General features: G+C 70.6%; 116 protein-coding genes and 1 riboswitch (2 of these 117 running past the window's edge). Of the genes, 54 read left to right on the top strand and 62 right to left on the bottom strand.

What is annotated here, in order from left to right; all coding sequences use genetic code 11:
- Both AC1MEY_RS27035 and AC1MEY_RS27030 read right to left on the bottom strand, forming a co-directional pair.
- Positions 1-235 carry the 5' end (the start) of a phosphatase PAP2 family protein gene (locus AC1MEY_RS27035; RefSeq protein ID WP_480228407.1) on the bottom strand. The gene continues 350 nt to the left of window position 1, outside the view, so only the first 235 of its 585 coding nucleotides appear in the window; the start codon lies at positions 233-235; the stop codon falls past the left edge of the window.
- Positions 232-765: a mycothiol transferase gene (locus AC1MEY_RS27030; protein WP_480228406.1), complete on the bottom strand. Its 534-nt coding sequence runs from the start codon at positions 763-765 to the stop codon at positions 232-234. The genes AC1MEY_RS27035 and AC1MEY_RS27030 overlap by 4 nt, the downstream gene beginning before the upstream one ends.
- 30 nt (positions 766-795) lie before the next feature.
- Here AC1MEY_RS27030 and AC1MEY_RS27025 point away from each other — a divergent pair, with 30 nt between their 5' ends.
- Positions 796-1,239, top strand: a complete 444-nt coding sequence (locus tag AC1MEY_RS27025; protein ID WP_480228405.1) for a hypothetical protein — start codon at positions 796-798, stop codon at positions 1,237-1,239.
- Here AC1MEY_RS27025 and AC1MEY_RS27020 read toward each other — a convergent pair.
- Positions 1,236-1,613 (bottom strand): VOC family protein, encoded by a 378-nt coding sequence (locus AC1MEY_RS27020; protein ID WP_480228404.1) that lies wholly within the window; start codon positions 1,611-1,613, stop codon positions 1,236-1,238. The two genes, AC1MEY_RS27025 and AC1MEY_RS27020, sit on opposite strands and share 4 nt — an antisense overlap.
- Positions 1,614-1,676: 63 nt before the next feature.
- On the opposite strand from AC1MEY_RS27020, the gene AC1MEY_RS27015 reads away from it, so the two are divergent.
- Positions 1,677-3,398 (top strand): N-acyl-D-amino-acid deacylase family protein, encoded by a 1,722-nt coding sequence (locus tag AC1MEY_RS27015; protein WP_480228403.1) that lies wholly within the window; start codon positions 1,677-1,679, stop codon positions 3,396-3,398.
- Here AC1MEY_RS27015 and AC1MEY_RS27010 read toward each other — a convergent pair.
- A complete protein-coding gene (locus AC1MEY_RS27010; RefSeq protein WP_480228402.1) occupies positions 3,395-4,204 on the bottom strand; it encodes an SDR family NAD(P)-dependent oxidoreductase in 810 nt (269 codons plus the stop codon). The two genes, AC1MEY_RS27015 and AC1MEY_RS27010, sit on opposite strands and share 4 nt — an antisense overlap.
- A 103-nt stretch (positions 4,205-4,307) precedes the next feature.
- On the opposite strand from AC1MEY_RS27010, the gene AC1MEY_RS27005 reads away from it, so the two are divergent.
- Positions 4,308-5,147 (top strand): endonuclease domain-containing protein, encoded by an 840-nt coding sequence (locus AC1MEY_RS27005; protein WP_480228401.1) that lies wholly within the window; start codon positions 4,308-4,310, stop codon positions 5,145-5,147.
- Positions 5,148-5,261: 114 nt separating this feature from the next.
- Here the strand turns inward: AC1MEY_RS27005 and groL are convergent, their stop codons facing one another.
- On the bottom strand, positions 5,262-6,887 hold the full coding sequence (gene groL / locus AC1MEY_RS27000) for a chaperonin GroEL (RefSeq protein WP_480228400.1): 1,626 nt from the start codon (positions 6,885-6,887) through the stop codon (positions 5,262-5,264).
- 258 nt (positions 6,888-7,145) lie between these two features.
- Between groL and AC1MEY_RS26995 the strand changes: the two genes are divergently transcribed.
- A complete protein-coding gene (locus AC1MEY_RS26995; RefSeq protein ID WP_480228399.1) occupies positions 7,146-7,640 on the top strand; it encodes a cupin domain-containing protein in 495 nt (164 codons plus the stop codon).
- A gap of 3 nt (positions 7,641-7,643) precedes the next feature.
- On the opposite strand, the gene AC1MEY_RS26990 is transcribed toward AC1MEY_RS26995, so the two are convergent.
- Positions 7,644-8,183, bottom strand: coding sequence for a TetR/AcrR family transcriptional regulator (locus AC1MEY_RS26990; RefSeq protein ID WP_480228398.1), 540 nt, complete (start codon positions 8,181-8,183; stop codon positions 7,644-7,646).
- A gap of 120 nt (positions 8,184-8,303) precedes the next feature.
- Between AC1MEY_RS26990 and AC1MEY_RS26985 the strand changes: the two genes are divergently transcribed.
- Positions 8,304-9,197, top strand: coding sequence for an SDR family NAD(P)-dependent oxidoreductase (locus tag AC1MEY_RS26985; RefSeq protein ID WP_480228397.1), 894 nt, complete (start codon positions 8,304-8,306; stop codon positions 9,195-9,197).
- On the opposite strand, the gene AC1MEY_RS26980 is transcribed toward AC1MEY_RS26985, so the two are convergent.
- The gene (locus AC1MEY_RS26980) at positions 9,181-11,700 is read right to left on the bottom strand and encodes an excinuclease ABC subunit UvrA (RefSeq protein WP_480228396.1); all 2,520 of its coding nucleotides are present in this window, start codon (positions 11,698-11,700) and stop codon (positions 9,181-9,183) included. The genes AC1MEY_RS26985 and AC1MEY_RS26980 overlap by 17 nt on opposite strands.
- A 24-nt stretch (positions 11,701-11,724) precedes the next feature.
- Positions 11,725-12,519 carry a polysaccharide deacetylase family protein gene (locus AC1MEY_RS26975; RefSeq protein ID WP_480228395.1) on the bottom strand — a complete coding sequence of 265 codons (795 nt, stop codon included), beginning with the start codon at positions 12,517-12,519 and terminating at the stop codon, positions 11,725-11,727.
- A 192-nt stretch (positions 12,520-12,711) separates the two neighbouring features.
- Between AC1MEY_RS26975 and AC1MEY_RS26970 the strand changes: the two genes are divergently transcribed.
- Positions 12,712-14,424 carry a DEAD/DEAH box helicase gene (locus AC1MEY_RS26970; RefSeq protein WP_480228394.1) on the top strand — a complete coding sequence of 571 codons (1,713 nt, stop codon included), beginning with the start codon at positions 12,712-12,714 and terminating at the stop codon, positions 14,422-14,424.
- A gap of 82 nt (positions 14,425-14,506) precedes the next feature.
- On the opposite strand, the gene AC1MEY_RS26965 is transcribed toward AC1MEY_RS26970, so the two are convergent.
- From AC1MEY_RS26965 to AC1MEY_RS26955, 3 genes are read right to left on the bottom strand one after another with little or no spacing between them, the layout of a single operon-like run.
- Positions 14,507-15,319: an HAD-IIA family hydrolase gene (locus AC1MEY_RS26965; RefSeq protein ID WP_480228393.1), complete on the bottom strand. Its 813-nt coding sequence runs from the start codon at positions 15,317-15,319 to the stop codon at positions 14,507-14,509.
- Between the two features lie 46 nt (positions 15,320-15,365).
- Positions 15,366-16,811, bottom strand: coding sequence for a PH domain-containing protein (locus tag AC1MEY_RS26960; RefSeq protein WP_480228392.1), 1,446 nt, complete (start codon positions 16,809-16,811; stop codon positions 15,366-15,368).
- Entirely contained in the window at positions 16,808-17,317 is a 510-nt protein-coding gene (locus tag AC1MEY_RS26955; RefSeq protein WP_480228391.1) for a PH domain-containing protein, read from the bottom strand. Before AC1MEY_RS26955 ends, AC1MEY_RS26960 begins: the two co-directional genes overlap by 4 nt.
- Between AC1MEY_RS26955 and AC1MEY_RS26950 the strand changes: the two genes are divergently transcribed.
- From AC1MEY_RS26950 to AC1MEY_RS26930, 5 genes are read left to right on the top strand one after another with little or no spacing between them, the layout of a single operon-like run.
- Complete coding sequence (locus AC1MEY_RS26950; protein WP_480228390.1) at positions 17,316-18,239, top strand: SDR family NAD(P)-dependent oxidoreductase; 924 nt, start codon at positions 17,316-17,318, stop codon at positions 18,237-18,239. The genes AC1MEY_RS26955 and AC1MEY_RS26950 overlap by 2 nt on opposite strands.
- Before the next feature lie 2 nt (positions 18,240-18,241).
- Positions 18,242-19,438 (top strand): molybdopterin molybdotransferase MoeA, encoded by a 1,197-nt coding sequence (moeA, locus tag AC1MEY_RS26945; RefSeq protein ID WP_480228389.1) that lies wholly within the window; start codon positions 18,242-18,244, stop codon positions 19,436-19,438.
- 47 nt (positions 19,439-19,485) lie between these two features.
- The gene (locus AC1MEY_RS26940) at positions 19,486-20,202 is read left to right on the top strand and encodes a phosphatidylserine decarboxylase (RefSeq protein WP_480228388.1); all 717 of its coding nucleotides are present in this window, start codon (positions 19,486-19,488) and stop codon (positions 20,200-20,202) included.
- On the top strand, positions 20,199-21,092 hold the full coding sequence (gene pssA / locus AC1MEY_RS26935; RefSeq protein ID WP_480228387.1) for a CDP-diacylglycerol--serine O-phosphatidyltransferase: 894 nt from the start codon (positions 20,199-20,201) through the stop codon (positions 21,090-21,092). The genes AC1MEY_RS26940 and pssA overlap by 4 nt, the downstream gene beginning before the upstream one ends.
- Before the next feature lie 5 nt (positions 21,093-21,097).
- Positions 21,098-23,311, top strand: coding sequence for an AAA family ATPase (locus AC1MEY_RS26930; RefSeq protein ID WP_480231694.1), 2,214 nt, complete (start codon positions 21,098-21,100; stop codon positions 23,309-23,311).
- Here the strand turns inward: AC1MEY_RS26930 and AC1MEY_RS26925 are convergent.
- Positions 23,308-23,757 (bottom strand): SRPBCC family protein, encoded by a 450-nt coding sequence (locus AC1MEY_RS26925; protein WP_480228386.1) that lies wholly within the window; start codon positions 23,755-23,757, stop codon positions 23,308-23,310. The two genes, AC1MEY_RS26930 and AC1MEY_RS26925, sit on opposite strands and share 4 nt — an antisense overlap.
- A 150-nt stretch (positions 23,758-23,907) precedes the next feature.
- Here AC1MEY_RS26925 and AC1MEY_RS26920 point away from each other — a divergent pair, with 150 nt between their 5' ends.
- From AC1MEY_RS26920 to mnhG, 6 genes are read left to right on the top strand one after another with little or no spacing between them, the layout of a single operon-like run.
- Positions 23,908-26,781: a Na+/H+ antiporter subunit A gene (locus tag AC1MEY_RS26920; protein WP_480228385.1), complete on the top strand. Its 2,874-nt coding sequence runs from the start codon at positions 23,908-23,910 to the stop codon at positions 26,779-26,781.
- Complete coding sequence (locus tag AC1MEY_RS26915) at positions 26,778-27,251, top strand: Na(+)/H(+) antiporter subunit C (RefSeq protein WP_480228384.1); 474 nt, start codon at positions 26,778-26,780, stop codon at positions 27,249-27,251. Before AC1MEY_RS26920 ends, AC1MEY_RS26915 begins: the two co-directional genes overlap by 4 nt.
- A gap of 5 nt (positions 27,252-27,256) precedes the next feature.
- Positions 27,257-28,864: a Na+/H+ antiporter subunit D gene (locus tag AC1MEY_RS26910; RefSeq protein WP_480231693.1), complete on the top strand. Its 1,608-nt coding sequence runs from the start codon at positions 27,257-27,259 to the stop codon at positions 28,862-28,864.
- Positions 28,861-29,415, top strand: coding sequence for a Na+/H+ antiporter subunit E (locus AC1MEY_RS26905; protein ID WP_480228383.1), 555 nt, complete (start codon positions 28,861-28,863; stop codon positions 29,413-29,415). The genes AC1MEY_RS26910 and AC1MEY_RS26905 overlap by 4 nt, the downstream gene beginning before the upstream one ends.
- 1 nt (position 29,416) lies before the next feature.
- A complete protein-coding gene (locus tag AC1MEY_RS26900) occupies positions 29,417-29,692 on the top strand; it encodes a monovalent cation/H+ antiporter complex subunit F (RefSeq protein ID WP_480228382.1) in 276 nt (91 codons plus the stop codon).
- Complete coding sequence (gene mnhG / locus AC1MEY_RS26895; RefSeq protein WP_480228381.1) at positions 29,689-30,027, top strand: monovalent cation/H(+) antiporter subunit G; 339 nt, start codon at positions 29,689-29,691, stop codon at positions 30,025-30,027. The genes AC1MEY_RS26900 and mnhG overlap by 4 nt, the downstream gene beginning before the upstream one ends.
- On the opposite strand, the gene AC1MEY_RS26890 is transcribed toward mnhG, so the two are convergent.
- The 5 genes from AC1MEY_RS26890 to AC1MEY_RS26870 are packed head-to-tail and all read right to left on the bottom strand — an operon-like array spanning position 30,024 to position 33,358.
- Positions 30,024-30,650 carry an LON peptidase substrate-binding domain-containing protein gene (locus AC1MEY_RS26890; RefSeq protein ID WP_480228380.1) on the bottom strand — a complete coding sequence of 209 codons (627 nt, stop codon included), beginning with the start codon at positions 30,648-30,650 and terminating at the stop codon, positions 30,024-30,026. The genes mnhG and AC1MEY_RS26890 overlap by 4 nt on opposite strands.
- Positions 30,651-30,700: 50 nt before the next feature.
- The gene (locus AC1MEY_RS26885; protein WP_480231692.1) at positions 30,701-31,846 is read right to left on the bottom strand and encodes a glutamate--cysteine ligase; all 1,146 of its coding nucleotides are present in this window, start codon (positions 31,844-31,846) and stop codon (positions 30,701-30,703) included.
- Entirely contained in the window at positions 31,827-32,522 is a 696-nt protein-coding gene (gene sodC / locus AC1MEY_RS26880; RefSeq protein ID WP_480228379.1) for a superoxide dismutase[Cu-Zn], read from the bottom strand. Before sodC ends, AC1MEY_RS26885 begins: the two co-directional genes overlap by 20 nt.
- A gap of 9 nt (positions 32,523-32,531) precedes the next feature.
- Complete coding sequence (locus AC1MEY_RS26875; RefSeq protein ID WP_480228378.1) at positions 32,532-32,999, bottom strand: LytR C-terminal domain-containing protein; 468 nt, start codon at positions 32,997-32,999, stop codon at positions 32,532-32,534.
- A 50-nt stretch (positions 33,000-33,049) separates the two neighbouring features.
- The gene (locus AC1MEY_RS26870; RefSeq protein ID WP_480228377.1) at positions 33,050-33,358 is read right to left on the bottom strand and encodes a DUF3263 domain-containing protein; all 309 of its coding nucleotides are present in this window, start codon (positions 33,356-33,358) and stop codon (positions 33,050-33,052) included.
- A gap of 142 nt (positions 33,359-33,500) precedes the next feature.
- Here AC1MEY_RS26870 and AC1MEY_RS26865 point away from each other — a divergent pair, with 142 nt between their 5' ends.
- Genes AC1MEY_RS26865 through AC1MEY_RS26855 form a run of 3 tightly spaced genes read left to right on the top strand, consistent with a single transcriptional unit; the run spans position 33,501 to position 35,785 of the window.
- Positions 33,501-34,094 carry a peptide deformylase gene (locus tag AC1MEY_RS26865; RefSeq protein WP_480228376.1) on the top strand — a complete coding sequence of 198 codons (594 nt, stop codon included), beginning with the start codon at positions 33,501-33,503 and terminating at the stop codon, positions 34,092-34,094.
- Positions 34,091-34,987, top strand: a complete 897-nt coding sequence (locus tag AC1MEY_RS26860) for an N-acetylglutamate synthase, CG3035 family (RefSeq protein ID WP_480231691.1) — start codon at positions 34,091-34,093, stop codon at positions 34,985-34,987. The genes AC1MEY_RS26865 and AC1MEY_RS26860 overlap by 4 nt, the downstream gene beginning before the upstream one ends.
- 3 nt (positions 34,988-34,990) lie before the next feature.
- Positions 34,991-35,785, top strand: a complete 795-nt coding sequence (locus tag AC1MEY_RS26855; protein ID WP_480228375.1) for an exodeoxyribonuclease III — start codon at positions 34,991-34,993, stop codon at positions 35,783-35,785.
- A gap of 4 nt (positions 35,786-35,789) precedes the next feature.
- Here AC1MEY_RS26855 and AC1MEY_RS26850 read toward each other — a convergent pair whose 3' ends face one another.
- The 3 genes from AC1MEY_RS26850 to AC1MEY_RS26840 form a co-directional block, all read right to left on the bottom strand.
- Positions 35,790-36,536, bottom strand: coding sequence for a YoaK family protein (locus tag AC1MEY_RS26850; RefSeq protein ID WP_480228374.1), 747 nt, complete (start codon positions 36,534-36,536; stop codon positions 35,790-35,792).
- A 140-nt stretch (positions 36,537-36,676) separates the two neighbouring features.
- The gene (locus AC1MEY_RS26845) at positions 36,677-36,907 is read right to left on the bottom strand and encodes a hypothetical protein (RefSeq protein WP_480228373.1); all 231 of its coding nucleotides are present in this window, start codon (positions 36,905-36,907) and stop codon (positions 36,677-36,679) included.
- A 42-nt stretch (positions 36,908-36,949) separates the two neighbouring features.
- A complete protein-coding gene (locus AC1MEY_RS26840; RefSeq protein ID WP_480228372.1) occupies positions 36,950-37,177 on the bottom strand; it encodes a hypothetical protein in 228 nt (75 codons plus the stop codon).
- Between the two features lie 256 nt (positions 37,178-37,433).
- On the opposite strand from AC1MEY_RS26840, the gene AC1MEY_RS26835 reads away from it, so the two are divergent.
- Positions 37,434-37,694: a hypothetical protein gene (locus tag AC1MEY_RS26835; RefSeq protein WP_480228371.1), complete on the top strand. Its 261-nt coding sequence runs from the start codon at positions 37,434-37,436 to the stop codon at positions 37,692-37,694.
- Between the two features lie 137 nt (positions 37,695-37,831).
- Positions 37,832-38,065: a hypothetical protein gene (locus AC1MEY_RS26830; RefSeq protein WP_480228370.1), complete on the top strand. Its 234-nt coding sequence runs from the start codon at positions 37,832-37,834 to the stop codon at positions 38,063-38,065.
- Positions 38,066-38,136: 71 nt separating this feature from the next.
- On the opposite strand, the gene mbp1 is transcribed toward AC1MEY_RS26830, so the two are convergent.
- The 4 genes from mbp1 to AC1MEY_RS26810 all read right to left on the bottom strand — a co-directional run bounded on the left by mbp1 (position 38,137) and on the right by AC1MEY_RS26810 (position 41,901).
- A complete protein-coding gene (mbp1, locus tag AC1MEY_RS26825; RefSeq protein ID WP_480228369.1) occupies positions 38,137-38,367 on the bottom strand; it encodes a microaggregate-binding protein 1 in 231 nt (76 codons plus the stop codon).
- A gap of 61 nt (positions 38,368-38,428) precedes the next feature.
- Positions 38,429-39,607: a PP2C family protein-serine/threonine phosphatase gene (locus tag AC1MEY_RS26820; protein WP_480228368.1), complete on the bottom strand. Its 1,179-nt coding sequence runs from the start codon at positions 39,605-39,607 to the stop codon at positions 38,429-38,431.
- Between the two features lie 51 nt (positions 39,608-39,658).
- Complete coding sequence (locus tag AC1MEY_RS26815; RefSeq protein WP_480231690.1) at positions 39,659-41,080, bottom strand: sensor histidine kinase; 1,422 nt, start codon at positions 41,078-41,080, stop codon at positions 39,659-39,661.
- Between the two features lie 47 nt (positions 41,081-41,127).
- The gene (locus AC1MEY_RS26810) at positions 41,128-41,901 is read right to left on the bottom strand and encodes a response regulator transcription factor (RefSeq protein WP_480228367.1); all 774 of its coding nucleotides are present in this window, start codon (positions 41,899-41,901) and stop codon (positions 41,128-41,130) included.
- Positions 41,902-42,091: 190 nt separating this feature from the next.
- Here AC1MEY_RS26810 and AC1MEY_RS26805 point away from each other — a divergent pair, with 190 nt between their 5' ends.
- Positions 42,092-42,448 carry a VOC family protein gene (locus tag AC1MEY_RS26805; protein WP_480228366.1) on the top strand — a complete coding sequence of 119 codons (357 nt, stop codon included), beginning with the start codon at positions 42,092-42,094 and terminating at the stop codon, positions 42,446-42,448.
- 65 nt (positions 42,449-42,513) lie between these two features.
- Here AC1MEY_RS26805 and AC1MEY_RS26800 read toward each other — a convergent pair whose 3' ends face one another.
- A complete protein-coding gene (locus AC1MEY_RS26800; protein ID WP_480231689.1) occupies positions 42,514-44,253 on the bottom strand; it encodes an MFS transporter in 1,740 nt (579 codons plus the stop codon).
- Between the two features lie 151 nt (positions 44,254-44,404).
- Positions 44,405-44,516, top strand: a riboswitch (TPP riboswitch).
- Here AC1MEY_RS26800 and thiC point away from each other — a divergent pair.
- The 6 genes from thiC to AC1MEY_RS26770 all read left to right on the top strand — a co-directional run bounded on the left by thiC (position 44,509) and on the right by AC1MEY_RS26770 (position 49,987).
- On the top strand, positions 44,509-46,095 hold the full coding sequence (gene thiC / locus AC1MEY_RS26795) for a phosphomethylpyrimidine synthase ThiC (protein WP_480228365.1): 1,587 nt from the start codon (positions 44,509-44,511) through the stop codon (positions 46,093-46,095). (Overlaps the previous riboswitch by 8 nt.)
- Positions 46,092-46,925 (top strand): bifunctional hydroxymethylpyrimidine kinase/phosphomethylpyrimidine kinase, encoded by an 834-nt coding sequence (thiD, locus tag AC1MEY_RS26790; RefSeq protein WP_480228364.1) that lies wholly within the window; start codon positions 46,092-46,094, stop codon positions 46,923-46,925. Before thiC ends, thiD begins: the two co-directional genes overlap by 4 nt.
- Positions 46,922-47,536, top strand: a complete 615-nt coding sequence (locus tag AC1MEY_RS26785) for an alpha/beta hydrolase family protein (RefSeq protein ID WP_480228363.1) — start codon at positions 46,922-46,924, stop codon at positions 47,534-47,536. The genes thiD and AC1MEY_RS26785 overlap by 4 nt, the downstream gene beginning before the upstream one ends.
- A gap of 19 nt (positions 47,537-47,555) precedes the next feature.
- On the top strand, positions 47,556-48,185 hold the full coding sequence (locus AC1MEY_RS26780; RefSeq protein WP_480228362.1) for a septum formation family protein: 630 nt from the start codon (positions 47,556-47,558) through the stop codon (positions 48,183-48,185).
- 31 nt (positions 48,186-48,216) lie between these two features.
- Positions 48,217-49,704 (top strand): flavin-containing monooxygenase, encoded by a 1,488-nt coding sequence (locus AC1MEY_RS26775; protein WP_480228361.1) that lies wholly within the window; start codon positions 48,217-48,219, stop codon positions 49,702-49,704.
- 10 nt (positions 49,705-49,714) lie between these two features.
- Positions 49,715-49,987, top strand: a complete 273-nt coding sequence (locus AC1MEY_RS26770; protein ID WP_480228360.1) for a DoxX family protein — start codon at positions 49,715-49,717, stop codon at positions 49,985-49,987.
- Here AC1MEY_RS26770 and AC1MEY_RS26765 read toward each other — a convergent pair.
- From AC1MEY_RS26765 to AC1MEY_RS26735, 7 genes are read right to left on the bottom strand one after another with little or no spacing between them, the layout of a single operon-like run.
- Positions 49,984-51,000 (bottom strand): LacI family DNA-binding transcriptional regulator, encoded by a 1,017-nt coding sequence (locus AC1MEY_RS26765; RefSeq protein WP_480228359.1) that lies wholly within the window; start codon positions 50,998-51,000, stop codon positions 49,984-49,986. The genes AC1MEY_RS26770 and AC1MEY_RS26765 overlap by 4 nt on opposite strands.
- Positions 50,997-52,235 (bottom strand): alpha-hydroxy acid oxidase, encoded by a 1,239-nt coding sequence (locus AC1MEY_RS26760; protein ID WP_480228358.1) that lies wholly within the window; start codon positions 52,233-52,235, stop codon positions 50,997-50,999. The genes AC1MEY_RS26765 and AC1MEY_RS26760 overlap by 4 nt, the downstream gene beginning before the upstream one ends.
- Positions 52,232-53,686, bottom strand: coding sequence for a rhamnulokinase (locus AC1MEY_RS26755; RefSeq protein WP_480228357.1), 1,455 nt, complete (start codon positions 53,684-53,686; stop codon positions 52,232-52,234). The genes AC1MEY_RS26760 and AC1MEY_RS26755 overlap by 4 nt, the downstream gene beginning before the upstream one ends.
- Positions 53,683-55,722 carry a bifunctional aldolase/short-chain dehydrogenase gene (locus tag AC1MEY_RS26750; protein WP_480228356.1) on the bottom strand — a complete coding sequence of 680 codons (2,040 nt, stop codon included), beginning with the start codon at positions 55,720-55,722 and terminating at the stop codon, positions 53,683-53,685. Before AC1MEY_RS26750 ends, AC1MEY_RS26755 begins: the two co-directional genes overlap by 4 nt.
- A 3-nt stretch (positions 55,723-55,725) precedes the next feature.
- Complete coding sequence (rhaI, locus tag AC1MEY_RS26745; RefSeq protein ID WP_480228355.1) at positions 55,726-56,886, bottom strand: L-rhamnose isomerase; 1,161 nt, start codon at positions 56,884-56,886, stop codon at positions 55,726-55,728.
- Positions 56,883-58,208 (bottom strand): MFS transporter, encoded by a 1,326-nt coding sequence (locus AC1MEY_RS26740; protein ID WP_480228354.1) that lies wholly within the window; start codon positions 58,206-58,208, stop codon positions 56,883-56,885. The genes rhaI and AC1MEY_RS26740 overlap by 4 nt, the downstream gene beginning before the upstream one ends.
- A gap of 30 nt (positions 58,209-58,238) precedes the next feature.
- A complete protein-coding gene (locus tag AC1MEY_RS26735; protein WP_480231688.1) occupies positions 58,239-58,556 on the bottom strand; it encodes an L-rhamnose mutarotase in 318 nt (105 codons plus the stop codon).
- A gap of 169 nt (positions 58,557-58,725) precedes the next feature.
- Between AC1MEY_RS26735 and AC1MEY_RS26730 the strand changes: the two genes are divergently transcribed.
- Genes AC1MEY_RS26730 through AC1MEY_RS26715 form a run of 4 tightly spaced genes read left to right on the top strand, consistent with a single transcriptional unit; the run spans position 58,726 to position 62,555 of the window.
- Positions 58,726-59,601 (top strand): polysaccharide deacetylase family protein, encoded by an 876-nt coding sequence (locus AC1MEY_RS26730; protein ID WP_480228353.1) that lies wholly within the window; start codon positions 58,726-58,728, stop codon positions 59,599-59,601.
- A 47-nt stretch (positions 59,602-59,648) separates the two neighbouring features.
- Positions 59,649-60,809, top strand: a complete 1,161-nt coding sequence (locus tag AC1MEY_RS26725) for an APC family permease (protein WP_480228352.1) — start codon at positions 59,649-59,651, stop codon at positions 60,807-60,809.
- A gap of 27 nt (positions 60,810-60,836) precedes the next feature.
- Positions 60,837-62,114 (top strand): uracil-xanthine permease family protein, encoded by a 1,278-nt coding sequence (locus AC1MEY_RS26720; RefSeq protein WP_480228351.1) that lies wholly within the window; start codon positions 60,837-60,839, stop codon positions 62,112-62,114.
- A gap of 18 nt (positions 62,115-62,132) precedes the next feature.
- Complete coding sequence (locus AC1MEY_RS26715) at positions 62,133-62,555, top strand: PPOX class F420-dependent oxidoreductase (protein ID WP_480228350.1); 423 nt, start codon at positions 62,133-62,135, stop codon at positions 62,553-62,555.
- Here AC1MEY_RS26715 and AC1MEY_RS26710 read toward each other — a convergent pair.
- Positions 62,552-64,033: an HNH endonuclease signature motif containing protein gene (locus tag AC1MEY_RS26710; RefSeq protein WP_480228349.1), complete on the bottom strand. Its 1,482-nt coding sequence runs from the start codon at positions 64,031-64,033 to the stop codon at positions 62,552-62,554. The genes AC1MEY_RS26715 and AC1MEY_RS26710 overlap by 4 nt on opposite strands.
- A 129-nt stretch (positions 64,034-64,162) precedes the next feature.
- On the opposite strand from AC1MEY_RS26710, the gene AC1MEY_RS26705 reads away from it, so the two are divergent.
- Positions 64,163-65,443: an integrase core domain-containing protein gene (locus AC1MEY_RS26705; protein WP_480228033.1), complete on the top strand. Its 1,281-nt coding sequence runs from the start codon at positions 64,163-64,165 to the stop codon at positions 65,441-65,443.
- Between the two features lie 86 nt (positions 65,444-65,529).
- Positions 65,530-66,312, top strand: coding sequence for a dimethylargininase (ddaH, locus tag AC1MEY_RS26700; protein ID WP_480228348.1), 783 nt, complete (start codon positions 65,530-65,532; stop codon positions 66,310-66,312).
- Here ddaH and AC1MEY_RS26695 read toward each other — a convergent pair.
- The 8 genes from AC1MEY_RS26695 to thiO all read right to left on the bottom strand — a co-directional run bounded on the left by AC1MEY_RS26695 (position 66,309) and on the right by thiO (position 73,706).
- Positions 66,309-67,742, bottom strand: coding sequence for a M28 family peptidase (locus AC1MEY_RS26695; RefSeq protein ID WP_480228347.1), 1,434 nt, complete (start codon positions 67,740-67,742; stop codon positions 66,309-66,311). The genes ddaH and AC1MEY_RS26695 overlap by 4 nt on opposite strands.
- The gene (locus tag AC1MEY_RS26690; protein WP_480228346.1) at positions 67,739-69,244 is read right to left on the bottom strand and encodes a M28 family metallopeptidase; all 1,506 of its coding nucleotides are present in this window, start codon (positions 69,242-69,244) and stop codon (positions 67,739-67,741) included. Before AC1MEY_RS26690 ends, AC1MEY_RS26695 begins: the two co-directional genes overlap by 4 nt.
- A gap of 14 nt (positions 69,245-69,258) precedes the next feature.
- Positions 69,259-70,029 carry an ABC transporter permease gene (locus AC1MEY_RS26685; RefSeq protein ID WP_480228345.1) on the bottom strand — a complete coding sequence of 257 codons (771 nt, stop codon included), beginning with the start codon at positions 70,027-70,029 and terminating at the stop codon, positions 69,259-69,261.
- Complete coding sequence (locus AC1MEY_RS26680; RefSeq protein ID WP_480228344.1) at positions 70,026-70,937, bottom strand: ABC transporter ATP-binding protein; 912 nt, start codon at positions 70,935-70,937, stop codon at positions 70,026-70,028. The genes AC1MEY_RS26685 and AC1MEY_RS26680 overlap by 4 nt, the downstream gene beginning before the upstream one ends.
- Positions 70,938-70,950: 13 nt before the next feature.
- A complete protein-coding gene (locus tag AC1MEY_RS26675; RefSeq protein WP_480231687.1) occupies positions 70,951-71,682 on the bottom strand; it encodes an SGNH/GDSL hydrolase family protein in 732 nt (243 codons plus the stop codon).
- Between the two features lie 29 nt (positions 71,683-71,711).
- Positions 71,712-72,419 carry a thiazole synthase gene (thiG, locus tag AC1MEY_RS26670; protein ID WP_480231686.1) on the bottom strand — a complete coding sequence of 236 codons (708 nt, stop codon included), beginning with the start codon at positions 72,417-72,419 and terminating at the stop codon, positions 71,712-71,714.
- 85 nt (positions 72,420-72,504) lie between these two features.
- The gene (thiS, locus tag AC1MEY_RS26665) at positions 72,505-72,702 is read right to left on the bottom strand and encodes a sulfur carrier protein ThiS (protein WP_480228343.1); all 198 of its coding nucleotides are present in this window, start codon (positions 72,700-72,702) and stop codon (positions 72,505-72,507) included.
- Entirely contained in the window at positions 72,699-73,706 is a 1,008-nt protein-coding gene (gene thiO / locus AC1MEY_RS26660) for a glycine oxidase ThiO (protein WP_480228342.1), read from the bottom strand. Before thiO ends, thiS begins: the two co-directional genes overlap by 4 nt.
- Before the next feature lie 66 nt (positions 73,707-73,772).
- Between thiO and thiE the strand changes: the two genes are divergently transcribed.
- On the top strand, positions 73,773-74,444 hold the full coding sequence (gene thiE, locus AC1MEY_RS26655) for a thiamine phosphate synthase (protein WP_480228341.1): 672 nt from the start codon (positions 73,773-73,775) through the stop codon (positions 74,442-74,444).
- Here the strand turns inward: thiE and AC1MEY_RS26650 are convergent.
- Positions 74,428-74,934: an NUDIX hydrolase gene (locus AC1MEY_RS26650; protein WP_480228340.1), complete on the bottom strand. Its 507-nt coding sequence runs from the start codon at positions 74,932-74,934 to the stop codon at positions 74,428-74,430. The two genes, thiE and AC1MEY_RS26650, sit on opposite strands and share 17 nt — an antisense overlap.
- A gap of 136 nt (positions 74,935-75,070) precedes the next feature.
- On the opposite strand from AC1MEY_RS26650, the gene glnX reads away from it, so the two are divergent.
- The 4 genes from glnX to AC1MEY_RS26630 all read left to right on the top strand — a co-directional run bounded on the left by glnX (position 75,071) and on the right by AC1MEY_RS26630 (position 79,908).
- Positions 75,071-76,390 (top strand): protein kinase G-activating protein GlnX, encoded by a 1,320-nt coding sequence (gene glnX / locus AC1MEY_RS26645; RefSeq protein WP_480228339.1) that lies wholly within the window; start codon positions 75,071-75,073, stop codon positions 76,388-76,390.
- A 5-nt stretch (positions 76,391-76,395) separates the two neighbouring features.
- A complete protein-coding gene (locus AC1MEY_RS26640; RefSeq protein ID WP_480231685.1) occupies positions 76,396-77,349 on the top strand; it encodes a glutamate ABC transporter substrate-binding protein in 954 nt (317 codons plus the stop codon).
- Positions 77,349-79,598, top strand: a complete 2,250-nt coding sequence (locus AC1MEY_RS26635; protein WP_480228338.1) for a serine/threonine-protein kinase PknG — start codon at positions 77,349-77,351, stop codon at positions 79,596-79,598. Before AC1MEY_RS26640 ends, AC1MEY_RS26635 begins: the two co-directional genes overlap by 1 nt.
- A 124-nt stretch (positions 79,599-79,722) precedes the next feature.
- A complete protein-coding gene (locus tag AC1MEY_RS26630; RefSeq protein ID WP_480228337.1) occupies positions 79,723-79,908 on the top strand; it encodes a long chain fatty acid-CoA synthetase Faa4p in 186 nt (61 codons plus the stop codon).
- Positions 79,909-79,986: 78 nt separating this feature from the next.
- On the opposite strand, the gene AC1MEY_RS26625 is transcribed toward AC1MEY_RS26630, so the two are convergent.
- From AC1MEY_RS26625 to pta, 3 genes are all read right to left on the bottom strand, one after another.
- Complete coding sequence (locus tag AC1MEY_RS26625) at positions 79,987-80,850, bottom strand: endonuclease domain-containing protein (RefSeq protein ID WP_480228336.1); 864 nt, start codon at positions 80,848-80,850, stop codon at positions 79,987-79,989.
- Positions 80,851-80,945: 95 nt separating this feature from the next.
- Positions 80,946-82,094: an acetate kinase gene (locus tag AC1MEY_RS26620; RefSeq protein WP_480228335.1), complete on the bottom strand. Its 1,149-nt coding sequence runs from the start codon at positions 82,092-82,094 to the stop codon at positions 80,946-80,948.
- Positions 82,091-84,187: a phosphate acetyltransferase gene (gene pta / locus AC1MEY_RS26615; RefSeq protein WP_480228334.1), complete on the bottom strand. Its 2,097-nt coding sequence runs from the start codon at positions 84,185-84,187 to the stop codon at positions 82,091-82,093. Before pta ends, AC1MEY_RS26620 begins: the two co-directional genes overlap by 4 nt.
- Before the next feature lie 126 nt (positions 84,188-84,313).
- Here pta and AC1MEY_RS26610 point away from each other — a divergent pair, with 126 nt between their 5' ends.
- A complete protein-coding gene (locus AC1MEY_RS26610) occupies positions 84,314-86,227 on the top strand; it encodes a hypothetical protein (RefSeq protein ID WP_480228333.1) in 1,914 nt (637 codons plus the stop codon).
- A 3-nt stretch (positions 86,228-86,230) separates the two neighbouring features.
- On the opposite strand, the gene fgd is transcribed toward AC1MEY_RS26610, so the two are convergent.
- Positions 86,231-87,241: a glucose-6-phosphate dehydrogenase (coenzyme-F420) gene (gene fgd / locus AC1MEY_RS26605; protein ID WP_480228332.1), complete on the bottom strand. Its 1,011-nt coding sequence runs from the start codon at positions 87,239-87,241 to the stop codon at positions 86,231-86,233.
- Positions 87,242-87,300: 59 nt separating this feature from the next.
- On the opposite strand from fgd, the gene AC1MEY_RS26600 reads away from it, so the two are divergent.
- Positions 87,301-88,029, top strand: coding sequence for an MBL fold metallo-hydrolase (locus tag AC1MEY_RS26600; RefSeq protein WP_480228331.1), 729 nt, complete (start codon positions 87,301-87,303; stop codon positions 88,027-88,029).
- 2 nt (positions 88,030-88,031) lie between these two features.
- Complete coding sequence (locus AC1MEY_RS26595) at positions 88,032-88,766, top strand: class I SAM-dependent methyltransferase (protein ID WP_480231684.1); 735 nt, start codon at positions 88,032-88,034, stop codon at positions 88,764-88,766.
- On the opposite strand, the gene AC1MEY_RS26590 is transcribed toward AC1MEY_RS26595, so the two are convergent.
- The 4 genes from AC1MEY_RS26590 to AC1MEY_RS26575 all read right to left on the bottom strand — a co-directional run bounded on the left by AC1MEY_RS26590 (position 88,763) and on the right by AC1MEY_RS26575 (position 91,348).
- Positions 88,763-89,056 carry a hypothetical protein gene (locus tag AC1MEY_RS26590; protein WP_480228330.1) on the bottom strand — a complete coding sequence of 98 codons (294 nt, stop codon included), beginning with the start codon at positions 89,054-89,056 and terminating at the stop codon, positions 88,763-88,765. The two genes, AC1MEY_RS26595 and AC1MEY_RS26590, sit on opposite strands and share 4 nt — an antisense overlap.
- A 49-nt stretch (positions 89,057-89,105) precedes the next feature.
- Complete coding sequence (locus AC1MEY_RS26585; RefSeq protein WP_480228329.1) at positions 89,106-90,248, bottom strand: LLM class flavin-dependent oxidoreductase; 1,143 nt, start codon at positions 90,246-90,248, stop codon at positions 89,106-89,108.
- Entirely contained in the window at positions 90,245-90,736 is a 492-nt protein-coding gene (locus AC1MEY_RS26580) for a GNAT family N-acetyltransferase (RefSeq protein WP_480228328.1), read from the bottom strand. The genes AC1MEY_RS26585 and AC1MEY_RS26580 overlap by 4 nt, the downstream gene beginning before the upstream one ends.
- A 132-nt stretch (positions 90,737-90,868) precedes the next feature.
- Complete coding sequence (locus tag AC1MEY_RS26575) at positions 90,869-91,348, bottom strand: DUF1772 domain-containing protein (protein ID WP_480228327.1); 480 nt, start codon at positions 91,346-91,348, stop codon at positions 90,869-90,871.
- A 95-nt stretch (positions 91,349-91,443) separates the two neighbouring features.
- On the opposite strand from AC1MEY_RS26575, the gene AC1MEY_RS26570 reads away from it, so the two are divergent.
- Together AC1MEY_RS26570 and AC1MEY_RS26565 are read left to right on the top strand one after the other, a co-directional pair.
- Positions 91,444-92,040 (top strand): TetR/AcrR family transcriptional regulator, encoded by a 597-nt coding sequence (locus AC1MEY_RS26570; RefSeq protein WP_480228326.1) that lies wholly within the window; start codon positions 91,444-91,446, stop codon positions 92,038-92,040.
- A gap of 20 nt (positions 92,041-92,060) precedes the next feature.
- Positions 92,061-92,915: an SDR family oxidoreductase gene (locus AC1MEY_RS26565; protein ID WP_480228325.1), complete on the top strand. Its 855-nt coding sequence runs from the start codon at positions 92,061-92,063 to the stop codon at positions 92,913-92,915.
- Here AC1MEY_RS26565 and AC1MEY_RS26560 read toward each other — a convergent pair.
- From AC1MEY_RS26560 to AC1MEY_RS26535, 6 genes are read right to left on the bottom strand one after another with little or no spacing between them, the layout of a single operon-like run.
- Positions 92,912-93,304, bottom strand: coding sequence for a hypothetical protein (locus AC1MEY_RS26560; RefSeq protein WP_480228324.1), 393 nt, complete (start codon positions 93,302-93,304; stop codon positions 92,912-92,914). The genes AC1MEY_RS26565 and AC1MEY_RS26560 overlap by 4 nt on opposite strands.
- 2 nt (positions 93,305-93,306) lie before the next feature.
- Positions 93,307-94,533 carry an O-succinylhomoserine sulfhydrylase gene (locus AC1MEY_RS26555; protein ID WP_480228323.1) on the bottom strand — a complete coding sequence of 409 codons (1,227 nt, stop codon included), beginning with the start codon at positions 94,531-94,533 and terminating at the stop codon, positions 93,307-93,309.
- Positions 94,530-94,943: a rhodanese-like domain-containing protein gene (locus AC1MEY_RS26550; protein WP_480228322.1), complete on the bottom strand. Its 414-nt coding sequence runs from the start codon at positions 94,941-94,943 to the stop codon at positions 94,530-94,532. Before AC1MEY_RS26550 ends, AC1MEY_RS26555 begins: the two co-directional genes overlap by 4 nt.
- 19 nt (positions 94,944-94,962) lie before the next feature.
- Positions 94,963-95,430: an Rv0361 family membrane protein gene (locus tag AC1MEY_RS26545; RefSeq protein WP_480228321.1), complete on the bottom strand. Its 468-nt coding sequence runs from the start codon at positions 95,428-95,430 to the stop codon at positions 94,963-94,965.
- Entirely contained in the window at positions 95,427-96,521 is a 1,095-nt protein-coding gene (locus AC1MEY_RS26540) for an ATP-grasp domain-containing protein (protein WP_480228320.1), read from the bottom strand. The genes AC1MEY_RS26545 and AC1MEY_RS26540 overlap by 4 nt, the downstream gene beginning before the upstream one ends.
- Before the next feature lie 23 nt (positions 96,522-96,544).
- A complete protein-coding gene (locus AC1MEY_RS26535; protein WP_480228319.1) occupies positions 96,545-96,865 on the bottom strand; it encodes a UBP-type zinc finger domain-containing protein in 321 nt (106 codons plus the stop codon).
- A gap of 48 nt (positions 96,866-96,913) precedes the next feature.
- On the opposite strand from AC1MEY_RS26535, the gene AC1MEY_RS26530 reads away from it, so the two are divergent.
- The gene (locus tag AC1MEY_RS26530; RefSeq protein WP_480228318.1) at positions 96,914-98,506 is read left to right on the top strand and encodes a Na+/H+ antiporter; all 1,593 of its coding nucleotides are present in this window, start codon (positions 96,914-96,916) and stop codon (positions 98,504-98,506) included.
- Here AC1MEY_RS26530 and AC1MEY_RS26525 read toward each other — a convergent pair.
- On the bottom strand, positions 98,493-99,011 hold the full coding sequence (locus AC1MEY_RS26525; protein WP_480228317.1) for a MarR family winged helix-turn-helix transcriptional regulator: 519 nt from the start codon (positions 99,009-99,011) through the stop codon (positions 98,493-98,495). The two genes, AC1MEY_RS26530 and AC1MEY_RS26525, sit on opposite strands and share 14 nt — an antisense overlap.
- Before the next feature lie 94 nt (positions 99,012-99,105).
- Here AC1MEY_RS26525 and AC1MEY_RS26520 point away from each other — a divergent pair, with 94 nt between their 5' ends.
- The 4 genes from AC1MEY_RS26520 to AC1MEY_RS26505 are packed head-to-tail and all read left to right on the top strand — an operon-like array spanning position 99,106 to position 103,378.
- Positions 99,106-101,130 carry an MMPL family transporter gene (locus AC1MEY_RS26520; protein ID WP_480228316.1) on the top strand — a complete coding sequence of 675 codons (2,025 nt, stop codon included), beginning with the start codon at positions 99,106-99,108 and terminating at the stop codon, positions 101,128-101,130.
- A 6-nt stretch (positions 101,131-101,136) separates the two neighbouring features.
- The gene (locus AC1MEY_RS26515) at positions 101,137-101,940 is read left to right on the top strand and encodes an alpha/beta fold hydrolase (RefSeq protein ID WP_480231683.1); all 804 of its coding nucleotides are present in this window, start codon (positions 101,137-101,139) and stop codon (positions 101,938-101,940) included.
- 33 nt (positions 101,941-101,973) lie between these two features.
- Positions 101,974-103,179, top strand: coding sequence for a cytochrome P450 (locus AC1MEY_RS26510; protein WP_480228315.1), 1,206 nt, complete (start codon positions 101,974-101,976; stop codon positions 103,177-103,179).
- Between the two features lie 7 nt (positions 103,180-103,186).
- Complete coding sequence (locus tag AC1MEY_RS26505) at positions 103,187-103,378, top strand: ferredoxin (protein WP_480228314.1); 192 nt, start codon at positions 103,187-103,189, stop codon at positions 103,376-103,378.
- On the opposite strand, the gene AC1MEY_RS26500 is transcribed toward AC1MEY_RS26505, so the two are convergent.
- From AC1MEY_RS26500 to AC1MEY_RS26490, 3 genes are read right to left on the bottom strand one after another with little or no spacing between them, the layout of a single operon-like run.
- Positions 103,338-104,006: a hypothetical protein gene (locus tag AC1MEY_RS26500; protein ID WP_480228313.1), complete on the bottom strand. Its 669-nt coding sequence runs from the start codon at positions 104,004-104,006 to the stop codon at positions 103,338-103,340. The two genes, AC1MEY_RS26505 and AC1MEY_RS26500, sit on opposite strands and share 41 nt — an antisense overlap.
- A 4-nt stretch (positions 104,007-104,010) precedes the next feature.
- Positions 104,011-104,637, bottom strand: a complete 627-nt coding sequence (locus AC1MEY_RS26495) for a PaaI family thioesterase (RefSeq protein WP_480228312.1) — start codon at positions 104,635-104,637, stop codon at positions 104,011-104,013.
- The gene (locus AC1MEY_RS26490; RefSeq protein ID WP_480228311.1) at positions 104,634-105,929 is read right to left on the bottom strand and encodes an adenylosuccinate synthase; all 1,296 of its coding nucleotides are present in this window, start codon (positions 105,927-105,929) and stop codon (positions 104,634-104,636) included. Before AC1MEY_RS26490 ends, AC1MEY_RS26495 begins: the two co-directional genes overlap by 4 nt.
- Positions 105,930-106,008: 79 nt before the next feature.
- On the opposite strand from AC1MEY_RS26490, the gene AC1MEY_RS26485 reads away from it, so the two are divergent.
- The 3 genes from AC1MEY_RS26485 to AC1MEY_RS26475 are packed head-to-tail and all read left to right on the top strand — an operon-like array spanning position 106,009 to position 108,385.
- Positions 106,009-106,644 (top strand): peptidase M50, encoded by a 636-nt coding sequence (locus AC1MEY_RS26485; RefSeq protein WP_480228310.1) that lies wholly within the window; start codon positions 106,009-106,011, stop codon positions 106,642-106,644.
- Between the two features lie 14 nt (positions 106,645-106,658).
- On the top strand, positions 106,659-107,450 hold the full coding sequence (locus AC1MEY_RS26480; protein ID WP_480228309.1) for a site-2 protease family protein: 792 nt from the start codon (positions 106,659-106,661) through the stop codon (positions 107,448-107,450).
- Between the two features lie 44 nt (positions 107,451-107,494).
- On the top strand, positions 107,495-108,385 hold the full coding sequence (locus AC1MEY_RS26475) for a cation diffusion facilitator family transporter (protein ID WP_480228308.1): 891 nt from the start codon (positions 107,495-107,497) through the stop codon (positions 108,383-108,385).
- A 7-nt stretch (positions 108,386-108,392) separates the two neighbouring features.
- On the opposite strand, the gene AC1MEY_RS26470 is transcribed toward AC1MEY_RS26475, so the two are convergent.
- On the bottom strand, positions 108,393-108,809 hold the full coding sequence (locus AC1MEY_RS26470; protein ID WP_480228307.1) for a DUF3151 domain-containing protein: 417 nt from the start codon (positions 108,807-108,809) through the stop codon (positions 108,393-108,395).
- A gap of 67 nt (positions 108,810-108,876) precedes the next feature.
- Here AC1MEY_RS26470 and AC1MEY_RS26465 point away from each other — a divergent pair, with 67 nt between their 5' ends.
- Positions 108,877-109,668, top strand: a complete 792-nt coding sequence (locus AC1MEY_RS26465; RefSeq protein WP_480228306.1) for an Rv0361 family membrane protein — start codon at positions 108,877-108,879, stop codon at positions 109,666-109,668.
- Here the strand turns inward: AC1MEY_RS26465 and fbaA are convergent, their stop codons facing one another.
- On the bottom strand, positions 109,669-110,123 hold the 3' end of the coding sequence (fbaA, locus tag AC1MEY_RS26460; RefSeq protein ID WP_480228305.1) for a class II fructose-bisphosphate aldolase. Its footprint extends 583 nt past the window's final position; 455 of the gene's 1,038 nt are visible here — the last part of the coding sequence; its start codon lies beyond the right edge, outside the window; it ends in the stop codon at positions 109,669-109,671.

The raw sequence follows: 110,123 nt of genomic DNA, 5'->3' as shown, positions 1-110,123 counted from the left end.
CCGCCGCGAGCCGCCAGCGCCGTCGCCACAGGGCGGCGATCAGTGCCGCGCCCACCAGGACGTACAGCACCCGCGGGTCGGTGAAGAACAGCAGCCTGCCCAGCACCGGATGGTCGCCACCGGTGACGGCGAACCACTCGTCGGCCTCCGTCGAACCGTGCCGCACGGCAACGCCCAGCAGCGCCATCGCCGACAGCCCCACCAACGGCCACCAGCGGATCGGGGTCAGCCTCATTCAGGCGCGATGCCTCGCACGTAGGCCGCCTGACCCAGATGCTGTGCGCAGTCGTCGACGATGCTGACCAGACGCGCCGACACGGTGACCGGCGGATCCCAGTTCTCGTCGATCACGCGGGCGAGGTCCTCGTCGGTGATGCCGGCGACGTACTCGAGCGTCACCCGGTGCACGGCGTGGTAGTAACCGGACAGCAGGTCCGCGGGGGCCTTCACCTTCGCGACGTCCTCAGACGTGTGGCCGTAACCGTGGGCGTCGCGCGGCAGGTCGAGCGCGAACCGGTCCACCCAGCCCTCGCTCGACCACACCTGCTCGATGCCCGCGACGTCGCACAACTGCGCGTCCTGCACGCGTGCGCTGTGCCAGAGCAGCCAGGCGATCGTGTTGGCGTCGGGGGTGACGCGGTAGGTGGAGACGGAGTCGGTCAGACCGTCGGTCACGTCGTCGGCGTGCTCGATCAACCGGGTGAAGGAGTCACGGAGCAGTTCGCGGACGGCATCCGATGCGGACGCGCTGTTCGAGGTAGCCATGTCACCCGAAGTTACCCGTACGGTTCGACGATGGCGTTTCTGCGCAAGGCCGTGCTGTGGTCTGTCATTCCGCTCAACGTCGCCCTCATCGCCTGGGTCTGGATGGGTCGGGCGATCTTCGGCGTCGAATGGGGGTGGACGTTCATCATCCTGATGATGACGGCCGTACCGCTGCTGGTGGCGTTGCTCGCCACGACGACGGTGCTGGCGTACCGGCAGCCGGCCCGCCCGATCCGGCTGACGGCCGGCCAGGCGTGGGCGCAGCTCGCGGTGTGGGCGGCGATGCTCGCGTTCGGCCTGGCGATCGTCGACTTCGACGACTCCGACCGCACCGAATCGGTGCTCAGCCGGTGGTTCGGTCCCGGTGCACTCGGCGCGAGCGAGGTCGTCGCCGGGGTGTCCACCGGTGTGGCCGCGGTGGCGTGGCTGACGCTGCTGGTGCTGCTGATCCGCGGCCGAAGGGTCGCCCGCTAGCTCGGCCCGCCGCCGTGAAACACGGCCTCGACGTTGTTGCCGTCGGGGTCCCGCACGAACGCCCCGTAGTAGTTCGGGTGGTACTCGGGGAAGATCCTCGGCTCGTGCAGCGGCTCGACGCCGAAGGCGAGCGCCGCGTGATAGAACGCCTGGACGCTCTCGGCGCTGGGCGCGGTGAACGCGAAGTGCACGGGGGCGCCCACCTCTCGGCCCGAGGCGTCCTCGACCCAGAAGTCGGGCTTGCCCTGCGTGCCGTATCCGACCGCCTGGCCGACGTCGATCTGCCGCTCGTAGTCGAGTACGCCCAGGACCGCGTCGTAGAACTTCGTCGCCCTCTCGAAGTCGGCGCTGTTGATTCCGAAGTGGTCGATCACATGCCCATCGTCGCATGAGCGGATCCCGTGGTTTCTCGGTTTTGCGCGTCGTACATTCAGAAGATGAGCGCTGACTTGATCATTCGCCGCGGCACGATCGTCGACGGACTCGGCGGCGAACCCGTCGTCGGTGACGTCGCCATCACCGACGGCGTCATCACCGCGATCGGCACCGTGGACGGCGACGCGGCGCGTGAGATCGACGCCGCGGGTTTGCTCGTCACGCCGGGGTTCGTCGACCTGCACACCCACTACGACGGGCAGGCGATCTGGTCGGACCGGATGACGCCGTCGTCGGCGCACGGCGTCACCACCGCGGTCATGGGCAACTGCGGCGTGGGCTTCGCGCCGTGCCGACCGGAGGACCACGAGACGCTCGTCGACGTCATGGCGGGCGTGGAGGACATCCCCGGCGTCGTGATGGTCGACGGGCTGCCGTGGACGTGGGAGACCTTCCCCGAGTTCCTCGACGCACTCGACGCCCGGGCCCGCGACATCGACGTCGCCGCCTTCCTGCCGCACTCGCCGCTGCGGGTGTACGTGATGGGCCGGCGCGGCGTCGACCGCGAGCTGCCCACCCCGGACGACCTCGCGATGATGCGGAAGCTCGCGGAGGAGGCGATCCGTTCGGGCGCACTGGGATTCGCTTCCTCCCGGCTGACCCTGCACAAGACGTCGAGCGGACACCCGATCCCCAGCTACGAGGCCGAGTACGCCGAGATCGAGGCCATTGCCCGCGGTGTCGACGACGCCGGCGGCGGCCTGCTGCAGTTCGTTCCCGACCTCATGGCGGGCGACTACGAGGGTGCGCTCGCGGCCGTGTTCGACGTGGCGGCCGAGGTGGGCCTGCCAGTGACGTTCACGCTCGCGATCGGCAACGCCGGCCCACCCATCCACGAGGACGCGCTGCGGATGGTGGAGAAGGCCAACGCCAACGGTGGCGACGTCACGGGGCAGATCTTCCCGCGACCGATCGGCTTGGTGCTCGGGTTGGAGCTGTCGGGCAACCCGTTCGTGATGTACCCGTCCTACCTGGCGATCGCCGACCTGCCGCTGGCCGAGCGGGTGGCCGCGATGCGCCGGCCCGACGTCCGGGCGGGCATCCTGAACGACGCCCCCGCCCCGGGTGGCCACCCGCTGATGTTCGCCGCGCAGGCGTGGGACTACATGTTCCCGCTCGGCGATCCGCCGAACTACGAACCGGCGCCAGAGGATTCGATCGGCGCCCGCGCACGGGCCGGCGGCGTCAGCCCGCTCGAGGAGGCCTACGACCGGCTGCTCGACGACGACGGGCACGCCATGCTGCTGGTCACGCTCGCCAACTTCCGGGACAACTCACTGGACACGGTCGCCGATCTGATCCAGCGCGACGACGTCGTGCTCGGACTCGGTGATGGCGGCGCCCACTACGGAATGATCTGCGACGCAAGCTATCCCACCTACATGCTGACGCACTGGGTCCGCGATCGCGCGACGGGCCGACTGCCGGTGCAGCGGGTGGTCCGGGAGCTGACGTCGGTGCCCGCCCGCGTCGCAGGCCTCGCCGACCGCGGCCGGCTGGCGGTCGGGTACAAGGCCGACGTCAACGTCATCGACCCCGCGGCACTGACGCTGCACAAGCCGACCGTCGCGGCCGACCTGCCCGCAGGCGGCCGCCGGCTCGACCAGACCGCCAACGGCTACGTCGCCACCATCGTGTCCGGTCAGGTGATCGCCGAGCACGGCGCACCCACCGACGCCCGCCCGGGCAAGCTCGTCCGCGGGCGGCGGCCGGCGCCGGCCTAGGCCTTCAGCGAGGGATGCTGGCTCTTGAGCAGCGGCAGGAGCACGCGCTGCGGTAGCAGCCCGAACAGTTCCTTGCCGATCCGGTTGGCGAGACCCGGGATCGCGCTGCCCCGGTCATGTTCGAGCGCGTCGATGCCGACCTCGGCGACCGCGCGCGAGGGCATCCACATGATCTTCGGGAAGACGTCGTCGAAGGCCTTCTCGTCGACGCCCGCGGCCTGGAAGAACTCGGTCTTCACCGGTCCGGGATGCAGCGTCGCGACCGTGACACCCGTGCCGGCCAGCTCAGCGCGCAGACCGTCGGTGTAGCTGCGGACGAACGCCTTCGTCGCCGCGTAACTGGACTGACCCGGGAAGGGTTGGAAGGCGGCGACCGAGCCGACGTTCAGGATCGCACCGCGGCCGCGCGGCACCATCTGGCGCACCGCCCGGGTGGTCAGGTCGACGACAGCCTCGACGTTGACCCGCACCTGCGCGATCTCGGCGTCGACGTCCGCCTCGGCGACGGCGCCGACGGTACCGAGGCCGGCGTTGTTCACCAGCACGTCGACCGTCAGGCCGCGGCGCTCGATCTCGTCGAACAGCGCTGCGCGCGCCGCGGGGTCGGCGACGTCGGCCGCGATCACCTCGACGCGTACTGCGGTGCCGAGTTCGGCGGCCAGGTCGCGCAGCCGGTCTTCGCGGCGGGCGACGAGCGTGACACCGTGCCCGCGCGCGGCGAGTTCACGGGCGAGGTCGGCGCCGATGCCCGATGAGGCTCCGGTGACGACGGCGGTGGTGGTGGGCGAGGGTTTCGGCAAGGACATGCCTTGGTGAACCGCGCGGCCCGCCCACGTTGTTCCCACGGTTATCCACAGGTCGGCGATCGGGGGCTATCGCCGGCCATGCGCCGTGCGCTGCCATGGGACGGTGACCGCCATCGCCCACGTCCTCGCGGCGAACGGCGGCGTGGTGTCGTCCGCTCAGTTGCGGGCCGCGGGGTGGTCGCACGCGCAGATCAGGAAGCTGTCCGGGCAGGGGTGGCGATCCCTGCGACCGGGTTGGTACGCGAGCCCGTCGGCCGACCCCTACGTCGTCCGCGCGGTCGCGGCGGGAGGCGTCGTGGGATGTGTCTCGGCGCTGCGCATGCGCCGCGTGTGGGTTCCCGACAGCGCGCTGCACGTCCGACACTCGGAGCGCGCCCGCCGGTCCCGTTCGGACGTCCGGTCCTGCCGGCCGTATCGGCTCGACCCGCCCATCGTCGGCGCTGTCGACCCGATCGACGTGGCGGTCGCATCGGCCGCGAACTGCCTCGGCGCCGAGGGTCTCGTCGTGGTCCTGGACTCGATGCTCAACGCCGGGATGCTCGACATGGCCGACGCGAGGGCGGTCGTGGCGGCGTCCCGCTTCGCGGGCCTGGACCTGGCCGACAGATGCGACGCCGCGAGCGAGTCCGGCACCGAGACCGTCATCCGACTGCGGCTGCGCGCGAGGGGGATCCGACTCCGCACGCAGGTGGGCATCCCGGGGGTGGGGCGGGTCGACTTCCTGGTGGGCGACCGGCTGATCATCGAGGCCGACAGCCGCGAGCATCATCTGCCGAGGTATCAAGCCGACCGGACGAGGGACAGAGTGGCCGTCGGGCTGGGGTTCACCGTCATGCGGCTGACCTACGAGGACGTCTTCTACCGCTGGGACGGGGTGCTCGCGGACGTTCTGGCCGTCATCCGCAGGCGTGGCCACCGCGGGCCGATCACGATGTCGCCCTGAGGGGACCGCCGCGCCACTATTTCCATGGCGACGCTCTCAGCACGACATCGTGTCGGGCACACGAAAAAGCCCCGGCGCGCGGAGCGCGCCGGGGCTTCTCGTGAAGCGTCGGACTTAGAAGTCCATGCCGCCCATGCCACCGGTCGGGTCGCCCGCGGGTGCGGACGCCTTCTCCGGCTTGTCGGCGACGACGGCCTCGGTGGTGAGGAACAGCGCCGCGATGGACGCCGCGTTCTGCAGCGCCGAGCGCGTGACCTTGACCGGGTCGGCAACGCCGGCGGCCAGCAGGTCCTCGTACTCGCCGGTCGCGGCGTTCAGGCCGTGACCCGCAGGAAGGTTCGAGACCTTCTCCGCGACGACACCCGGCTCCAGGCCACCGTTGAAGGCGATCTGCTTGAGCGGGGCCGACAGCGCGACGCGCACGATGTTCGCGCCGGTCGCCTCGTCACCGGTGAGCTCCAGCTCGTCCAGCGACGGAGCCGACTGCAGCAGGGCCACGCCGCCACCGGCGACGATGCCCTCTTCGACGGCGGCCTTCGCGTTGCGAACGGCGTCCTCGATGCGGTGCTTGCGCTCCTTGAGCTCCACCTCGGTGGCAGCTCCGGCCTTGATCACCGCAACACCGCCGGCCAGCTTGGCCAGGCGCTCCTGCAGCTTCTCGCGGTCGTAGTCGGAGTCGCTGTTCTCGATCTCGGCACGGATCTGAGCCACGCGGCCGGCGATGGCCTCGGAGTCGCCCGAGCCCTCGACGATGGTGGTCTCGTCCTTGGTGATGACGACCTTGCGAGCCTGACCCAGCAGCGCGACGTCGGCGGTCTCGAGCGAGAGGCCGACCTCTTCGCTGATGACCTGGCCACCGGACAGGATCGCGATGTCCTGCAGCATGGCCTTGCGACGGTCACCGAAGCCCGGGGCCTTAACGGCGACGGACTTGAAGGTGCCACGGATCTTGTTGACCACCAGGGTGGAGAGAGCTTCGCCCTCGACGTCCTCGGCGATGATCAGCAGCGGCTTGCCGGACTGGATGACCTTCTCCAGCAGGGGCAGCAGATCCTTGACGGTCGAGACCTTCGAGCTGACCAGGAGGATGTAGGGATCCTCGAGGACGGCTTCCTGACGCTCGGCGTCGGTCACGAAGTAGCCGGAGATGTAGCCCTTGTCGAACCGCATGCCCTCGGTGAGCTCGAGCTGCAGGCCGAAGGTGTTCGACTCCTCGACGGTGATGACACCCTCGTTGCCGACCTTGTCGAGTGCCTCGGCGATCAGATCGCCGATCGACTGGTCACCGGCGGAGATGCCCGCGGTGGCAGCGATCTGCTCCTTGGTCTCGACCTCCTTGGCCGATGCCAGCAGCGACTCGGTGATCTTCTCGACGGCCTTCTCGATGCCGCGCTTCAGGCCGAGCGGGTTGGCGCCGGCCGCGACGTTGCGCAGACCTTCGCGAACCAGGGCCTGGGCGAGCACGGTGGCCGTGGTGGTGCCGTCGCCAGCGACGTCATCCGTCTTCTTGGCAACTTCCTTGACCAGCTCGGCGCCGATCTTCTCGTAGGGATCCTCCAGCTCGATCTCCTTGGCGATGGACACGCCATCGTTGGTGATCGTGGGAGCGCCCCACTTCTTCTCCAGCACGACGTTGCGACCCTTGGGGCCCAGCGTTACCTTGACCGCGTCGGCGAGGGCATTGAGACCCCGCTCGAGGCCGCGGCGTGCCTCTTCGTCGTACGCAATAATCTTGGACATTGCGAAGTGAATCCTCCGATTAGGGGGTGACACGTTCTTGGGCCGGGAGCGATGCCCGCGACGGACGAGCCCAGTTGTGTTCGGACTGTGCTCTCACCGTCCCGACCTAGCACTCACCGATCGCGAGTGCCAACGTCATTTCTAGCACTCGACATGGGCGAGTGCAAGGTTGACCGAATGGGCCACTTACAGCGGAAAGGTCGGCGAAAATCATTCGGTGACCACGATTGCGGCCCTGCACCACGGGGAGTCGACCGGATGTCTCTGATCGTCCCGCCCTATCCCCCACCCCGCCACCACGGCGACCCGGAGGTCAGCGCGTGGGTCCGGCGCGGGGACGACCCGCCGGACCACGACTCGTTCGGGCTGGTCCAGTACCACTACCTGGCCAACGAGCAGGCGACGGGCGGCGACTACGGGCTGTTCCGCGTCGACCTCGCCCCGAAGGCCGGCGGTCCGGGGCCGCACTACCACCGGGCGATGTCCGAGGCGTTCTTCGTGCTGTCGGGTTCGGTGACGATCTACGACGGCACCGACTGGAAGACCACGGGCCAGAACGACTTCCTGTACGTACCGCCCGGCGGCATCCACGGCTTCCGCAACGAGGCGGACGCGCCCGCGTCGATGCTGATGCTGTTCGCCCCCGGCGCGCCGCGCGAACACTACTTCGAGGGACTCGCCCAGCTCGGGCAGATGACTGACGACGAGCGCCGGGAGTGGTTCGTCGCCAACGACAACTTCTTCGTCGACTGAGGCTCAGCGGGCGGACCGCAGCCCGTCGACGATGACGTCGGCGACCCGGTCCGCGACGCCCGCGCCGTGGTCGAGCGTGGCCTTGCACACCATCAGCAGGGCCTTGACCTCGGCGGCGCCGACGTCGTCGCGCACGGCACCGACGCGTTGCGCCGCCGCGAGCAGTTCTCCGAGCACCTCGGCGAATGCCGCCTCGGCACCGGGCGCCGCCGTGGCCATGTCGACCCCGTAGCCCACGAGCGCGTCGGCGATGCCGTGGTCGGCGGCGCTGGTGCGGACCATCTCCCGCAGGAACTCGAACAGCGCGGTGCCCGGATCGTCCTCGAGCAGCGCCCTGCCACGCGCCAGGATGCTGCGGACGCGCTCCTCGATGACCGCCTCGAACAGCGCCTCCTTGGTCGGGAAGTGGCGGTAGACGGTGCCCGGGCCGACGCCGGCGCGGCGGGCGATCTCGTCGATCGGCACGGCCAGGCCCTCGGCGGCGAAGGTCTCGTACGCGACCTCGAGCACCCGGGCGCGGTTGCGCGCCGCATCGGCTCGCATCGGTCGCGCCGCCTGGCTCACTGAAATCACTCCCTTGGTCGACAACCGGAGCGCGCGTTCCGTATAGTCGGACCCAACCGGAGCGCACGTTCCGAATCAACTCTAACCCGAGGAGTCTCCATGAGCCGCTGGACCGTCACCGACATCCCCGATCAGACCGGCCGCGTCGCCGTCGTCACCGGCGGCAACACCGGACTGGGCTACGAGACGGCGGCCGGGCTGGCGTCTCGCGGCGCGCGCGTGGTGCTCGCCGTACGCAACCTCGACAAGGGCAAGGCCGCGGCCGATCTGATCGTCCGCCGCACCCCCGGCGCCGACGTCACGCTGCAGGAACTCGACCTGACGTCGCTCGCGTCGATCGAGGACGCCGCGGAACAGCTGCGCGGCACGCACGACCGGATCGACCTGCTGGTGAACAACGCCGGCGTGATGATGACGCCGAAGTCGACGACGCGCGACGGGTTCGAGCTGCAGTTCGGCACCAACCACCTCGGCCACTTCGCGTTCACCGGCCGCCTCCTGGACCGCGTGCTGGCGGCGCCCGGCTCGCGGGTGGTGACGGTCAGCAGCATCGGCCACCGCTTCGGCCGCGTCCGCTTCGACGACCTCGGCGCCGAGCGCGGCTACAACAGGATGGCGGCGTACGGGCAGTCGAAGCTGTCGAATCTCCTGTTCACCTATGAGTTGCAGCGCCGCCTGACGGGCACGACCACCACCGCGCTCGCCGCCCACCCCGGCGGCTCCAGTTCGGAGCTGGACCGCTACCTGCCCGGCCCGGTGAAGCTGGCCTTCGGGTCCCTGGAGCAGTCCACCGAGATGGGCGCACTGCCGACGCTGCGCGCCGCGACGGACCCGCACGTGTCCGGCGGGCAGTACCTGGGCCCCGGTGGCTTCCTGGAGATGCGCGGCTATCCGAAGGTCGTCGCGTCGAACCGGCGGTCCCACGACGTCGACGTGCAGCGGCGCCTGTGGACGGTCTCGGAGGAACTGACCGGGGTCACGTTCCCGGTGTGACCGCGGCCAGCGCCGCGGCGAGGTAGGGCGCGGTGCGGCTCCCGTCCGCCCGCGCCACCTCGGCCGGGTGGCCGACGGCGACCACGCGACCGCCGTCGTCGCCGGCACCCGGGCCCAGGTCGATCACCCAGTCGGTGCCTGCCACCACCCGCATGTCGTGCTCGGCGACGACGACGGTGTTGCCGGCGTCGACGAGTCGGTGCAGCTGGTCGTCGAGCAGGTCCACGTCGGCGGGATGCAGTCCGGTGGTCGGCTCGTCGAGCACGTAGAGCGTGTGGCCCCGCCGCGGCCGCTGCAGTTCGGTGGCCAGCTTGATGCGCTGCGCCTCGCCGCCGGACAACTCCGTGGCGGGCTGGCCGAGTCGCAGATAGCCCAGCCCGACGTCCTTCAGGGTGTGCAGCGAGCGCGCGGCGCCGGCGACGTCGGCGAGGAACTCCGCCGCCTCGTCCACGGTCATCGCCAGCACGTCGGCGATGCTGCGGTCGCGGTAGCGGACCTCGAGCGTCGAGTCCTCGAACCGCGTCCCATGGCACGTCGGGCAGGTGCCGTAGGTCCCCGGCAGGAACAGCAGCTCGACGGAGACGAAGCCCTCGCCCTGACACGTCTGGCACCGTCCGTCGGCCACGTTGAAGGAGAAGCGTCCGGCGGTCCACTTGCGCCGCCGCGCCATCGGCGTCGCGGCGAACTCCTTGCGGACCGCGTCGAACAGGCCGGTGTAGGTGGCCAGCGTGGAGCGCGGCGTCCGGCCGATGGGCTTCTGGTCGACCGCGACGAGGCGGTCGATCAGCTCGACGCCGTCGGCGGTGACGCCGATGCTCGCGTCGCGGTCGAGGTCGGCCACCTCGCCGTCGTCCACGACGTCGGGTTCGGGCTCCGCGGAGCCGCCGCCGAGATGGCGCCGGACGACGTCGCCCAGCACCTTGTAGACGAGGGTCGACTTGCCGGACCCGGACACCCCGGTGACGGCGGTGTAGACGCCGAGCGGCACGTCGAGGTCGAGGCTGCGCAGGTTGTGAAAGTCGATGCCGCGCAGCCGGAGTAGTCCCGTGGGCGGCCGTGGCGTGCGCGCGGTGCGGGGGACCTCGCCGAACAGGTGCCGGCGCGTGACCGACCGACCGACGTCCGCCAGCCCTGCCACCGGCCCGCTGTAGAGCACCTCGCCGCCGAGTTCACCGGCCCCGGGCCCGACGTCGACGATCCAGTCCGCGCGGCGCACCACGTCCATGTCGTGCTCGACGACGAACAGCGAGTTGCCGGCGCGGCGCAACCGGTCCAGCACCTCGAGCAGCGGTTCGGCGTCGGCCGGGTGCAGACCGGCGGACGGCTCGTCGAGCACGTAGAGGACGCCGAACAGCCCCGCGCGCAGCTGCGTGGCCAGCCGCAGCCGCTGCAACTCCCCCGGCGACACGGTGGGCGTGCGGCGGTTCAGCGCGAGATAGCCCAGCCCCAGGTCGAGGAGTACCTGGATCCGGGCGACCAGGTCGGCGGCGATCATGGTGGCGACCTCGGTCAGCTCACCCGATTCGGTCGACTCGAAGGCGGCCTCGAAGTCGGTGCGCTCGGCGGCCGGACGCAGGACGTCGGCGAGTTCGGTCAGCGGCAGCGCCACCAGCTGCGCGATGTTGCGGCCGGCGAACGTGACCGCCAGCGCCTCGGGCCGCAGGCCGGAACCGTCGCAGACCGGGCAGTCGACGCTGTCGACGTACCGGAGCACGCGGCGGCGCATCATCGCGCTCTGCGAGTTGGCGAGCGTGTGCCGGACGTGCCGCTCGGCGCTGGAGAAGGTGCCGTTGTAGGTGTAGTCCGCGGTGACCGCCGCCCGGTGCGGGTGGATCTCCACGGTGGGCTGCTCGTCGGTGAACAGGATCCAGTTGCGGTCCCGCTTGGGTAGCTTGCGCCACGGCTTGTCGATGTCGTAGCCCAGCGTGATGAGGATGTCGCGGAGGTTCTGGCCCTGCCAGGCGCCGGGCCAGGCGGCCACCGCTCCCTCGCGGATCGTCAGCGACGGGTCCGGCACCAGCGTCTCCTCGGTGACCCGGTGGATGCGGCCCATGCCGTGGCATTCCGGGCACGCCCCGATCGCGGTGTTCGGCGAGAACGAGTCCGAGTCCAGGCGCTCGGTGAAGCCGCGGGGGAAGGTGCCCGCGCGGGAGAACAGCATCCGCAGCAGGTTCGACAGCGTCGTCACCGTGCCGACCGACGAGCGCGACGACGTCGATCCGCGGCGCTGCTGCAGAGCGACGGCCGGCGGCAGCCCGGTGATGTCGTCGACCTTCGGCGCGTCGGTGGGCAGCAGCAGCCGGCGCGCGTACGGCGCGACGGACTCGAAGTAGCGGCGCTGGGCCTCCGCGTAGATGGTCCCGAACGCCAGCGAGGACTTGCCCGATCCCGAGATGCCGGTGAACGCGACCAGGGCGTCGCGCGGCGCGGCGACGGTCACGGTGCGCAGGTTGTGCACGTCGGACCCGACGACGCGCACGAAGGGATCGTGGTCTGGTGTCACCACCTCATTCTGCGCAGTATCCGGTCAGGCGTACGTCTGACCCGCCAGCGGCACGAACTCCCACCCTGCCTTCTGCATCGCGGGGATCGCCGTCGACAGTCCGGTGCCCGTGCCCGCCTCGGGGTGGTTGACGTGGGCCAGCACGATCGACCCGGGTGCGGCGGCTTCGATCGCGGCCGCGACGTGCGCGGCGGGCTCGGTGGCGCCGTCGTCGGCGTTGACGGTGAAGCCGACGGGGGTGAGGCCGAGCTGGTGGACGATGTCGACCGCGACGTCGTCGTAGTGCGCGGTACCGGTGCGGAACCAGACCGGCGCCTTCCCGGTCAGTGACGTCAGGCGCATCTGGTTCCCCCACACCTCGGACACCACCTCGGCCGGGGTCCGCGTGCCGGCGATGCCGTACGCCGATCGGCCGGTCACCGACAGCGGGACGTGGCGGGTGCCGTGGTTGCCGATCTCGAACAGCGGGTCGGCGGCCAGCCGGTCCAGCCGGCCGGGGTTGTCGTCGATCCACTTCGAGCAGATGAACAGCACCGCCGGCACCCCGTTGCGCTGCAGCATGCTCAGCAGCGCGTCGTCACACGCGCGGTCGCACGCGTCGAGGGTCAGCGCCAGCTGGCGGCCGGCGGCGCTGAATCCGGACACGATGCCCGGCATCGCCATCCCCCACTGCGTCGGCGCGCGGCGGGCGTCGACCGCCGCGACGGCGTCGGGGTCGACACCCGTGGGTGCCGCGTTCGCCGGCGCCGCGGAGGCCGCGTGGGCAAGCGCAGCCGAGACGCCGACCAGCGTCCCGACGAAGTTCCGCCGTGTGAGCACCAGCGCACGCTAGGCGGCGAGACTGGTGGCGGCCCGCCAGGCGGATGGCAAACGGCTGAGCGTCCGTCGACCCGGCCGCCGCACGACACGCCCACGCGACACGCGCGACACGAAAATCCCTGCCAATCGGGATCATTGGACCGGTTCGACGGTGTGCCCTAGAGTGGCTCACGACCAGATAGGAGTCTTCGGGTGCGGGCTTTTGCAGCGCCCAGCACCCAGGCTTTGCGGGGCTGGCAGCGTCGAGCGTTGGTGAAGTATCTCTCGGCGCGTCCGCGGGACTTCCTGGCCGTGGCGACCCCCGGTGCAGGCAAGACGACCTTTGCGCTGCGCATCGCCGGCGAACTGCTGAGCGAGGGCGTCGTCGAGCGGGTCACCGTGGTGGTGCCGACCGAGCACCTCAAGATTCAGTGGGCCCAGGCCGCCGAGCGGATGGGCATGGCGCTGGACCCCAAGTTCAGCAATTCGTCGTCGCAGAACTCCGACGAGTACCACGGCGTCGTCGTCACCTACGCCCAGGTGGCCAGCCACCCCGGCCGGCACCGCGTTCGCACGGAGAACCGCAAGACGCTGGTCATCTTCGACGAGATCCACCACGGCGGCGACGCCAAGAGCTGGGGCGAGGCGATCCGCGAGGCGTTCGACGACGCGACCCGGCGCCTGTCGCTGACCGGTACGCCGTTCCGCAGCGACGACAGCCCGATCCCCTTCGTCAACTACGAGCTGGGCCCCGACGGGCTCAAGCACTCGAAGTCCGATCACACCTACGGCTACTCCGACGCGCTCGCCGACGGCGTGGTGCGGCCGGTGGTGTTCCTGGCGTACTCGGGCGAGTCCCGCTGGCGCGACAGCGCGGGCGAGGAGCACGCGGCGCGGCTGGGCGAACCGCTGACCGCAGAGCAGACGGCGCGCGCCTGGAAGACCGCCCTGAACCCGGCGGGCGAGTGGATGCCCGCGGTGATCGCCGCCGCGGACAAGCGACTGCAGCAGAAGCGCCAGCACGTCGCCGACGCCGGCGGCATGATCATCGCCTCCGACCAGACCGCGGCGCGGGCCTACGCCAACCTGCTGACCACGATCACCGGCGAGGCGCCCACCGTGGTGCTGTCCGACGACCCGGGCTCCTCGGACCGCATCTCGCAGTTTTCGATGGGCACCAGCCGGTGGCTGGTCGCGGTCCGGATGGTGTCCGAGGGCGTCGACGTGCCGCGACTCGCGGTCGGCGTGTACGCGACGAGCGCGTCGACGCCACTGTTCTTCGCCCAGGCCATCGGCCGCTTCGTCCGTTCCCGCAAGGCCGGCGAGACCGCGAGCATATTCCTGCCGTCGGTGCCCAACCTGCTGCTCCTGGCCAGTCAGATGGAGGCCCAGCGCAACCACGTCCTGGGCAAGCCGCACCGCGAGCCGCAGGGCGACGAGTGGGACGACGAACTGCTCGCCGACGCCAACAAGACCAAGGACGAGGCCGGCGACATGGATCGCGGGTACGAGATGCTCGGCGCGGACGCCGAACTCGACCAGGTGATCTTCGACGGTTCGTCGTTCGGCACGGCCACCCCCTCGGGCAGCGAGGAGGAGGCCGACTACCTCGGCATCCCCGGCCTACTCGATGCCGCGCAGATGCGAGACCTGTTGTCGCGCAGGCAGGAAGAGCAGCTGGGCCGCCGGAGCCGAGCCGCCAACGGTGAGACCGCGGTGGTGGCACCGGTGACCACCCACGGCCAGCTCCGAGACCTGCGGCGCGAGTTGAACGCGCTCGTCACGCTCGCCCACCACCGGACGGGAAAGCCGCACGGCTGGATCCACAACGAGTTGCGCCGCATCTGCGGTGGCCCCGTGGTGGCGGCCGCGAACTCCGAGCAGATCGCCGCGCGCATCGAGGCCGTGCGGACGCTGCGGGGCTGATCGCCGTGCCCGCCGAATGTGGGCTTGACACACGCATTTCGCGATTTTCCGTGCATCAACGCCACACTCGAGGCGATACCCGCTAGAGGCCCAGCAGCTCCGGCAGGTCCGCGACGGAGTCGATGACGTGGTTGGGCTGCATCGCGAATTCGTCGGTGGCCCAGCGGTCCAGCGTGTCCTGCCGGAACTTGCCGGTGCGCACCAGCACGCCGGCCATGCCGACCACCTGCGCGGCGAGCACGTCGTTGTTGAGGTCGTCACCCACCATGTACATCTCCTCGGGGTCGACGCCGAGCCGGTTGGCCGACGCGATGAACCCCTCGGGCGCAGGCTTTCCGACGGCGACGGCCTTGCGCCCGGACGTCTCCTCCATGCCGAGCAGGTACATGCCGGTGTCGATGCGCAGCCCGCCGGTGGTGTTCCACGCCGTGCTGCGGTGCATCGCGACGACGGGCACGCCGCGCGCCATCCAGTCGTAGACACGGCTCAGGGTGAGGTGGTCGTACTCGCGGCCTGCCCCGCCGAGCAGCACCACGTCGGGCGTCTCGGAGGAGTCGTCGTCGACGTCGTGGGAGTAGACGAGGTCGATGCCCTGCATGTCCGCGCCGATCTGCCCGCTGTTCACCAGGAAGCAGCGCGCCCCCGGGTAGCGGTCGCGCACGTAGTCGGCGGTGAGGACGGCGGCGGTGATCACCTCGTCGGCGGTGACGTCCATGCCGGCGTCGGTCAGCAGATCGGCGATCTGCACGCGGGTCTTGGTGGTGGTGTTGGTGAGGTAGGTCCGCGCGATCTGCCGGTCGGCCAGCACGCGCAGCGTCTCACCCGCACCGGCGATCGGCTTCCACGACGTCACCAGGACGCCATCGATGTCGAACAGCACGCCACCGATAGCCATGGTGCCAAGGTAAACGGCCCGGGCACGGATGCAACTCGGGGCCCGCTCAGGACGCCAGAGTGTGGCCCCACGCACTGTCCGCGACCCATGGTGACGCGGTCGCGGCCACCGACCACGCGAGGTCCGCGGGGACGTCGAGCACCCGATAGCCCTTGACGCCGGCGGCCGTGGCCGCGACGAGCGTGGCCACGCCCGCGCGCCGCTGGAACGGCGACTGCCGGACGGTCCACCCGATGATGCCCGCCGCGGCGATGCAGTCCCGCCGCCGCTCGAGGCTGCCCGACTGCGTGATCAGCCACGTGCCGTCCACCCGGTGCCCGAGTGCGCGCGACCGGTCGACGGCCAGGAACGCCGCGGCCACCACGGCCAGGCCGAGCACGACCCACGTCCACGCGGGAGCGCCGAGGGCGGCGAGCGCGACGGCTGCGACGGCGGGGAACGTCAGCGCCCTCGTCCACCGCCTGCGCGCCGCGGCCGGGCCGTGCGACACCAGCTCGACCCCGCCGATGCCGCGGGCGGTCAGGTCGCCGAGCACGGCCTCGGCCGTCGCACGCGGGCACGGCGGCAGCAGGAGCGACGCCTCCCCGGCGCCGCCGACGCCGGTCATCACCGCGTCGAGGCGGGCCCCGCCGAACATCCGCACCAGCAGCGGCTCCCGCAGCGTCCCGCCGCGCAGCCTGCGGAGGTCGTAGGTGTGCTGCCGCAGTCGGAGCAGGCCGTGCTGGAGGTTCAGCACCCCGTCCCCGCGGGACAGGACGAGGTTGCCGTAGGTGACCAGCGAGCGCAGCACCGACAGGACGACGGACGCCACGAGCAGACCACCGGCCCCGACGGCCACCACCACGACGACCCCCGCTCGCTCGGCGGCGTCGAGACCGGCCCGCGCAAGCGGCGAATCACCCACCGTGGCAAGCACACCCGTCTGCGACACGACGCCCACGGCCGCCGCGATCATCGCCAGTCCCGTGAAGCTGAGCGGGCTGTAGCGCAGCCACGACGGCTGCCACCGCGCCAGCACCCGGTCGACGGGCGGTCGGTCCGGCAATACCGGTGCCTCGGCGAGCAGCACGGCCCGCAGGCCGGTGACCTCGGCGAGGCGGACGGCGTCGAGTGCGAACTCCGCGTCGCCACGGGCCTCCTGGCCCGTGCTGACCTTGACCACGGTGAGGTCCAGCAGCCGGTGCAGCAGTCGCGCGTCGGTGGAGACCGATCGGATCCTGTTGCGCGGCAATGAGAGCACGGTGCGCGCCAGCACGCCTTCACGACGTTGGATCTGCTCGTCGTCGATGCGGTAGGTGGTGGTGAACCAGCGCGCCACGCCGTAGACGACCAGCAGGACCAGCGCGGCGACCGACCACAGCGGGTTGCCGGTCGCGGTGCCGAGCACCACGGAGCCGATCAGCAGCGGAAGCTGGCGCAGCACTTCGTGAATCGGGTGCACCAGCAGCATGCGCGGGCTCAGGCGCCGCCACTCCCCCGCCGGTGCGGTCACGTCGCGTCCCGGTCGCCGAGGGCGGCGACGTCGGTGAGCCGCGCGGCGACCTGGTCGGCCACCTCGGAGTCGAGTGCGACGATCCGCACCGCGCCCGCCGACGAGGCCGTGGTGACCGTGACGGTGGCGAGGCCGAACAGCCGGTCCAGCGGTCCGCGCTGGGTGTCGACGGTCTGCACCCGTGAGATCGGCGCGATCCGGCGCTCCTGGATCAGCCACCCGGTGCGCGTGTAGACGGCGCGGTCGTCGACTTCCCACCGATGCACGCGGTAGCGCCACACCGGCACGACGCCGACGAACAGCGCCACGCCCGCCACCGTGACCGCCGCGGCCGCCGCGTTGAGCCAGCCGAAGCGGCCGTCGAGGACGAACCACACCACCTGCGCCACCGCGAGCACGGCCCACGGGACGGCCGCGGAGACGGCCCACACCAGCGGCGCCCTCCGGCTGGGCGGGTGCGCGGGGTCGGCGAGCTGAGACATCTCCTTGAGTATGGTCGTGCCCATGAGCAGCAATGCGCACTGGACCGAGGCCGACGTGCCCGATCAGGCCGGACGACTCGCAGTCGTCACCGGCGCCAACACCGGACTGGGCTTCGAGACGGCCCGCGTGCTGGCCGAGCGCGGCGCGCGCGTCGTGCTGGCGGTCCGCAACCTGGACAAGGGCAGGCAGGCGGCGGCGAAGATCGCCGAGACCGCGCCCGGCGCCGACGTGACGCTGCAGGAACTCGACCTCGGCTCGCTGGCGTCGGTGCGCGCCGCCGCCGACGCGATCAGGTCCGCCCATCCCCGCATCGACCTGCTGATCAACAACGCCGGTCTGATGTACCCACCCAAGGGCCACACCGCCGATGGCTTCGAGCTGCAGTTCGGCACCAACCACCTCGGGCACTTCGCGTGGACCGGCCTGCTGCTCGATCACGTTCTGCCGGTGGCGGGTTCGCGCGTCGTCGTGGTCGCGAGCGTCGCGCACAAGATCCAGGCGGCCATCCACTTCGACGACCTGCAGTGGGACCGCAGCTACGGCAGGGTGCCGGCCTACGGGCAGTCGAAGCTCTCGAACCTGATGTTCGCCTACGACCTGCAGCGCAGGCTGGCCGCCAAGGGCGAGCAGACCATCGCGGTCGCGGCGCACCCCGGCATCTCGAACACCGAACTCATGCGCCACATCCCGGGCAGCGGCCTCCCCGGCTTCTCCTCGGTGGCGGGCCTGGTCACCAACAGCCCCGCCAAGGGCGCCCTGGCCACGCTGCGGGCCGCCACGGCTCCGGACGTGGTCGGCGGACAGTACTACGGCCCCAAGGGTTTCCGTGAGCTGATGGGCTACCCGGTGCTGGTGTCGTCGAGCGACCAGTCCCACGACGAGGCCGTGCAGAAGCGGCTCTGGACGGTGTCCGAGGAACTCACCGGCGTCACCTTCCCGGTGTAGCCGTGCGGACCGTCGAGGAACACCAGGCCGTCGTCGCCCGACTGATGACGCCACGCGCGCCGGTGGCCGTGCGGGTGTCCGAGGCGCTCGGCCTCGTGCTGGCCGCGGACGTGGTGGCGCCGCTGTCCCTGCCGAACTTCGACAACTCCGCGATGGACGGGTACGCGGTGATGGCGGACGACGTCGCCGCCGCGTCGGAGGAGTCACCGGTGACGTTGCCGGTGGCCGAGGACATCCCGGCCGGCCGCACCGACCCGCTCACCCTCGCGCCGGGCACCGCGCACCGGATCATGACCGGTGCACCGCTGCCGACCGGGGCCACCGCGATCGTGCCCGTCGAGGTCACCGACGGCGGCACCGAGACGGTGACCATCCGGCGCGCCAGCCGATCCGACCAGCACGTCCGGCACGCGGGCGAGGACGTCCAGGCGGGGACCACCGTGCTCGAGGCGGGCCAGCTGTTGAGCCCGGCCGCGCTCGGCCTGATCGCCGCGCTCGGACTCGGCGAGGTCGAGGTCGTCCCCCGGCAGCGCGTCCTGGTGATGTCGACGGGATCCGAACTGGTCAGTGCGGGCACACCCTTGGAGGAACTGCTGCCCGGGCAGATCTACGAGTCCAACGCGGTGATGCTGGCCGCCGCCGTCCGCGACGCGGGCGCCGAGGTGGTGACGGTCGCGATGACGTCCGACGACGTCGAGGTCTTCCGGTCGACGCTGCTCGAGCACGCCGCGACCGCCGACCTGATCATCACGACCGGCGGCGTGAGCGCGGGCGCCTACGAGGTGGTCAAGGACTCGCTCGGCGACGAGGTCGAGTTCGTGAAGGTGGCGATGCAGCCGGGGATGCCGCAGGGCGCGGGACGCGTCGCCGGCACCCCGATCATCACGCTGCCCGGCAACCCGGTGAGCGCGCTGGTGTCGTTCGAGGTGTTCATCCGCGGTCCCCTGCGCGCGGCGATGCGCCTGCCCGAACCGGAGCGCCGACGCCGCAGCGCCACGCTCACCGAGTCGCTGACCTCGCCGGGGGGCCGGCGGCAGTTCCGTCGCGGCGTCCTCGACGGCGACACCGTGACGAGCTACGGCCCGCCGGCCTCGCACCATCTGCGCTGGCTGGCGTCGGCGAACTGCCTGCTCGAGATCGACGAGGACGTGACCGGCGTCGCGGAGGGGTCGGCTGTACGGATTTGGGACCTCGGCTGACCAGGGCGCGACCTCGCAGCCGGTCGAATCGCTAGACTCGGGATCCCATGGCCAGACCCGCGCGACCGCCTGCGGTCGAAGACCATAGTTCAGAGCTCTCCCGATTCGTCGACCTCGTCCGGTCGACCGTTCCCCCGATCCATCCCGCCGGTCTCCCGTTCATCGCGGGCGGGCTCGGCGTGGCCGCGGTCGGCCGGCGCAACCGGCTGGTCCGCGCGGTCGGGCTCACCGCCGCCGGCGCGTGTGCCGGCTTCTTCCGCCACCCGCCGCGGGTGCCGCCGACCCGGCCCGGCCTGGTCGTCGCACCGGCCGACGGCCTGGTCACGCTGATCGACGAGGCCGTCCCGCCGGCCGAACTCAACCTGCCCGACGTCCCGATGAAGCGCGTCAGCATCTTCCTGTCGATCTTCGACGCCCACGTCCAGCGCGCGCCCGTCGCCGGCGACGTGGTCTCCGTCAAGCACCGGCCGGGCCAGTTCCAGTCGGCCGACAAGGCGTCCGCCAGCGCGGAGAACGAGCGCAACAGCGTGTGGCTGCGCACCGCCGACGGCGTCGACGTGGTCGCGGTGCAGATCGCGGGCCTCATCGCGCGCCGCATCGTGTGCTCCACCTACGCCGGCGACTCGCTCGAGCTGGGCCAGACGTACGGCCTGATCCGGTTCGGCTCGCGCCTCGACACCTTCTTCCCGGCCGACGCCGACGTCATCGTCGAACTCGGGCAGCGGGCGATCGGCGGAGAGACGCCGCTGGCGGAACTGCGATGAGACCGCACCTCAAGACGCCGCAGCTGAGCGTTCGGATCCTCCCGAGCGCGATGACCGTCGCGGCGATCTGTCTGGGCATGTCGGCGATCAAGTACGCCCTCGATCACCGGCCCACCGAGGCGATGGCGCTGCTCGCCGGCGCAGCCATCCTCGACGCACTCGACGGCCGCGCCGCCCGCATGCTGAACGCCACCTCGAAGATGGGCGAGGAGATCGACTCGCTCGCCGACGCGGTCAACTTCGGCGTCGCGCCCGCGCTGATCGTGTGGGCGACGCTGCTGCAGGAGTCGCGGATCGGTTGGATCGTGGTCCTGGTGTACGCGGTGTGCATCGTGCTGCGGCTCGCACGGTACAACGCGATGCTGCACGTCGACGGACCCGCTTACGAGAAGGAGTTCTTCACCGGCATGCCCGCCCCCGCGGGCGCCATCGGGTCGATCGGCCCGATCGCCGCGAAGCTGCAGTTCCCCGGGCCCTGGTGGGACACGCACGCCGCCGAGGCCGTGGTGATCGTCTGGATGATCGCGGTGTCGCTCCTGGTGGTCAGTGCCATCCCGATGCGCAAGGTGCACACGTTCGCGGTGTCGCCGAACATGGTCGTGCCGCTGCTCGCGGTGCTGGCCATCATGGTGGCCGCGTCCGTCCAGTACGGCTACGTCGTGATCCTGGTGCTGATCGTCGCCTACATCATTCACATCCCGTTCGCGGTCGGCACGAAGGCCTGGCTGTCCCGTCACCCCGAGGTGTGGGACGACAAACCCAAGGTGCAGCGCCAGACCCGGCGGGCCATCCGGCGCGCGCGCTCGCAGCCGCACCGGCGGTCCTCCGCTCGCCTCGGGCTGCGCCGGCCGGGCGTCGGCGGGCACGAGCCTCGCCCGCCGGAACGGTGACCGAGGTGTCGGAGTTCTCCGACGAGGCGCCGCTGACCCATCTGCGCCTGACCGCCCGCCTGAACACCTCGGCGCTGGATTCCCGGCGCGGAGTGGTGCGCCTGCATCCCGAGGTGCTCGCCGCGCTCGGCATCCGGGAGTGGGACGCGGTGTCGCTCACCGGGTCGCGCACCACCGCCGCGGTCGTCGGCATCGCCCCGGGCGGCACCCCGCCGGGGACGGCGCTGCTCGACGACGTGACGATGTCCAACGCCGGTCTGCGCGAGAGCACGACGGTGATCGTGGCCCCTGTCGCGGTGTATGGCGCGAGGTCGGTGACGCTCACCGGCTCGCGGCTGGCCAGCACGTCGGTCTCCTCGGCGACGCTGCGCCAGGCCCTGCTGGGCAAGGTGATGACGGTCGGCGACACCGTGTCGCTGCTGCCCCGAGACCTCGGCCCCGGCACGTCGACGTCGGCCGCCACGGCCGCGCTCGCGTCCTCGGTCGGCATCACCTGGACCTCCGAGCTGCTGACCGTCACCGGCGTCGACCCCACCGGACCGGTGAGCGTGCAACCCAATTCGTCGGTCACCTGGGGTGACGCGCTCACCCCCGCGACCTCCCCGCCGGGCGACTCCGACCAAGCCCAGTTCACCGTCACCACGCCCGTGCCCGCGGCCGCCGCCGCGACCATCGCGGTCGACGACCTCCGCGGTGCGCACGCCGAGGTGGGTCGCCTCACCGAGTGGCTGAAGCTCGCGCTCGACGAACCGAAATTGCTCGAAACCCTGGGCGCCAAGCCCAATCTGGGCGTCCTGGTGTCGGGTCCCGCCGGTGTCGGCAAGGCCACGCTGGTGCGCAGCGTGTGCGCGCAGCGCCGCCTGGTCGAACTCGACGGTCCCGATGTCGGCGCCCTGCGTCCCGAGGACCGATTGGCCGCGGTGTCCGCCGCGGCGGCCGAGGTGCGCGACGGCGGCGGGGTGCTGCTCGTCACCGACGTCGACGCGCTGCTGCCCGCCACCGCGGAACCGGTCGCCACCCTCATCATCGGCGAACTCCGCACCGTCGTCGCCACCCCCGGTGTCGCGTTCGTCGCGACGTCCGCGATGCCCGACGGCGTCGACGCCCGGCTGCGCGCACCGGACCTCTGCGACCGCGAACTCGGGCTGAGCCTGCCCGACGGCGGGACCCGACGCGCACTGCTCGAGGTGCTGCTGCGCGGCGTCCCGTCGGAGACCCTCGAACTGGACCGGATCGGCGAGCGCACACCGGGTTTCGTGGTCGCAGACCTCGCGGCGCTGGTACGGGAGGCGGCGCTGCGGGCGGCCGCCCGTGCGAGCGCCGACGGCAAGCCGCCCGCGTTGACCCAGGACGACTTCACCGGTGCGCTGTCGGTAATCCGGCCGCTGTCGCGATCGGCGACCGAGGAGATCTCGGTCGGGTCGGTGACCCTCGCCGACGTCGGCGACATGGTCGAGACCAAGCAGGCGCTCACCGAGGCCGTGCTGTGGCCGCTGCAGCACCCCGACACCTTCACCCGGCTCGGCGTCGACCCGCCGCGCGGCGTGCTGCTCTACGGCCCTCCCGGATGCGGCAAGACGTTCGTCGTCCGCGCGCTGGCGAGCACCGGGCGACTGTCGGTGCACGCCGTCAAGGGCGCCGAGTTGATGGACAAGTGGGTCGGCTCGTCGGAGAAGTCGGTGCGCGAGTTGTTCCGCCGCGCGCGTGATTCTGCGCCGTCCCTGGTCTTCCTCGACGAGGTGGACGCACTGGCACCCCGGCGCGGGCAGAGTTCGGATTCCGGCGTCGCCGACCGCGTGGTCGCCGCCCTGCTCACCGAACTCGACGGTATCGACCCGTTGCGCGACGTCGTGGTGCTCGGCGCCACCAACCGCCCCGACCTGATCGATCCGGCGCTGCTGCGGCCCGGCCGGCTGGAGAAGCTGGTCTTCGTCGAGCCGCCGGACGCCGACGCCCGGCGCGACATCCTGCGGACCGCGGGCAAGTCGATCCCGTTGAGTCCCGACGTCGACCTGAATGCGATCGCCGACGATCTCGACGGCTACAGCGCGGCGGATTGCGTTGCGCTGCTCCGCGAGTCGGCACTGACGGCGATGCGGCGCTCGATCGACGCCGCGGACGTGACGCTCGCCGACGTCGAGAAGGCACGCGACGCGGTCCGCCCGTCGCTCGATCCCGCCCAGGTGGCGTCGCTGCGCGCGTTCTCCGAGAACCGTTAGCGCTCGGCCAGGTCCGCCAGCCGGTTCACCGAGCCCATCAGCTTCTCGGCGGTGGTGGCCCGGGCCCGCACCATCCGCTGCTCGTCGTTCAGCCGACTCCAGTCGTAGGTGTGGGTGACCTGGGTTCGGCCGTCGCCCAGGGGTTCCAGCGTCCAGCGCCAGAGGTGCCCCGGCGGCGGCGATCCGGGTTCGGACGGACGCCAGGCGATGAGCCTGCCCTCCTCGAACTCGACCACGTGGTTCTCGCGGTCCGCGCCGAGCGTCAGCGTCGTGACGAAGACGTCGCCCACGCCGGTGACGCGCTGGCCCGGCCGGGCCGACGCCAGGTTGTCGTTGCCGTCCCACTCGGGCTGGCGGGCCGGGTCCGCGATCAGCTCGAAGATCGCCTCCGCCGGCGCCGCGACGTCGCGACTCGCGCTGACCACCTTCTCCTCGTCGATCTCCATGCCAGACATTCAACAACAGCCCCGCGATCCCGGGAGATCGGCAATACGGTCGTGGGTGACGAGCGGTCACGCGCAGCCCGTAAACTGGACGCAGTCGAAGTCACGCCATAATCAAGACGGCTGACACCCCGAAGGATCGATCGGAGTGCCATGCTCGCCATCCTCTGTGCGCATGCGGTTGCGGCCGCCATCGCGCCGGTGCTCGTGCACCGTTGGGGACGGCAGGCGTTCTACGCACTCGCGCTGGTCCCCCTCGGCTCGCTGATCTGGGTCGTCGCCAACTGGCCCGGTGCCGGCGATCAGAAGGTGCACGTCACCTGGGTGCCCGAACTGTCGATGGACATCTCGCTGCGGTTCGACGCACTGGCCGCGGTCATGAGCGTGCTGGTCCTCGGCATCGGCGCACTGGTTCTCTTCTACTGCGCCGAGTACTTCCACCACCACGACGGCCACACCGAGAAGCGACTGCCCAGCTTCGCCGCCGAGCTGACGGCGTTCTCCGGCGTCATGTTCGGCCTCGTCGTCAGCGACAACATGCTGCTGCTGTACCTGTTCTGGGAGCTGACGACGGTCCTGTCGTTCCTGCTGGTCGGGCACTATGCCGAACGAGCCACCAGTAGGCGTGCGGCCACCCAGGCGCTGCTCGTCACGACGGCCGGCGGTCTCGCGATGCTGGTCGGCATCATCATCCTGGGCGAGGTCTCCGGGACCTACCTGCTCTCCGTCCTGGTCGCGGCGCCGCCGTCGGGCACGGCCGTCACGATCGGCGTGCTGCTGATCCTCGTCGGCGCGCTGTCCAAGTCGGCGATCGTGCCCCTGCACTTCTGGCTGCCCGGCGCGATGGCCGCGCCGACACCGGTCAGCGCGTACCTGCACGCCGCGGCGATGGTGAAGGCCGGCGTCTACCTGATCGCCCGCCTGACGCCCGGGTTCGCCGACTCGCCGGGATGGCGCCCGACGGTCGTGGTCCTGGGACTGGCGACGCTGATGCTGGCGGGGTGGCGGGCCGTCCGCGAATACGACCTCAAGCTGATCCTCGCGTTCGGCACCGTCAGCCAGCTCGGCCTGATCACGATCATGGTCGGCACCGGCGGACGCGACGTGATGCTCGCCGGCCTGGCGATGCTCTGCGCCCACGCGATGTTCAAGGCCGCGCTGTTCATGGTGGTCGGCGTCATCGACCACGCCACCGGCACCCGCGACATCCGCCGGCTGGCGTGGCTCGGCGACCGCCACCGTCCGCTACTGGTCATCGGCGTAGCCGGCGCCGCAAGCATGGCCGCGCTCCCGCCCTTCTTCGGCTTCGTCGCCAAGGAAGCGGACCTCGAGACGCTCCTGCACAGTGCGTCGCTCGGATCGTCGGCGCCGTGGGTACTGGCGGGCGTCGTGTTCGGTTCGATCTTCACCACCATCTACAGCCTGCGGTTCGTCTACGGGGCCTTCGCCCGCAAGGGCAGGCCTGAGCCGAGCCAGCGCGTCGTCGAGATGCACCGGCCGCCTGCCGCCTTCCTCGTCGCCCCGGGGGCACTTGCGGCCGCAGGCCTCGTCTTCGGCATCTGGCCCACCGGCCTCGACCACGTCCTGGCCGATTACGCCGACGTCGTGCCCGGCGGCGACGACGGCTACCACCTCGCGCTCTGGCACGGCTTCACCCTGCCGCTGCTGCTGTCCGCCGTCGTCGTCGCGTCGGGCATCGCCGCCTTCTTCGCCCGCGGCCGACTGCGCCGGGTCCGGCTCGGCTACCTGCCGCTCGGCAACGCCGACCGCATCTACGACGCGGTGGTGCGCGGCACCGACATCCTCGCGGTGCGACTCACCGCGCTGACGCAGCGCGGCTCGATCCCCGCGACGCAGACCGTGATCCTGCTGACACTGGTCCTCCTGCCGGTGGCGATGCTCGTCCTGGGTGCGCGCAACCGTCCCGAGCTGGAGCTGTGGGATTCACCGCTGCAGGTGGTCGTCGGCCTGATCATCCTCGCCGCCGCGATCAGCGCCACGGTGCTGCGCAACCGGTTGGCCTCGGTGCTGGTGGTCGGCGTCACCGGCTACGGCTGCGGCGTCATCTTCGTCTTCCACGGTGCCCCCGATCTCGCGCTCACCCAATTCCTGGTCGAGACATTGACCTTGGTCATCTTCGTGCTGGTGCTCCGCACGCTGCCCGCGGAGGCCGAACGCGCCACCGTCACCCGGCACCGCCTGCCACGCGCCGCACTCGCGCTCGGCGTCGGGGCGAGCGTGACCGCGCTGGCGGTGTTCGCGATGGCCGCGCGCACCACCCGCCCGATCGCGGATCTGCTGCCCGACGCCGCCTACTACCGTGGCCACGGGTCGAACACCGTCAACGTCCTGCTCGTCGACATTCGCGCCTGGGACACCATGGGCGAGGTCTCGGTGCTGCTGGTCGCCGCCACCGGTGTCGCATCGATGGTGTTCCGCAACAGGCGATTCGGTGCGGCACCCCGGGTCTCGGATGCCGGTCAGCCAGACATCGGTCGCATCCCGATGTCCAACAGCCCCGCCGTCGGCGAGATCACCTGGCTGCGCGGCAGCGAGCTGCGCGACCCGCGCTACCGCTCGCTGGTGCTCGAGGTGGCGACGCGAATCATCTTCCCGCTCATCATGGTGCTGTCCGCGTACTTCTTCTTCGCCGGCCACAACACCCCCGGCGGCGGCTTCGCCGGGGGTTTGACGGCCGGGCTGGCGCTGGTACTGCGCTACCTCGCAGGCGGCCGGTACGAACTGGGTGAGGCACTGCCGCTGGACGCCGGCAAGGTCCTCGGCGCCGGGCTGGCACTCGCCGCCGGCACCGCGGTCACGTCGCTGTTCCTCGGCGCGCCCGTGCTGTCGTCGGCCGTCATCCAGTTCGACCTCCCGGTCCTCGGCACCGTCAAGATGGTCACCGCCCTGTTCTTCGACGCCGGCGTGTACCTGATCGTGGTCGGTCTCGTCCTGGACGTGCTGCGCAGCCTCGGGGCGCGCGTCGACGTCGAGATGGCCGAGCAACCGCAGGGGGCGAACCGGTGAACGTCACGTACCTGGTCCCCCTCATCCTGATCGGTGGCCTCACCAGTGCGGGGGTGTATCTGCTGCTCGAGCGCAACCTGACCCGGATGCTGCTGGGACTGCTGCTGGTCGGCAACGCGGTCAACCTGCTGATCCTCACCGTGGGCGGCCCGTCGGGCAACCCGCCGGTCCGCTACCGCACGTCGGGCAACGAGACCACCGAGGCGGATCCGTTGGCGCAGGGCATGATCCTCACCGCCATCGTGATCACGATGGGCGTCGCCGCGTTCGTGCTCGCGATGACCTACCGGTCCTACCGCCTCTCCCGTGAGGAAGACATCGCCAACGACATCGAGGACGCGCGCGTCTCGAAGCTGTCCGAGCGATCGGCTGCCGCGCTCGACGAAGACCTGCCCGAACATCAGCCCACCCGCGACACCGATGCGCCCGACGAACTCGACGCGCTGCCTGGACACGAGGGCTCGCGATGACCGGCATGAACGTCGCGGCGGTACTGACCCCGCTGCCGGTGCTGATCCCCACCCTGGCGGCGGCGGTGACACTGCTCGCCGGTCGCCGGCCGCGCCTGCAGCGCTCGATCACGGTTCTGTCGTTGATCGCCGTGGTCGCGGTGTGCGGCGCGCTGGTGTACTTCGCGGACCGCTACGGCACCATCGCCGTACACGTCGGCGGCTGGGGGCAGAGCGTGCCGGGCATGGGACCGCTCGGCATCACGCTCGTCGTGGACCGCCTGTCGGCGCTGATGCTCGCAGTGTCGGCGATCGTGCTGCTCGCGGTGGTGTTCTACGCCATCGGCCAGGGCATCCGAGACGGCGACGAACGTCAACCGGTGTCGATCTTCCTGCCGACCTACCTGGTGCTGTCGGCGGGCGTGTGCACCGCGTTCCTCGCCGGCGACCTGTTCAACCTGTTCGTCGGCTTCGAGGTGCTGCTGTCCGCGAGCTTCGTGCTGCTGACCATCGGTGCGAGCGCCGAGCGCGTGCGCGCGGGCATCGCCTACGTGATGGTGTCGATGGTGTCGTCGCTGATCTTCCTGATCGGCATCGCCCTCGTCTACGCCGCGACGGGCACGCTGAACATGGCCGAGCTGTCCGTGCGTCTCGACGACATCCCCGACGGCACGCGCAGCGCGCTGTTCGCGGTGCTGCTGGTCGCGTTCGGCATCAAGGCCGCCGTGTTCCCACTGTCGACGTGGCTGCCCGACTCCTACCCCACCGCACCCGCACCCGTCACGGCCGTCTTCGCGGGCCTGCTCACCAAGGTCGGCGTGTACGCGATCATCCGCGCGCACTCGCTGCTGTTCCCCGGCGGCGAACTCGACAACGTGCTGATGGTGGCGGCCCTGCTCACGATGGTGATCGGCATACTCGGCGCGCTGGCGCAGAGCGACATCAAGCGACTGCTGTCGTTCACGCTGGTCAGTCACATCGGCTACATGGTGTTCGGCATCGCGCTGTCCAACGACCTCGGCATGTCCGGCGCCATCTACTATGTGGCGCACCACATCGTCGTGCAGACCACGCTGTTCCTGGTGGTCGGACTGATCGAGCGGCAGGCCGGCGCCTCCACCATGTACCGCCTGGGCGGGCTCGCCGCCGCCAGTCCGCTCCTCGCATTCGTCTTCATCGTGCCCGCGCTGAACCTCGGTGGCATCCCGCCGTTCTCGGGCTTCATCGGAAAGGTGGCCCTGCTGGAGGCGGGAACGCAGCAGGCATCGGTGCTGGCGTGGCTGCTGGTCGGCGGCGGCGTGGTGACGAGTCTGCTGACGCTGTACGCGATGGCCCGGGTGTGGACGCAGGCGTTCTGGCGCGCTCGCGCCGACGCACCCGACGGCGAGATGTCCGCCGCCGCACCCTCGGCGCTGCTGCTCGACGACGGGGAGGACGTCGCGTTCGCCGATCGCGACGACGTCGGCAGGATGCCGGTCGGCATGCTGATCCCCACCGGGGCGCTGATCGTCGTCGGACTGGCGCTGACCGTCGCCGCCGGACCGATCTTCGCCTACGCCGAGCGGGCGGCCGACGAGGTCATCGACCGCGGCCAGTACATCTCCGCGGTGCTGAGCCCGGGAGCGACACCATGACCGCGCGCAGGACGCCGATGCGGAAGTACGCGCTGCGCGTGTGGGTCGTCTGCTGGCTGGTACTGGTGTGGGTGCTGCTGTGGGGCGACGTCTCGGCGGCCAACGTGATCGGCGGCCTCGTCGTGGCCCTCGTCGTGGTCCTGCTGCTGCCACTGCCGCCCGTGCCCATCGAGGGCAGGTTGCATCCTTTGTCGTTGCTGCGGTTGATCGTTCAGGTCGCCTACTACCTGGTGAAGTCGTCGCTGCAGGTGGCGTGGATGGCGATCCGGCCGAGCGCGTTGCCACGCTCGGCCGTCCTGCGCGCGCACCTCGCGCTGAAGTCCGACCTGGTGCTGTCGCTCGCCGTCAGTACGCTGAACCTCATCCCCGGCGGCATCGTGCTGGAGATCGACCAGACCCGCCGGTTGATCTACGTCCACGTCCTCGACGCGGGCACCGAGCGTGCGGTGCAGCGGTTCTACGCCCAGGTCGCAACGGTGGAGCGGCTGATGATCAACGCGTTCGAGCGCGAGAGGCATTGGCAGCCGTCGCCGGAGAGGGAGGCCAGCTGACATGAACGTCGTCTGGACCATCGCGGCGGTCATGCTGATCGCCGCCGCCACCGTCACGATGTACCGCATGCTGGCGGGACCGGGCACCCTGGACCGGCTGGTCGCGCTGGACACGTTCGTCGCGGTGATGATGTGCGCCATCGGGACGTGGGCCGCGTTCAGCCTCGACACCACGGTCACCTACAGCCTGACGGCGCTGGCATTGATCAGCTTCGTCGGATCGGTGAGCGTCGCGCGCTTCCGGGTGCGGGACCGCGACGAACGGACCGACACGTGAGCACCGCACTCGACGTCCTGGCCGCCTTCCTGGTGCTGGCCGGATCCACGTTCGCGCTGACGGCGGCGATCGGCGTCGTCCGCTTCCCCGACACCCTGTCGCGCATGCACTCGGCCACCAAGCCGCAGGTGCTCGGTCTGCTGCTGGTGCTGGCCGGCGCCGCCATCCGGCTGCGCGGGCATGCCGACGTCGGCATGGTGATCCTCACGGGCCTGTTCACGATCATCACCGCACCCGTGATCGCCAACCGCGTCGGGCAACTCGCCTACCGGGAGCAGAGCTTTCGCAACGACCTGCTGACCCGCGACGAGATGGCCGACGAGCCGAAGGACTAGTCCGGCCCGTCGGCCAGTTCGAACTCGATCATCGCGGCGACGGTCTCGACGGCGTCGCGCAGGGCGTCCAGTCGCGCGCTCGCCGAGGGTGCCGCCAGCACGGAGTACCGGTCGGCCTCACCCATCGGGACGCGAGACGCCAACGCGTACAGCCGCTTTCCGGCGTCGTCGCCGGGTTCGGGCTCGCCGAGCAGGTCGCGCTTCGGGGGCAGCGTCGCGTCGCGGGCCGCCGCGATGCGCTCGAACAGCGACATCAGCCGGTCCTCGACGTCGATGATCTCGTCGCCGGCCACGGGCCTGCCGGCCTCGTCGGGCCACGGCTCGACGGCGGCGCGCGGGTACGGATCGTCGTCGTGCCACTGTGCCACCCGGATGCGCTCGCGCATCTCGCAGGCGATGCGGTAGTGGCCGTCGCCGAAGTCCTCGGCCGACACGATGTGGGCAAGGGTGCCGACGTCGAGGCGCGCGTCCCCGCCGCCGACCTCGCGGCCCGCGGCGATCAGGACGACGCCGAACGGCTTCTCCTGCTCCAGGCAGTCCCGCACCAGTGCGCCATAGCGCGGTTCGAAGATGCGCAGCGGCAGGTCCTCACCCGGGAGCCGCACGGACTCCAGCGGGAACATCGGCACCACCGTGCCAATCCCCGGGTCGCTTCGCTCCTGCCCGCCGGCCATCACAGCACCAACTCGGACACCAGCGCATCGACCACGGCCCGCAGATCGCCGTCATGCTCCTCGGCCACCCGGCGCTGTCGCTGATAGGACGCGCCGGTGGCGTAGATGTCGGCGACCTGCCGGAGTTCGTCTGCGCAGCCGAGTGATTGGGCGACGGGTTCGAGGCGGTTCAGGATGTCGTCGAGGTCCTCGGTGACCAGGCGCTCGTTGCTGTCCTCGTCGAGGATGATCACGGCGTCGAGCCCGTACCGCGCGGCGCGCCACTTGTTCTCCTGCACGTGCCACGGCGGCATGGTGGGGAGGTGCTCACCCGCGTCGAGCCGGCGGTCGAGGTCGACGATCAGGCAGTGCGTCAGCGCCACCAGCGCACCGAGTTCGGCGATGTTGGAGATCCCGTCGAAGATGCGCACCTCGATGGTCCCGAGATGCGGGGACGGCCTGATGTCCCAGCGGATCTCGTTCATGTGATCGATGATGCCGGTCTTCTTCTGGTCGTGGACGAACTGCTCGAACTGCGACCATTCCTGGAAGTGGAAGGGCAGACCCGCCGTGGGCAGCTGCTGGAACATCATCGCGCGGTTGCTGGCGTAGCCGGTGTCGCCACCGGCCCAGTACGGCGACGACGACGACAGCGCCAGCAGGTGGGGGTACTGGTTGAGCAGTGAGGTGATGATCGGCATCACCTTGTGCGCCGACGAGACACCGACGTGGACGTGCACGCCCCAGATCAACATCTGGCGGCCCCACCACTGGGTGCGCTTGATCAGCTCCGCGTACCGCGGCGCGTCGGTCAACTGCTCGGCCGACCACTCCGCGAACGGATGCGTGCCCGCGCAGAACAACTCCATGCCGCGGGCCCGCACGATGCGGCGGGCGGGTGCGAGTGTGGCGCGCAGATCGTCCATCGCCTCGGCCGAGTTGTCACAGATGCCGGTGACGACCTCGACGGTGTTGCGCAGCAATTCCTTGTGCACGTGCGGACTCTCGCCGATCTCGGCGATCACCGCGGAGGCCTCGTTGCTCAGCTCACGGGTCTCGGGATCGACGAGGGCGAACTCCCACTCGACGCCGATGGTCGGCCGGGGTGACCCGGCGAAGTCGATGCGCTGCGGCCTGACCGGAGCCTTACTGGCCGGAGATGACACCGCACGCCACGCGCTTGCCCGCGTCACCGGTCGACATGGTCATCTCGTCGGGGCCGGGCGTGCCGTTCACCTGCTGGTAGCGCTCCGGCGGGATGTTGGCGAAGTTGTCGGCCTTCTCGTGGATGATGATGGCCGTCTTCTGGCCGGCCTCGAGATCGGCGGCGGTGAAGGCGTCGGTGGTGGTCACCTGCATCGCGGAGCCGTCCTCGCGGACCTGCAGTGAGGAGAGGTCGCCGCTGGCGGGGTGTCCGCTGTGGCCGCCGACCTGGAAGTGGCCGCCGGCGGAGTTGAAGTCGCCGGGCGCGCCGCCGGTCGGGGCGACCGAGCTGGCCTCGCACTTGCCCACCGAGTGGATGTGCATGCCGTGGAAGCCGGGCGTCAGCTGACCGGGTGCGGTGGTCTGGACGGTGACGGTCGCGTGGCCGTCGGCGAAGACGAACTCCGCGGTCGCGACGGTGGTGCCGTCGGGCGACTTGATGTCGGCCATCAGCGTCTCACCGGAGGCAGCCTCGGACTCGCCGCCCTCGGCGCCGGGGGAGGGATTCGGCGAGCCGGTCCACACGGCGGGCGTGGTGCCGGGTTCGCTGGACACGGGCTCGTTCGGTGCACACGCGGCCGCGATCGGGACGACGAGCGCCGCGGCGGCGATCAGGCGAAGCGGGGTCGAGATCGGCATGCGCCAAGCCTAGCCGGTGACCACCACGACGACGCCGGGCGGTTGCTCGGCGAGTGCGGGCAGCCGGGGCTCGACCGGGGCGGCCAGCAGCCTGCCGACCTCGTCGGCGGATTCCCGCTCGCCCGGTGCCTCGCCGAAGTAGACGGTGGTGGCCGGCACGCCCTCGAGGGTGAGGTTGCCGGTCTCGGTGACGTTCCAGTCGGCGTCGCGCAGACGGGTGGCGACGCCCTCGGCCGCGCCGGGGACCTCGGAGACGTTGAACACCCGGACCTCGGCCCGTGCGGCTCCCGGTTCCTCGGACGGCGCGGGGCTCGAGGTGGCGGTGGAGGTGGCCACGGCCGACGACGACGAGCTGCTGTCGGAGTCGGAATCCGACCCGATCGACTGGAAGCCGACCAGCAGGAACACGACGCCGAGGAACAGCAGCACCATGACCATGGCGCGCAGTGGCAGCCCGGAGGATTCTCGCTGGTTCATCGCTCCCACTGTATTACGAGGCGGTTTCCGGACTCCGGGGCCCGAACCGACTAGGTGACGTCGAAGCCGAGCTTGCGTGCCGCGCGGGCCTTCTGCCGGCTGGCCCGCAGCCGGCGCAGGCGCTTGACCAGCATGGGGTCGGCGGCGAGGGCCTCCGGGCGGTCGACGAGGGCGTTCAGTACCTGGTAGTAGCGGGTGGCCGACATCGAGAAGAGTTCCTTGATGGCGTCCTCCTTGGACCCCGCGTACTTCCACCACTGTCGCTCGAAGGCGAGGATGTCGTGTTCCCGGCGGGTGAGGCCGTCGGTGAGTTCGGAATCGTCCCCGGATTGGCCAGTCCGCGCGATGGCGCCGTCCATTTCGCTCTCAGGACCCTTCCGACAGTCTTCGAATTCGCACCATTGCGGGACATTCCACTTGGTTTCGGCGATATTCAACCACGGGGATCGGTGTTGAGCCGTGACCCTTACCCGCGAGTCGGCTGACTTAGGATTGCCGGTCATGGCCGTCGTACCGATCCGCATCGTGGGAGATCCCGTCCTACACACTGCGACCACTCCCGTACCCGTCGACGCCGACGGCAGACTGCCCGAGGACGTCACCGCACTCATCGCCGACCTCTACGACACGATGGACGCGGCGCACGGAGTCGGATTGGCCGCCAACCAGATCGGCGTGTCGGCGCGGGTGTTCGTCTACGACTGCGCCGATGACCGCGGCAAGACGACGCGGCGGCGCGGCGTGGTGGTGAACCCGGTGCTCGAGACGTCCGAGGTGCCCGAGACCATGCCCGACCCCGAGGACGACGACGAGGGCTGCCTGTCGGTGCCCGGGGAGTCGTTCCCCACCGGCCGGGCCAGCTGGTCGCGGGTCACCGGGCTCGACGCCGACGGCACGCCCATCACGCTGGAGGGGACGGGCCTGTTCGCCCGCATGCTGCAGCACGAGACGGGCCACCTCGACGGGTTCACCTACCTGGACCGGCTCGTCGGCAGGCATGCGCGCGCGGCCAAGCGCAGCGTCAAGTCGCACGGGTGGGGCGTGCCGGGGCAGACGTGGATGCCCGGCGAGGATCCAGACCCGTTCGGCCACTGACCGTGTTGCCGCCCGCCGGCACCAGGGTCAGCCTGCGCTACCGATTGCCTGCCGGTTCGGTGCCGCCGCACACTGACGTCGTCGGCCACGTCGTCTCCTCGGCGCCCCTGGTCGAGGTGCGCACCCGCCACGGCGACGTGGTCGCGATCGCCGTCGAGGACGTCCTCGCGGTGCGGGTGGTGCCGGAGATGCCGGTCCGGACGTCGCAGATCCGCAACCTCGAGCACGCCGCGGCGCTGGCGTGGCCAGGTGCAGAACACGAGTGGCTGCACGGCTGGCTGCTCCGCTTCGGCGGTGGCCACACCCGGCGGGCCAACTCGGCGGTGCCGCTGGAGGCGTGGGCCTCGCCGGCCACGCTGCCCGCGATCGCCGACTGGTACGCCGCTCGTGGCGCGCCGGCCCTGATCGCGGCCCCCGACCGGCTCCTCCGCCTTCCCGAGGGGATCCCGGCGGACGGCGAGAACGTGGTGATGACGGCCGAGCCGTCTCCTGCCGCATCGCCGGCGGGGGTGACGATCGCGGCGCGGCCGGATTCGGCGTGGCGGGAGGTGAACCGCCGGAACGTGCCCGACGACGTGCTCGGAGCGGTCGTCGACGGCGAGGTGGCCTTCGCCACGGTGCCGGGGGTCGCGGCCGCGCGGGGTGCGGTCACCGCGGCGCCCGACGGCACCCGCTGGGTGGGCCTGAGCGCCGTCCACGTGTCCGACCACGCACGCCGGCGCGGGTCCGGGCGGGCGATCTGCGAGGCGCTGCTGGCGTGGGGCGCCGACCGCGGCGCCACCCGGGCGTACGTCCAGGTGCTCGCCGACAACGTGGCGGCGAGGACCCTCTACGAGGCCATGGGGTTCCGCACCCAGCACCGCTCCCGCTACGTCGACGCCAGTAGCCTCTAGCGCATGCGGATCGCCACCTGGAACGTCAACTCGATCCGCTCCCGCATCGACCGGGTCACCGACTGGCTCCAGCGCGCCGACGTGGACGTGCTCGCCATGCAGGAGACCAAGTGCAAGGACGACCAGTTCCCCACGATGCCGTTCGCGGCGCTGGGCTACGAGGTCGTGCACACGGGGGTCAGCCAGTGGAACGGCGTCGCGATCGCGTCGCGCGTGGGCATCGACGACGTCGCGGTCGGCTTCGACGGGCAGCCCATGTGGGACGACGCGTCGGAGGCCAGGGCGCTGGGCGCGACGTGCGGCGGGGTGCGGGTGTGGAGCCTGTACGTGCCGAACGGGCGGACCGTCGACTCGCCGCACTACGACTACAAGCTGGAATGGCTTGCGGCGCTCGACCGGACGGCCTCCGGTTGGCTGGCCGACGATCCCGACCTGCCGATCGCACTGGTGGGTGACTGGAACATCGCGCCCACCGACGAGGACGTGTGGGACGTCGAGGTGTTCGCCCACAGCACGCACGTCACCGAGCGCGAGCGCGCGGCGTTCCACGCGATCGAGTCCCGCTTCGCAGACGTCGTCCGGCCGTACACGCCCGGCCCCGGTACGTACACCTACTGGGACTACACGCAGTTGCGGTTCCCGAAGCGCCAGGGCATGCGGATCGACTTCGTCCTGGGCTCCCCCGCCCTGGCCGCGCGCGTCACGCACGCCGAGATCGCACGTGACGAGCGCAAGCCGGGCAAGAAGGGCACCCCCGCGCCGAGCGACCACGCGCCCGTCGTGGTCGACCTGGACTGACCGGTCAGCGTCGACCGGCCAGCGCCGTCGGCTGCGCCTCGGGGTGGGCGTCGGGCTGTGGTGCGTGCTCACTGGTGACGAGTTCGCTCGACGGCTCGCGTACCAGCGTGATCAGTGCGGCGATCGCCAGGCTGGCGAGCATGGTGGCCGGCACCAGGAACGCCATCTCACCGAACCGCTGCTGCAGCAGTCCGCCGAACACGGCACCCGCGGTCAGGCCCGCCCACAGCGGACCCTGGATCCAGAACGACGGTGCCGGCTTGTGCAGCACGAGGTTCGCCAGCCCCGCGCCGAACCGGACGATGGTGCCGGTCACGTAGGTCAGGGCCATGCTGCGTCCGGCCTCGTCCTGCAGCGTGGCGTTCTGCAGACCCAGCGCCAGCACGATCGGATAGACGTGCCAGGGAAATGCTTCGGGGCCCATCGGCATGAAGGTTCCGCCGACCAGCAGCGAGGCCTGGATGGTCAGGAGTGTCACCAGGCGCCACCGTCCCGACCACGCGGCGATCAGCGTGCCGAGGAAGGCGCCGACGCAGAAGGTGGCGATCACGCCGCCGAAGCGGGCGACGCCCACCCAGTCCGCTGAACTCGCGGCCTCGCCGAACCGCGTCGTGTTGCCGCTCATGAACGAGAGGAAGAGCTGGGAGTACTGCATGAAGCCGATGGCGTCGGCGGTGCCCGCGGTCAGCGCCAGGGCGACGGCGAATCGGTTTCGCGTCCGCTTGTCGGCGGGAAAACCCTTGTCGGGCATGGGCGAGGGTCCTTCGTACGGTCTCGAGCGTGGTTGAGGTCGGATTCAGCCGGACACGATGTCGGGCTGAGAGCGTCGCGGCGCACATATGTCCATGGCGACGCCGCCAGACCGACATTGCGTCCGGCGTGCGATGCGGATCAGCGGCCGATCGGTGGGATGGAGCCCCACGCGCCGTACGGCCCGTTCTGCGCCCCGGCGTTGGGGGCGGGGACCACGAAGCCGTCGACGCCCTGCGGGCCGAGGCAGCGCGAGGTCGAGACCGCGGAGGTGCAGGGATCGACGGCCGATGCGGCGGGCGCGGTGGCCAGTCCGCCGATCGCGATGCCGGCGCCGGCGATCAACGGGAGGGCGATGAGCTTGAACGACATGATGTTCGGTCCTTTCCTTCAGATGTGACGGGTGGGGGTGGGTCAGCGGCCGATCGGGGGGATGGAGCCCCACATGCCGTAGGGGCCGTTCTGGGCCCCGGCGTTGGGGGCGGGGACCACGAAGCCGTCGACGCCCTGCGGGCCGAGGCAGCGCGAGGTCGAGACCGCGGAGGTGCAGGGGTCGACGGCAGCGGCGGTGGGGGCCACCATCAGCCCCATCGCGATGCCCGCGCCGGCGACGAACGGGATGGTGAGCAACTTGATCTTCATGAGGTACGTCTCTCTCTTCGATGGGTGTGACGGCTACTACTCATGCCGTGCAACGCCTTTCGAGAGCGAGATGCATTCGTGGTAGCTACTCGAGATTTACCCGGCGCGTCGACGCAGCGAAACTGACGAGGCCCTCTTCATAGAAGACGCATATGTGAATGGCACCGGTCGGAGATTCCTATGTGCCTCTTATGAATTCGTTGCCCAGCCGTCGACCGCTCCCTACCGTCGGAGACAACGAACGAAGGAGCACATCATGAGGCGACCCACCATCGCAGCGACCCTGGTCGCAGGCGCGGCACTGCTGGCAGCACCCCTCGCCGCCGCCGCACCCATCGGCGGTTCGGCCACCGGCGAAGCCGGCCGGGCCGTCGTCGCAGACGTCCGCCCCGGCGGCGAGTGCAGCGTGACGCCGGTACGACCGATGCAGGTCAGCGAGTTGCCGCGCGGCGGCTCGCGGGTCGGCACGCACGTCGTGCCGCTCGGCTCGATCGTCCACGTGGGCGTCCAGTGCTGACCGTGGCCGCCGGACCGGGATCGAGATATGTGTTCTCTATGAAGGCTTTTCGCAGCGTTTCTCGGTCACCTCCACCCGGGTAGTCGTGGAGGGAGCCCAACGAACGCGATAGATCAACGACAAAGGGAGACAACGACATGAAGCTCACGACCATCGCCATCGCCCCCGTGCTCGGCGCCGCAGCCGTCGCCATCGGACTGGCCGGCGCACCCGCCGCGTTGGCCGCCGACCCGTGCACCAGTGCGGTGTCGACGTCCCGCTGCCTGGGCCCGCAGGGCATCGACGGCGGGACCGCACCCACCGTCACCCCGGGCTCCGGCTTCCAGAACGGGCCGTACGGCGTGTGGGGCAACGTGCCTCCGCTCGGCTAGGACGCGACCCGCACGAAAAAGCCGCGGCTGAGGTATGACACCTCAGCCGCGGCTTTCGCGTGTAAAAAAGGTTACTCGGCGGCCTTCTGGCGGGCCTCCGCGGACTTCGCCTCGGCGCGTGCGGCCTCAGCCTCGCCTTCCTTCTTGGCGACGTCGCGCTCGGCTTCCGCCCGGTCCTGCTGGGCCTTGCCCGCTTCCTGGATGTCGTCGCGACCGGTCACGACCCCGGCGACCTCCTTGGCCTTGCCGGCAACGTCGTTCAGGATGCCCTTGGCTGCGTTCTCGGGTCCGCTGTCACTCATGGTGTCTCCTCGATGCTCAATGGGTGCTTCAGTCGTTGAAGGAGTTACCCATTGCGGAGGCTCAGCCAAACTCCCGCGGTGTCAGCTGTACGCGAATGACGGCGACGTCGTCGTCCAGGCCACCCTGGGCACGGGCGAGGTGCTCGACACCGGCGATCAGCGCCTCGATGAACTCCAGGTCGGGACGGGCGGCCTCGGAGACCGCCACGCGCAACAGCCCCTCCTCGCCCAGTCGCCGATTGCCGTCCCCGCACAGGCCTTCGAACAGCCCGTCGGTCAGCAGCACCAGGCCGACCCGGTCGGCCAGCACGAACTCGTCCTCGGGCCACGCGCCGACACCCAGTCCCAGCGCCGGACCGCTGCGCGTGTCGACCCAGCTGACGTCGGTGGCGGTGTGCTTGAGAAAACCGGGGTGGCCGGCGCGCACCACGGTGACGCGGCCGTCGGCGGGTTCGATCGAGAGGGTCAGCGCCGTGGCGAAGATGCCCGGGCCGCTGCGCTCGGCGCGCAGCAGCCACTCGAGCTGGCGCATCTGAGGCTCGCCGTGGATGCCGCTGGCGGTCAGCGTCCGCCAGCCGATGCGGAGGGCGACGCCCAGCGCGGCGGCGTCGGCGTCGTGTCCCGACACGTCACCGATGACGACGTGCACGGTCCGGTCGGGTGTCTGCACCACGTCGTAGAAGTCGCCGCCGAGCAGTGCGCCCGCCCGGCTGGGCCGGTAGGTGGACACGACGTCGATGCCCGGTCGGTCCAGCAGCCGCGGCGAGCCGAGCAGTCCCCGCTCCAGGCGGATGTTCTCCTCGGCGCGCAGTCTGCTCGTCTCCAGCGCGACGGTCGCGACTTCGGAGCGTTTGCGTTCGATCGCGTACATGACTGCGCGCCTGAGGATCTCGCCGTCCATCCGCTGCTCGACCAGATAGTCCTGCGCACCGGACGAGACGGCCAGCACCCCGAAGTGTTCGTCGTCGATGTCGGTGAGCGCGATCAGCGGGACGGCGAGGTCGAATTCGCGGACCTTCTCGACGGCGTTCATGGCACCGTCGGGGAGCAGCAGGTCGAGCAGGACGCAATCCGGTGCGGCGTCGGTGAGGACCACCTCGGCCTCGGCCAGCGTGCGGACGTGGACGACCTCGGCGTCGGACAGACCCTCGTGGACCATCGCCGTCACGTCGGCCGCCGAGACGACGTCGTCGTGGACGAGCAGGATGGTCAGGGGATGCCAGGGTGCGACCAGTTTCACCGTCGCACCTTTCGCTCGAGCGACCGCATCAGCGTACGCCCGCAGCCGGGTTCAGCTAACGCTCATCGCGTCGAGCGCCGGCGGCGCGCCCACGTCGATGCCGGGCAGCCGCACCAGGAATTCGGTGCGACCGCCGCCCGAGTCCGCCGTGACCGTCCCGTCGTGGGCCGTGACGATCGACTTGACGATCGCCAGGCCCAGCCCGGCCTTGTTCGTGGTGCGGGAGCGCGCGGCACCGGCCCGCACGAAGCGCCCGAACAGGTGCGGCAGGATTTCGGGGTCGATGCCGGGTCCGTCGTCGACCACCGACACCTCCACCCCGTCTCGACCGGCTCGCACGGTCGTGGTGACGGTGACGCCCGGAGCGGTGTGGTTGCGCGCGTTGGTCAGCAGGTTGGTCACCACCTGGTGCAGTCGGGCGTCGTCGCCCCGGACCCAGACGGGCTCGTCGGGGAGGTCGGCGACGAACCGGTGGTCCGGCGAGGTCACCGCCACGTCGTTGACCGCGTCGGTGACGAGCATGCAGACGTCGACGACCTCCATCTCGATGCCCTGGCCCTCGTCGAGCCGCGACAGGAGCAGCATGTCGGCGATCAGCGCGGTCATCCGCCGCGACTCGGATTCGATGCGGGCCAGCGCGTACTCGGTGGTCTCCGGCAGATCCGCGCCGTCCTGGCGGGTCAGCTCGGCGTAGCCCTGGATCGCGGCCAGCGGGGTGCGCAGTTCGTGGCTGGCGTCGGACAGGAAGCGGCGCATCCGACGATCGGACTCGGCGCGTATCGCGAGCGCCGAGTCGACGTTGGCCAGCAACCGGTTGAGCGTCTCGCCCACGATCCCCACCTCGTTGTCGGGGTCGGAGTCGGAGTTCCGCACGCGGGCGGTGATCCGGTGCTCCTCGTCCGCCAGGGGCAGGTTGGCGGCGAGCGCAGCGGTGGCGGCGACCCGACGCAGCGGCCGCAGCGCCTGCCGCACCAGCAGCACGGTGCCGCCGGCCGCCAGCAACGCGGCGATCACGGTGATGACGGCGACGGCCACGATCTTGCGCGTGATCACCGATTCAGCGCTGCGCAGCGACACCGCGGACACCAGCATGGTGCCGTCGCCCTTGTCGAGCCCGGCGACGCGGTGCCGTCCCAGGGTGCCGACGTCCACGGTCCGCGGTGCGTCGGCGGTCCACGTGACGCCCCGCACCGACGCGAGCGCGTCGTCCGACGGCCGGCTGGGCCCGTCGTCGTCGAAGACCGCCGCGCGCGTGACGACGCCGCTGCGCAGGACCGCGATGAGGGTGCCGGGTGCCTGACCGGTGAAGTCGGTCATGGCCCCGGACTGCGAGGCGTAGGCGGTGTCGAGCGCGGCCAGCGAGTGCCGCAGTTCGGCATCGGCGACCGAGGTCACGTAGCCGTTCATCGTGACGATCGACAGCGCGCCCACCGCCAGCACCAACGCGGTGACCAGCGTGCAGACGCCGAGCATCAGGCGCCGGCTCAACGTGCGGGGCCGCCACCGGGAACCGCGCGTGGTCACTGGGGTTGTTTCAGCTGGTACCCCACACCGCGCACGGTGTGGATCATCGGGGTGCGGCCGGCGTCGACCTTCTTCCGCAGGTACGAGATGTAGAGGTCGACGATGCTGGTGCGGCCGTCGAAGTCGTAGTTCCAGACCTGCTTGAGGATCTCCTCGCGGGAGATGGCCCGCCGGGGGTTGCGCATGAGGAAACGCAGCAGGTCGAACTCCGTCGTCGTCAGGTCGACGCGCTCGCCGTCACGCATGACCTCGCGACTGGACGCGTCGAGCGACAGGTCGCCGACCCGCAGGCGCTCGTCGCTGCTGGGCGTGGTCTCGCCGGTCCGCCGGATCAGGCCGCGCAACCGGGCGACCAGTTCCTCCAGGCTGAACGGCTTGGTCATGTAGTCGTCGCCGCCCGAGGTCAGACCGACGACGCGGTCGCGGACGGTGTCGCGGGCGGTGAGGAACAGCACCGGCGTGTACGACTCGGCGGCGCGCAGTCGCTCCAGGATCTGCAGGCCGTCGAGGCCCGGCAGCATGATGTCGAGCACCACCAGGTCGGGCTGAACCGACGCGAACTTGGCGATCGCCTCGTGCCCGTCGTGCGCGGTCTCGACCATCCAGCCCTCGTGGTGCAGCGCCATCTTCACCAGGTTGGTCAGCGCACGCTCGTCATCGACGAGCAGCACCCGGATGGGCGAGCCGTCCTCCCTGCGGATGGGTGGGAGTTTTCCGAGGATCGCAGCTCTCGGTTGCTTGGCACGCGGTCGCACGGCCATGGCCGTCATGGCGCAGTCAAGATCGTCACGTCAACGTGGTTAGCCAGTCGAATGGAATTCGAATCGAGGTGACGTCGACGACACACTCTCGTCACTTTCTCGGGTACGCCACTGCGCGCCCGGACCGGCGGGTGTAGCCGCGGTCGCACCGGGTAGTTCTCCGATCCAGCGTTAGAAGGATTGTCCAGAAGGAGTTTTCATGGCAGACAGTGTGGCAACGGTATGGATGCCGGTCGACGACATGGGTCGTGCGCTCAAGTTCTACGGCGAGACCCTGGGGCTCACCGTCAAGAGCGAGGGTGACGACTGGTCGGAGTTGGACGCGGGTGGCGTGACCATCGGTCTGAACGCCCGCGAGGACACGCACAAGGGTGGCACCGGCGGTGCCGTCCTCACACTCAACCCCAGCGGTGACCTGTTCGACGAGGTGGTCCGCCTGACCGACGCCGGCGTCGAGTTCGCCGGCGAGGTCAGCCAGCACCCGTGGGGCAAGCTCGCGACGTTCAAGGACACTGAAGGCAACGATCTCCAGCTGTTCGAAGCGCCGCCTTCCTGATCCACCCTCGGACGCGCCGGGCTACGCCGCATCGTCGGCGCCCGGCGCGTCTGTCGTTGGTCGGCCTACGCCTCCGTCGCGTATCTGCCCGGGTTGAACAGCGACGCGATCGCACCGATCACCATCATCGCGGCGGCGGCGATGAACACCACGGTCAGGCCCGAGTGGAACGGCTCGGTGATGAGTTGCGGGAAGAACGTCTTGCCGGTCAGCACGTCGGCGTTCACCCCCGGCGCGCTCAGTGCACCCGACGGCCCGAGCAGTTCCTCGATCGGGTTGTAGCCCAGGAACGCCGCGAAGAGGCTGCCCACGGGCGGCAGGTTGGCGACGTCCTGCGCCACGTCGGCGGAGACGCCCTGCGCTCGGAGGCCGGTACTCATCGCGGAGGGCAACGAGTGCGCCAGTCCGACGATCATCAGCGAGAAGAAGATGCCGATCGACAGCGACGAGCCGGCGTTGAAGAACGTGGCGCGTACGCCGGAGGCCGCGCCGCGCTGTGCGGCAGGGACGCTGGACATGATGGCCGCGGTGTTCGGTGCGGTGAAGATGCCGCCGCCGAGGCCGTTGAGGAAGACCAGCGTCGCGAACATCCAGTAGTCGAAGTTCACCGGAATCAGTAGCAGCGCAATGAAGGACGCCGCCATCAGCACCATTCCGCCGACGGTGAAGGGGCGCGCACCGAAGCGGTCGGACAGCGATCCCGCGATGGGCCCGGCGATCAGGAAGCCGACGGTCACCGGCAGCAGGTAGATGCCCGCCCACAGCGGGGTGGACTCGAAGCTGTACCCGTGCAACGGAAGCCAGATCCCCTGCAGCCAGATGATCAGCATGAACTGCAGGCCGCCGCGGCCCACCGACGACATCAGGCCGGCGAGGTTGCCCATGCCGAAGGACGTGGACCGGAACAGCCGCATGTCCACCATCGGCGAGTCGACGCGCAGTTCGACGATCACGAAAGCGATGAGCGCGAGCAGGCCGAAGCCGATGGCGCCCAACACCCACGGGCTCGTCCACCCCGTGCTTGAATCCCCGTAGGGCTGAATGCCGTACGTGATCCCGATGAGCAACACCGTGAGGCCGACGCCGAACGTCAGCGTGCCCGCCCAGTCCAGCCGGCCGGGGGTGCGCACGCCCAGTTCGCGCAGTGAGCGGATGCTCCAGATGGTGCCGAGGATGCCGATCGGCACGCCGACCCAGAAGATGGCCTTCCAGTGCCACTCGGACAGGAAGCCGCCGATCAGCAGGCCGAGGAACGACCCCGCGACCGCCGACACCATGTTCACGCCCAGCGCCATGCCGCGCTGGTTGGACGGGAAGGCGTCGGTGAGGATCGCCGACGACGACGCCATCAGCATGGCGCCGCCGACGCCCTGCACCACGCGCCACCCGATCAGCCAGACGGCGCCGCCGCCCAGATGGAAGGGGTCGAAGGACAGCGCGACGGCCGCCACGGTGAACACGACGAAGCCCAGGTTGTAGATCTTGACCCGGCCGAACATGTCTCCGAGTCGCCCGAACGGCACCACCAGGACGGCCGTGACCACCAGGTAGCCCATCAGCATCCACAGCAGGTAGCTGACGTTGCCGGGGGCCAGCGGGTTGAGGCCGATGCCGCGGAAGATGGCGGGCAGCGAGATCAGCACGATGGACGCGTTGATGGTGGCGAGCAGCGTGCCCAACGTGGTGTTGGACAACACGATCCACTTGTAGTGCGGGTGTTCGTGATCCATCCGGGTGCGTCGCCGCGCCGTCTCGACGACGCCTTCGTCTGTCGCCGCGGGACGCACTGTGGGGTTCGTCGTCATCTCGACCTCGATCGCCTGGGAGCTGTCGCGGGCGGCCCTGCCCGAAAACACATACGTTAGCTATGCAAACGATCTCCGGTCAATTTCATTCCCCGACCCGTGGACGAGCGACGCTCGAGACCGTGCGGTAGCTTGGGCCGCGCACGTCGAAACACGTCCGCGCGGGAGTGCACACCTGAGTGCGCTGAGAGGACGGCTACGGGCCGTCGACCGTATGAACCTGACCGGGTAATGCCGGCGTAGGGAGCTTCTGAGATGACTGCTGTGTCCGATTCCGTTTCCGTCACCACCGGCCCCATCACGGGCAGTTCGAAGGTCTACCGCGAGCTGCCCGACGGCGCGCGGGTGCCGTTCCGCCGGGTGCACCTGACCACCGGTGACCACCTCGACCTGTACGACACGTCCGGCCCGTACACCGACGACACCGCGGCGATCGACCTCGCCGACGGCCTGCCCGCCCGGCCCGGCGTCGTGCGCGACCGCGGCACCCAGTTGCAGCGCGCCCGCGCCGGCGAGATCACCGCGGAGATGGCCTTCATCGCCGAGCGCGAGGGACTGCCCGCCGAGCTGGTCCGCGACGAGGTCGCCCGCGGCCGGGCGGTGATCCCGGCCAATCACAACCATCCCGAGAGCGAGCCGATGATCATCGGCAAGGCGTTCGCGGTGAAGGTGAACGCCAACATCGGCAATTCGGCGGTCACCTCCTCGGTGGCCGAGGAGGTCGACAAGATGGTGTGGGCCACCCGCTGGGGCGCCGACACGATCATGGACCTGTCCACCGGCCGCGACATCCACCTGACCCGCGAGTGGATCCTGCGCAACTCCCCCGTCCCGGTCGGCACCGTGCCGATGTACCAGGCGCTGGAGAAGGTCGACGGCGATCCCACCCGTCTGACGTGGGAGATCTACCGCGACACCGTGATCGAGCAGTGCGAGCAGGGTGTCGACTACATGACCGTGCACGCCGGGGTGCTGCTGCGCTACATCCCGCTGACCGTCGGCCGGGTCACCGGCATCGTGTCCCGGGGCGGCTCGATCATGGCCGCGTGGATGCTCGCCCGGCACACCGAGTCGTTCCTGTACACGCACTTCGCCGAGCTGTGCGAGATCCTCGCCCGCTACGACGTGACGTTCTCGCTGGGCGACGGGTTGCGGCCCGGGTCGATCGCCGACGCCAACGACGAGGCGCAGTTCGCCGAACTCCGCACCCTCGGCGAGCTGACGAAGATCGCGAAAGCCCATGGCGTGCAGGTGATGATCGAGGGCCCCGGCCACGTCCCGATGCAGAAGATCGTCGAGAACGTCCGCCTCGAGGAGGAACTCTGCGAGGAGGCGCCGTTCTACACGCTGGGCCCGCTGACCACCGACATCGCGCCGGCCTACGACCACATCACGTCCGCGATCGGGGCGGCGATCATCGCCCAGGCCGGCACCGCGATGCTCTGCTACGTCACGCCCAAGGAGCACCTCGGTCTGCCCGACCGCAGCGACGTGAAGACCGGCGTCATCACCTACAAGATCGCCGCGCACGCCGCCGATCTCGCCAAGGCCCACCCGCGCGCCCAGGAACGCGACGACGCCCTGTCCACGGCGCGCTTCGAATTCCGCTGGCACGACCAGTTCGCGCTGTCCCTCGACCCCGACACCGCCCGTGAGTTCCACGACGAGACGCTTCCCGCGGCGCCGGCCAAGACCGCCCACTTCTGCTCCATGTGCGGGCCGAAGTTCTGCTCGATGCGGATCAGCCACGACGTCCGCGACGCCTACGAGAAGGGCATGGCGGACAAATCCCAGGAGTTCGCCGACAACGGCAACCGCGTCTATCTACCCTTGACCACGTGAACTACCTCCCGCTGACCCCGCCGGGCCAGACCCCGACCCGGGTGATGACCATTGCCGGCACCGATTCCGGTGGCGGCGCGGGCATCCAGGCCGACTCGCGCACCTTCGCGCTGCTCGGCGTCCACGCCTGTGTCGCCGTGGTCGCGGTGACGGTGCAGAATTCGCTGGGCGTCAGGGGTTTTCACGAGATCCCGATCGACGTGATCACCGGTCAGATCGAGGCGGTGGCGGGGGACATCGGCATCCAGGCCGCCAAGACCGGCATGCTGGCGTCGTCGGAGATCATCTCCGCGGTCGCGCAGACGTGGCGCGGACTGCACACCGACGCTCCGCTCGTGGTCGACCCGGTGTGCGCCTCGATGCACGGCGATCCGCTGCTGCACCCGTCGGCGCTCGACGCGATGCGCACCGAGCTGTTCCCCATCGCCACCCTCGTCACCCCCAACCTCGACGAGGTCCTGCTCATCACCGGCATCGACGTGGTCGACGCCGCGTCGCAGAAGGACGCCGCCCGTGCCCTGCACGCGATGGGACCCGCGTGGGCGCTGGTGAAGGGCGGCCACCTGCGGTCGTCGTCGCACAGCCCGGATCTGCTGTTCGACGGCACCGAGTTCCACGAGTTCGACGCCGAGCGGATCGACACCAGGCACGACCACGGCGCCGGCGACACCCTCGCGGCGGCGACGGCGTGCGCGCTCGCCCGCGGCTACACCGTGCCCGAGGCGGTCGGCTTCGCCAAGCAGTGGGTCACCGAATGCCTGCGCGCCGCCTATCCCCTGGGCGGCGGCCACGGTCCGGTGTCGGCACTCTTCCGGCTCGCGAACCCGTGAACCTCGACGCCATCGCCGGCGTCGCCCACGAGCCCGCGGGCACGCCCCTCGGCGCCGTTGTCCTGACGCACGGGGCGGGCGGCAACCGCGACGCCCCGATGCTGGTGCGGGTGGCCGACGAGTGGGCCCGGCGCGGGTTCCTCGCCGTTCGCTTCGACCTGCCCTACCGGCGCCGCAGACCGAAGGGCCCGCCATCGGGATCGGCGACGGCCGACCAGGAGGGCATCGTCGAGGCCGTCGGCCACGTCCGCGCACTCGTCGACGGCCCGGTCCTCGCCGGTGGACACTCCTACGGCGGACGCATGACGTCGATGGCCGTCGCGGGCGGCCTGGCGGTCGACGTGCTGACCCTGTTCTCCTATCCGCTGCACCCACCCGGCAAGCCCGAGCGGGCGCGCACCGAGCACCTGCCCTCGATCACCGTGTCGACGGTGTTCACGCACGGCACGTCCGACCCGTTCGGGACCATCGACGAGCTGCGCGCCGCGGCCGCGCTGGTCACCGGCCGCACGGCGGTGGTGGAGGTGACCGGCGCCCGCCACGACCTGGGGTCCAAGACCCTCGACGTACCGGCACTGGCGGCCGACGCAGCGCAGGGTCTGCTGGTCTGAGAACTGCTATGTTCCGGGGGTGACCTGGCCTTCCGGTGACCCGAATCAGCCGTACGGGCAACAGCCTCCGCCACCACCGCCGCCCGGTGGCTATCCGCCGCCGCCCGCGCACGGCTATCCGCCGCCACCGCCGCCGCTGCCCTATCAGCAGTACGGCCAGCCCTACGGCGCGGCGCCGGGTGGCTACCCGCAGCAGCCCCCGAAGAAGTCCCGCAAGGGCCTGATCATCGTGCTGTCCGTGGTCGGCGCGCTGGTGCTGGTCGGCGTCCTCGCCGTGGTGGCGGCCGGCATCTTCTTCAAGGATCGAGTGGTCGCGACCGACGTCGAGGTCGGCAGCTGCATCGCCGACGTCCCGGAGAGCTCCCGGGTGGTCACGCTGCCCACCGTCGACTGCGCCGAGGAGCACGGCGGCGAGGTGTACGCGGTGCTGACCATGCCCGACGGCGACTACCCCGGCACCTCGGTGATCGACGAGTGGCAGAACAAGTGCCCCGAGGCGCTCGCCACCTACTCACCCGAGGCCATGGTCGACGACACCGTCGGCGTCTACGTGCTGTATCCCACCCAGGAAACCTGGGATGCCGGAGACCGCGCCGTCACGTGCATCGCGACGCTGGAGCCCAAGCGGACGGGCACCCTCAGGGGCTAGCCGTTACCCCTGGTACTGATACCGTTCGGTCATGACTACGGAGCACTTCGACGCGGTCATCGTGGGCGCCGGATTCGCAGGAATCGGCGCTGCGATCCAGCTCAAGCGGCTTGGCATCGACGACTTCGTCATCCTCGAACGCGAGGACGACCTCGGTGGCACCTGGTACGTCAACCACTACCCCGGTCTGGCCGTCGACGTGCCGACCACCACGTACTCGTACTACTTCGAGCCCAACCCGAACTGGTCGCGGCTGTTCACACCCGGTCCGGAGATCAAGCGGTACGCCGACGACGTGGCCGACAAGTACGACGTCCGCCGCCACATCCGCTACTCCGTGAACGTCGAGGGCGCCCGGTGGGACGAGGAGGCCTCGGTGTGGCGGGTGTCGCTGCGCGACGGCACGACGCTGTCGGGCCGCTACCTGCTGACCGCCACCGGCTTCCTGTCGCAGCCGAAGATCCCCGACATCCCGGGCATCGCCGACTTCGACGGCACGATCATCCACACCACCGAGTGGCAGGACGACTTCGACCCCGCCGGTCGCCGGATCGCCGTCATCGGCACCGGTGCGACCGCGGTCCAGCTGATCCCCGAGCTGGCCAAGAAGGCGGCCGACCTGACGGTGTACCAGCGCACCCCGATCTGGGTGGTGCCGAAGATCGACCTCCGCTTCGGCACGTTCGCCAAGAAGCTGTTCGCCCGGATCCCCGCGACGCAGCGCGCACTGCGCTGGTTCACCGACTCGGTCTACGAGGTCATGGTGTCGATCGGCGTCGTGCACTACAAGACGTTCCGCGGGCGGGGCAACATCTCGGCCGCCGACCTGTCGCGACTGCACCGCTTCGTCGTCATCCGCGACAAGGAGCTGCGTCGCAGGCTCACCCCGGACTACGACTTCGGTTGCAAGCGACCGACGTTCAGCAACGGCTTCTACCGCGCGTTCACGCGGCCCAACGTGCACCTGCAGGACGTGGGCATCGACCACGTGCAGTCCGACGGCATCGTCGGCAAGGACGGCACCAAGGTCGAGGTCGACACGCTGGTGCTGGCCACCGGCTTCGACCTGTGGGAGGCCAACTTCCCGGCCATCGAGGTCATCGGTCGCGAGGGCCGCAACCTCGGGAAGTGGTGGCGCGACACCAGATTCCAGGCCTACCAGGGCGTCTCGATGCCGCAATTCCCGAACTACCTGAGCCTCGCCAGCCCGTACGCGTTCCTCGGTCTGAACTTCTTCAACACGATGGAGTATCAGATGCGGCTGATGGACCGGCTGTTCACCGAGGTTCAGCGCCGCGGCGCCACCACCTTCGAGGTCACCGAGGAAGCCAACACGCGGTACCTGGACCGGATGACCGAGCTGCTGGGCGATTCGCTGTTCACCCTCGGCAACTGCGCCAGCGCGCGCTCGTACTACTACAACCCCGCCGGTGAGCCGACCCTGTTGCGGCCCACCACCACCGAGACCGCGATCAGGGAAGCATCCGAGTTCCCCCTGAGCGACTACCGCATTGCCTGAGAGGATCACCGTGCCGCAGGAGAAGTCGAATTCGAAGGTCGCCACCCTGGCCGGACTGTCGTTGACCGGAGCCGGCATCGCGCACTTCGTGCGACCGGAGCTGTTCGAGGGCATCACCAGTGGCGCCTTCCCGAACGACGTCAGTCGGCACATCCAGATCAACGGCTCGATCGAGACGGCGATCGGCGTGGGCCTGCTGGTCCCGCAGACGCGCAAGCTCGCGGTGCTCGGCTCGGTTGGCTACGTGGCCTACCTCGCCGTCAACGTCCTGCGCAACCGCTAGGACGCCTGCGCCACCGTGCTGGCCCGCACGACGAGTTCCGGTGGGAACACCGGGTTCTCGGGCCGACGGTCGGGCTCGCCGGCAGCCGCTGACATCAGCAGGTCCACCGCCGTCGCGCCGATCCGCGCGGTGGGCTGACGGATCGACGACAGCGGCAGCACCGCCGAACGCGCGAAGTCGATGTCGTCGTACCCGATCAGCGCGACGTCGTCGGGCACCCGGACACCGGCGAGCATGGTGAACGCCTGCAGCATGCCGATCGCCACCAGGTCGTTGGCGCAGAACACCCCGTCGGGCCGGTCGGCGGGCGCGCGTCTCAGCAGGTCCTCCCCGACGGCGCGACCGGCGAGCACGCTCAGCGTCGGCGTCTCGACCACCTCCAGTCGCGCACCGTCGGCGTCGTCGACGGCGTGGCGCGCACCGCGATGCCGATCGGCCACCTGACGCAGCGTCGACGGTCCGCCGACGAACGCGATGCGGCGCCGACCGGTCTCGATCAGGTGCCGGACGGCGAGCCGGCCACCCTCGACGTCGTCGACGGCCACGGAGTCGAACGGCGTGCCGGTGCCGTCCCGGTCGACGAGCACCACCGGGGTGCCCAGCCGTCGGAGAGTCTCGAGGCGGCCGAGGTCGTCGCCGATCGGCGACACCAGCAGCCCGAACACCCGCTGCTCGTGGAAGATGTCGACGTACGCCCGCTCCTTGGCCTCGTCCTCGTCGGACGTGCCGAGCAGGACCGCGAGATCGTGCTCGGCGGCGCGGCGTTCGGCGGCGCGGGCCACGTCGGTGAAGAACGGGTTGCCGACGTCGAGCACCACCAGACCCACGCACCGGGACCGGCCCGCCCGCAGCTGGCGTGCGGCGTCGTTGCGGACGAAACCGAGGTCGTCGATGGCGGCATGCACGCGCGCGATGGTCGCGGGCGACACCTTGTCCGGCGAGTTGAGCACGTTGGACACGGTGCCGACCGACACCGACGCCGCCTGGGCGACGTCGCGCATGCTCACCGTCATCTGTCCATGATGCGGGGTGCCAGTCGCTGGAGCTGGGTGACGTGGCCGGGCTCGAGTTCGTCGAGTGCCGTGACGCCGAGAAGCCGCATGGTGCGGGTGATCTGGTCGGTGAGGATCTCGATCATCCGATCGACGCCCGCCTCGCCGCCGGCCATCAGGCCGTAGAGGTAGGCACGGCCGACCATCGTGAACCGCGCACCGAGCGCGAGCGCGGCGACGATGTCGGCGCCCGACATGATGCCGGTGTCGAGGATGATCTCCGTATGGTCACCCACGGCGGCCGCGACGGTCGGCAGCAGGTGGAACGGAATGGGCGCCCGGTCGAGCTGGCGCCCACCGTGGTTGGACAGCACGATCCCGTCGACGCCGAGATCGGCGACCGCCGTCGCATCGGCGACGGTCTGGATGCCCTTGACCACCAATTTGCCGGGCCACTGCGACTTGATCCACGCCAGATCCTCGAACGTGACGGTCGGGTCGAACATCGTGTCCAGGAGTTCGGCCACCGTGCCCGACCACCGGTCCAGCGACGCGAAGGCCAACGGCTCGGTGGTGAGGAAGTCGACCCACCAGTGCGGCCGCGGGATGGCGTTCAGGACGGTCTTGGCGGTCAGCGCCGGCGGGATCGACATGCCGTTGCGCTTGTCCCGCAGGCGCGCGCCGGCCACCGGTACGTCGACCGTCACCAGCAGGGTGTCGTAACCGGCCGCCGCGGCGCGCTCGACGAGCGCCATCGACCGGTCGCGGTCCTTCCACATGTACAGCTGGAACCAGTTGCGGCCGTGCGGGTTCGCCGCCTTGACGTCCTCGATGGACGCGGTGCCCATCGTGGACAGCGAGAACGGGATGCCGGCGCGCGCCGCGGCGTGGGCACCGGCGTACTCGCCCTCGGTCTGCATCATCCGGGTGAACCCGGTCGGCGCGATCGCGAACGGCAACTCGGAACGCCCGCCGAGGATGGTGCAGCTGGTGTCCACCTTGGAGACGTCGCGCAGGATCGCGGGGTGGAACTCGATGTCGCGGAATGCCTGTCGCGCGCGGGCCAGCGAGAGTTCCTCCTCGGCGGCCCCGTCGGTGTAGTCGAACGCCGCCTTCGGAGTGCGCCGCTTGGCGATCACCCGGAGGTCCTCGATGGTCAGCGCCGATGCGAGCCTGCGGGTGCGGGCGTTGAACTCGGGCTTCTTGAACTGCATCAGCGGAGCGAGGTCCGCCGGCCGGGGAACACGACGCTTCATGGTGACGACCTTCCAGCCCCGACTGCGCGGGGTTCGTAGCGGTGGACCGGGAACCCGGTGGCGACGAGGTGCCGCATCGCCTCCAGGTCCCCGTCGATCAGGTGGTGGGCACGGGCGGCGATCAGCACGTTGCCCAGTGCGGTGGCCTCCACGGGCCCCGCGACGACCGGCAGCCCGAGCCGGTCGGCGGTCAGTTGGCACAGCAGCCGGTTCTGCGCTCCCCCGCCCACGACGTGGACGGTGCGCACGTCGACGCCCGAGATCTCGGCGGCCTGCCGCACGCCGCGCGCGAAGTCGGCGGCGAGGCTCTCCACGATCACCCGCACCACCTCCGGCCGCGTCGACGGTCCCCGCATCCCCCGTTCGTCATACCACTCGCGGATGCGGCGCGGCATGTCGCCGGGGGGCAGGAACCGCGGGTCGCCGGTGTCGAAGACGTCGAACGCGGCGGTCACGTCGGCGGCCTGGGCGAGCAGCTCAGGCAGGTCGGCGTCGTGCCCGTCGTGCCGGTAGCCACGGACGGTCTCACTGAGCAGCCACAGACCCATCACGTTGTGCAGCAGCCGGATCCGGCCGTCGGCGCCCACCTCGTTGGTGAAGTTGGCCTGCCAGGCGGCCTCGCTGACTACCGGCGCGGCGACCTCGACGCCGACCAGGCCCCACGTCCCGCACGACACGTACGCCGCCGACTCGGCCGCCATCGGCACCGCGACGACCGCCGACGCGGTGTCGTGCGACGCGACCGACGTGACCGTCGTGCCCGAGGTCAGACCCAGTTGGTCGGCGAGCGTGGGCAGCAGCGGCCCCAGCGCCGTGCCGGCCTCGACGAGCGCGGGGAACAGGTCGACGGGCAGATCGAGCCGCTCGAGCAGGTCGCGGTCCCACTCCCCGGCGGTGGTGAGCAGACCCGTCGTCGACGCGTTGGTGCGCTCGGTGGCCTCGCGTCCGGTGAGCCAGTAGCCGATGAGGTCGGGGATCAGCAGCGCACGGTCCGCGACCGCGAGATGCCCACCGACCGCCTCCGCGGCGAGCTGGTACACCGTGGTGAACGGGAGGAACTGCAAGCCGTTGCGCCGGTACAGGTCCCCGGCGGCGATGCGGGAGTGGACTGCCTCGACCCCGGCGTCGGTGCGCCCGTCGCGGTAGTGGTGCGGCAGCCCGAGCAGTGCCCCGCCGCGCAGCAGGCCGTAGTCGACCGCCCACGAGTCGACGCCCACGGCCACCAGGTGGTCAGCGTGTCGACCCGCTTCGGCCAGCCCGCGGCACGCCTCGGAGAACAGCCGCGGCACGTCCCAGTGCATGACCGTCCGGCTGCCGTTCCACAGCGACACCGGGTCGTTCGAGAACCGGGCAACCTGCTCCAGGTGCAGCCGCCCCGGGCCGACGTCGGCGAGCATGACCCGTCCGCTCGTGGCCCCGAGGTCGATGGCCGCGACCTGACCCGCGCTCATCGCAGGAACGCCGCCGCCACGCCGGCATCCACCGGCACGTGCAGCCCGGTGGTGTGCGAGAAGTCCGAGGTGCACAGGGCGAACGCCGCGTTGGCGATGTTCTCCGGCAGCACCTCGCGCTTGAGCAGGGTGCGCTGCGCGTAGTAGGCGCCGAGTTCCTCCTCGGGGACGCCGTAGACCGCGGCGCGCTTGGCGCCCCAGCCGCCGGCGAAGATGCCCGACCCCCGCACCACGCCGTCGGGGTTGATGCCGTTGACCTTGACGCCGTGTTCGCCGAGTTCGGCGGCGAGCAGCCGGACCTGGTGTGCCTGGTCGGCCTTGGTCGCCGAGTAGGCGATGTTGTTGGGGCCGGCGAACACCGAGTTCTTCGACGAGATGTAGATGATGTCGCCGCCGAGCTTCTGGTCGATCAGCGCGCGGGCGGCGGCCTTCGAGACCAGGAACGAGCCGCGGGCCATCACGTCGTGCTGCAGGTCCCAGTCGGCCGCGGTGGTCTCCAGCAGCGACTTCGACAGCGACAGCCCGGCGTTGTTGACCACGATGTCGATGCCGCCGAACGCGAGCACGGTCGCGTCGACTGCGGCCTGGATGGCCGCCTCGTCGGTGACGTCGGCGGCGATGCCCACCGCGACGTCGGGTCCACCGATCTCCGCGGCTGCGGCCTCGGCCTTCCCGGCGTCGAGGTCGGCGATCACCACGCAGGCGCCCTCGGCGGCCAGCCGGGTGGCGATGGCCTTGCCGATGCCGGAGGCGGCGCCGGTCACCAGTGCGATCCGGGTGGCCAGCGGCTTGGGCTTCGGCATGCGGGCGAGCTTGGCCTCCTCGAGTGCCCAGTACTCGATGCGGAACTTCTCCGACTCGTCGATGGGCGCGTAGGTCGAGACGGCCTCGGCCCCGCGCATGACGTTGATCGCGTTGAGGTAGAACTCACCGGCCACCCGTGCGGTCTGCTTGTCCTTGCCGTAGCTGAACATTCCGACGCCGGGGATCAGGATGATCGCGGGGTCGGCGCCGCGCATCGCGGGGCTGTCGGCGCTCGCATGGCGCTCGTAGTACGCGCGGTAGTCCTCGCGGTAGCGGTCGTGCAGTTCGGCCAGCCGGGTGCGGCAGTCCTCGACGTCCGCGTCGGCGGGCAGGTCGAGCACGAGGGGCTTGACCTTGGTGCGCAGGAAGTGGTCGGGGCAGCTGGTGCCGAGCGCCGCGAGGCGCGGATGCTCTGCGGCGGCGAGGAAGTCGAGGACGGGTTTGACGTCGGTGAAGTGCCCCACCTGCGGCCGGTCGGTGGACGCGAGGCCGCGCAGGAAGGGGGCGAGCGCGGCGGCCTTGGCCCGGCGGTCGGCGGTGGGCAGCGCACCGTAGCCGTCGAGGGGGGCGCCGAAGGGCTCTGCCTTCCCGTTGGCGTCGAGGTACTTCTGCGCGGCGGCGATGATCTCGAGCGAATTCGCCTCGGCCGCCGCGGAGGTGTCCCCCCACGCGGTGATGCCGTGACCGCCGAGGATGCACCCGATCGCCTGCGGGTTGGCGCGCTTGATCTCGGCGATGTCGAGGCCGAGCTGGAAGCCCGGCCTGCGCCACGGCACCCACACCACCCGGTCGCCGAAGATCTTTACCGTCAACGACTCTCCGTCGGCTGCGGTCGCGATCGCGATGCCGGAGTCGGGGTGCAGGTGGTCCACGTGGGCGGCGTCGACGAGGCCGTGCATCGCGGTGTCGATCGACGGTGCGGCGCCGCCCTTGCCGTGCAGGCAGTAGTCGAACGCCGCGACCATCTCGTCCTCGCGGTCGAGCCCGGGGTAGACGTCGACCAGCGCGCGCATCCGGTCCAGGCGCAGGACCGCCAGGCCCCGATCGGTCAGCGTGCCCAGGTCGCCGCCGGATCCCTTGACCCACATGAGGTCGACGTCCTCGCCGGTGACCGGGTCGACGTCGGTGCCCTTGGCGGAGGTGTTGCCGCCCGCGTAGTTGGTGTTCTTCGGATCGGATCCGAGCCGGTTGGACCGGGCGATCAGGTCGTTCACGGTGTCATTGGTCGTCATTGGTCAGGCTCCCCAGGATGATTGGACGCCGCCGGCACGCTCGGCTTCGATGGTCTCGCGGTAGCCCGAGTCGCGGAAGGCGACCATCGGGCGTTCGGGCAGGCCACGCTCGGCGCGACGCTGGGCGAGCATGGGGCGGACGTCGGTGTAGAAGGCGTCCATCACGATCTCGTTGGCACCGAGCACGTCCCCCGCGTCCTGCGCGACGGCCAGCGCCTCGCCGTCGACGAGCAGCGCGCGCGCCGTCATCTCCTCGACGTTGAGCACCGAGCGGATCTGGCCGGGGATCTTCTCCTCGACGTTGTGGCACTGGTCGAGCATCAGCGCGACGTCGCTGCCGTCGCTCAGTCCGCCGCCGCGGATCACCTCGAACATGATGCGGAACAACTGGAACGGGTCCGCCGCCCCGACGATCAGGTCGTCGTCGGCGTAGAAGCGCGAGTTGAAGTCGAACGAGCCCAGCTTCCCGAGCCGGAGCAGCTGCGCGACGATGAACTCGATGTTGGTGCCCGGTGCGTGGTGGCCGGTGTCGAGGCACACCTTGGCCCGCTCGCCGAGCGCGGAGACGTGCGCGTAGGAGGTGCCCCAGTCCGGCACGTCGGTCATGTACATCGCGGGCTCGAAGAACTTGTACTCGAGGACCAGACGCTGCTCGGTGCCGACGTGCTGGTAGATCGTCGCCAGCGATTCGGCCAGCCGGTCCTGCCGTCCGCGGATGTCGCCCTGACCGGGATAGTTCGTGCCGTCGGCGAGCCACACCTTGAGATCGCGGGACCCGGTCTGGTTCATCACCTCGATGCAGTCGAGGTGGTGGTCGATGGCCTTCTGCCGCACCACCTTGTCGGTGTGGGTGAGGCTGCCGAACTTGTAGTCGTCGTCCTGGAACGTGTTGGAGTTGATGGTGCCCAGCGCGACGCCGTGGTCCTCGGCGTAGCGGGACAGCGCGGCGTAGTCGTCCACGCGGTCCCACGGGATGTGCAGTGCCACCCGCGGGGCGAGTCCGGTCATCCGGTGCACCATCGCCGCGTCGGCGATCTTCTCGCGGACGTCGCGGGGGGTGCCCGGGGTGCCGAAGACCTTGAACCGGGTGCCCGAGTTGCCGAACGCCCAGGAGGGCAGTTCGATCTCGAGGTTGTCGAGGACGGTGTTCGCAAAGGTGGTCATGACATTCCCTGCCCGCTGAGGTGTGTGCTCGGTGCGGTCGCCGGCGGCGGCTCGACCGGTGCTCCGTACCGTTCGTGCTCGATCTCGCGCAGGGTCTTGCCCTGGGTGCGTGGTGCCCATACTGCCCCGATCACCAGGGCGACGGTGAGCAGTCCGACGAGGAGGATGCCGACGGTGGTCAGACCCGTCGCGGCCAGCATCGTCGGGAAGAAGTAGCTCAGCAGGCCGGTCGCCGTGCGGACCACGAAGAACATGACGCCCTGCGCGCTGGCACGGTATAGCGTGGCGAACATCTCGCTGGCCCACAGGCTGTAGAAGGCCTGTGCGCCGATGCCGGCGGAGACGCCCCAGAGGACGGCGAAGATCAGCATCGTCGAGATGCCGCTGTCGGTGAACGCGACGAGGACCGCCCAGGCGACGATGCCGAGCGCGGCGCCGATGACGTACAGCAGGCGCTGCGACATCCGGTCGGCGTAGCGCATGAAGCCGAAGTAGGTGGCCGCCACCGTGCAGCCCCACACCAGCACCTGCAGCAGGTTCTGCTGCACCGGGCTGTGCAGGCCGGCGGTGTCGTAGACGCGCGGCATGAAGATGCCGGCCTGTCCGGCGACGGTGTTCCAGAACAGGTAGATGCCGCCGAGGAACAGCAGCGCGCTGATGTTGACCTTGCGGGAGAACAGGCCGCGCAGGCCACGGGCACCGACGGACGACCCGGCCGTCTGGCCCTCGTCCTCCCAGATCTGCGATTCGCGCAGCCCTTGGCGCACCCACCAGACGACGGCCGCGACGACGAACAGGTGCAGGAAGATGAGCCGCGATCCGAGCAGGCCCAGCGGCGCGAGGGCCGCGGCGAGGCCGAACCCGATGAACGGACCCACCGACCAGGCCAGCTGTGCGGTGCCGACGTGCTTGGCACGCTCGACCGACGGCGCCTGCTCGGCGATGTAGGTCCACGACGCGGGAACCCCTGCGCCGACGGCGATCCCGGTGATCACGAACGCGGCGAGCAGCATGCCGAAGTTGACCGCGAAGGCGGCGATCAGGACACCGGCCATGTAGACCAGCAGGTCGTAGGTGTAGATCGCCTTGCGGCCGAAGCGGTCGCAGAGCGGCCCGCCGATGGCCGCACCGATGGCGGCGCCGAACGCATTGGCGCTCAGCGCGGCGAGCAACCCGACCGCGAAGTTACTGATGCCGAAGGCCTCCTGCCAGAAGCCGAGACTGGTGGCGATGGCGATGATCGACCCGGCCTCGATGTAGTTCGACATCGCGACGGCGATGGTCGCCCGCCAGCCGGTGGTGGAGCGCGCTCCGATTTTCATGGGTGTCCTGATCTCGTTGGGCTCGGGCAGTTAGGCGAAGTGGAAGTACTCGGTGAGGCGCTGCTGGTCGGTGGCGGGATGGGCACCCGATCCGTCGGGTGTGGCGGACGGCCGGAAGTACTCGGACATGACGGCCTGCCACCGCGCGTTGACGTCCGTGTCCGCCATGGCCGCGACGGCGCGGTCGAAGTCGTCGGTCTCGAGGTAACCGACCACCATGCCGTCGTCCTCGCGGAGGAACAGCGAGTAGTTGTGCCAGCCGGTGTCGCGGAGGGCGTCGAGCATCTCGGGCCAGACCTCCTCGTGCGCCGCGAGGTAGTCGTCGACGCGGTCGGGCCGGAGGTGCATCACGAAGCAGACGCGTTGCACGTCGGACCTCCTTGGTCGGCTCGTTCTGAATTGAAACGTTTCATTTAGTGATCCAGGCAACATGCCATGCGTGCCCGCCGACGTCAAGAGGCCTGCCGCGCCGTCTGCCTCCGCGGTTCCCCAGCGCTCGCCAGCTACCCTCGGTGACGTGCGCTATGTGACGGGAGTGACCGATGGGACTTTGCTGTCCCGACGCCGCCTCCTGGTCGGACTGGCCGCCACCGCGGCATTGGCCGGTGTCGCGAAGTACGGCACCGAGGCGCCGGGGCAAGCCGTGACGCCGGCCGCGGCCCCCGCCGGCGCGCCTGCTGCCCTGGTCGAGACCTGGCCCCCGCTGGCGCCGCCGCCACCGGCGAGCGCGCGGGTTCCCCTCCCCGGCGGCGGGGTGCTGAACCTGCTGCCAGGAGCCGGCGATCTGGTGGCCATCACGCTGGACGACGGCGTCGATACCGACGTGGTCCGCGCCTACGCCCGGTTCGCCAAGGACAGCGGGATCCGCCTGACGATGTTCGTCACCGGCGTCTACGCGTCGTGGACCGACAATCGCGACCTACTGGCGCCACTCGTCGAGTCGGGTCAGGTGCAACTCGCCAACCACACCTGGGTGCACCCGAACCTGACGACCCTGAGCCCGCACGAGGTCGCCGGTGAACTCCGTCGCAACGACGACTTCCTGCGCACCACGTTCGGCGTCGACGCCACGCCGTACTTCCGCCCGCCCTACGGCGCGTACGACGACATGGTGCAGAAGGTCGCCGGCGACCTCGGCTACACCGCCACCACGCTGTGGAACGGAACGCTCGGCGACGACGTCGTCCTCGCGCCGCGCGACATCGTCGCCAACGCCGAGAAGTATTGCGTCCCAGGCTCGATCGTCATCGGTCACCTGAACCACGACCCGGTGACGAGTGTCTACCATCAGTTCATCGACGTGATCCGTGCCCGCAACCTTCGCACCGTTACCCTCGACGACGTGTTCACCAAGCCCGAGGTCGCCCGGCTCGTGTCCGGGTATCCGTCCTGAAGCGCACCCTCGGCACGTCCGATGCGGTCGCGATCGGACTCGGCTCGATGGTCGGCGCCGGCATCTTCGTCGTACTCGCAGCGGCGGCCGCCGCGGCGGGTAGCGGACTGCTGGTGGGCCTCGCCATCGCGGCGGTCGTCGCCTACTGGAACGCCACGTCGTCCGCGCGGCTCGCCGCCCTGTACCCGCAGTCCGGTGGCACCTACGTCTACGGCCGCGAACGGCTCGGCCCGTTTTGGGGCTACACCGCCGGCTGGAGCTTCGTCGTCGGCAAGACCGCGTCGTGTGCGGCGATGGCGCTGACGGTCGGGTTCTACGCGTGGCCCGATCACGCGAACGCCGTCGCGGTCGCGGCCGTGCTGGCCCTGACCGTCGTGAACGTGCTGGGCGTGCAGAAGTCGGCGTTGGCGACCCGCGTCATCGTGGCCGTCGTGCTGGCCGTGCTCGCGGCCGTCGTGGTGGCGATCGTCGACGCCGACGGCATCGATCCCGGGCGGCTGAGCGTCGCGTCCGACGCGGGCGTGGCGGGGGTGCTGCAGGCGGCGGGGTTGCTGTTCTTCGCGTTCGCCGGCTACGCCCGCATCGCCACGCTCGGTGAAGAGGTGCGCGATCCGGCGACCACCATCCCGCGGGCGATCACCGTCGCGCTGGGCATCGCACTGGTGGTCTACGCGGTCGTCGCCGTCACCGTCCTGTCCGAACTGGGCAGCGCCGCACTCGCTTCGGCGACAGCGCCGTTGGCCGACGCCGTCTCGGCTGCGGGCCATCCGGGGCTGGTGCCGGTGGTCCGGGTGGGGGCGGCCGTCGCCGCGCTCGGCTCGCTGCTGGCACTCATCCTCGGGGTGTCCCGGACGACGCTGGCGATGGCCCGCGACCGTCACCTCCCCGGCACACTCGCCGCGGTCCACCCGAGGTTCGACACTCCGTATCGCGCGGAGATCGCCGTCGGCGTGGTGGTGGCCGTCATCGCGGCGCTGGTCGACGTCCGGGGTGCCATCGGGTTCTCGTCGTTCGCGGTGCTGGTGTACTACGCGATCGCCAACGCGTCGGCGTTCACGTTGGGCCGCAGGGCGGTTCCGGTGCTGGGTCTCGTCGGCTGCGTGGTGCTGGCGTTCGCCCTGCCGCTCGCGTCGGTGCTGGCGGGCGTCGCTGTGGTGGCCGTCGGCGCACTTGCCTACGTGGTGCGGGGCCGCATCTCTGGCGCGTGAGGCCACGATGGTGTGTAGTTCCCATTCGTGAGCGCATTCAGCTGGACACCCGTTGCCCGTGACGCCGTGGTGGTCGGACCCGACGAACGGTTGAGTTGGCCCCGCACCATCGGCATCGGCGCCCAGCACGTGGTCGCGATGTTCGGTGCGACGTTCCTGGTGCCGGTGCTGACCGGGTTCCCGCCGGCGACGACGCTGCTGTTCTCCGGTGTCGGCACGATCCTGTTCCTGATCATCACCGGCAACCGCCTGCCCAGCTACCTGGGCTCGAGCTTCGCGGTGATCTCACCGGTGGTCGCCGCCGTGGGATCGAACGGTGCGGGCGGGGCACTCGGCGGGTTGGTCGCGTTGGGCCTGGTGCTGATCCTGATCGGCGTGCTCGTCCACGTCGGCGGCACCCGGTGGCTCAACGCGGCGCTGCCGCCGGTCGTGACGGGTGCCGTGGTCGCGCTGATCGGCTTCAATCTGGCGCCCGCGGCGAAGGACAACTTCGTGCAGGGCCCGCTGGTCGGCATCATCACGCTGGTGCTGCTGGTGGGGACGCTCGCATTCTTCCGCGGCATCGTCGGCCGGTTGGCGATCTTCATCGCCGTCGTGGTCGGCTACGCGCTGGCATGGGTGCTCGACGACGTCGACGCCGAGGCCAAGGCCGCGATCGACGCGGCGGCGTGGATCGGGCTACCGCAGTTCCAGACGCCAACGTTCTCGCTGGCGGTGCTGCCGCTGTTCCTGCCGGCGGTCATCGCGTTGGTCGCGGAGAACATTGGTCACGTGAAGTCCGTCGGGCAGATGACGGACACCGACACCGACCCGCTGATGGGCCGTGCGATCGCGGCCGACGGCGTGGCGACCACGTTGGCGGGCTTCGGCGGCGGATCCGCGACGACGACGTACGCCGAGAACATCGGCGTGATGGCGGCGACGCGCGTGTATTCGACTGCGGCCTACTGGATCGCGGCGGTCGTGGCGATCGTGCTGGCGATGTGCCCCAAGATCGGCGCGCTGATCTCCGCCATCCCGCCCGGCGTGCTCGGCGGTGCCACCATCGTGCTGTACGGACTGGTCGGCGTGCTGGGGATCAGGATCTGGCTGACCAACCACGTCGACTTCAGCCTGCCGATCAACCAGATGACGGCCGCCATTCCGCTGATCATCGGCATCGCCGACTTCACTTGGACCGCAGGTAATTTGACGTTCACCGGCATCGCACTCGGCTCGATCGCGGCGCTGATCGTCTACCACGGGATGAAGCTGCTCGGGCTGCGGACCGCACGCGCCGAGGACACCAGCCCGCTGCAGCCGTGACCGTCCTAGGCTGAGTGCATGGACCACCTCACCGACGACGTCATCGCCTTCCTCTCCGAGGGCACCCGCACCGGCAAGCTCGGCTACGTCGCATCGGACGGCCGCCCGCTGATCGCACCGGTGTGGTTCATTGTCGATGGCGGCCAGCTGATCTTCAACACCGGCCGCGACACCGCGAAGGGCCGTGCGCTGGCCCGCGACCCGCGGGTGGTGATCTGCGTTGACGAGCAGGACCCGCCGTTCTCGTTCGTCCAGGTGCAGGGCGTCGCGTCGACGGGTGAGGAGCCCGACGACCTGCTCGACACCGCCACCCGGATCGGTGGCCGCTACATGGGAGCCGACCGCGCCGACGAGTTCGGCCAACGCAACGCCGTACCCGGTGAACTCGTCGTGCGCGTGACGCCCACCAAGGTGATCGCCGCATTCGACGTCGCCGACTAGAACGGCGGCGGCGGTTCGGGTTCGCGGCGCTTGTTCTCGAGGAAGGTTTCCTCGTAGGTGTAGTCCTCTTCGCAGCGGTGCAGGGGCGGCGGGTTGACCCGGTACTCCCGGTTGGCGTGGCGTTCGGCGACGATGTCGGCGGCCTGCTGGGCGGCGCGGGTGCGTCTGCGGCGCGGCATCATCGCCGTCCGGTCACCACCGGACTCCTCGCCCCCGGGTTCGGGGGTGGTGGGTTCGGCCGGTCCGGTCGGTTGGCTCAACGCCGGGAAGATGTCCCCGCTGCCCGGCGACGTCGGGTAGCACTCCCCAGCCGGGGAGGTCCACAGCACCGTCCCGTCGGGTAGCTGTCGGTCCCGCCATCCCCAGAACGTCTTGCACAAATGATGAAAACGGCACAGGCACTTCAGGTTCGACGCATGCGTGCGCCCACCCGCCGCCCACGGAACGGTGTGGTCGACGTCGCAGCCGAACGCCGGCTCCTCACACCCCGGGAACCGGCACGTCACATCGCGGGCCCGCACGAAGTCCGCCAACGCCCGCGACGGCCGGTACCGGCACTCCGGCTCCGCAGCCGCCCCGGGATGCAGCACCGGCCGGATCAGCGCGTCTTGGGCCAACGCTGCGATGATCTCCGGGGCGATCAACCCCTCATATCCGGCGGTGATCGCGACCCCGCGCCGATCCCCCGCCAGTGCGGCCCGGTCGGCGACGACGTGGATCACCACCGCACTGGTCACACCGCGCCCGCCGGCGGGGCAGTCGTCGCGGCGGCAGTGGCACGCCATCCGGTCCGCCCCGGCGGCCATCGCGCCGATCGCATCCCCGCGCCGCTGCGAGCGGGTGCGGGGGTCGTGCTCGCAGACGGTGTCGGCCAACTCGCTCAACCGCGCCGCGGCGGCGGCGGCATCGGTGGCGAACACCGTCATGGTGACGTAGGCCAGGCCGTGTTCGATGCCCTCCACCGTCACCCCACGGTCGGTGACCCGATGTTCGCGGCGGCGGACCGCGTCGAGGTCGACCTCGGCGACGATCGCGTCGATGCGGCCGTCCAACGCGGTCCGGTTCAACCGCCCCCAGCGTGGTGCCCGCTTCGCGAGGACGGCGTCGACCCCGGCGAGGACCTCCTCGTCGAGGATCAACCCGGTCCGGAACGCCGCCGCCCGAAACAGCGCCTCGTCGACGTCGCCGGCCAGGAACCGCGCCCCCAGCAGGGGGAGCTGCTCCCGCAGCGCGCGGGCGTACCGGACGTGCGCACCGGCCCGCTTCCGACTGACCCCGAGGGCGGCGGCGATCTCCACCGTCGCCGCACCGGTCGCGTCGACCCACCACTCCTCGGTGTCCTCACCGTCCTGCGCCAACCGCAACGCCATGAAGTCCGCGATCGCGACCAACCGCTGGGCTGCCGCTTGAGCCTCCGCACGCGCCGCGACGCCCATGCGCTGCAACAGCAGCGACGCGGGATCGGATGACTCGAACATGTGTTCGATTCTACCCTGGGCCACCGACACGTGACTGTCATCTCCCAAGACATCGGTGACAGTTCTGCATCAGGACATCGGTGACAGTTCTATTGGTCTTGGTGGTGACACTCGTGCGCCAAGGCTTCGGTGGTGGCTGTCAATGAACCGATCGATCCTTTGGTCCGTCTGGCGATCTCGCAGTGGCCCGATGACGCTCCTCGGGGTGCGGTGTCGACCTTCTGTGCCGAGTACGGAATCTCTCGTAAATCGTTCTACGAGTTGCGCAAGCGTGCGGCGACCGACGGGCCGGCAGCGGTACTCGAACCCAGGACGCGGCGACCGAAGTCGAGCCCGTCGAAGTTGAGTGACGAGGCCAAGGACCAGGCCCTTGCGGTACGCGCCGCGCTGGAGGCCACCGGGCTGGATCACGGGCCGATCAGTGTGCACGACAAGATGCACGCGATGGGCCTAGAGCAGGTCCCGTCCACGGCGTCGTTGGCGCGGGTGTTCCGTGAGGCCGGCGTGGCTCGCCTCGAGCCGAAGAAGAAGCCCCGCTCGGCGTGGCGCCGGTTCGTCTATCCGGCCCCCAATGCATGCTGGCAACTCGACGCCACCGAGTACGTGTTGAGCGGTGGGCGGCGGTGCGTGATCTTTCAGCTCCTCGATGACCACTCCCGCTACGCGCTCGCCTCCCACGTCGCACTCAGCGAGACCGCCACGGCGGCGATCGCCGTGGTCGACAAGGCCATCGCCGAACATGGAGTGCCACAACGACTGTTGTCCGACAACGGACATGCATTGAACCCGTCGCGCCGCGGGCACGTCGGCCAACTCGTCACCCATCTGGCTGCCCTGGGCGTGGAGGCGATCACCGGCAAGCCCTACAAGCCGACCACCCAAGGAAAGAACGAACGGTTCCACCAAACCCTGTTCCGCTACCTCGACAAGCAGCCCATCGCCGAGTCGCTGACCGAACTCCAACACCACGTCGACGCCTTCGACCACATCTACAACACCGAGCGCCCCCACCAAGGGCTACCGGGACGCGTCACTCCCCGCACGGCATGGGAAGCCACCCCGAAAGCGCCAGCGCCTCACCCCAAGCCCGCCCCTTTGTCCTTCGACCATGCCGTAGTCAAGCCACACCGGCCCGCACCAGCGCCCGCCGACCTCCCCCACGGAACCTCGGTCAAGACCCTCAACACCGCCGGTGCCTTCGTCCTCGCCGGCGTCACCTACAAAGTCGATGGACGACGCAGCTTCGAGCAGATCCTGGTCGTCATCGACGGCGACAACATCATCGCGGCCGATCTCGACGGCGAAGTCCTCATCGAACACACCCGGCCCGCACCCGGGATCACCTACGTCGGCAACGGACGACCCCGCGGCCCACACCCCACAACCACCGGACCGTCACCGAAGTCCTGACACACCAACTGTCACCGATGTCCTGACACAGAACTGTCACCCATGTCCTGAGACATCACACCACCGACACGTGACAGCATCTCGTCATGTCCGCTCGCCACGCACTCGTCCGCAGACCGTCGCCCCGGCTCGCCGAGGGGCTCGTCACCCACATCGAACGGAGCGAGAAGGTCGACGTCGAACTCGCACAACGACAGTGGGACGGTTACGTCGCCGCGCTCACCGACGCCGGGTGGACCACGCACGAGGTGCCGCCCGCACCGGAGTGCCCGGATTCCGTCTTCGTCGAGGACACGATGGTCGTGTACGGCGACCTCGCGGTCATCAGCCGCCCAGGTGCCGACGAGCGCAAACCGGAGACCGCTGCCGCCGAGGAATCCGTGCGGGCCCAGGGCTATCGCATCGCGCACGTCGAGGCGCCCGGGACGCTGGACGGCGGCGACGTGCTCAAGCATGGCGGCACCGTCTGGGTCGGCCGCGGCGGCCGCACGAACGACGACGGGATCGACCAACTCCGAGGCCATCTCGAGCCGCTCGGGGCGCACGTGGTCACCGTTCCGCTGACCAAGGTGCTGCACCTCAAGTCCGCGGTCACGGCCCTGCCCGACGGCACGGTCATCGGCTACGCGCCGGTCGTCGACGACGCCGACGTCTGGGGCGACCGCTTCCTCGCCGTCCCGGAGGAACCCGGCGCGCACGTCGTCCTCCTCGACGACGACCTGCTCCTGATGTCCGCAGCAGCGCCGGAGAGCGCCAGGATCTTCGAGGATCGCGGGTATCGCACCGTCCAGGTGGACATCTCGGAGTTCGAGAAGCTCGAGGGCTGCGTGACGTGCCTGTCGGTCCGCCTGCGCGGACGCCCCGGCTAACCGCGAGCGGGCAGCCCGTTCGGTCCGTCCGTCGACGCCGCGTAGGTCCCGACGGCGAATGCGACTGCGGGACCGGCGATCGCGAGCGCATCGCGGTCGACGTTGGCGATGGTGTCGCCGCGGGTGCGGTACGCGGGATCGAACGGCCGGCCCGCCCGGCCGCCCCACAGCCTGGCCTGCACCTCGCTCTTGCGGCCGGCCGCACCGGTGGTGATGCCGCCGATCGGGATGCCCGCGGCGAGGAACGGTGCGTAGTCGCCGGACCGGCCCAGCGGCTGGTCCGCGGGCCGCTTGCCCGCCAGGTTCAGATAGCCGGCGAGCGTCCGCTCGATGCCCGCCGAGCCCGCAGGCACGCTCGCGGCGGGCACCTGCGGGTTGGGCGTACCGGACTGGTCGCCGTCGTAGGTGAAGTAGCCCGCGTTGATCGAGCCGAGCTGATCGGCGTTCAGGTACATCGCGAGATCGGCCACCCCGTCGCCGCCGAGGCCCGCGAGGTACTTCGTCGACCCCTCCTGCCCCGCCTCCCCCGCACCCCAGAACGCGAACCGCACGGCATTGGTCACGTCCGGCGACGATCCGAGCCGCACCGCCGTCTCCAACACAGCCGCGATGCCGGACCCGTCGGCGTTGAGGCCCGGACTCCGAGGCGCGGAGTCGAGGTTGGTGCCCGCCACGATCACCCGGTGCGGGTCACCGGTCTTGGTCTGGGCGAGCACGTTTCGCGACGTGACGGTGCGCGACCTGGCGTCGAGCACGAGCTTCACCCGGGCGGAGGTGCGCCGTAGCGCCGCGTCCACGTCGCGGCCGATCACCGCCACCGGCCCCTTGAGCTGCTGGTAGTAGCCCGGGGTGAACAGCCCCGGTGCGCCGGAGTCACTGACCACCAGGAGCCCCACCGCGCCCTCGTCGGTCGCCACGTTCTGCTTCTCGACCAGCGAGCAGTCGGCGTCGTCGACCACCACGATCGCGCCCCGCACCCGCGCGTCGCCGTAGTCGGCGGTCGTACAGCCCGCAGGCTTCTCCGGCCGCAGCGTCTGCGCGTTGAGCCCGCCGGCGGGGGTGGGAACCAGCAGCGACGCCTGGTCCACGGGGAAGCTGCGGCCACCGACCGTCAGCGTCGGCGCGCCGGCCGCCGCGAGGACGACGCGGTCGAAGTCCGCGGTCTCGACGTCGAAGCCGTTGTCGCGCAACACCCCGGCAACGTAGTCCACGCTAGCGTCGTAGCCGGGGGTGCCGTCGGCCCTGCTGCCGCCGTGCTCGTCGGCGATGTCGCTCAGCCGCTGCAGGTGGCCGAACATGCCGTCGACCGTCACCTTGGTCGCCAGGTCGCGCGCCAGATCGACCGGCTCGGCCGCCTTCTCGGGCGCACCGCACGCCGCGAGCACGACGACCGCCACCGCGGCGAGCGCGCCCGCGACGGTCCGCGTCACTGTTCGGTCACCACGTGCCGGGTGCGGTCCTCACGGATGGGAACGCCGTTGCGCCCGGTCTCGTCCTGTGCGTACAGCCCCACCGCGTACGCCACCCCGCGGCCTTGGATCTCGAATGCGGTGCGATCGACGTTCTCGATCGTGTCCCCCGCCTTGTGATAGTTCGGGTCGAACGGCTTCTCACCCTGCCCGCCCCAGAGGTCCGCCTCCTCGACCGACTTGTTGCCCTCGGCCCCGGCGAACAGCCCGCCCGCCGGGATGCCGGCCTGCGTGAACCCGTCGTAGTCGGAGCGCCCGTCGAAGTCGGTGTCCCGCCCCGGCTTTCCCGCTCCGGCGAGGTAGGCGGTCAGGGTCCGCTCGATGCCCGCCGAACCCTCGGGCACGCGCGGCACGCCACCCGGCGACGGCGGTGCCGACTGGTCGCCGTCGTAGGTGAAGTAGCCGGGATTGGGCGAGGCCAGCATGTCGAAGTTCAGGTACAGCGCGATGTCCTTGAGCGCTTCGACGTCGAGGGTCTCGATGTACTTCGTCGAGCCGACGAGCCCCAGCTCCTCGGCGCCCCAGAAGCCGAACCGCACGGCGTTGCGCACCTGCGGCGAACTGCCCAGTTGCACGGCGGTTTCCAGCACGGCGGCGACGCCGGAGCCGTTGTCGTTGATGCCCGGGCCCTCCGGCACCGAGTCGAGGTGTGCACCCGCCATCACCACGTTGTGCGTGTCGCCGGTCTTGGTCTGGGCGACGACGTTGCGGGTGCGTTCGACGCGCACGCCGGCGTTGAGCTTGAGCGCGACGTCGCCGGGATTCGCCCGCAGGCGCGCACCCTCGGCCTTGGCGACGCCGACGACGGGGATCTTCACGTCCGTGTCCGCGCCGAGCGTGCCACCGATCTGATCGCCGTCGACGTTGTTGACGACGATCATGGCGCGCGCCCCGCGCTCGGCGGCGATCTGCTGCTTGATGCCGAAGGCACACGCGCCGCGGTCGACGAGCACGACGGCGCCCTCGACCGGCAGGCCGTCGTAGTCGGCCGGCGCGCAGCCCGGGGTTTCGTCGACGCGGGCGGGCACCAGTCGACCGGTGACGCCCTCGGGCGGCGTGCCGATGGTGTAGTTCAGCGGGGTCGCCTTGACGGACTCGTCACCGACCAGCAGCGCCGGCTCGTCGGCGAACGGCAGACGTACCTCGAACTCGTCGGTGGTCACGTCGAATCCCTTGTCGCGCAGCACCCCCGCGACGTAGTCGACGCTCGCGGCGTAACCCGGCGTACCCAGGGCGCGGTTGCCGTCGTTGGCGTCGGCGATCTCCTGCAACTTGCCCAGGTGGCCCATCATGGCGTCGACGGTCACCTTGTTCTGCTGCTCGACGGCGAAGTCCCGCGCCGGACCGGCCGCCGGGGACGGCGTGCTCGAGGGGGCGTCCGGCGCCGACGACCGTCCGCAGCCGGCAAGCATCATCATCGTCACCGCGAGGATCACCATCGTGATCCGAGTTCCCTGCCGCATCGTCCCCACGTTAGTCACGCGTCGCGGGTACCGACCACGACGGTGGCCGCGCCGAAGATCGCCGCGACGATGACGACGAAGTAGAACAGCGACCCCATCGGACCCCACGGCATCGCGAAGGTGGGGAACAGCCACTGCACGTCGGCGAACACGAAGGCGTTGCCGAACGGCAGGAACGGGCCGATCCTCGGGCTGACGCTCGGCAGGTTGCCCAGGATCGGTTCGACCACCAGCGGCCACAGCAGCAGGACGGCGACCGCACCGGCCGCGTGCCGCAGCAGCGCACCCACCGCGACCCCGAGCACCGCGGCGACCGCGGCGAAGACCGCGAGCGCGATCGCGAGCCGCCAGACGCCGGGTCCGGCGAGGGACAGGTCGGCACCGAGCATCGGGTCGGCGAACAGCCGGGCCACCGCCACCGCCGCGACCACCAGGACGGCCGTGTACACCGCGGAGAACGACGCCGCCACAACCGCTTTGGCGACCAGGACGAGCGTCCGGTTCGGCGTCGCGGCGAACGTGGTCCGGATGGTCCCGCTGCGGTATTCGCCCGTCACGGTCATCGCGGCCACCACCATCAGCAGCGGCACGCCGAACACGGCGACGCCCATCGCGGCCTGCTGCGGAGCCAGACCGGCCGCGCCGTACGCCGTCGCGCCCTGCAGTGCGGCCACGCCGAGGCTCAGAGCCGCCGCGGCCATCGCCGACCACAGCGGCGAGCGGATGGTGGTGAGCTTGATGCGCTCGGAGTTGAGCACCGCCAGCCGGGACACGTTCGCCGTCATCGGTCCGCCGTCCGGTATTCGACCTCGTCGTCGGTGAGCTTCAGGTACGCCTCCTCGAGCGAGGCTCGGTGAGTGCTCAACTCGTGCAGGGTGATCGCATTGCGGGCGGCGAGTTCACCGATCACGTCGATGGCGGCGCCGCGCACGGCCAGCGACGCGCCGTCCGGCCCGACCTTCGCCTCGATGCCCGCCTCCGACAGCAGCCCCGCGAACTTCTCGAGCTGCGGGCTGCGTACCAGCACGGTGCCCGAACCGGATCCGGAGACGAACGAGGCGACGTCGGTGGCGGCGATCAGCTTGCCGCGACCGATGACCACCAGCCGGTCGGCGGTGTTAGCCATCTCGGCCAGCAGGTGACTGGAGACGAACACGGTCCGGCCCTCCGCGGCCAACGCGCGCATCAGCGTGCGGACCCACCGGATGCCCTCGGGATCGAGTCCGTTGACGGGCTCGTCGAACAGCAGCACCGCCGGATCGCCGAGCAGCGCGACGGCGATGCCGAGGCGCTGACCCATGCCGAGCGACAGCGTGCCCGCGCTCTGATCGGCGACCGACTCGAGTCCCACGACGTCGAGCACCTCGTCGACCCGCGTGACCGGTATGCCGTTGGCGGCGGCGATCCAGCGCAGGTGGTTGCGCGCCGAGCGGCCGGGGTGCACCTGCTTCGCGTCGAGCAGCGCGCCGACCGTGCGCAGCGGATCGGTGAGGTCTCGATAGCGCTTGCCGCCGATGGTCGCGGTGCCCGACGTCGGCCGGTCCAGCCCGAGGATCATCCGCATCGTGGTGGTCTTGCCCGCCCCGTTGGGGCCCAGGAAGCCGGTCACCACGCCGGGTTCGATGGTGCACGTGAGGTCGTCGACCGCCCGGGTGCGGCCGAAGCTCTTGGTGAGTCCCGACAGCTCGATCACGGTGTCGATGATTTCAGCTCACCCGCGCCACGACGAGGTCCGCCACGGCGCGCATGCCCGCGGCGTTGGGGTGCAGGGGCGCGGGACGACCCGGCCGCGGCAGCCCGACGCGGGTGGTCCACGGGTCGGCTGACCACGCGTGATGGTCGACGCTGGCATCGGCCGCGCCCACCACCTCGCACCCTGTGTCGGCGGCCGCGGTTTCGGTGAGCCGCTTCAGCGTGTCGGCGATCCGTCTGCCGGTGTCGGCGTGGGCGTCGGACAGCGGCGGCGCCGGGGTCCCCGCGGGCGGCAGCAGCGTCAGGTAGTCGACGAACAGGATCCGGGCGTCCGGCGCCTTGGCGCGCAGTTCATCGCCGACCGCGGTCAACGCCGTCAGCACCTGGTCGAGCGCCTCGTCCCGGGCCGCGGGGTCGAGCATCTCGCGCACCTTGCCGCCGAGCAGCGGCAGCGACGTCGCGAACCGCGGGAGACCGGCGGCGAACAGGAACGGGACATACCCGACGTCGTTGCCGCCGATCGTCACGGTGATCAGCTGCTCGGTGCCGTCGACCTCCGTGATTTGCGGTGGCGTGCCGCGCTGCACCTCGTGCAGCACGTTCGCGGTGGTGGCGCCGGAGAACGTGACGTCGACGAGGTCGTGGCCGAGGCGCGCCGCGACCAGGTGGGCGTAGTTGACCGCCGAGCGGCCCGAGCCGAACGGTGCGCCGGGCGCCTTGGGCCGGATGCCCGGGCCGGCCGCCATCGACGAGCCGAGCGCGACGTAGCGACCCGTCACGGCGTCATCGGGCTGGAGGCCTGCGCCCAGTACCGCTTGGGGATTCGGCCGGCCTGACGCGCGAGGTGGCCGGCCTGGACGGCGGCGGCCATCGCGGCGGCCATCAACTGCGGATGCGTCGCCCGGGTGACCGCGGTCGCCAGGAGGACGGCGTCGCAGCCCAGCTCCATCGCCAGCGCGGCGTCGCTCGCGGTGCCGATACCCGCGTCGAGGATCACCGGCACGCCCGCGCGGTCGACGATCATCTCGATGTGGTGCGGATTGGCGATGCCGAGCCCGGTGCCGATCGGCGACCCCAGCGGCATGACCGCCGCGCAGCCGACGTCCTCGAGGCGGCGCGCCAGCACCGGATCATCGTTGGTGTACGGCAGCACGACGAACCCGTCGTCCACCAGTTGCTCTGCGGCACGGACCAATTCGATCGCGTCCGGCAGCAGGGTGCGCTCGTCGGCGATCACCTCGAGCTTCACCCACTCGGTGCCGAGCGCCTCGCGTGCCAGCTGCGCGGTGAGCACCGCCTCCGCGGCACCACGACATCCCGCCGTGTTGGGCAGCGGGGTGATGCCGAGTCGGTTCAGCAGGTCGAGCACGCCGGTGCCGCTCTCGGCGTCCACCCGGCGCATCGCGACCGTGGTCAACTCGGTGCCCGACGCGACGAGCGACTCCTCGAGCACGGCGAGGTTGGCCGCCCCACCGGTGCCCATGATCAGCCGGGAGCCGAAGCTACGACCGGCGATGACCAATTTCGTTTCCCGGGTCGCTGCGCTCCTGCCCTCCGAGTTCGACGACTCAACCACCCTGCACCGCCGTCACCACTTCCACCGTCGCGCCGTCGGACAGCGCCCGATCCCACTCCGACCGCGGCAGCACCGCCCAGTCGATCGCCACCGCAATCCCCTTGTCCGGCAGTCCGAGCGTGCTCAACAGTGTTGTCACCGTGGCGTTCTCGTCCACCTGCACGTCCTCGCCGTTCACCCTCACGATCACGCGGACACTCCCACCGTCAACTCCGCGGCGATCCGCTCGGCCGTCCACGGCGCGAGCAGGAAGCCGGACCGACCGTGGCCGGTCGCCACCAGCGTGCGGTCGTCGAGTCTGCCGACGATCGGTAGGTTGTCCGACGTCATCGGCCGCAGTCCCGCCGCCGTCTCGGCCAGCTCGTACTCGCCGAGCGCGGGGACCACCTCGCACGCGTCGTCGAGCAGATCCCGCACCCCGGACACGGTGGGGGCGGTGTCGCGGCCGTGTTCGTACTGTGTGGCGCCGACGACCACGCCGTCGGGCCGCGGCACCAGGTACACCTGCCTGCCGTGCACGCGGGCGCGAATCACCCGCGTCGGCACCGGCATGCACCCCCGGCGCCAGCGCAGCCGCAGCACCTCGCCCTTCACGGGACGGACGTCGAGGCCCGGCCACAGCGTGGGCGCGTCGATGCCGTTGGCGAGCACCGTGACGTCGGCGTCGCGCGTCTCGTCGAGCGACTCGACCGGCGGCGCCCACCGAACTCCGAACGCCTCGCAGGCCTCGGTCAGCGCGGCGAGCAGGACGCGATTGTCGACCGCAAGTTCGGTCTCGGCGACGAACCCGTGCCGGATGCCCTGGGCCAGCAGCGGTTCGTGATCGCGGGCCGCCCGGGTCGGGGTGACGGGATGCCCCTGGGCGGCGAGCCACTCGCCCACCGTCGCGAGGTCGGCGGCGTCGGCGCGGTCGACGGCCACCACCAGCGACTCGCGTGCGGTCACCACGGCGTCGGGCAGCCCGGTCAGGTAGTCGTCGTGCCACAGCCGCAGCGACTCGAGCCCGATCGCGAGCAGCCCCTCCTCGCCCGGCCAGCCCTCGCTGTGCGGGGCGAGCATGCCGGCGCCCACCCACGACGCACCTCGGACGTCGGCGCGGTGCACGCGGACCGACCGGCCGTCCCGCGCGGCGCGCCGGGCGATGGACAGCCCGATCACACCGCCACCGATGACGGCCACCTCGTGCGACGACATTCCGTCCTGCTCCCTTCGCCGGCATGACCCGCTTCAGGTTACCCAGGGGGACGCTAGCTTGGGCGTGTGCGACAACCCCGCGAACGGCTCCGGTCCGCCCAGCTGTACCTCTGCACCGACGCCCGCCGGGAGCGCGGCGACCTCGCGGAATTCGCCGACGCAGCGCTGCGTGGCGGCGTCGACCTGATCCAGTTGCGTGACAAGGGGTCGGCGGGCGAGCAGCAGTTCGGACCGCTGGAGGCCCGCGGCGAACTCGCCGCACTCGAGGTCCTCGCCGACGCGGCCCGCCGCCACGGCGCGCTGCTCGCCGTCAACGACCGCGCCGACCTCGCCCGCGCGGCGGGCGCCGACGTGCTGCACCTCGGACAGGACGACCTGCCGCTGCTGGTGGCCCGCGACGTCGTCGGCCCCGGGCCGCTGATCGGACGGTCCACCCACGACGAGGCCCAGGTGGCGACGGCGGTGACCGAGGAGGTCGACTACTTCTGCGTGGGCCCGTGCTGGCCGACGCCCACCAAGCCCGGCAGGCACGCGCCCGGCCTGGACCTGGTACGCCACGCGGCCGCGTCGGCCGGGGACAAGCCGTGGTTCGCGATCGGCGGGGTCGACGCCGAGCGGCTGCCCGCCGTGCTCGAGGCGGGCGCCACCCGCATCGTGGTGGTGCGGGCCATCACCGCCGCCGAGGACCCCACCGCCGCGGCGGCCGAGTTGAAGGCCGCGCTCAGTCCTGCCCGGTGACCAGCAGCGGGATCACCGCGGTCAGCGCGCGCAGCCGGTCCCAACTCGCCGCGAAGCCCGGGTGCAGCGGCAGCCCGTCGACGTCGTCCTCGGCGACCCACCGCAGCTCCGCGCTCTCCCGGTTGGCCCGGGTGGGCAGCATCTCGCTCGCGTCGGCGATCACGGTGGTGTAGCTCCACGCCGGACCGGACGGGCCGGGCACCTCCGAGGTGACGACGGACTTGCGCACCGTCATCAGGTCGGCGGTCAGGCCGGCCTCCTCGTTGGCCTCGCGGACCGCCGCCTCCTCGGGCGTCTCGTGGCTGTCGCGGGCACCGCCGGGCAACCCCCACGTCCCGCCCTGATGGCTCCACACCGCGCGGTGCTGCAGCAGCACCGCCGCGCTGCCACCCGGCCACGGAGCGCGCAGGAGCAGACCCGCCGCCCCGTAGCGACCCCAGAAATGAGCACCGTCGTCCGACAGCACCCAGCCGTCACCGTCACCTCGCACCACACCAGGATAGAAACCCCATCGAAACGTGCACGTGTCCCGGATATCCACCACGTCGCGCCGGGAACTCTTAGACTTCTTTCATAGAATTCGGAACACCCCTACCGGCCGCCGGAAAGTCGAGGTCCGCGCACAGGTGACTGTGGAGTTGGCGCACCCTTCCACCGAACCTCTGGCGTCGCGGTCGCCGACCACACCGGCCCACCCGCGTTGGTGGTTCCTCTGGACCACGCCCGGACGCATCCTCACGATCGGCGTCGTGCTGTCGACGTTGGTGATGGCATCCGCGTTCGCGACGTCGACGACCATCAACGACCGTCAGCAGGCGCTGACCACCGTGCTCGACCACACCGAACCGCTGGCGTTCGCCGCCGGCGAGCTGTACACGACGCTGTCCGTCGCCGATGCCGCCGCCGCCACCGCGTTCATCGCCGGCGCCGAGCCGCGGCCCGTGCGGCAGCGCTACGAGCAGGCCATCACCGACGCCGCCGTCGCGCTCACCCGGGCGTCCAGCGGCCTGACCGACGAGGACATGATCCAGCTGCTCGGCCGGATCAACGCCCAGCTGGCGGTGTACACCGGCCTGGTCGAGACGGCGCGGACCAACAACCGCGCCGGCTATCCCGTCGGCTCGTCCTACCTGTCCGAGGCGTCGTCGCTGATGCAGACGCAGATCCTCCCCGACGCCCAGCGGCTCTACGAGGACACCTCGCAGCGGGTGGACTCCGAGACCACGGCGTCGACGAGGATCCCGGCGCCGGTGATCCTGGTGGTGCTCGCCACGATCCTGTTCGGCGTGTTCGCCAACCGGTGGCTGTCCCGGCATACCCGCCGCCGCGTGAACGTCGGCTTCGTGGTCGGCGGGCTGGCCGTGCTGGTGATGATCGTCTGGGTGGGGATCGCGCTGATCATCTCGACGCTGGACAGCCGCAGCGCCAAGAGCACGGCCGCCGAATCGCTCAAGACCGTGACCACCATGGCGATCACCGCCCAGCAGGCCCGCGCCGACGAGACGCTGTCGTTGATCCGGCGCGGTGACGAGGGCGTCCGCAAGCAGTCCTACTACCAGCGCATCGACACCATGCAGCAACAACTCTCGACGTACCTGAACCGGGACGACGCCATCGACAAGACCGACCTCGTCGACGCCGAACAGTTGCTGCGCCGGTGGCGCGCCGCCGACGACCGCATCAACGCCTACATCGCCGTCGGCAACTACCAGGCCGCGACGCAGGTGGCGCTCGGCACCGGCGAGGACGATTCGACGCCCGCGTTCGACAAGCTCGACGCCGCCCTCAGCAAGGGCATCGCCGAGAGCCGTCAGCAGCTGCGCAGCGACATCGTCAACGCGCGGCGGGTGCTGTCCGGCGCGACCGTGGGCGCCGCCGTGCTCAGCGTGATGGCCGCACTCGCGGTGGCGCTCGGACTGTGGCCGCGGCTCAGCGAGTACCGGTGACCGCGATGCGCAGGGTGCTCGCCGCCGTCGCCGCCGTGGCGCTGCTCGCAGGGTGCAGCGAATCCGCGCCCGCCCTCAACACCCCGAGCGTCACGCTCGCACCGCCGACGCCCGCCGGCATGGAGGAGGCGCCGCCGGCCCCCGTCCAGGCGCCGGTCGCCGACGAGGACGACTGCACGGCCAGCCTCCGTCCGTTCCCCACCCGGTCGCAGGCCGAGGAGGCGGTGCAGAACATCCGCAACCGCGGCAGGCTCATCGTCGGCCTCGACATCGGCAGCAACCTGTTCAGCTTCCGCGACCCCATCACCGGCGAGATCACCGGCTTCGACGTCGACATCGCGGGCGAGGTGGCGCGCGACATCTTCGACACGCCCTCGCAGGTGGAGTACCGCATCCTGTCGTCGGCCGACCGCGTGACAGCGCTGCAGAACAACCAGGTCGACATCGTCGTCAAGACCATGAGCATCACCTGCGCCCGCAAGGAACTGGTCAACTTCTCCACCGAGTACCTGTCGGCGAACCAGCGCATCCTCGCGCCGCGGGACTCGCCGATCGCCCAGACATCGGACCTGTCCGGCAAGCGGGTGTGCGCGGTGAAGGGCACCACGTCGCTGCAGCGGGTGCGGCAGATCGACCCGCCGCCGATGGTGGTAGAAGTCGTCACGTGGGCCGACTGCCTGGTGGCGCTGCAGCAGCGGCAGGTCGACGCCGTCAGCACCGACGACACCATCCTCGCCGGCCTGGTGGCGCAGGATCCGTACCTGCACATCGTCGGCGACAGCATGAACTCCGAGCCCTACGGCATCGGCGTCAGCAAGGACAACGACGACCTGGTGCGGTTCGTCAACGGGACGCTGGAGCGCATCCGCCGCGACGGTACGTGGAACACGCTGTACCGCAAGTGGTTGTCGGTCCTCGGCTCCGCGCCGTCGCCGCCCGTCCCGAGGTACGAGCGCTGATGGCCGACGACGTGGACGACGACGACTACCCGGGCACCCAGCCCGCCGACGTGATGGCCTACGACTCGCTGGCCACCATGCGGCCGATGGCGACCCAGGCCGTCTTCCGGCCCGACTTCGACGACTCGACGGGTAGCGAGCGCGCCACCACCGTCGAGACCGAGCCCCGCGACCAGACCATCGCGATGACGCGACGGTGGTCGCCGTACCGGCGCCTCGGTGGCGGCCTGGTCGAGGTGCCGCGGGTACGCGCCCGCGACCCGCTCGCCGCCCTGATGAAGAACCCGGTGGTCGCCGAGGCCAAGCGGTTCTGCTGGAACTGCGGCAAGCCCGTCGGCCGGTCGACGTCCGACGGCGCGGCACTGTCGGAGGGCTGGTGCCCGCACTGCGGCAGCCCGTACTCCTTCCTGCCGCAGCTCGCACCCGGCGACATGGTGGTCGACCAGTACGAGATCAAGGGCTGCATCGCCCACGGCGGACTCGGCTGGATCTACCTCGCCTTCGACACCAACGTGAACGACCGCCCCGTCGTACTCAAGGGCCTGGTGCACTCCGGCGACGCCGAGGCGCAGGCCATCGCGATGGCCGAGCGGCAGTTCCTCGCCGAGGTGACGCACCCGGCGATCGTGAAGATCTTCAACTTCGTCGAGCACGACGACAAGCACGGCGATCCCGTCGGCTACATCGTCATGGAGTACGTCGGCGGCACGTCGCTCAAGCAGGTCAAGGGCAAGAAGCTGCCCGTCGCCCAGGCCATCGGCTACATGCTCGAGATCCTGCCCGCACTCGCGTTCCTGCACACCAGCGGCCTGGTCTACAACGACCTCAAGCCCGAGAACATCATGGTCACCGAGGAGCAGCTCAAGCTGATCGACCTCGGCGCGGTGTCGCGGATCAACTCCTACGGATTCCTCTACGGCACACCGGGTTACCAGGCGCCCGAGATCGTGAAGACGGGCCCGACGATCGCCACCGACATCTACACCGTCGGCCGCACCCTCGCCTCGCTGACCCTGGACCTCAAGACGCGCGACGGCCGCTACGTCGACGGCCTGCCCGAGGACGATCCCGTTCTGACGCAATACGATTCGTTTCACCGGTTGCTGCGGCGCGCGATCGATCCCGACCCGCGGCGCCGGTTCGCGAGCGCCGAGGAGATGTCCAGCCAGCTGATCGGCGTGCTGCGCGAGGTGGTCGCCCGGGACAGCGGCGTCCCGCGGCCCGGCCTGTCGACGGTGTTCAGCCCGTCGCGCTCCACGTTCGGCGTCGACCTCCTCGTCGCGCACACGGACGTGTACCTCGACGGCCAGGTGCACTCGGAGAAGCTGACCGCGCAGGAGATCGTCCGGGCGCTGCAGGTGCCGATGGTCGACCCGGCCGACGTCGGCGCGACCGTGCTGTCGGCGACGCTGCTGAGCCAGCCCGTGCAGACGCTGGACTCGTTGCGCGCGGCCCGGCACGGCGCGCTGGAGTCCGAGGGCATCGACCTGTCCGAGTCGGTGGAGCTGCCGCTGATGGAGGTACGGGCGCTGCTCGACCTCGGCGACGTCGCGAAGGCCAACCGCAAGCTCGACGACCTCGCCGACCGGGTCGGCTGGCGGTGGCGCATCTCGTGGTTCCGCGGTGTGGCGCAACTGCTGTCGGCCGACTACGACGCCGCGATGAAGCACTTCTCCGAGGTGCTCGACACCCTGCCCGGCGAGCTGGCCCCCAAGCTGGCGCTCGCCGCCACCGCCGAGCTGTCCGGCGCGTCCGACGAGCGCTCGTTCTACCGCACGGTGTGGTGCACCGACAACGGTGTGATCTCCGCCGGTTTTGGCCTGGCGCGGGCACAGTCGTCGGCCGGTGAGCGCGACGCCGCGGTCAAGACGCTCGACCAGGTACCGCCCACCTCACGGCACTTCACCACCGCCCGCCTGACGAGCGCGGTCACGCTGCTGTCCGGCCGGTCCGGCAGCGAGGTCACCGAGCAGCAGATCCGCGACGCCGCCCGGCGCGTGGAGGCCCTCCCCGACACCGAACCCCGCGTGCTGCAGATCCGGGCGCTGGTCCTGGGCACCGCGATGGACTGGTTGGTGGACAACACGGCCAGCACCAACCACATTCTTGGCTTCCCGTTCACCGACCACGGGTTGCAACTCGGCGTCGAGGCGTCGCTGCGGGGACTCGCTCGGCTGGCGCCGTCACAGGCCCACCGGTATGCGCTGGTCGACCTGGCCAACAGCGTGCGCCCGCTGAGCACGTTCTGATTTGGCGGCCCCGCTCCGTGGGCTGTATCTTTGCGCGCGGCCCGATTCCAAGATCAGGAAGCACCTCATGCGCGCGAACGTCGCTCACCGCACCCGCACCGTCCGGCACCGCACCCTCCGCCCGATGGCAGGACAGCTCTTCGAGGTCACCGTGACTCGCGACGGCGGCCTGTTCGAGGTGGCCATCCCCGAGATCTCCGCGGTGGTGCACGTCGTCCGCCGCGCCGACGCCGAGGCCACCGCCCGCGAGTGCATCGCCGTCCGCACGGGCATCCCGATCGGCTTCGTCGCCGTGTGGGTACGCGACTAGTTCGTCCGGGCCCTCGAGTGTGTGGGTTCTGAATGCGAACGCCGAGTAGCGGTGCGCACAACCCCCACAGTCGACGAGTCAGATCGGGCAGCCCGCCGCACGTAGCTTCTCCAGGACCCGCCTGACGATCACGTCGGGCCTGGTCATCAACTCCGCGCTGACCCGAACCGCTGCCCACCTCCGCGACTCCAGCATCGCGATGCGGTCGATGTCCCACGATCGCTGTCGGCGGTCCGACCAGTGCTGGACCCCGTCGTACTCGACCGCCACCCGCCATTCGCGCCATCCCATGTCGACCCGCACGCGGACCCTGCCGTAGCGGTCGAGGAACTCGATCTGAGTCTCCGGCCTCGGCAAGCCGGCACGAACGAGCAGCAGTCGCAGCGCGGTCTCCCGCGGAGACTCCGCGCCGCCGTCCATCTCCTCGATGGCGGCACGGAGCATCCGCACGCCACGGGCCCGCGGGTGCCGATCGGCGAGCGCCAGGACCGCCGCCCCGTCTAATCGCGTGGCGTGGGCGAGCGCGTCGAGGTGGACGATGCCCTGATCGCCGCGGATGGTGCGGCCGATGTCGAAGGCAGTGCGCTCCCGTGCGGTCAGCCGCATGCCGTCCACCACGCAGCACTCGTCGGGCTCGAGCGCCATGGTGTGGCACAAGATGCCCGAGGGACCGTGTCGGTCAACGCGATTCAACTCGGCCGGCAGGTCGGCGTCGATCCACTTCGTACCGTGGACCGCAGCGGCCGACAAACCCGTCAGCACGCAGTTCCCGTCCGCCCACAGCCATGCGGCCCGCGCACGGGTCAGGGCGGTGACAGGCGCACGCTTCGCCACGTAGACGTTGCGGTACACCGCGCGGAAGTCCTTCTGCAGGCGGCGAGCCGTGACGTCGCCGCGGCGCACCGCTTCTCGTCCGAGGAAGGGCCAGTCGTCGTGTTCCATGGGAGCGACGCTGAAGCCGACGTCGGACACCGCGCGGCCGTGACCGCGCGCAGTGGCAGCATGCTGTGGACGAAACCCGCTCTGGGGATGACCGGCTAACCCACCACCGACGCGCACGCCCGCGCGATCGCGAGTTCCTCGTCGGTGGGGATGACGAGCACCGTGACCGGCGACGAGTCCGACGAGATGCGCCGCGGCCCACGGTCGGGGCCGTCGTTGCGGTCGTCGTCGAGTTCGATGCCCAGCGTCGCCAGCCCGCTCAGCGCGTCGCGCCGCACGATCGCGTCGTTCTCCCCCACGCCCGCGGTGAACGTGATGACGTCGGTCCTGCCCAGCAGCGCGAGGTAGGCGCCGACGTACTTGCGGAGCCGGTGGATGTAGACGTCGTAGGCCAGGCGTGCGTCGGCGTCACCGGCGTCGATGCTGCGGTGCAACTCGCGGAAGTCGGTCTCCCCGCCGAGGCCACGCACGCCGGACCGCTTGTTCAGCATGGTCTCGATGTCGTCGACCGACATGCCGGCCTCGCGCCAGAGGTACACCAGCACACCGGGATCCACGTCGCCGGACCGCGTGCCCATCACCAGCCCCTCCATCGGGGTCAGGCCCATCGAGGTGTCGATCGGCCGCCCACCGGCGACCGCCGACGCCGACGCCCCGTTGCCGAGGTGCAGCACGATCTGGTTCAGCGACTCCAGCGGCACGTCGAGGAACGTGGCCGCCTGCTCGCTGACGAACTGGTGCGACGTGCCGTGGAACCCGTAGCGGCGAACGTGCCACTGCGCGGCCACCTCCCGGTCGATCGCGTACGTCGCGGCCGCCGCGGGCAGGTCGTGGAAGAACGCCGTGTCGAACACCGCGACGTGCGGCAGGTCGGGCAGCATCGTGCGCGCCACCTCGATGCCGATCAGCGCCGGCGGGTTGTGCAGCGGGGCGAGCGGCGAGAGTTCCTTCACCTTGGCGATCAGCGCGTCGTCGACCACCGTCGGCCGGTGCAGATCCGGCCCGCCGTGCACCACCCGGTGGCCCACGCCCACCAAACCGAGCGACTCCAGGTGGTGGCCGTCCTCGGCGAGCTGGTCGAACGCCGTGCGCAGCGCCGCCTCGTGGTCGGGTGGCCCGCCGGCGTCCCCGATGCGTTCGACGATGCCGTCGGCGCGCTGTCGACCCGAATCCGGTTCCACCACCGCGTACTTCAGCGACGACGACCCGCAGTTGAGCACCAGCACGGTGCGGTCGGCGGTCACAGCGCCTGCGCCTGGATCGCCGTGATCGCGACGGTGTTGACGATGTCCTCGACCAGCGCTCCCCGGGACAGGTCGTTGACGGGTTTGTTGAGGCCCTGCAGCACCGGCCCGATCGCGATGGCCCCGGCGCTGCGCTGCACCGCCTTATAGGTGTTGTTGCCGGTGTTGAGGTCGGGGAAGATCAGCACGGTCGCGCGTCCGGCGACCTTCGAGTCCGGCATCTTGGTGGCCGCGACCGATGGCTCCACGGCGGCGTCGTACTGGATGGGACCCTCGACCATCAGGTCCGGCTCGCGCTCGCGCACCAGTTCGGTTGCCGCCCGGACCTTCTCGACGTCGGCGCCGGTGCCCGAGGTACCGGTGGAGTACGACAGCATCGCCACCCGCGGCTCGATGTCGAACTGGCCTGCCGTGCGTGCCGACGAGATCGCGATGTCCGCCAGCTGTTCCGACGTCGGGTCCGGCACGATCGCGCAGTCACCGTAGGCCAGCACCTCGTCGGCCAGGCACATCAGGAAGATGCTCGACACCGTCGACACGTCGGGCAGCGTCTTGATGATCTCGAACGCCGGCCGCACGGTGTGCGCGGTGGTGTGCTTGGCGCCGGACACCATGCCGTCGACCATGTCGTTGTGCACCAGCATGGTGCCGAAGTACGAGACGTCGTGGATGGTCTCGCGGGCCTGCTCGACGGTGACGCCCTTGTGCTTGCGCATCTCGGCGTACTGCTCGGCAAACTGGTCGCACAGCTCGCTGGTCTGCGGGTTGATCACCGTCGCGTCCGACAGGTCGACGCCGAGTTCGGCGGCACGCGCCCGCACCGCGGGCTCGTCGCCCAGGATCGTCAGGTCGGCCACCGCGCGCTTGAGCAGTCGCCCCGCCGCCTTGAGGATGCGGTCGTCGTCGCCCTCGGGCAGGACGATCCGCCTGCGGTCCGCCCGGGCGCGGTCGAGCAGCTGGTAGGTGAACATCTGCGGCGTGACGACCGTCGAGACCGCGATCGACAGCTGCTTGATCAGATCCGCGGTGTCGACGTGTTTCTCGATCAGCTCGATGGCGGTGTCCACCTTGCGCTGCGACGTCATGGTGACCCGGCCCCGGGTCTGCGCGACGGCCCGCGCGGTGTCGTAGGTGCCCAGGTCGGTCGCCACGATCGGCAGCCGCAGCCGGAGCCCCTCGACCAGCGCGGCGATCGACGGGTGCAGCGGCAGTCCGCCGTTGAGGATGATGCCCGACAGCGACGGAAACCCCTCTGCCGCATGCGCACTCGCGACGGCGAGGACGACGTCGGAACGGTCACCCGGGGTGATCACCGTCATGCCCTCGGTGAGCCGCTCGACCACGTGGTCGGCCGTCATGCCCGCGACGAGCACGCCGAGCGCCTCCCGGTTCAGCAGGTCGTCGTCACCACTGATCACCGTGCCGTGCACGGCGTCGCGGAGTTCGGCGACCGACGGCGCGATCAGCAGCGGTTCCTCGGGCAGCACGTAGCACTTCACGTCGTCGGACTGGATCCGCGCGAGCGCGGCGGCCACCGCGTCGAGTTCCCCGGGTGCGCAGCGGTTGGCGACCACGGCCGCGGTGTGCGCGTGCTGCCCGGCGATCTCGGCCAGGCACAACTCGACGACGTGCGCGACGTCCTCGGGCGTCCGGTCGGCGGCCCGCACGGTGAGGACGATCGGCGCGCCGAGGTTCACCGCGATGCGGGCGTTGACGCTCAGTTCGCTGGGCGAGGCCACGTCGGTGTAGTCGCTGCCGACGATCAGGACGGCGTCGCACCGCTGTGCCACCTGGTGGAAGCGGTCGACGATGTCGCCGAGCGCGGAATCGGGATCGTCGTGCAGCTGCTGGTAGCTGACGCCGACGCAGTCCTCGTAGCTCAGGCCCGCCGTGGTGTGCGCGAGCAGCAGCTCGAGGATGTAGTCGCGCTCCTCGCCCATGCGCGTGATGGGCCGGAACACCCCCACCTTCGCGATCGTCGCGGCGAGCCGGTGCAGGATGCCGAGCGCGACGGTCGACTTGCCGGTGTCGCCCTCGGGGGCTGCGACGTAGATGGACGTGCTGCTGGATTGCTTGCCGGGACCTTCAGCCACCCCCACAGCCTTCCGCATCCGCATCGTTCCGGCCACACCCCTCCCCCGGACTGCCGAAGTCCCGGTTGCTGACGCCCCCGGCGGCGTACCGTACGAATTCGCCGGCGACCCGCACGAGGGAGAACGATGACCAGACTCTTGCCGCGACTCTTGCACCTCCTCGTCGCCTCGGCCGTCGTCGCCGCGTTGGCGGCGCCCGCCGCGCCTCGCGCGCACGCCGAGGAGGCCCCGTCGCCCGCGATCGGATGGGCCCAGCTCGGACTGTCGGACCGCGTCGAGGTCGCCGGCTCCAACGAGCCGACCCAGATCGACATGCCGGTCCCGCAGGGTGTTTCGCCCGCCGTCCTGACCGGGACGATCGAGGCGGCCACCCGGGTCGCCGGCCGCGTCGACGTCCTCGACGGGCGGGGCGTGGTGCTCGGCAGCGCCCCGATCCCCCTCGACGTGCCGTCGGCGCCGTTCGTCGTCGACGTGGCGGCGGCCCAGGTGCTCACCGGCGTCGCGACGCTGACGTTCGTGATCCGCGACGTCGACGACGTCGGCGCCGACCGGTGCCGACAGCCCGCGTCGGTGACGTTGAGCCAGCTGGCCACCACGTACTCCGGGCCCACGCCGAACCCGCGGACGGTCGCGGACTTCCTGCCCGGCTACGTCGACCGCGTCACGATCTCGATCGGTGAGAACCCCACCCGCGACCAGCAGCAGGCCGCGCTGGTCCTGGTCGCCGAACTCACCCGGCTGTACCGGCCGATGCCGGTGCGCGTCGACGTCTCGACCGCCGCCGCACCGCCGCTGAACGACGGCGTCGGCACGCAGCGCACCATCGCGATCGTCGAGGCGGACCGGGCCGGGCTGACCGTCGACAACCCGGACTCCCCGGCCGCGGTGCTGACCATCTCCGGCCGAGGGGAGGAACTGCTGCGGCAGGTGGACCTGTTCACCGACCGGCGGTTCGGCCTGGCCCAGACCGCGTCGGCCTCGGTGACGTCACTGGACCGGGGCACGCCCAGGACCACCGACAGCCTCTCGTTCGCCGACCTCGGGGTGAAGGCCGAGACGTCGGTGTTGGGCGTGACGACCCTCTTCGTGGGCTTCGACGCGTCGGCGTTCGCATCGGGACCGATCGACGGCGCGACGGTGCACGTGCTGGCCAAGTACACGCCGGTGACCAACGCCGATGCCTCGCTGCTGATCCGGTCCGGCAGTTCGGTGCTCGCCTCCGCCCTGCTCGACGAGTCCGGCACCGTCGACCTGACCGCCGACGTCCCGCGGAGCGCGATCACCTCCAACGTGCCCGTGGCGCTCGAGGTGCGCTACGCCCCGAGGAGAGCCTGCTCGGACGTCCTCGACCGCATGACGTTCGCGGTCGACCCGCAGTCGCGCGTCACCGTGCGCCCGGCGGGCACGGACCGTGGCGGATTCGCCTTGCTCCCAATGGCATTCACCCCGGAGTTCGACGTGGCGGTCGACGACGTCGAACAACTCGGCTACGTCGCCCAGGCGATCAACCTGATGGCCCAGCAGTCGACGGTCGCACTGCGGCCGAACGTGACCACCCTGGACGCCGCAGCGTCGAACAGTGCCGGCCTGCTGGTGGCCGCGCCGGGTGGGGACCTGGCCCGCAGGGGCATGCCACCGCCGCTGCTGCGGACGAGCGAGAACTCCGTCGACGTCGAGGGCACGCCGGTCACCGGCATCGACCTCAACGGTCCGCTGGGCGTCATCGGGGCGTACCCCAACAACGGCCGCATGGTGCTGTCGATCGACACGTCCGGCGGCACCGGTCTCCTGGACCAGACGTTCGACTACGTCCGCGGCCTCGAGAGCAGGTGGGCGACGCTGACCGGCGACGTGGTGGCCACCGGCGTCGCCGGCGGCACCGTCGAACTGGCCGTCCGGATGGACCAGTCGACGGCCGCGCCCGCCGTCACCGCGACCGAGGGCAGGCCCTGGTGGGTCTGGCTGGTCGTGGCGCTGGCGGCCGCCGCCGTGCTCGCGATCGCGGTCGTGCTGGTCCTCCGACGACGCGCCCGCGGGTAGTCGTCAGCCGAGCTTGCGCAGGCGCGGCTCGAGGTCGCGCTGGAACAGCTCGAGGAAGCGGCGCTGATCGTGGCCCGGCGCGTGGAAGACGAGGTGGTTGAGCCCGTAGTCGACGTAGTCCTTGACCTTCTCGACGGCCTCGTCGGGATCCGACGCGACGATCCAGCGCTTCGCGACCTGCTCGATGGGCAGCTCGTCGGCGGCCTTCTCCATCTCCAGCGGATCGTGGATGTTCGTCTTCTGCTCGGCGGTCAGCGACAGCGGCGCCCAGAAGCGGGTGTTCTCCAGCGCCGCCTCGGGATCGGTGTCGTAGGAGATCTTGATCTCGATCATCCGGTCGATGGCGTCGGGAGCCTTGCCGGCCGCCTCCTCGCCCTCCTTGACCGCGGGGATGAGCTTGTCCTTGTACAGCTCCTCGCCCTTGCCGGAGGTGCAGATGAATCCGTCACCCGCGCGGCCGGCGTACTTGGCCACCTGCGGCCCGCCCGCGGCGATGTAGATCGGGATGCCGCCCTCGGGAACGTCGTAGATCGAGGCGCCCTTGGTCTTGTAGTACTCGCCGTCGAAGTCGACGCGGTCGCCGAGCCACAGCTCGCGCATCAGCCGCACCGACTCGCGCAGCCGGGCGTAGCGCTCCTTGAACTCAGGCCACTCGCCCTCGAAGCCGGTCGCGATCTCGTTGAGCGACTCGCCCGTGCCCACACCGAGGAAGATCCGGTCGGGGTACAGGCAGCCCATGGTCGCGAACGCCTGGGCGATCACCGCCGGGTTGTAGCGGAACGTCGGGGTCAGCACCGAGGTGCCGAGCACCAGCCGAGTGGTGCGCTCACCGACGGCGGTCATCCAGGCCAGCGAGAACGGGGCGTGCCCGCCCTCGTGGCGCCACGGCTGGAAGTGATCACTGACCGTCGCACTGTCCATGCCGTGCGCCTCGGCCGCCACGGCCAGCTCGACGAGTTCACGCGGGGCGAACTGCTCCGCCGACGCCTTGTATCCCAATTTGAGTTCAGCCACGCTTCTTTTCTACTCCTGACGTGACGGGGATATTCCATCCGTCTCGATACACTTCTCCCATGGCGGCCCTGACAGCCATCACCGAATCCGTGCACTTCGCCCAGACCGACCTGGTCAACTGGACGCTCGTCACCGATGGCAGTGGTGTGGTGATCATCGACGCCGGCTTCCCGGGTCAACGCGACGAAGTGGTCGAGTCGGTGCGTGAACTCGGCTTCGACATCGACGACATTCACGCGATCCTGCTGACGCACGCCCATGTCGACCACATGGGTTCGGCGATCTGGTTCGCGAAAACCCATGGGACACCGGTGTTCTGCCACGCCGCCGAGGTGGGCCACGCGCACCGCGAATACCTCGAGCAGGTGTCGCTGGTGGATCTCGCGCTGAAGATGTGGCAGCCGCGCTACGCGCTGTGGTCGGCGACGATCGGCCGCAAGGGCGCGCTGGTGCGGGACGGCATCCCCACGGCACACGCGCTCACCGAGGAGGTCGCCGCGGCGCTGCCGGGCACCCCCATGGCCATCCCGACGCCGGGCCACACCGGCGGGCACTGCTCCTACGTGGTCGACGGCATCCTCGTCAGCGGCGACGCGCTGGTCACCGGACACCCGGTGTCGACGCGCAAGGGTCCGCAGCTCCTGCCGGACCTCTTCAACCACGATCAGGCGGCCGGCGTGCGCAGTCTCGCCGCGCTCGGATTGCTCGACACCGACGTCGTCCTGCCCGGCCACGGCCCGGTGTGGCGCGGTCCCATCCGCGAGGCGGCCGAGCAGGCCGCGCGGTGACGCTGCACGACGACCGCAGGCGCGCGAGTTCGTTCGGAGCGGCCGCCGCGCAGTACGACCGGTTCCGCCCGACCTACCCCGCTGCCCTGATCGCCGACCTCGTCGCGCAACCGGGCGCCACGGTGCTCGACGTCGGCGCGGGCACCGGCATCGCGTCGAAGCAGCTCGCCGACGCCGGTGCCGACGTGGTCGCCGTCGAACCCGATCCGGAGATGGCGGCGATCGCCGCTGCCAAGGGCTTTCCCGTCGACGTCGCGACGTTCGAGGAGTGGGCGCCGGCCGGGCGCACCTTCGACCTGGTGGTCTTCGCGCAGTCGTTCCACTGGGTGGAGCCGGCGTCGGCGCTGGCCAAGGTCGCCGCGCTGCTGAACCCGGGCGGCCGGCTCGCGCTGCTGTGGAACCGGATCGTGCAGGACCGTCCCACACTGGAGGAGTTCGACGCCGCCTACGCGGGGATCATCGGCGACTGGCGGCGGCCGTCGGAGGGCATCGAACGCTCCGAGCGGCTGGGCGTCCTCCTCGAGCAGGCCGGGTTCGCGAACGAGCGGCGGGCGTACGGCGAGGACCTGCACTTCAGCACCGGCGACTGGATCGACATGGTCACGACCTACTCCGCGGTGCTGACGCTGGAGGCCGACGCCCGGGCGCTGCTGCGGTCCCGCCTGCTGGAGTGCATCGGCGACGGCGGCGTCGACGCCACCAACGACGCACTCGCGGTGGTGTGCGCGCTGCGCTAGGTCAGGACTTCGATGCCGAGCAGGAAGATCGAGGTCAGGCACAGGCCGCAGGACACGGTGATCGCGGGCATCAGGATCATGGAGTCGAGTTCGACGTCGTCGAGGGCGTCCTCCGCGACGCGGCCGAACAGGACCCGCCCCACCACGTTGCGCCGCAGCCCCCGGACCACGCGCTGCACCACCGCGGCGTGCCGGTACTGACCGATGATCGCGCGGAACACGAAGCCGCCGACGAACACCAGCACGGCGGCCGCCAGCAGCAGCCACCCCACCACCAGTTGCGTCAGCACACCCTCAAAGCTAGAGGTCGAGCCGCTCCCTCACGGCGGTCCCGTCGTATTACGACGTCGCGGTTCGCGCATCGGACGGCGCCAGGCCCCAGCGCTCGGCGATCAGCTGGTGTGAGCGCAGCCGGTCGGCGTGGTCGTGGGTCACCGACGTCACGATCAGTTCGTCGGCATCGGTGACGCGCTGCAGGGCCTCCAGCCGGTGCGCGACCTCGTCGGGGTCGCCGACGAATTGCGTTGCGGTGCGATCCTTCACGACCTCGGCCTGTTCGGGATCGAGCGGCTCGCAGTGGTCGGGGTCCGGGTACGGCACCGCCCCGCCCTCGGTGCGGACGGCGTACACCCAGCGGCCGTAGCTCGACGCCAGGTGCACCGCGGTGTCGTGGTCATCGGCGACCACGACGTCCGCCGACACCACGACGTAGGGCTCCGCGAGTGCCGTCGACGGGCGGAACGCGTTGCGGTACGCCTCGACGGCGTCGAGCGCCGTCGCCGGCGTGATGTGGTAGCTCGCCACGAACGGCAGCCCGCGCGCACCGGCGACCTCGGCGCTCTGGCCCTTGCTGCTGCCGAACACCCACGGCCGCAGGGGCGCTCCCTCGCCGGGTACGACGTGCGTCTCGTGGCCGTCAACGGTGAAGTGGCCGTCGAGCATCGCGAGGATGTCGTCGACCTGGGTGGCGAAGTCCGGGGTCAGCGCACCGGCCTGCTGCAGAACACCCATGCGCGCCTTGAGGATCGGGTTGCGCATCAGGATCCGCAGGTCGAACGGAGCGGGTACGACGACGCCGTCGACCTCGTGCCACTCCTTGCGCGGCGTCGGCGGCGGGGGCTTGCGGGCGTCGTTGGCCTCGCGCCGACGCTGCCCGGACCGGCCGACCCCGAGATCGATGCGGCCGGGATGGAAGGCGTCGAGGATGCCGAAGCTCTCGACGGTCGCGACCGCGGTGGTGTGGCCGAGCTGGACGGCGGCGGCGCCGACGTGGATCCGTTCGGTGGCCGCGGCTATCTGCCCGATCAGCACGGCCGGCGACGACCCCGCGACCGCGACGAAGTGGTGCTCGGCCACCCAGTACCGCTGATAGCCCCAGCGTTCGGCGTGCCGGGCGAGGTCGACGGTGTTGCGCAACGCGGTGGCCGCGTCGGCGCCCGCGCTGATGGGGGAGAGGTCGAGGATCGACAGCGGAACGTTCACGGCAGCTCCTTGAGGAAGGCGACCGGATAGACCTCGTCGCCCACGGTGGGGAGCGGCTCGGTCAACCGCCGATAGCCGGTGGCGAGGTAGAGCGCCTCGGCCTCGGGTTGCTTGTCGCCGGTGGTCAGATAGATCCGCCGGTAACCGCGCGCGACGATGTCGGCCTCGAGGACGGCGAGCATCGCCCTGGCGTAGCCGCGGCGCCGGTGGTCGCCGTCGGTCCAGATGCGCTTCAGCTCGGCGGTCGACTCGTCGAACCGGCGGAAGGCGCCGCCGGTGACGGGCACTCCGTCGACCTGACCGATCACCATCGCGCCATCGGGCGGGGCGAACTCGTCGGGCGGGTGGCCGTGCAGCCAGCGAGCGACGCCCTCGACGGTGCCGCCGTACCGGGTGGCGTACTCGACCGCGAGTTCGGCGAGCAGCGGTGCGGCCAGCGGATCGTTCTGGCCGACCGCCAGGAAGGTGACTTCTCCACTGGTTGTCATCACCTCCGTTGGTACCCGCACGAGAGGTGCAACGCGAGCCCGGGCGCCGCATTCCTGATCCCGGGGTTCGGCTCGCGGTGATCGGAAGTGCCTACCCCATGAGCAGCAACGCGGTGGTGGTGTCGGCGGTGATCACGACAGGACCAGGGTGATGCCGAGGGCGGCCACGGCCACTCCCTGCAGGGCGGCACGCAGGTTGATGATCCGGTCCCACGCCGCCTGCAACGCACGTCCGTCGGAGAGTGGGAGGCCCGCGTCCGACGCCGCCGTCAACCGGCGGTTGATGGGTGCGCTCACCCGGAGGTAGAGCGCCAGCCAGATCAGCAACGGAACCAGCGCCGCCGACGCGAAAGCGGCCTGCGCCCAATGCGACCCGACCGCGGCCAGCACGGCGGCCGCCGCAGCGGCGGCGATGCCGAGTACCCCGGGTACCGGCATGCGCCGGTCGCCGTACCGGTGCACGTTCCCCGTCACCGCGACCAGGGCGCGATCGTCGACGGCTGCGAGGGCCGGTCGCAGCACGATCGCGCAGAACACGTCGGTGCCGTACACCACTGCGGTGCTCAGCAGCGCGGCGAGTGCCGCGATGCGGATGAGCAGGTCGATGGTCATGTCGAGACTCCCTTCCCAGGTGCTAGCGACGCTAACCCCAGAATCGAGCCGCGTCAATAGCGCTGCTAGCACCAAGAGCGGTGCTACCCTCGGGCATGCCGATCGAGGACCGCAGGGAGCGCGAGCGGGCAGCCCGCCGGCGGCTCATCGTCACCACCGCCCGCAGGCTGGCCGAGGCCGAGGGCTGGGACGCCGTGACCACGCGGCGCCTCTCCACCGAGATCGAGTACAGCCAGCCGGTGCTCTACAAGCACTTCGCCGGCATGGACCAGATCTCCGAAGCCGTCGCACTCGACGGGTTCGGCGAGTTCGTCGACGCCATCCGGGACGCGCGCTCTCAGCCGGGCACCGCCGTCGAGGCCCTCACCCGGGTCGCGCGGGCCTACCTCGACTTCGCCCGCGAGCACCCGGCGCTCTACGACGCGATGTTCACCCGCGCGACCACGCTGCACTTCGCCGCCGAGGACACCCCTGCCCAGCTGGCGGCCGCCTTCACCGAACTGCGGATCGGCATCGCCGCAATCGCGGACGGACACGACGCCGACACGCTCACCGAGGTGTTCTGGGCCGGGTTGCACGGCCTCGTCACACTGACCCGCGCGGGCCGACTGCGGGCCGGGTACGAGTCCGACCACATCGGCCTGCTCGTCGACCGCTTCACCGGCGGTGACGGACTGTCGCACCAAAGTTGACACGTGTAAAGTTTCGCCACATGGACAACATCAGGGGCAAGACCATCGCGATCACCGGAGCGGCCCGAGGGATCGGCCACGCCACCGCCAAGGCCCTGCTGGGCCGCGGCGCACGGGTGGTCATCGGCGACCGTGACGTCGCGATCCTCGAGTCGGCCGTCACCGAACTCGGCCGGTACGGACAGGTCACCGGCTACCCGCTCGACGTGACCGACCGCGAGTCGTTCGACGCATTCCTCGGCAAGGCCCGCACCGACGGCGCCGGCCACATCGACGTACTGATCAACAACGCGGGCGTCATGCCCATCGGGCCGTTCCTCGAGCAGAGCGAGCAGTCCATCCGGTCCTCGATCGAGGTCAACTTCTACGGCGTACTGGCCGGCTGTCAGCTGGTGCTACCCGAGATGGTCAAGCGCCGCCGCGGCCACGTCATCAACATCGCCTCGATGTCCGGCATGATCCCGGTGCCCGGCCAGGTGGTCTACGTCGGCGCGAAGTTCGCCGTCGTCGGACTCTCCGTGGCACTCGCCGACGAGATGGCCCCGCACGGCGTCGAGGTCTCCGTCGTCATGCCGCCGTTCACCAACACCCAGCTGGTCTCGGGCACCAAGGAGACCGCGGGCACCAAACCCGTTGAGCCCGAGGTGATCGCCGCCGCGATCCTCAAGACGCTCGACAAGCCGAAGACCATGGTGTCGGTGCCGAGCCCGCTGCGGTTCACCGCTGCCGCGGCGTCGATGCTCGGCCCGCGCGGTCGCCGGTGGATGAACAAGAAGCTCGGGCTCGACAACGTGTTCCTCGAGTACGACCAGGCCGCACGCAAGAGCTACGAGGACCGGGCGCAGGCCTCCCTCGGCGTGGTCGAGAAGAACTAGAAGCCCTGCGGGAGCGGATCTCCCGCGCGGAAGGCCTCGAGATCGGCGAGGCCTTCCGTCAGCTCGTCCATCGTGAACTGATAGATCTCACCCTCGGGCGTCGAGCCGACCAGGATCACCTGCGGCGCAGCAGGATCCGTGACGACCACCCGGGTGACCGGCTCGATCGCCTCGTCGTCGAACTCCGCGGCCGACAGCGGGTAGACCCACGTCAGGAACTCGTCGCCGGAGAACTCCTCGTCGTACTCCCAGCCACGGCGGGTGAGCAGCTCGTCGAGTTCGGTGACGGCCGCGAGGTCGGCGTGCACCTCCGGCGGCATCCACCTGTCGTTGCGGGTGGACACCCGCTTCTTGCGTCGCGCCTTCTTGGCCGCCGAAGCCTTCGACACGGCTAGCCGAGCGCCCGGTCGAGATCGGCGATCAGGTCCTCGGTGCCCTCGAGTCCGATCGACACCCGCACCACGCCGTCGCCGAGGCCGATCGCCGCGCGCCCCTCCGGACCCATCGCCCGGTGAGTCGTGGTGGCGGGGTGGGTGATCAGCGACTTGGCGTCCCCGAGGTTGTTGGAGATGTCGATCACCTGGAGCCCGTCGAGCACCTCGAAGGCGCGCGACTTGGTGCCGCCCGCGAGTTCGAACGTGACCACCGTGCCGCCGCCACGCATCTGACGCTTCGCGAGGTCGTACTGCGGATGCGACTCCAGGAACGGGTACTTGACCCAGCTCACCGAGGGATGGCCCTCGAGGAACTCCGCGACCCGCTGGGCGGACCGGTTGGAGTAGTCGACGCGCACGGCCAGCGTCTCGAGACCCTTGAGCAGCGTCCACGCGTTGAACGCGCTGATCGCCGGGCCCGTGTGTCGCATCAGCTTCTGCACCGGACCGTCGATGAACTCCCTGTCGCCGAGGATGGCCCCGCCGAGGACGCGGCCCTGACCGTCGATGTGCTTGGTGCCGGAGTAGATCACCACGTCGGCGCCCAGCGGCATGCCCTGCTGCAGCAGCGGGGTGGCGAAGACGTTGTCCAGCACCACCTTCGCGCCCGCCGCGTGGGCGAGGTCGCACACCGCGGCGATGTCGACGAGCGACTGCATCGGGTTGGACGGCGTCTCGAAGAACACGGCCTGGGTGGGGACCGACAGCGCCTCCTCCCACTGGGCGAGATCCTCGCCGTCGACGAAGACGACCTCGACGCCCCAGCGCGGCAGGATCTCGCTGCAGACCACGAAACACGAGCCGAACAGGCTGCGCGCGGCCACGAGTCGGTCACCCGCGGCCAACAGGGCGCCGAGCGCGGTGAACACCGCGGCCATGCCGGTCGCGGTGGCGAAGGCGGCGGGCGCGCCCTCGATCAGCCGCAGCCGCTCCTCGAACATCGAGATGGTCGGGTTGCCGTAGCGCGAGTACACGTACCGGTCGATCTCGCCGGTGAACGCCTTCTCGGCGTCGCCCGCGGTCTCGTAGACGTACCCCGACGTCAGGTAGAGCGCCTCCGAGGTCTCCTCGAAGTTGGACCGCAGCAGACCGCCGCGCACGCCGATCGTGGCCTGACTGACGCCCTCGGGCAGCGGCGCCGGGATGCGGACGGACGGGACCTGGTCCTTCTCGTCGGCGCTCATCCCTGCCTCCACGGCAGCCCGACGGCCTTCCAGCCGGTGGTGCCGCGGTGCCCGTCGGCGTCGACGTTGCCCTCGAAACCGTCGAGCACGTTGAAGGACGGCAGGATGCCCGCGGCGGTCGCCGCCTCGGCGGCGCCGATCGAGCGGTTGCCGGAGCGGCAGAGGAAGACCACGGGACGCTCGCCCGGCGTCACGCCGGACGCCACCAGATCGTCGACGAAGCCGTCGTTGTGGGTGCCGTCGGTGCGGTTCCACTCGACGTAGACGACGTCGCGCTGGAGCGAGGAGGTGTCGGGTACGCCGACGAAGCGCCACTCAGCCTCGGTCCGGCAGTCGACGAGCACGGCCTCGGGGTTGTCGACCAACACCTTCCACGCCTCTTCCGGCGTGATGTCTCCCGCGTAGCTCACGTTCGCGAGTCTCCCATACCTAGCTGGGGCCCGGCGAGCACACCTTCCACGCCCCGTCCTCGCGAACCAGCGCCAGATCGACGCTCACCGTATCGTCCGGCGTGTTGTCGAAGTGGTAGGTCACCGAGGCGGTCGCGTCGTCGCCGTCGATCGTCACCGCACCGATGCCGTCGACGTAGCGCTCGCCCTTCTCGGCCACCGACGCACGTTGTCCGGCAAGGACTCCCGGCTCGTCGCCGTACTGGCCGCGGCACGTGTAGACCCGGTAGTCGGCGTAGTCGTCGCGCTGCAGGGCGTCGTTCTGCGCCACCACCGCGCGCCCGACCTCCTGCTCGGGCGTCGGCCCCTCGTCGGACCCGGAGTTGAACACGACGATTCCGATCACCACGAGGCTGATGATCGCCAGCGCACCGAGGAACGGCGCGATCGTGGGCCGGTCCGGGGCGGGCTCGACGGCATCGGGTTCGGAGGCGGGAGGTTTGGTCATGGCACCCTCAGAATGCTCGAAACGCGGTGCGCCCGGTCACGGGCACGGACGACGTCGGGGGCGGTCGCGACGGCGAGGACCGCGTCGTCGAGGAACCGGACGTCGCTCTCGGGCACCGTCAGTCCCTCGGGCAGCACGCCGGGGCCGGCGCCACCGCCGTCGATCACCTCGGCCGCGGCGGGCGAGATCATGATCGTGTCGATAGACAGACCGAGGATCGCCCGGGCGTGCAACTCGAACTGCGACAACCGCTGCGAGCGCAACGTCACCAGACCGACCTCCTCGGGTCGTGGCCGGACGTGGGAGAAGTACACCTCGTCACCGCGCACCAGCAGGTCGACGCCGAACAGTCCGCGCCCGCCCAGGGAGTTCACGATGCGGGCCGCGATCGACCGCGCCGCGTCGAGCGCGGCCGGGGACAGGTGGTGCGGCTGCCAGGACTCCAGCGGTCCGCCGTCGGTGCGACGGTGCCCGATCGGCTCGCAGAAGTGCACGGCCGGGCCGGCCGGACCGATGGTCCGCACGGTCAGCAGGGTCACCTCGTCGTCGATCTCGACGACGGTCTCGGCGATGACGCGGGCGGGCGCCGGGCCCGCGGTCGCCAGCTGCCAGGCGGCGACCACGTCGTCGGGACGGGTGAGCACGGAGCGGCCGTCGGCGGCGTCGGCGGCCGGACCCGAGAGGATGGGCGAGACGACGAGCGGGAAGCCCGCGTGCTGCGCCACCGCGTCGAGTTCCTCGGCCGATCCGGCGAACCAGAACGGCACGGTCGGCAGGCCGAGTTCGTCGGCGGCCAGCTTCCGCAACCCCTCGCGATCCAGCGAGAGCCGGGCGCTGCGCGGCGTCGGGAACACGTCGACGCCGTCGCGTTCGGCGGCCGCGATGAGCACGTCGGCGGGCACGTGCGGGGAGTCCGCGACGACGAAGTCGTGGTCGCCCGAGGCCGCCTCGGCCGCGTCCCCCGGGTCCACCGTCGTGACGACCGCGCCCAGCCGCTCGAAGGCGAGCGCGAGGTCGCCCCCCGGCACGGCGGCACCCAGCAGCAGGACGCTGGGCGTCCCGGCGGGCCGGCTCGCGGTCGTTTCACTCATCGCCTGTCCACCCTGCCAGACGCTCAGGCGGGTCCGGCGTCGACCAGCATGTCGAGGTAGCACCACCGCCAGGCCTCCCCCGGCTCGACCGACCGCATGACCGCGTGGTCGGTGGCGTGGAAGTGGGCGGTGGCATGCTTGTGCGGGCTCGAGTCGCAGCACGCGACGTGCCCGCAGGTCAGGCACATCCGGAGATGCGCCCAGATGGTCTCGCCCAGTTCGGCGCAGTCCTGGCAGCGGCCGGGGCTCTGCGGCTCCGGATCGGCACGTTCTGCGGCGGCACCGAGGTGCTCGCACGTGCTGGGCGGGGAATTCGTGTCGCGTTGCCGCGTTCTCCTCCGCATGCTGATCAGGATAGGGCGGGACGCGACCGCTCGGGGAGATGGTGATTCGTGAGTGCCTCGCTGCTCGCCGTGCTGGTGGTGTCGGTGCTGCTCGCCGCCCTCGCCCGCCGCTACGACGTGTCCGCGCCGCTGGCGCTGGTGCTCGCCGGGTTGGCCGCCGGCACCATCCCGGGACTCAGCGGCATCGAACTCGAACCCGAGCTGGTCCTGTTCGTGATCCTGCCGCCGCTGCTGTGGTCGGCGGGGTTGGAGAGCAGCTACGTGGCCCTGCGCCGCAACGCCCGGCCGATCGGCCTGCTGGCGGTCGGGCTCCCCCTGGCGACGACGTTCGCCGTCGGGGTGGTCGCGTTCCACACCGTGCCGGAGCTGACGGTCGCCGCCGCGCTCACCCTCGGCGCGATCGTCGCCCCGCCCGACGCGGTGTCCGCCGCGGCGATCGGCCGCAGGCTCGGGCTGCCGCGCCAGGTGATGACGCTGCTGGGCGGCGAGAGCCTGCTCAACGACGCGACCGCCCTGACCGCCTACAAGGTGGCGCTGGCCGCCGCGATCGGCACCGCCGCGACGTGGAGCAGCGGGCTCGGCACGTTCGCGCTGGCCGCCGCGGGCGGGGTGGTCGTGGGCGGCGCCGTCGGCTGGCTCATCGACTACGTGCGGACGTGGCTCGACGATCCGCTGGTCGAGAGCGCCATCGGCCTGGTGGCGCCGTTCATCATCTACTTCGTGGCCGAGGAGGTGCACGGCTCGGGCGTCATCGCCGTCGTGGTCGCCGCGCTGCTGCTCGGCCAGCGGTCGGTGCGCGCCACCTACGCCACGCGACTGCAGGACACCGCCCTGTGGAAGGCGGTCCAGCTGGTGCTGGAGTCGTTCGCGTTCCTGCTGATCGGGTTGCAGCTGCCGACCGTGGTGTCCGAACTCGCCGGGATCCGCGCCTCGACACTGGCGATCGCGTCGGCGGCGGTGCTGGCGACGGTGATCGGCGTCCGCATCGCGTGGGTGTTCACGTTCGCCTACCTGCCCCGGCTGCTGTCGCGACGGGTCCGCGAGGAGGAGCCACGCCCGACGCCCGCGCAGGTGTTCGTGGTGGCGTGGGCCGGGATGCGGGGCGTCGTCTCGCTCGCGGCGGCGTTCGCGGTGCCGACCACCACGCTGAGCGGCGAGGAGTTCCCCGGCCGGCCGCAGCTGGTGTTCCTCACGTTCGTGGTGGTGGTCGGCACGCTGCTGCTGCACGGGCTGACGCTGCCCTGGATCATCAAGGTGCTCGACGTGCCGGGCGACGACCTGCATCGCGACGCGCTCGAGACGGCCGCCGCACAGACCAAGGCCGCGCGGGCCGCCGCGCAGAAACTCGACGACATGCTGGCCACGCAGCGGCCGGGGTCGATCGGCGAGTACACGCCCAAGGTGCTGCGGGCGTGGAACGAGCGCCGCAGTCAGGCGGCCTGGGAGCAGCTGGGCCGCAGCGACGAGGAGATCGGCCACGAGAGTCCGGCCGCGACGTTCCGCAGGCTGCGGCTCGGCATGCTGCAGGCCGAGCGCGAGGAGTTCATCCGCCAGCGCGACGCGGGCACGATCGACGACGAGGTGCTGCGCACGGTGCTGCGGGGCCTCGACCTCGAGGAGGCCGCGCTCAATCGCGACTGACGGTGTCCACGCCGATGTCGGCGGGCAGCTCGGAGCGGAACGCCCGCATGCCGTCGACGAGCGCCCCGAAGACGCGGTGCGCGGCCTCGAGGTCCTCGTCGGGCAGGTCGGCCATCGAGGCGTGGGCGTGGTCGGCGAGCGTCGAGAAGAACTGTCGGGCAACGTGCATGCCGTGGTCGGCGTACCGCAGGATCACCTTGCGGCGGTCGCTCGGGTCGACCTCCCGGCGTAGGTGCCCGGTCTCGGTCATCCGCTCCACCAGGTAGGTGATCGCCGCGCCGGACAGGCCCATCTGCCTGCGCAGGTCACCGGCCGTCATCCGGACCTCGGCGGTCTCGGCGATCATCACGAACAGCAGCGCACGAAACTCGTTGGCGGACAGGTCGTTCTGATCGGCGAACGACCGCCCCACCCAGTCCGACTCGGACGTCATCTCCCGCAGGTCGCCGGCGATGCGATGCTCCAACTCCTCGCGGGGCGAGGGGGGTGACGTCGGATCGGGCATGCAATTCCTTTGGCAGAGTTGGCGCTCGAAGCATAGTGCCAGACGCTGGGACCCCCGGGTTGATTTCTATTTAGAAAACTGAAATATTCGGACGATGTCCCGCCGAACCTCGTGGATCGTGGCCCTCCTCGTCCTGATCGGGTCCGTCGCCGCCCTCGTCCTGATCGGCGGCTCGGCGTCGGCCGAACAGTCCCCCGTCGCGGTGCCGTCGTCGTCGGAGTCGGCGCGGGCGGACGCCACCCGCGGGCAGTTCCCCGGCGGCGACGCCGTGCCCGCCGTCCTGGTGGTCACGCGCGCCGACGGCGGTGCGCTCACCCCCGGCGACCTCGCCGCGATCGACGCGGCCAGGCTGCGCGCGCTGAGCGCCGCGGACGCCGGACCGGCCGGTCCACCCGTGCTCGGATCGGACGACGGCCGGGCCGCCGTCGCCACCATCCCGCTGCGCGCCGACCTGTCGGGGTTCGCGCTCGGCGACACCGTCTCGGCGGTCCGATCGGCGGCGACCGACGGCCTGCCCGCCGACCTCAAGGCCGAGGTCACCGGCGGACCGGCGTTCGGCGCGGACATCGCCGACTCGTTCAGCGGCGCCAACGTCACCCTGCTCGCGGTGACGGCGATCGTGGTGGCCGTCCTGCTGATCGTCACCTACCGCTCGCCCGTGCTGTGGCTGGTGCCGCTGATCGTGATCGCCCTCGCCGACCGGGTCGGGTCGGTGGTGGGCGCCGCCATCGCCACCGCGGTCGGAACCAGCCCGGACGGGTCGACCGGCGGCATCACCAGCGTGCTGGTGTTCGGCGCGGGCACCAACTACGCGCTGCTGCTGATCTCGCGCTACCGCGAAGAACTCGGCCGCGACGCCGACGCCGGGGCGGCGCTGCGGACCGCGCTGCGGCGCGCCGGGCCCGCCATCGTCGCGAGCAACGCGACGGTCGTCCTGGCGCTGCTGACCCTGCTGCTGGCCTCGTCCCCGAGCACCCGCAGCCTCGGCGTCCAGGCCGCCGCGGGCCTCGTCGTCGCCGCCGTCTTCGTCCTGCTGGTGCTGCCACCGGCACTGGGCCTGTTCGGCACGCGCCTGTTCTGGCCATTCGTGCCGAAGCCCGGTGCGCCCGCGCTGACCACCACGGGGGTGTGGCACCGCATCGCCTCGGGCGTGGCGACGCGTCCGGCGCTGGTCTCGGCCGGGGCCATCGCCGCGCTGCTCGCCCTGAGCGCCGGCCTGCTGGCGACGCCCATCGGCCTGTCCCAGACCGAGCAGTTCCGCGTCGAGGCCGAATCCGTCACCGGGTACGCGACACTCGCCGAGCACTTCCCCAGCGGCGTCACCGGGCCCACCCGCGTCGTGGCGGCCACGTCCGCCGAAGCCGCCGTCTCGCAGGCGATCACGGGAACGCCCGGCGTCGTCTCGGTCACGCCGAGCGGAACGTCCCCGTCGGGCCTCTCGCAGTGGTCGGTGGTGCTCGACGCCGCCCCCGCCTCCGACGGCGCACTGGCGACGGTCGATGCGCTGCGCGACTCGGTGCACGCCGCGGATCCCGACGCGCTGATCGGCGGACCCGACGCCACGGCGCGCGACGCGAAGGCTGCCGCCCAGCACGACCTGCGCGTGGTCGTCCCCGCGATCCTGATCGTCGTGCTCGTGGTGCTGTACGTGCTGCTGCGGGCGGCACTGGCCCCACTGATCCTCGTCGGCGTGACGGTGCTGAGCGCACTGGCCGCACTCGGACTCGGCGGCTGGGTCAGCGTGCACGCCTTCGGTTTTCCCGCACTGGACAACGCGACCCCGCTGTTCGCCTTCCTGTTCCTGGTGGCCCTCGGCGTCGACTACACGATCTTCCTGGTGACCCGCGCCCGCGAGGAGACGCCCGACCACGGCACCCGCGAGGGCATCGTCCGGGCGGTCTCGGCCACCGGTGCGGTGATCACCAGCGCGGGAATCGTTCTGGCAGCGGTGTTCTGCGTGCTGGGCGTCCTCCCACTGATCGTGCTGACGCAGATCGGCATCATCGTCGGCCTGGGCATCCTGCTCGACACCTTCGTGGTGCGGACCGTGATCATCCCGGCCCTGTTCACGCTGATCGGCCCGCGGATCTGGTGGCCGGCGCTGACGGCGGAGCGCTAGGTTCACCTGGTGGACCAACTGATCGACACCACCCTCGGGCGGATCAGGGTACGGACGACGGGCACCGGCGCGGCGATCCTGTTCTGGCCCAGCCTGCTGATGACGGGCGACATGTGGGCCGCGCAGGCCGAGCACTTCGGCCGCGACCACCGCGTCATCCTCGTCGACCCGCCGGGACACGGTGGAAGTGATCCGCTCACAACGTTTTTCACGTTCAAGGACTGCGCCCGGGTCGTCGTCGAGATCCTGGACGCACTCGGCGTGGACCGCGCCCACGTCGTCGGCAACTCGTGGGGCGGGATGATCGGCAGCACGTTCGCCGCCCGCCATCCCGACCGCGTCGGTCGCGCCGTCCTGATGAACTGCACCGCGTCGCCGTCGGGCACCTGGCAGAAGATCGAGTACGGCGCACTGCTGCGCGCCGCACGCCTCGTCGGCGGGATCCGGCCGCCGCTCACCCGGTCGGTGCTCAAGGCGTTCCTCGGACCCACCACGTTCGCGACGCGCCCCGCGGTGGTGGATGCCGTGCGATCAGCGGTCCAGGCCGTCGACGTGACGTCGGCCGCGTGGGCCGTGCGCAGCGTCGTGCCGCGCCGGCCGGACCAGCGCGGGCTGCTGGCGTCGGTGCGGACGCCGGTGCTGGTGGTGGCGGGCGCCGAGGACGCGACGTTCCCGGTCGCCGAGACCCGCGCGATGGCCGACGCCATCCCGGGATCGTCGTTCGTGGCGCTCGACGGGGTCGCCCACCTCGCCGCGCTGGAGAACCCGGCACTGGTGAACCGGATCGTCGCGGACTTCCTCGCCCGCTGACCCTTCGCGCCGCCCGTCGGTACCGTCGATGGCATGACCCATGCTCCGCCGCAACCGCCAGTGCACATGCGCCGCGACGGGTTCGACCCCACCCGCGAACTCGGGGAGATCCGCGACACCGTCGGCGTCCAGGACGTCGTGAACGCGTTCGGCATGAAGGTCTACCTGATCACCCGCCACGACGACGTGAAGGAGATGCTCTCGGACTACGAGCGCTTCTCCAACGGCCGGCCGCCCGGCTTCGTCGTCCCCGGCGCGCCACCGAGCACCGAGGAGGAGCAGGCCAGCGCCCGGGCAGGCAACCTCCTGGGCCTCGACCCGCCCGAACACCAGCGGCTCCGGCGGATGTTGACGCCCGAGTTCAACTTCCGCCGCATCAAGCGGATGGAACCCCGCATCACCGCGATCGTCACCGAACACCTCGACGCGATGGAGAGCGGCGGTGCGCCCGCCGACCTCGTCGAGCAGTTCGCGCTGCCCATCCCGTCGCTGGTGATCTGCGAGCTGCTCGGCGTGCCGTACGAGGACCGCGCCGACTTCCAGGAGCGCTCCGGCCGCCAGCTGGACCTGTCGCTGCCGATGCCCGAACGGATGGAACTCGCACGGGCGGGCCGGGAGTACATGCTCTCGCTGGTCGCGCGGGCCCGCTCCCATCCGGGTGAGGACATCCTCGGCATGCTGGTCCGCGAACACGGCGACGAGCTGACCGACGACGAACTCGTCGGGATCGCGGGCCTGCTGTTGCTCGCCGGGCACGAGACCACGTCCAACATGCTCGGCCTGGGCACCCTGGCGCTGCTGCGGCACCCCGATCAGCTCGCCGCCGTGCGCGACGATCCCGACGCCGTCGGGCCCGCGGTCGAGGAGCTGCTGCGGTGGCTGTCGATCGTGCAGACGTCGATCCCGCGGATCACCACCACCGACGTCGTGATCGGTGGCGTCGAGATCCCCGCCGGTCAGCTCGTCTTCGGCTCGCTGCCCGCCGCCAACCGCGACCCCGGCTTCACGCCGTCACCGGACACGCTCGACATCACCCGCGGCGCGCCGGGCCACCTGGCGTTCGGGCACGGCGTGCACCACTGCCTGGGTGCGCCGCTGGCGCGGATGGAGATGCGGATCGCGTGGCCCGCGCTGTTCCGGCGGTTCCCGAACCTCGCGCTCGCGGAGGACTGGGCCGACGTCGAGTTCCGCTCGTTCCACTTCATCTACGGGTTGCGGTCGTTGAGTGTGAGGTGGTGAGGTCCAGATGAAGGTGATCGCCGATCGCGACGCGTGCATTGCGTCGGGGAACTGCATGATGGTGTCCGAGGAGCTGTTCGACGCCGACGACGACGGCGTGGTGGTGGTGCGCACCGACCACGTCCCGCCGGGCGAGGAGGCTCACGCCCGCGAGGCCGTCACGATCTGTCCGGCGGCGGCCCTTCGGCTCGCCGACTGAGCATCGTCAGGCTCGCCACCAGCACCCACGTGGGGAACATCAGCGTGATCCACAGGCTGATGTCGCTGGCGATCAGGACGCTGACCGACGAGACGTAGGTGAGCACGACCAGCCACGTCGGCATCAACCGCGTCTTGAGCCAGATCGTGGCCAGCGACATCATGAAGACCGCCGCCATCCGCAACCCGTAGGTGTTGCTCAGCGTCGTGACCATCGTCTGCCCGAACGCCGCTAGTTCGGCCGACGGTGCGTCGGTGCCCGCGCGCTTGCCGGCCGCCAGTCCCTTGCCCACCGCCGCGGCGGCGAACATCATCGCCAGGAACAGCAGCCCGCTGCCCACGAACACCGAGCTGAAGAACTTGTCCTCGAGCACGCCGAAGCCGTCGCGGACCACGCCGATGAACCACAGGAAGGTGATGCCCGCGAACGGCATCAGCACGGTGGCGATCCGGATCATGTCGGCGTTGCCGTCGGCCCACTGCGAGCCGTGCTCCGCGCCCTCGGGCAGCGCCAGCCGGATCAGCACCAGCACCGTGCCGAAGATCAGCGCGAACAGGACGCCGGCCACGGCGGCCGCGCGCGGCGTCACCAGGCGTTTGAGGTGCCGGTCGACGCGCTGCTCGGTCATGGGCTCAGGGTTGTCCGGGCAGCAGCCGGATCATGAGGCCGTTCGCCTCGGCGAGCAGGGCGCCGTCGGGGTCGCGCAGCTCGGCGTTCACGAACGCCTTGCGGCCGTCGACCTCGCGGATCCAGCCGCGCGCGGTGAGCTTGGTGTCGATCGGCGTCACCTTGCGGTAGTCGACGTGCAGGAAGCCGGTGCGGCTGATCGGCCGGCCGCCGGCGTGGATCACCATGCCGAACACCGAGTCGAACAGCAGCGGCAGCACGCCGCCGTGCACGGCGTAGTTGCCGCCGACGTGGAAGCGGCTGAACCGCACCGTCAGTTCGACGCCGTCGGGCGCCATCCTGGTCACCCGGAACGGCGGCATCAGCAGGTTGCCGGCACCGGGCATCGACGGCATCCGGCCGGCCGGGCCCGCTCCCTCGTCGGCCATCGACGGTTCGAGCAGGGCGATGAGTTCGGCGACCCGCTCGGCCGCCTCGACCCAGGTGTCGCTGTCCGGCGCGGCCGACACCGCGAGGTCCTGCAGGCGGCGCATCCCCGTCACGAAGGGCTCGAAACCCGGTCCGGGCTCGGCGGATTCGAAGACCGGGAATCCCCCGTGCTTCTCGTAGTCGGGATCGCCCTCGGTGGTCACGGCGTGGCCAGGATGTCGCGGCGCACGATCGTCTGCTCACGCCCCGGGCCGACGCCGATGCAGGACACGTGCGCGCCCGCCAGTTCCTCGAGGCGCAGGACGTAGTCGCGGGCCTTGGCCGGCAGGTCATCGAACTCGCGGGCGTCGGAGATGTCCTCCCACCATCCGGGCAGCTCCTCGTAGACCGGCTCGGCGCGGGCGATGTCGCTCTGCGTCATCGGCATCTCGCTGGTGCGCTTGCCGTCGACGGTGTAGCCGACGCAGACCGGCACCGTCTCAAGGCTGGACAGCACGTCGAGCTTGGTGAGGAAGTAGTCGGTGATGCCGTTGGTCCGCGTCGCGTACCGCGCGATCACCGCGTCGAACCAGCCGCAGCGACGCGGACGGCCGGTGGTCACGCCCACCTCGCCGCCGGTCTTCGCCAGGTACTCGCCGTACTCGTCGAAGAGCTCGGTGGGGAACGGTCCGGAGCCGACGCGGGTCGTGTACGCCTTCAGGATGCCGAGCACGGTGGTGATCCGGGTGGGACCGATGCCGGAGCCCACCGATGCACCGCCCGCCGTCGGGTTCGACGACGTGACGAAGGGATACGTGCCGTGGTCGACGTCGAGCAGCGTGCCCTGCGACCCTTCGAGCAGCACCGTCTGACCGTCGTCGAGGGCCTCGTTGAGCAGCAGCCGGGCGTCGGCGATGCGGTGCTTGAACCCCTCGGCCTGCTCGAGGAGCGCGGCCACCACGTCGGCCGGCTCCAGCGCCTTGCGGTTGTAGATCTTGACCAGCACCTGGTTCTTGAACTCGAGCGCCGCCTCGATCTTCTGGGTCAGGGCGTCGGGGTCGAGCACGTCGGCCGCCCGGATGCCGAGCCGCGCCACCTTGTCCTGGTAGCAGGGGCCGATGCCGCGGCCGGTGGTGCCGATCTTCTTGTTGCCGAGGTAGCGCTCGGTGACCTTGTCGATCGCCACGTGGTACGGCATTAGCAGGTGCGCGTCGGCCGAGATCAGCAGCCGGGAGGTGTCGACGTTGCGGTCCTCGAGGCCCTTCAGCTCGGTGAGCAGCACACCGGGGTCGACGACGACGCCGTTGCCGATGACGTTCGTGACGCCGGGCGTGAGGATGCCCGATGGAATGAGGTGCAGGGCGAAGTTCTCCCCGGACGGGAGCACGACCGTATGGCCGGCGTTGTTGCCGCCCTGGTAACGGACGACCCACTGGACGCGCCCACCGAGTAGATCGGTGGCCTTTCCCTTGCCCTCGTCACCCCACTGGGCGCCGATGAGGACGATTGCCGGCATGGATAGTCTCCTGAGTCTCACTGCTCAACCGTGTTGCAGCCGGTGCATGACCCTATCCCAGCTTTGGCGAGGAGCCCTCGTGACCGCCCCCGACCTCGCCGTGTTGCGGTTCGGCGGGCGTCCGGTGCCGGGCGGACTGGCCGGTGTCGCGGTGCACGACGTGGCCGCGCCGGCCGACGTCGACGCCGTGTCGGCGGGCCGCTTCGCGGTGATCGGCGGCGACGCCGACCTCGCCGCGGTGCTGACCCGGCTGCTGCGCACCGAGCGCCTCGACGTCGAACTGGCCTACGTCGCGCGCCGTCGATCGGCGGCCACCCGGGCCTTCGGCCTGCCCACCGGACGACGCGCGGCGCGAATGGCGCTGACCGGCGCCGCCGAGCTGGTGCCCCTCATCCGCGACGACGCCGGCTCGGCCCTGGTCGGCCGCGCGACGTGGGTGGGCGAGGCGGGCCTGGTGGGCGAGGCCGTCGTCGACGACGCCACGCTGTTCGACGGCACGGTCGCCGGGGTGCTCGTCGAACCGACCGGGACCATGCCGGGGCTGCGGGCCGCGGTCACCCCGGGGCGGCTGCGGCCGCCGCGCTGGGTCGCCGGCCGCGCGGCTCAGCTGGGCACCACCGGCGCATTCGTCGTCCGCGACGGGGAACGGTCCGCGCGGGCGGTGCGGCGCTCGACCTTCTACCGGCACGTGACGGGCTGGTCGGTCGTCCGGTAGGTACTTTTGCTGGAGTGAGCATTCGTCCCCTCCGGCAATCGGTGCGGCCCAGCCCGATCTTCCTGGCCATCGTGGCCATCACCGCCGTGGGCGGCGCCATCGCCTGGTTCGCACCCGTCGCTCCGGACGGTCGCCCGCCGGCCATCGCCTACGTCGGGGTGTTCGTCTTCGTCCTGTTCGGCTGGCTGGTGTCGCTGTGCCTGCACGAGTTCGGCCACGCCTTCACCGCCTGGCGATACGGCGACCACGACGTCGAGGTGCGCGGCTACCTGACGCTGAACCCGCTCAAGTACTCGAACCCGATGCTGTCGCTCGGCCTGCCGGTCCTGTTCATCGCGCTCGGCGGCATCGGGCTGCCCGGTGGTGCGGTGTACGTGCGGACGTCGTGGATGACCCCGCGGCAGCGGACCGTGGTGAGCCTGGCCGGGCCGTTCGCGAACGTGGTGCTGGCGATCGTGCTGCTGATCGCGGTGCGCGTCTTCTACGACCCCGCGCACCTGGTGTTCTGGTCGGCGATCGCGTTCCTGGGCTTCCTGCAGGTGACCGCGGTGATCCTGAACCTGCTGCCGATCCCCGGCCTGGACGGCTACGGCGCGCTGGAGCCGCACCTGGCCTACGAGACGCAGCGCAAGCTCGACCCGGTGAAGGGCTGGGGCTTCCTGATCCTCCTGCTCCTGCTGATCGTGCCGACGCTCAACCAGGTGTTCTTCTCGGTGGTCTACTCGGCGTTCGACCTGTCGGGGGTGCCGAGCCAGCTCGTCGCGATCGGCAGCCAGCTGACGCGGTTCTGGTCCGCCTGGTTCTGAGGTACGCCTTGCGATATATGCGTCTTTACGCATAGATTGCCGGTATGGGTGCTGGACACGATCACGGTCACGGCGGCGACGTCCGCGTCGGCCGCATGCTCGCCGGCGCGGCGATCCTCGCGACGTTCTTCGTCGTCGAACTCACCACGGCGCTGCTGATCAACTCGATCGCCCTGCTGGCCGATGCCGGCCACATGCTGACCGACCTCGTCGCGATGTTCATGGGACTGACCGCCGTCCTGCTGGCCCGGCACGGTCCCGCGTCGGCGTCGCGCACCTACGGCTGGCACCGCGCCGAGGTGTTCACCGCCGTCGCCAACGCCGTACTGCTGCTCGGCGTCGCGGGCTTCATCCTCTTCGAGGCGTTCGAGCGACTCGGTGACGCACCGGACGTGCCGGGCGTGCCGATGATCGCCGTCGCGCTCGCCGGCCTGGTGGCCAACGTCGTGGTCATGCTGCTGCTGCGGTCGACGTCGGAGAGCAGCCTCGCCGTCAAGGGTGCCTACATGGAGGTCGTCGCCGACACCGTGGGCAGCGTCGGCGTGCTGATCGCCGGCATCGTCACCGTGACCACCCGATGGCCCTACGCCGACGTCGTCGTCGCGGTCCTGGTGGCGCTCTGGGTGCTGCCGCGGGCCATCTCGCTCGCCCGCTCGGCGCTGCGGATCCTCTCCGAGTCGTCCCCGAGCCACATCGACGTCGACGAGCTACGCGGCGCGCTCGCCGCCGTCGACGGCGTGACCGGCGTGCACGACCTGCACGTGTGGACGCTGGTGCCGGGCCGCGACATGGCGACCGCGCACGTCACGTGCAGCGGCGACTCGGCTCGCGTACTGGAGAACACCCGCGCGGTGCTCGCGGCGCGGGGCCTCGGGCACGCGACCGTCCAGGTCGAGGCGCCTGAGAACGCCAACGAGTGCGACGGCCACTGCTGAGCGGGGCTCAGCGCGGGAAGAGGTGAACGCGCGCTTCCGGATCGCAGTCGTCGAGCAGATCGAGGCAGCGCTGGAACTCCGCGGTCTCGCCGATGGTGTCGGCCGCACGGGCGAGCGCCGCGACGCATCGCAGGAATCCGCGGTTGGCCTCGTGGGCGTAGGGCACCGGGCCGAAGCCCTTCCACCCGTTGCGGCGCAGCTGATCGAGCCCGCGGTGGTAGCCGGTTCGCGCGTAGGCGTAGGCGGTGATCGCCCGGTCCTCGTCGAGGGCGTCCTCGGCCAGCGACGCCCACGCCACCGACGCCGACGGATGCGCCGCCGCGACGATCGCGGGGTTCTCCCCGGCGGCGAGCGCTTCCTCCGCCTCGGTGTCCCCCGGTAGCAGCACCGGGTCCGGCCCCAGAAGATCTCCCATACGCGTCATGGGCCTATTGTGCCGTGCGGGCTGGATAAGCTCGTGGCTGACCGTCGCGAAGAGGAGTGGGACACACATGTCGAACCCATCAGGGCCCGACGAGGACCAGAATTCGAAGGCGTCCTCGGAAGCACTGACGGAGGCGTTTCCGCCCGCAGATCCGTCGGCTGCCACCCCGTCCGGCGACGACGCGTCCGCCGATCCGCAGGAACGCCGCTTCACCGCACCGTCCCCGTCGGACGCGGGCGCCACCCAGGTGATCGGCCACGTCCCCGAGCCCGCGACCGAGGTGTTCTCCGCGGCGGCACCGCAGTCGGACGTCGCCGCCGCAGGCGCGTTCACCCAACCCATCGCGCACCAGGGCACCACGCCCGGCCCGCAGGTCATCCCGGGCCGGGGCGGCGAAGCCCCCAAGGCGCCCAAGAGCCGCCGCAGCTGGGGCTGGGTGGTCGCGGTGGTGCTGGTGATCGCCGCCGTCGTGGCCGTCGCCATCCTCGGCACCATCCTGCTGACCCGCGACGACGAACCCGCGGTGTCCCAGGAGGACCTGGTGCGCACCACGATCCAGGACTTCGACACCGCGATCCAGAAGGGTGACCTCGCCGCGCTGCGCGGGATCACCTGCGGGGACACCGCCGTCAGCTACGTCGACTACGACGACGCCCGGTGGAAGGACATCCACGCCAAGGTCGCGGCGGCCCGGCAGTACCCGGTGGTCGCGAGCGTCGACCAGGTGGTGGTCAACGGCTCGCACGCCGAGGCCAACGTGACGTCGTTCATGGCGTTCGACCCGGCCACCCGCTCGACGCGGAGCTTCGACCTCGAGTTCCGCGACGAGCAGTGGAAGATCTGCCAGGCCCCGCAGTAGCTAGCTCCCGGAGATGCTCTTGCCCGCGCTGTGCAGGTCGTTGCACGCCTCGACGACGCGCTCGGACATGCCAGCCTCGGCCTTCTTGAGGTAGCTGCGGGGGTCGTAGACCTTCTTGTTGCCCACCTCGCCGTCGATCTTCAGGACGCCGTCGTAGTTCGAGAACATGTGCGCGGCAAGCGGCCTGGTGAACGCGTACTGGGTGTCGGTGTCGACGTTCATCTTCACGACGCCGTAGTTGAGCGAGTCCTCGATCTCCGACTTCAGCGAGCCCGAGCCGCCGTGGAAGACGAAGTCGAAGGGCTTGCTGCCCTCGGCCAGGCCGAGCTTGGCGGTCGCGACCTTCTGGCCCTGGTCGAGCACCTCGGGCCGCAGCTTCACGTTGCCGGGCTTGTAGACGCCGTGCACGTTGCCGAACGTCGCGGCCAGCAGGTACTTGCCGTGCTCGCCGTGAC

The organism is Mycobacterium sp. PTI7 (assembly GCF_056679845.1).
This window is presented reverse-complemented; position numbering and strand designations above follow the sequence as displayed.

What these genes read in the sequence shown, in the direction of transcription:
- rhaI (WP_480228355.1), bottom strand. Translation starts at nt 56,886, where the DNA reads ATGACCACCTTTGCGAACACCGTCCTCGACAACCTCGAGATCGAACTG.
- AC1MEY_RS26630 (WP_480228337.1), top strand. Translation starts at nt 79,723, where the DNA reads ATGGCAGGACAGCTCTTCGAGGTCACCGTGACTCGCGACGGCGGCCTG.
- thiC (WP_480228365.1), top strand. Translation starts at nt 44,509, where the DNA reads ATGACTGCTGTGTCCGATTCCGTTTCCGTCACCACCGGCCCCATCACG.
- AC1MEY_RS26965 (WP_480228393.1), bottom strand. Translation starts at nt 15,319, where the DNA reads ATGGCTATCGGTGGCGTGCTGTTCGACATCGATGGCGTCCTGGTGACG.
- AC1MEY_RS26845 (WP_480228373.1), bottom strand. Translation starts at nt 36,907, where the DNA reads ATGTCGTTCAAGCTCATCGCCCTCCCGTTGATCGCCGGCGCCGGCATC.
- AC1MEY_RS26555 (WP_480228323.1), bottom strand. Translation starts at nt 94,533, where the DNA reads ATGAGCGCCGACGAGAAGGACCAGGTCCCGTCCGTCCGCATCCCGGCG.
- AC1MEY_RS26995 (WP_480228399.1), top strand. Translation starts at nt 7,146, where the DNA reads ATGTCTCTGATCGTCCCGCCCTATCCCCCACCCCGCCACCACGGCGAC.
- AC1MEY_RS26690 (WP_480228346.1), bottom strand. Translation starts at nt 69,244, where the DNA reads ATGCGGCAGGGAACTCGGATCACGATGGTGATCCTCGCGGTGACGATG.
- AC1MEY_RS26775 (WP_480228361.1), top strand. Translation starts at nt 48,217, where the DNA reads ATGACTACGGAGCACTTCGACGCGGTCATCGTGGGCGCCGGATTCGCA.
- AC1MEY_RS26890 (WP_480228380.1), bottom strand. Translation starts at nt 30,650, where the DNA reads ATGTTCCCGCTGGAGTCCGTGCGGCTCCCGGGTGAGGACCTGCCGCTG.
- AC1MEY_RS26510 (WP_480228315.1), top strand. Translation starts at nt 101,974, where the DNA reads ATGACCCATGCTCCGCCGCAACCGCCAGTGCACATGCGCCGCGACGGG.
- AC1MEY_RS26840 (WP_480228372.1), bottom strand. Translation starts at nt 37,177, where the DNA reads ATGAAGATCAAGTTGCTCACCATCCCGTTCGTCGCCGGCGCGGGCATC.
- AC1MEY_RS26925 (WP_480228386.1), bottom strand. Translation starts at nt 23,757, where the DNA reads ATGGAGATCGACGAGGAGAAGGTGGTCAGCGCGAGTCGCGACGTCGCG.
- thiO (WP_480228342.1), bottom strand. Translation starts at nt 73,706, where the DNA reads ATGTCGTCGCACGAGGTGGCCGTCATCGGTGGCGGTGTGATCGGGCTG.
- AC1MEY_RS26600 (WP_480228331.1), top strand. Translation starts at nt 87,301, where the DNA reads ATGGCGGCCCTGACAGCCATCACCGAATCCGTGCACTTCGCCCAGACC.
- AC1MEY_RS26735 (WP_480231688.1), bottom strand. Translation starts at nt 58,556, where the DNA reads ATGCACCTCCGGCCCGACCGCGTCGACGACTACCTCGCGGCGCACGAG.
- AC1MEY_RS26710 (WP_480228349.1), bottom strand. Translation starts at nt 64,033, where the DNA reads ATGTTCGAGTCATCCGATCCCGCGTCGCTGCTGTTGCAGCGCATGGGC.
- AC1MEY_RS27010 (WP_480228402.1), bottom strand. Translation starts at nt 4,204, where the DNA reads ATGTCCTTGCCGAAACCCTCGCCCACCACCACCGCCGTCGTCACCGGA.
- AC1MEY_RS26475 (WP_480228308.1), top strand. Translation starts at nt 107,495, where the DNA reads ATGGGTGCTGGACACGATCACGGTCACGGCGGCGACGTCCGCGTCGGC.
- pssA (WP_480228387.1), top strand. Translation starts at nt 20,199, where the DNA reads ATGAGACCGCACCTCAAGACGCCGCAGCTGAGCGTTCGGATCCTCCCG.
- AC1MEY_RS26570 (WP_480228326.1), top strand. Translation starts at nt 91,444, where the DNA reads ATGCCGATCGAGGACCGCAGGGAGCGCGAGCGGGCAGCCCGCCGGCGG.
- AC1MEY_RS26540 (WP_480228320.1), bottom strand. Translation starts at nt 96,521, where the DNA reads ATGAGTGAAACGACCGCGAGCCGGCCCGCCGGGACGCCCAGCGTCCTG.
- AC1MEY_RS27015 (WP_480228403.1), top strand. Translation starts at nt 1,677, where the DNA reads ATGAGCGCTGACTTGATCATTCGCCGCGGCACGATCGTCGACGGACTC.
- AC1MEY_RS26850 (WP_480228374.1), bottom strand. Translation starts at nt 36,536, where the DNA reads ATGCCCGACAAGGGTTTTCCCGCCGACAAGCGGACGCGAAACCGATTC.
- AC1MEY_RS26985 (WP_480228397.1), top strand. Translation starts at nt 8,304, where the DNA reads ATGAGCCGCTGGACCGTCACCGACATCCCCGATCAGACCGGCCGCGTC.
- AC1MEY_RS27030 (WP_480228406.1), bottom strand. Translation starts at nt 765, where the DNA reads ATGGCTACCTCGAACAGCGCGTCCGCATCGGATGCCGTCCGCGAACTG.
- AC1MEY_RS26740 (WP_480228354.1), bottom strand. Translation starts at nt 58,208, where the DNA reads ATGAAAATCGGAGCGCGCTCCACCACCGGCTGGCGGGCGACCATCGCC.
- AC1MEY_RS26545 (WP_480228321.1), bottom strand. Translation starts at nt 95,430, where the DNA reads ATGACCAAACCTCCCGCCTCCGAACCCGATGCCGTCGAGCCCGCCCCG.
- AC1MEY_RS26765 (WP_480228359.1), bottom strand. Translation starts at nt 51,000, where the DNA reads ATGACGGTGAGCATGCGCGACGTCGCCCAGGCGGCGTCGGTGTCGGTC.
- AC1MEY_RS26715 (WP_480228350.1), top strand. Translation starts at nt 62,133, where the DNA reads ATGGACCACCTCACCGACGACGTCATCGCCTTCCTCTCCGAGGGCACC.
- AC1MEY_RS26910 (WP_480231693.1), top strand. Translation starts at nt 27,257, where the DNA reads ATGAACGTCGCGGCGGTACTGACCCCGCTGCCGGTGCTGATCCCCACC.
- AC1MEY_RS26520 (WP_480228316.1), top strand. Translation starts at nt 99,106, where the DNA reads ATGTCCCGCCGAACCTCGTGGATCGTGGCCCTCCTCGTCCTGATCGGG.
- AC1MEY_RS26610 (WP_480228333.1), top strand. Translation starts at nt 84,314, where the DNA reads ATGACCAGACTCTTGCCGCGACTCTTGCACCTCCTCGTCGCCTCGGCC.
- AC1MEY_RS26810 (WP_480228367.1), bottom strand. Translation starts at nt 41,901, where the DNA reads ATGACGGCCATGGCCGTGCGACCGCGTGCCAAGCAACCGAGAGCTGCG.
- sodC (WP_480228379.1), bottom strand. Translation starts at nt 32,522, where the DNA reads ATGCCGATCTCGACCCCGCTTCGCCTGATCGCCGCCGCGGCGCTCGTC.
- mbp1 (WP_480228369.1), bottom strand. Translation starts at nt 38,367, where the DNA reads ATGAGTGACAGCGGACCCGAGAACGCAGCCAAGGGCATCCTGAACGAC.
- AC1MEY_RS26500 (WP_480228313.1), bottom strand. Translation starts at nt 104,006, where the DNA reads ATGACCGAGCAGCGCGTCGACCGGCACCTCAAACGCCTGGTGACGCCG.
- AC1MEY_RS26920 (WP_480228385.1), top strand. Translation starts at nt 23,908, where the DNA reads ATGCTCGCCATCCTCTGTGCGCATGCGGTTGCGGCCGCCATCGCGCCG.
- AC1MEY_RS26830 (WP_480228370.1), top strand. Translation starts at nt 37,832, where the DNA reads ATGAAGCTCACGACCATCGCCATCGCCCCCGTGCTCGGCGCCGCAGCC.
- AC1MEY_RS26855 (WP_480228375.1), top strand. Translation starts at nt 34,991, where the DNA reads ATGCGGATCGCCACCTGGAACGTCAACTCGATCCGCTCCCGCATCGAC.
- AC1MEY_RS26835 (WP_480228371.1), top strand. Translation starts at nt 37,434, where the DNA reads ATGAGGCGACCCACCATCGCAGCGACCCTGGTCGCAGGCGCGGCACTG.
- AC1MEY_RS26870 (WP_480228377.1), bottom strand. Translation starts at nt 33,358, where the DNA reads ATGGACGGCGCCATCGCGCGGACTGGCCAATCCGGGGACGATTCCGAA.
- AC1MEY_RS26635 (WP_480228338.1), top strand. Translation starts at nt 77,349, where the DNA reads ATGGCCGACGACGTGGACGACGACGACTACCCGGGCACCCAGCCCGCC.
- AC1MEY_RS26625 (WP_480228336.1), bottom strand. Translation starts at nt 80,850, where the DNA reads ATGGAACACGACGACTGGCCCTTCCTCGGACGAGAAGCGGTGCGCCGC.
- AC1MEY_RS27025 (WP_480228405.1), top strand. Translation starts at nt 796, where the DNA reads ATGGCGTTTCTGCGCAAGGCCGTGCTGTGGTCTGTCATTCCGCTCAAC.
- AC1MEY_RS26685 (WP_480228345.1), bottom strand. Translation starts at nt 70,029, where the DNA reads ATGACGGCGAACGTGTCCCGGCTGGCGGTGCTCAACTCCGAGCGCATC.
- AC1MEY_RS26675 (WP_480231687.1), bottom strand. Translation starts at nt 71,682, where the DNA reads ATGGCGGCCGGCCCGGGCATCCGGCCCAAGGCGCCCGGCGCACCGTTC.
- AC1MEY_RS26470 (WP_480228307.1), bottom strand. Translation starts at nt 108,809, where the DNA reads ATGACGCGTATGGGAGATCTTCTGGGGCCGGACCCGGTGCTGCTACCG.
- AC1MEY_RS26535 (WP_480228319.1), bottom strand. Translation starts at nt 96,865, where the DNA reads ATGCGGAGGAGAACGCGGCAACGCGACACGAATTCCCCGCCCAGCACG.
- AC1MEY_RS26905 (WP_480228383.1), top strand. Translation starts at nt 28,861, where the DNA reads ATGACCGCGCGCAGGACGCCGATGCGGAAGTACGCGCTGCGCGTGTGG.
- AC1MEY_RS26575 (WP_480228327.1), bottom strand. Translation starts at nt 91,348, where the DNA reads ATGACCATCGACCTGCTCATCCGCATCGCGGCACTCGCCGCGCTGCTG.
- AC1MEY_RS26900 (WP_480228382.1), top strand. Translation starts at nt 29,417, where the DNA reads ATGAACGTCGTCTGGACCATCGCGGCGGTCATGCTGATCGCCGCCGCC.
- AC1MEY_RS26800 (WP_480231689.1), bottom strand. Translation starts at nt 44,253, where the DNA reads ATGACGACGAACCCCACAGTGCGTCCCGCGGCGACAGACGAAGGCGTC.
- AC1MEY_RS26565 (WP_480228325.1), top strand. Translation starts at nt 92,061, where the DNA reads ATGGACAACATCAGGGGCAAGACCATCGCGATCACCGGAGCGGCCCGA.
- groL (WP_480228400.1), bottom strand. Translation starts at nt 6,887, where the DNA reads ATGTCCAAGATTATTGCGTACGACGAAGAGGCACGCCGCGGCCTCGAG.
- AC1MEY_RS26750 (WP_480228356.1), bottom strand. Translation starts at nt 55,722, where the DNA reads ATGACGACCAATGACACCGTGAACGACCTGATCGCCCGGTCCAACCGG.
- AC1MEY_RS26465 (WP_480228306.1), top strand. Translation starts at nt 108,877, where the DNA reads ATGTCGAACCCATCAGGGCCCGACGAGGACCAGAATTCGAAGGCGTCC.
- ddaH (WP_480228348.1), top strand. Translation starts at nt 65,530, where the DNA reads ATGTCCGCTCGCCACGCACTCGTCCGCAGACCGTCGCCCCGGCTCGCC.
- AC1MEY_RS26640 (WP_480231685.1), top strand. Translation starts at nt 76,396, where the DNA reads ATGCGCAGGGTGCTCGCCGCCGTCGCCGCCGTGGCGCTGCTCGCAGGG.
- AC1MEY_RS26990 (WP_480228398.1), bottom strand. Translation starts at nt 8,183, where the DNA reads ATGCGAGCCGATGCGGCGCGCAACCGCGCCCGGGTGCTCGAGGTCGCG.
- AC1MEY_RS26805 (WP_480228366.1), top strand. Translation starts at nt 42,092, where the DNA reads ATGGCAGACAGTGTGGCAACGGTATGGATGCCGGTCGACGACATGGGT.
- AC1MEY_RS26725 (WP_480228352.1), top strand. Translation starts at nt 59,649, where the DNA reads ATGGTCGGCGCCGGCATCTTCGTCGTACTCGCAGCGGCGGCCGCCGCG.
- AC1MEY_RS26865 (WP_480228376.1), top strand. Translation starts at nt 33,501, where the DNA reads ATGGCCGTCGTACCGATCCGCATCGTGGGAGATCCCGTCCTACACACT.
- AC1MEY_RS26525 (WP_480228317.1), bottom strand. Translation starts at nt 99,011, where the DNA reads ATGCCCGATCCGACGTCACCCCCCTCGCCCCGCGAGGAGTTGGAGCAT.
- AC1MEY_RS26940 (WP_480228388.1), top strand. Translation starts at nt 19,486, where the DNA reads ATGGCCAGACCCGCGCGACCGCCTGCGGTCGAAGACCATAGTTCAGAG.
- AC1MEY_RS26815 (WP_480231690.1), bottom strand. Translation starts at nt 41,080, where the DNA reads ATGCTCGGCGTCTGCACGCTGGTCACCGCGTTGGTGCTGGCGGTGGGC.
- AC1MEY_RS26490 (WP_480228311.1), bottom strand. Translation starts at nt 105,929, where the DNA reads ATGCCGGCAATCGTCCTCATCGGCGCCCAGTGGGGTGACGAGGGCAAG.
- AC1MEY_RS26955 (WP_480228391.1), bottom strand. Translation starts at nt 17,317, where the DNA reads ATGGGCACGACCATACTCAAGGAGATGTCTCAGCTCGCCGACCCCGCG.
- AC1MEY_RS26505 (WP_480228314.1), top strand. Translation starts at nt 103,187, where the DNA reads ATGAAGGTGATCGCCGATCGCGACGCGTGCATTGCGTCGGGGAACTGC.
- AC1MEY_RS26755 (WP_480228357.1), bottom strand. Translation starts at nt 53,686, where the DNA reads ATGAGCGCGGGTCAGGTCGCGGCCATCGACCTCGGGGCCACGAGCGGA.
- AC1MEY_RS26760 (WP_480228358.1), bottom strand. Translation starts at nt 52,235, where the DNA reads ATGAAGCGTCGTGTTCCCCGGCCGGCGGACCTCGCTCCGCTGATGCAG.
- AC1MEY_RS26875 (WP_480228378.1), bottom strand. Translation starts at nt 32,999, where the DNA reads ATGAACCAGCGAGAATCCTCCGGGCTGCCACTGCGCGCCATGGTCATG.
- AC1MEY_RS26950 (WP_480228390.1), top strand. Translation starts at nt 17,316, where the DNA reads ATGAGCAGCAATGCGCACTGGACCGAGGCCGACGTGCCCGATCAGGCC.
- thiG (WP_480231686.1), bottom strand. Translation starts at nt 72,419, where the DNA reads ATGGGCACCGGTGGGGCGGCCAACCTCGCCGTGCTCGAGGAGTCGCTC.
- AC1MEY_RS26580 (WP_480228328.1), bottom strand. Translation starts at nt 90,736, where the DNA reads ATGACAACCAGTGGAGAAGTCACCTTCCTGGCGGTCGGCCAGAACGAT.